We start from the raw sequence: 115,343 nt of genomic DNA on the forward strand, positions 1-115,343 counted from the left end.
TGCACGGCTTCTTCGGCCTCGACGAGGTGTTCCCCGCGGCCACCGCCGCCATGGAGTTCGCCGGTTCCCGGCTGGCTCGCGCCTTCGATCAGGAGCTCGTGCGATGACCCGCACCGCGCTCGTCACCGGTGCGGCCGGCGGGATCGGGCTGGCCACGGTACATCGTCTGGCCAAGGACGGTGTCCGGGTCGTGGCCACCGACGTCAAAGACCGCGTCGACAATCTGCCCAGCGGCGTCGAATACGTGGCTTTCGATCTCTTGGGCACCGAGGGCTTCGACGACCTGTTCACGTCCTTCTCCGACGACGGCCTGGACTACCTGGTCAATGCGGCCGGAGTCGCGTTCTTCGATCGCGACGGATCGACGTTCGACATCGACGAATCCATCTGGGACACCACCCTCGGCATCAACCTGCACGGGCTGCGGAAGGTCACCCGGGCCGCGATCCCCCATTTGCGACGTGGTCGGGGCCGCAGCATCGTCAACGTGGCAAGCGTTGCCGGGGTACGCGGGATGGATTCTCCCCTCGACGCCTACCAGGTGAGCAAGGCCGCCGTGGTCTCCTTGACCCATGCCCTGGCGTTGCAGCTGGGCCCCGAGGGAATTCGGGCCAACACCGTGTGCCCCGGAGCGATCCTCACCCCGATGATCGACTACCTCTACGAGCGGGCGCCCGAGCGCCGCACCGACATGGAGAACCGGACACCGTTGCGCCGGCTGGGCCTCCCCGAGGACATCGCGGCCGCTGTCGCCTTCCTGCTCTCCGACGAGGCGTCCTTCATCACGGCAGTCGACCTGGTGGTCGACGGCGGTTGGACCGCGCAGGTCAAGTAGCGGCGCTGCGTGGTCGGGACTCGGAGATCCGATCCCGGCCACGCTCACACGCGCACCACCCCGGGGAGAGCCGGTCCATCCCGGCCGCCCCAGAAAGACCCCACCTGCATCAGCGAATTTCCCTCCGGGGATTGACATTCACCCTAAAGGCCTAAATACTGAACCAATAGAGGTTTGGGGTTGGTCCACAAGGCCCCAGCCTCCGGCCCCAGTACCAAGCTTTCAGACAGGAGAACGCCATGGCACCCAGCGCACGCGGGCGGACCACAGCACGAGTTGCCATCATCGGTTCCGGATTCAGCGGCATCGCAGCCGCGATCGCGCTGAAGAAGAAGGGGATCGAGGACTTCATCATCTTCGAGCAGTCGCCGGGACTTGGTGGCACCTGGTGGCACAACCGGTACCCCGGCGCCGAGGTCGACCTCGAGTCGCACATCTACTCGTTCTCCTACGAGCGCTACGACTGGAGCCGCACCCACGCCGGCTGGCAGGAACTGCAGGGCTACCTCGAGCACGTCGCCCGCAAGTGGGACCTGCACCGACACATCCTCTTCAACGAGAAGGTCGAGAGCGTGACCTGGTCGGACGAGAACCACGACTACGTCGTATCCACCGAATCCGGTACCGACCACGGCCGGTTCATGTCCGTCGTCAGCGCCGTCGGCTTCCTCAACATTCCCCTTTATCCGCCGTTCGCTCGCGAAGCGACCGACTACGAGGGTGCTCTCTGCCATACCTCGCGGTGGATCGACGGCCTCGATCTGACCGACAAGGCGATCGGCGTGGTCGGCACCGGCTCGTCGGCGGTCCAGGTGGTCACCGAGGCCGAAAAGGCCGGCTCCGAGGTCAAGATCTTCCAGCTCGAGCCCAACTGGCTGATGCCCAAGGAGAGCCGGGACTTCACCGAACAGGAGCGCAAGCTCAACCGCTTCGCACCGGTCTACGCCTGGCGCCGGTTCAAGCTGTACGCCGACTACGACAAGCGGCAGTACCGGGCCAGCCACGCCCGCGCCGACGGACGGACCAACAAGATCAAGCGGGGACAGTCGCTGGCGTTCATGCAGCGCGAGCTCGGCGACCGCCCCGACCTGATGGAGCTGGTCACCCCGAAATTCGCCTACGAGGCCCGGCGCACCGTGGTCAGTGACACCTACTACGGGGCGCTCAAGAGCCCAAAGGTCACGCTGGTCCCCCACGGCGTCAAGGGTCTGACGCGCACCGGCGCCGTCGACGCCAACGGCGACGAGCACAATCTCGATGTCATCATCCTCGCAACAGGCTTCGACGCCTCGAACTACCTCGGCAACTACCGGGTCCGCGGCGAGAACGGTGCCGACCTGCACAGTCAGTGGGAAGGCGAGCCCGAGGCCTTCCTCGGGATGATGGTGCCCGGGTTCCCGAACTTCTTCATGATGTACGGACCGAACACCAACGCCAGTCCGCTCGTCTCCTTCTACGAGGCTCAGGCAAGCTTCGCCGCCGGGCTGATCTCCCGTGCCGCCAAGAAGGGCCGCACCAGAATCTCGGTGCGGCGCTCGGCGTTCCTGATCTACAACGATTGGGTGCAGAACGCGTTGGGTAAGACCGTGTGGGCGACAACCCGCAACTACTTCCAGTCCGGGAGCGGCAAGATCGTCTCCCAGTGGCCGTTCAGCGGATCGGCCTACATCACCCTGACAAAGCTGCTCCGGCGGCTGGCCGTCAAGACCGACTGACGACCCTGTCCACTTGCCGGCACCCGCGCCCGCCCCGATCAGGTGCCGGCAACCTACTCCAGCCGTTGGACACCGGCTGGACCGTGGGAGGGGAAGCTACTCGGAGCTTCCCTCTCGCATCGGCGCCACAACGCCGTGGGAGAACCGCCCGCCGCGACACCACCGTGTCGCGGCAGGGTACACCGCGTTCCCCGCGAGAGCACCACTCCACCGCACCAAATGCCGTGTCGAACGAAGATCACCGGTACACCGTTGCGACAGAAGACTCTAGACCCGTGAAACAGGCTGGATGCCAGCCACACCCATGACGGCCGACGTCAGTCGAGAAAGAGATAGCCACCATGACGAGCGCAGCAGATACCTCCGAACTAGCGGCGTTCGCGCCGAGCCCCGAGTTCACCGCAACGGCCAACGCCGGCCCCGATCTCCAGGCTGCCGCCGACGAGGACCGTCTCGCATTCTGGGCGAAGCAGGCCGAGCGCCCGCCCCTAGCGTTCTCGTTGAATGACGTGGACTGGTTCATGACCGAGTTCACCGCGGTCATGAAGGAGCTCGCATGAACGCCGCCGGCAGCTATCGCGAAGCCTTCGACGCCAGCGCTACAAACCCCGACGGGTTCTGGCTCGACGCCGCGTCCGCGATCGACTGGACGACCCAGCCCACCCGCGCACTGGACGGCTCCGCGTCCCCGCACTATCGGTGGTTTCCCGACGGCCGGCTCAATACGTCGTACAACGCTCTCGACCGTCACGTCGCAGCAGGTGCCGGTGAGCGCACGGCGCTGATCTACGACTCCGCAATGACCGGCACCCAGCAGAGCTTCAGCTACAGCGAACTGTTGGACCTCGTCTCGCGGTTCGCCGGAGTGCTGGCCGGGCGTGGTGTTACTGCAGGCGACCGCGTGATCATCTACATGCCCATGATCCCCGAGGCCGTGATCGCGATGCTCGCCTGCGCGCGAGTCGGCGCCGTGCACTCGGTTGTCTTCGGAGGGTTTGCGGCCAAGGAACTCGCCGCACGTATCAACGATGCCGAACCGGTTGCCGTGCTGACCGCATCCGGCGGCCTCGAACCTGGGCGAACGATCGAGTACCTGCCCATCGTCCACAGGGCCCTCGAGCTGTCCTCGTCGTCACCATCGACGGTGATTGTGAAAAACCGCGAGCAAGTGGCGGGCAGTGCCGCCGATCACGACGGCTGGCTCGACTGGGATCAGTTGGTCGCGAAAGCCCAGGCCCTCGCCCCAGTGCCGATGTCGGCGACCGACCCGCTGTACATCCTGTACACCTCCGGAACCACGGGCAAACCGAAGGGTGTCGTCCGCGACAACGGCGGCCACGCCGTCGCACTGGCATGGTCGATGAAAAACATCTACGACATCGGGCCAGGCCAAGTAATGTGGGCCGCCTCGGACGTCGGATGGGTTGTCGGAAGCTCCTACATCGTCTACGCACCGCTCATCGTCGGGGCCACCACGGTCCTCTACGAGGGCAAACCGGTCGGCACACCCGATGCAGGAGCATTCTGGCGGATCATCGACCAATACAAGGTCGACGCCCTGTTCACCGCACCAACAGCCCTGCGCGCCATCCGCAAGGTCGATCCCGACGCCGCAACGCTCGCCGAATACGACATCGCATCACTGAAGACCCTGTTCGTCGCCGGCGAGCGCCTCGACCCCGACACCTACGAATGGGCGACCACGACGCTCGCACGCCCGGTAGTAGATCACTGGTGGCAGACCGAAACCGGATGGGCCGTCTGCGCGAATCTGCGCGGCCTCGAACCAATGCCGATCAAAGCGGGCTCACCGTCCGTGCCGGTCCCCGGCTTCCAGGTCGACATCGTCGATGCGGGTGGCAACCGAGTTTCCACCGGCACCGAGGGCAACATCGTCATCAAGCTTCCCCTGCCGCCCGGAACCCTCGCAGGGTTGTGGCGCGACGAAGAACGATTCGCGAAGTCATATCTGTCCACATTCCCCGGCTACTACCTCACCGGCGACTCCGGATACGTCGACGAGGACGGCTACCTGTCCGTCCTCGGACGCACCGACGACGTCATCAACGTAGCCGGGCACCGCCTGTCGACGGGAGGCATCGAGGCCGTGATCGCCTCGCACCCCGCCGTCGCCGAGTGCGCAGTCATCGGCATTCACGACGAACTCAAAGGCCAACGTCCCAGCGGATACATCGTGCTCAAGGCGGGCGCCGACATCGAGGACGACATGCTACGCGACGACTTGGTCGCGATGGTCCGCGACCAGATCGGCGCAGTAGCGTCCTTCCGCGACGTCACCGTCGTCCCTGCACTGCCCAAGACACGATCTGGAAAAATCCTGCGAAAGACTATGCGGCAGATCGCGGATGGAATCGACTACACCGCCCCGTCGACCATCGAAGACGCCTCCGTGCTCGACGTGTTAGCACCAGTCCTACGCCGGTCATGACCAATGCATCACCCGACTGCGAGCCGGTCTGTCCTCACCTATCGGTCTCGATCTGGGTGCGGCAACTCCCGAGGAGACCGCGATTTCGATCCTCGCGGAGATCATCTCCCTCCGCCGGAGCGGCACCGGTCAGCGGCTCGGCGGGCTAAAGGGACCGATCCACGGGTCGGTGCATGCTGACCGAGAACGCCTCTGGTTCCGGCGTGCCGGTTGAACGATCTCATCCACCGGTGACTGCGGCCTTCAAGAATTCGGCCGAAATGGGCTGCCGATCCGACGGCCATCGACCGTTGATCTGATCGTCCCGCAGCGCAGCAAGAACGGACCGGACGTGTTGTCCGCCATCGACCAGATACCGGATCATTCCGAATTCGGCGCATCGCACGGCCACCGGCAGGAGTGTCGCCTTGGCCTCGCCGACGCCGCCGGCGGCGAACTGGCAGGCAGCGAGCAGTCGTGAGCGATGCCCGAGGGCGATCCCGCCCTTCGAGTTCGGTCACCCACTCCGCCGCCCAGGCGCAGGCCAGTTCACGATCCGGCGGCTGTTGCGCGAGAAGAGTCCGGATGGAGGTGGATTCTTCGAGCTGCACCGTGATCTCATCTATTCCGTCGGTAGGACGTCGCCGCGCCGAATACTCGACGCACTCGAACCCAGGCCGCATAGTAGCTGAAGGACACCGTCATTCGCGTCGTCAGCTGTTACCGACGCCGACCGAGGAGGCGAAATGGGCTGAGCGCCGTTCTGCGGCCACCAGGGTCCGTTTTGGCCAAAGGACATACCGGCACACGCGAGAACGGCGCTCCACGACGAACCTGTCAGTTTCAGAAATCGGCTGCACGGATTCCTGTGGTACTCCCGGTGAGTGCAAGGGTCTTCCGAAACCGGGGATCAGAAGTCCTGTGCACTATCGCCCGTCGTGGCATGCCGGTGAGGTTCCGATGCGTGATCGTTCTTGATCACTCGACAAGGCGATTCAGTCGGCTACCGGTCATGCCCGGACTCGGAGACCCGATTGTCAGTTATGCGCGGAGACCCGGGAACTGGTCGTGCGCGGGCCGAGGGTTTCCGGGGTCAGGTCGCGGGCGGCGCCGATCGTGGCCAGGTCGGCGGCGAGGTCTCCCGGGTCGTCGAGGAGTCGGCGTACCGCGACTCGAATGGCCGCGGCGGTGACGGCGTCGCCGTTGCGGCCGATGAGTCGGTCGAGCCGGACCAGCGTGGAGCGGGTGAGGTACACGCGGGTGCGGCAGGTCAGATCGGTGCGGGCGTCTTCGCGGAGCACCGGGTGGCGGAACCGTCCTGCCGCGGTGAGGAAGCGGTGCAGTGCGACGCGGACGATCGCGCTGCGGTCGGTGTGGAACTGGTGGGCGAGTTGGTTGAGGCGAGTGCTGGTGGCGGGGTCGAGGTCGAGAGGTCGTTCGGCCCAGGGGATGCGGCGGGCGTCGGCGGAGGCCCGGCGGGCCTGGTCCAGTGCTTCGGGCACCCGGTCGGGGTCGGACAGCAGTCGGCGTGCGGCGACCCGCACCAGTGCCCCGAAGCGGCGCGGGCCGATGCCGGCGGCCAACTCCTCGAGGCGTTGTTTGGTGGTCGGATCGAACCGCAGCGGGATCGGATCACCCACCGGTACGCGGCCCATGTTCGTCTCGCTCATCACCGGCCATCGTTCCGGTACGTCCGGGGACCTCGATTCGCACCCCACGGCACCCACCGCCACCACAATCGGTCACTGCGCCACGGCGAGCCCCGTTGCTTCCGTATTTCGAATTCCATCGCCACCCTGAAATGTCGGGTGTTGCGACGACCGATAGAACCCAAGGGGTGGGTGCTGGGTCGCGGGAGTGTGAATGCTTCAGGAGAGGTTGAGCGGTGTGTACGGGGTCGGGGGCGGCGGTGTGTACTGGCTGACTGGGACGTCGCCGATGGTGCCGAACTGGTCGAGGTCCATGCGGAACACGACACCGTGCTCGAGGTCCCATTCGTAGGTGCCGAAGCCGTTCTCGGTGTGCTGCGGCACCACGGTGTCTGTGGGCTCGGCGTGGTTGTCGATGCTGCTCTGCGCGTCCTCCATCATGTTCCAAACATTACAATGTCACATTGTTAGGTTGCAACTCGGGGCAACGGCTCCAGTTGCGGTGTCACGCCACAGGCTCGAGCAGGTGGGGGCCATTGTTGCGCGGGGAATTCACCGCGGTACTGACCTCGTAGGTCTGCAGGACCGGATCGGGCACCGACGCCAACAGGGCTTGGACGTCATCCTTGTCGGTGAGGGTCGGGTCGAGCCAATGCTCCTGGAACGTCTCCGGCAACACCACCGGACAGCGGTCATGGATGCGTCCGAGCGCATCGGTGGCCGGCCGAGTCAGGATCGTCGCCGTCCACAACCAGGCATTCGGGTCGTCCTCCGGCAGCTCACGATCGCGCCACAGCTCGTAGAGTCCGGCCATCGCGAGCACCCCGTCGCCGTGCAGGAAGTGCGGGATCTTCTTGCCGTCGCGTTTCTCCCATTCGAAGTAGCCGTCGGCTGGCAACAGGCACCGCCGTTTCGAGGCCGCGGCCCGAAACGAGGGGCGCTCGGTCACGGACTCCGAGCGTGCGTTGATCAGGCGGCCGAGCTTGGCTTCCTTCGACCACGACGGCACCAAGCTCCAGGTCAGCGTCCTGATTTGCTTCACCGGGGCCGCGTCCGGCTCCTCCCGGGGCGCCCGTTCGAGGACCGCCCGGATCTGCTGGGTCGGGGCGATGTTGTAGGACGGGCGCAGCTCGTCACCGACGACCTCGTCGACGTGGAAGATCGAGCGCAGTTCCTTGTCCGTGGTGGTACTGGCGTAGCGGCCGCACACGTTCACCCTCCCTGGTCGCATCTTCTGCCCCGATCTAACACGCCATGACCGACGCGAGCGCGGCGACGGACGCATTAGCCTCGATGGTGGGTCGGGGCCAACCTGCCGAAGGAACGTGCCATGGTCTGCGACCCGGGGTGCTTCTCCCCCTTCCATATGCCCTGGCTGTGGCCGTTCTGGGGTGTCCTGTTTCCGGTGCGACGGGGTACCTCTACATTCCTGCCGACGCAACGATGATCGAACTCAAGGACCTTCGCCTTGAGCCGACGGGAGGCTAGTCATGAAGATCTCGGAGTGGATGTTGATGTATGGAGGCGAATTCGGATGGTGGTATTGGGGCATCCCAGCATTGTTCGGATCATGACCTACTCCCGCCAACCCCGGGATGTGGCCGCCGTTCCGACCCGGCGCCCACACGGGCCGGAATATCACCCGGCACCCGGTCGTTGAAGAGGCTGACGGTGGCGGGACATACCCCGGGTACCACACCAGAAAAGTCGCTGCGAGCGACCACTTGGGACTGCCCCGGCTCTGGTTGACACCTGACCTGTGAGGGATCTGCCCTCACAGTGGAAGGATGATCGACATGCCGAAGCCGTATCCCGAGGAGTTCCGCCGCGACGTCGTCGCCGTGGCCCGCAAACGCGAAGCCCCGCTGGAACAGATCGCGAAGGACTTCGGGATCTCCGAGACTTGCCTGAAGAACTGGCTGCGCAAGGCCGACATCGAGGACGGCACCCGACCCGGCCCCACACGGGACGAATCCGACGAGCTCCGCGAGGCCCGCAAACGTATCCGGCTGCTCGAACAGGAAGCGGAGGTGATGCGCCGGGCGGTGGCCTACCTATCGCGCGATGTCAACCCAAAATGATGTTCCCGCTGGTCCGTGAACTTGCCGCCGACGGTATCGCCGTCGCGGTGACCTGCCGGGTGCTGGGATTCTCCCGGCAAGCGTTCTACAAGTGGAACACCGATCCCGTCTCACAGCGGGATTGGGACGATGCCCATCTGATCAACGCCGCACTCGATATCCACGCCGGCGACCCGGAGTTCGGATACCGGTTCATCGCCGACGAACTACCCACCCACGGCATCGTCGCCGGCGAGAACCGCGTCCACCGGCTGTGTTCGCAGCAGCGGATCTTCTCGGTGTTCGCCAAGAAGCGAGGACTTCATCGTCGATCCGGGCCCCCGGTCCATGACGACCTCGTCAGGCGGAAGTTCACCGCCCAGCAGCCCGACCGGTTGTGGTTGACCGACATTCCCCCAAGCACTCCGTGCAGGGAGGTGCCCCCACCGAGCACTGGACCGACGAGGGCAAGCTCTACCTCTGCGCGATCAAGGACTGCTTCTCCACCCGGATCGTCGGCTATTCGATCGCCGACCGGATGACCGCGGACCTGGCATGTTCGGCGCTGCGAAATGCCATTGCGCTCCGCCACCCGGACGGCACCGTCGTACATTCCGATCGCGGCAGCCAGTTCCGTTCCGGAATCTTCGTAGAATTGCTGACCTGCAATGGTTTACAAGGATCAATGGGGAAGGTTGGGGCATGCCTGTTAACCGGCTAATCCACCGGATCGTTACCCATGAATCGACACGCCGTCCACGGAAATACTTGACCCCCATCGACGGTGGCGTTACACCTGTCTCATGACGAATCAGCACACGCTGCGTCTGGAGGCCGGCACCGACGTCGCCTGGATGTTGTCCGGGCCCAATGCCGACAACTACCCGCTGGTCAACCAATACCTCGGCTACCTCGCCGACCGAAACTATTCACCACGTACCCTGCGCGCCTACGGCTACGATCTGCTCGCATTCTGCCGCTGGCTCGAATCCCGGAACTACGACCTCGAATCGGTCACCACCAACACGGTATTGGACTTCATGCGGCATTGCCGCGAGACCTCGATCGTGGGACGCCCCGCGAACGTGCTGTCGATGACCGGCAAGCGCCTCGACCATTATTCGGCGACCACCATCAATCACCGGCTCGCCGCCCTGACCGGGCTGTTCACCTTCCGCACGCTGCGCGAACCCGACCTGCGCAACCCGATGCCCAGCGGACGGGAAGCCCGCAGAGTCAGCGCCGAGGAGCGCAGCGGTCTACTCGGACACCTGGTGCGACCGAAACGCCGATCGGTTCTACGCCTGCGGGAGCCGCGGCGACTACCACGGTCCCTGGATCGCCGGGAAACAGCCGACCTGCTCTCCAGCCTGCGGACGTGGCGGGACCGATCCCTCGCCGGTCTGATGTTGCTGTCCGGGTTGAGATCCGGAGAACTGTTGACCCTCGAAGTTACCGACGTTGACATCGGCGCCCGCTGGATACGAGTAGTGGGCAAAGGCGCGAAGGAACGCCGGGTGCCACTCGATGTGGAGGTCGCAGGGCTGATCCAAACGTATCTGCTCACCGAGCGGCCCGAATCGTCGAGCACTCGCTTGTTCCTCGTCGCCAAAGGCCCGAACAGAGGTAAGCCGTTGACGGCGGCCGGGCTGCGCACCATCTTCCGGTATCACCGGCTCAAAGCCGGAGTGCCCGCCGGGCACCCGCACGCACTCCGTCATACCTTCGGCACCGCGATGGCCGAAGCCGGTGTGGATCTGGCAGTGATGCAAGCACTGCTCGGGCACGCGCACGTCGACAGCACAGCCCGCTACATCCATTTGGCACCAACACATGTCAAGGCGGAATACGATGCAGCCCGCACACGACTACGCGCCCGCACCTGAGAGTCCGGCGGATATCTACGCCGCCTACCTGGTCCACCTCGAGCGGCGCCGTCGCGGCAACACCGCCTACACCCAAGCCGCTCGCTCGTTCCTGCGGCGCTGGCCGCAGGTCCAGCGGTGGGCCGACCTGCCCCTCGACACACGGTTGGCTGCGAACTGCTCGACCCGTCCGTTCATCACCTTCCTGATGGTCAGCCGAAGGCTGCAACCGGGCTACGACTACCTCGTCTCCCGCAAACTCGCGAGCCTCTGGCACGAACTGACCGACAGTTGCCTCGCACCGGACCTGAATCAGTTCATCTCCGCAGCATTGGAATTGGGATTCACCCAGCGCGTCGCATCGGCCATCGGGTCGCAAATCATCGCGAGGCTGCTGATTCAAACCGAACGTCCCCTGGCCGATCTACGCGAGAGCGATGTGCAGGACCTGCTGGACGCGTGCGATATTCGCCAGATGCGCACCGGCCGAGGTGCGAGGCACTACCGGAGCACCACCCACAGCGCGCGGCAGATTCTCTTTCACCTCGGGATCCTCGACAGTGAAGCCCGACCGGCAGTCACGCCGCTCACCCTCGACGAGCGGATGGCCGACGTCCCCGCGGCGCTGCGTCCGGCGTTCGTGGCCTACCTGCACCGCAAACGCGCCACCTGCGTGGCCAAGACGGTCAGCAGTCTCGCCACCCGCTTGGCGCACTTTGGCAGGTACCTCGCCGCCATCGACCCCGACATCGCCTCGCTGTCCGCGCTGGACCGGCGCCGACACATCGAACCGTTCATCACCTCACTGACCACCACCGTCAACACCGTCACCGGTGAGCCGATCACCGTCGCGGACCGGATCCGGCGCGTGCATGCGGTCGGCAATTTTCTCGCCGAGATCACCGAATGGGGCTGGGACGACGTACCCGCGCGGCGGCTGATCTTCCGCACCGATCTGCCCCGTCCGCAACGTTTCCTCCCTCGATACCTACCCGTTGATGCTGACCGCAAACTTGCTGCAGCACTGTCGGACTCGCCCTACAGACTGGCAGCCGATGCACTGTTGGTGCAGCGGGCATGCGGGCTGCGGATCGGTGAACTCCTCGACCTCGAACTCGACTGCATCCACGAAATACCCGGCCAGGGATCCTGGCTGAAGGTCCCCCTCGGCAAACTCGACTCCGAACGGATGGTTCCGCTCGACGAGGAGGTCCTCACCCTCGTCGATCGCATCACCGCCACCCGCTCACCCGGCCGACCCATGCGCCATCCCCGCACCGGGGCGCCCGCGGATTTCCTGTTCACGCACCACGGAAAGCGGCTCTCGCAGAACGCGGTGCGAGCAGAACTGGACCGAGCAGCCGAGACGGCAGGCCTTGGGCACGTCACGCCGCACCAACTCCGGCACACCTACGCCACCGCGCTCATTAACGCCGGGGTATCACTGCAAGCGCTGATGGCACTTCTCGGACACGTCTCGAGCCAAATGAGTCTGCGTTACGCGCATCTCTTCGACAGCACCGTGCGCACCGAATACGAACGCGCCTTGAACCTGGCGAAAAGCCACATCGGGCCGATGCCCACCGGCCGAACCCAGCTCCCGATCACCGACATCACCGACGGCGGGTGGAAGGACGCACCGGCGATCAAATCGCGCCTGGCCGGCGGCTACTGCCTGCGGGCACCCGCGCAAGGCTCTTGCCCTTACGCAAACATCTGCGAGCACTGCCCGAGCTTCCACACCGACTCCACCCACCTCGGAGTACTCGCTGCACAACGCGTGGATGCTCACGATCTCGCCGAAGATGCGGAAAAGCGCGGATGGATCGACGAGGCGAAGCGGCATCACACCCTCGTGTCCCGACTCGACGCGCTCATCGCGCAATCGGACACCGCATGAGCGAGAACGCCCTGGTCAGGGTTGAACGGATCTGCGCCGAACTCGCCACCACGGGACAGCCGATCACCTTCACCGCCGTCGCCGAACAGGCCCAGATCGGCCGGGCGACGCTCTACCGGGACAAGCAACTGCGCGCCGTCGTCGATGAACACCGCACCCGACAAACCGACGCCCGCACCCTGACCGGTCTCGCCACCGAGGTCGCGCACCTTCGCACCGTGGTCGAGGCGCTCGCCGCCACCGTCACCAAACACGAAGAACAACTGCGCCGCCTTCGCCGCAATCCACCGCCCCGACGATGAACCATTCTGACCTCGATCGGCACAAACTGGGCCGCGATTAGCCGGTCAATGTGGTGACAATGCCGCGATGGAATCGTTCTTCGCGTTGCTGCAACGCAACGTCCTCGACCGGCGCCACTGGAGCAGCCGTGAGGAACTACGGTTGGCGATCGTCGAGTGGATTGAGAAGACCTACCACCGGCGTCGCCGGCAACGCGGTCTCGGTCGACTGACACCCGTCGAATATGAGACGCTCCATCAGACCGCACACGCGGCCTGAAACTGCACACCCCGTGTGTCAACCAGGGTGGGGGCAGTCCCCTTGCCGAGAGGCGATATGACCGGCACCGTCTTCCTGACCGGGTAAGACCTGCATTGCGCAGCGTTCCTGGGAAGGAAACGAAGCCGCTGTCACCGGGGAAGGCGACAGCGGCTTCCCTTCGCGCGCACCACGCGCTACCTGAAGCCCATCCATTCCCGAAAGCCCGGAATGGGGACGTACCACACCGAGTCCCCCAGCAACCACCACACGAACTCCTGCAGCGACATCATTACTCCTCCTCCTCAGCTGACGGCGTCTCTACGATTCGGGCACGAAGACTGGCGGTAATGGCGGTATTCCAAACCTGAAGTATTCCTGGGCGATTACCGACAGGTTTTCGAGGACTTCGGGGCGATCCGCGTTCGCCCAGATACCCCACTCGCGAGTGACCCGGTGAGCGCCCCGGCGATGGGAATGTCACCGGACGGGGTTAACGGCACGAGTGCTGGTCAGCGAGTTTCAGTCAGGGGCCGGCTATCGGGGTGCCGGTGAGCGTTCCGCCTCCGGGGCGTGAAGGACGAGTAGTCACATCTGGAGAGCCCGCACGGTGAGCAGGAGTCCGGACTCCACACCTTCGTCGTGGCTGATTCTTAGCTGGTCGCCATTAGGTGCGGTTGCTATGTACACCTGCTCGCTGCGTTCGAGGTTCGGTCTACGCATCTCTTCGTGAAACGGGCCGTCGTTCAGACTTACTCTCGGTCGGTCGACTTCCTCGGTGACACCGGACCGTTCCAGCAAGGCCTCTCGCGTGGCGGGTGATGCCGTACGCACCATGACAGTTCCGGAGGAGTCCGGGAAGCTCGATTGCCATTCGCAGGAGACGACGTCGTCGTCGTCGGAAAGATGTAGCCCCGACTCGGACGCGAACGGGAGAGCGGAGTCGCAAGGGTCGTCATGAAACACCCAGGAAACGGTAAACATACCCGTGATGAGGAGAGCAACCACTACTACCCCACATCCGAGCCATAACCACCTGCTGCGGACCTGCGGGCCCCGAGTCTTCAACCGATCGCGCATCCACCACATCGTACGGACGGTCAAGATCCGGAAAGGACAATGAATCGGGCCGAGACCTCAAGAGTGGCCGAAACTTCGTTGAGCGCGGCCACCCTGGCGACTGACTTGGACTGCGCGCCGACGAATCCGCCGGTGGCCGCCGGTGGCCGCATTATCTCCCGCGGCGACGGCACCACCGCGTATAGGCCGATCTGGATACTGGACCACCCCCGACGTCTGGGCGCACATCGCCCGCCACCGGCTCCCGGTGAATCCCGTCTACGCCAAACTCCGCGATCTGGGTGTCCCCGCCCAGCAACACGACTCTCCCACCTCATCAACGGTGGCCACCTCGACCGCGGCCGGCTGACCTGGCTACGCCGCGGATGGCCCACCCTCTTTGAGCAACTCGCCGACCCTCTCCCCCGCACCCGACAACTGAGCTAGGAAATGTCGCCGGGGGATGTCGAGAACCCGCGCGCGGCTTCGTCCCCGCAGTGAAACGGCGGTCCCTCAGGGTGAGGCCGACGCCTACTCCTCGACTACCGATGCTGCGCGTCGGATGATGTCTGCGACGACATTGGGTCGCGACACATACACGGCGTGGCTTCCGGGCGTCTCGACCACGGTCGCTCCCATCCGTTCGGCCATCGAATCCTGTGCAGCAGGCGGGATCATCCGATCTTCGGTGACATGCAGATACCAACTCGGCTTGACGCGCCAGGCGGCCTCGCTGATGGTGCCGCCGAGGGCGTCGAGACCCCACGGAACCTGAGAGTCGGCCAGGAACGCCGCTTCCTCGGCCGACACGTCCGCGGCGAAGGAACTGTGAAACTTCTCCCTGTCCAGGAAAAGGTACCCGTCTCGCGGCGGCAGAATCGCGGGCTGGGGTCCGTCCTGCGGGAAGCCGCCGAGGAGGGTGTTCACAGACTCACCCGTGTCCGGCGCGAAAGCCGTGATGTAGACGAGGGCGGCGACGTTGGGGTGCGTACCCGCCTCGGTGATGACGGCTCCCCCCTAGGAGACCCCTAGGAGTGCCCCACGAGGATGACAGGACCGGCGACATCCTCGATGACCTGACGTGTCGTGGTCGCATCGTCCATGAGCGATTTCGTCGGATTCTGCACGACGCGCACACCGAATCCGTCCCTCTTGAGGGCGTCGTATACGGCCCTCCAGCCGGATCCGTCCACAACACCCCCATGAACGAGAACGACGGTCTTTTCTGGTGAACTCATAGTGGCCTCCCTGACTGGACGCTGGTCAACATCGGCGAATCTAAGGGCGCTGCGAGTTCAGTCTTGATGAGTCCGTCGGTCGGCGTGGGCGAAGTGACCGCTTCCGCACGTGCACAGAACGATTCGGTCCCCGATGACGACTAGTCGATCAGTGGCTTCCCTTCGATGCCGTGGCCCGTACCGCCGGTGTCGTCGAAGACGTCGGCCGCCCCCACAGGGTCGACAATCCGGTCCAGATGACCGTCGCCACGACGGACGGTGAATCGAGTCGCGTGTTCGCGGATGCGCTCGTCACACGAGTGGTGACGTGGACCCGCGAAACGCACCTCCTGCCATCGCGGAACGAATGACTCCTCGCGTGGTGCCGCACCGAGCATCCCACCCGAGGTACTGAAGCAAACGAAAAGGGTCCCCTGACCATTCATGTCGTACTCAATTGGAAGCGGCGGCAACCGTCGCCGTCGATCTCGCCGCCGTCGGCGCGGACGTTCTCCACCGGGACGACGACCCTAAGGCGCCCTCCCCGGGGCGGACCGTCGCGCCGCCGGATCCGAGTTCGGTGCCGGCCCGCCGACACGCGGGAATCCCCGCACACGGGTGTGCCGGGGATTCCCGCTGATTGGTGGCGTCGCCGAGAACTAGGTTCTGTCTGCTAATTGCGCAGTCGGTGGGTTGTGATTGTGGGGCGAGGAGTACGCCACCGAGGTAGATGATGGCGTACATGTCGTAGCGAGTTGCGACACCGCGCCAGTGCTTGAGTCGGTTGAAGCCACGCTCGACGGTGTTGCGGTGTCGGTAGAGCACGGCATCGAAGACCGGTGGTCGCCCACCTCGGGAGCCTTTCTCCTTCCGCCGTGCGATCTGACCGGATCGTTCCGGGATCGTGTGTGCGATGCGTTTCGTCCGCAGTAGTTTCCGAGTCGAGGTATGGGAGTACGCCTTGTCCGCGAGCAACCGCATCGTGCCACCGTGTCGATTCGGATAGATCTCGAGCAGCGGCGCCAGCTGGGGTTGTCGCCGACCTGCCCGGCGGTCAGCAACATCGCGACCGGAGCGCAGGTGCCGTCGACGAGGGCGTGGATCTTCGTAGTCCATCTGCCCCGGGAACGTCCCAGTGCGTGATCGGTGGGCTCGCCTGCAATCGTGTAATTCGACTTAGCCCCCTGGCAGCAGGACATCTGTTCCGTACTGGGGTACTTCGGCGAGGATCGTGTATCCCCTGTCGAGGTAGGGCTGGGCGGCGGCGGCGCGTTCGGCCTTCTCCGCGCGGTCGTCGAGCAGCTGTTGCGCGATGCAACGGAACTGGTATCGGCCAGCCGTCATCAGCTTCTCGACAGCCTCGGTGTCTCCTTCCGCTTCGATTATGTGGACACCTTTCGAGCGTCAACTACAGCCGGACCTCGTCGCGAGATCCTCTAGGTATTGATTCTGAAATTCTCCGCGCCGGGTGGTTCAGCGTGGGTGCGAGCTCAGCGAGCTCGATCGGAGTAGTTGGGTCGGCCGAGGAGTGGGGTTGGGCGTGCGCCAATCGACTGGTGTGCCACGAAATGGCCTTCCCGTTAAATGGCACCTGCAGAAGGCGCTCGACAAAACCATGCAGGCCATCGAAACCCGCAACCACACCGAGACGTCGGCGGAAACATCTAGACGCGACGTTCCGTGACCGTCCGAGTATCGGCGGGGCGAAGTGGACGTCATTACAGACCCCCGGAATCCTTACAGGACAACGAGAATCAGGCCGAGCGTCAGCGCAGCAGTTTGCGTGCGTGGCGGCAAGCGAGTTACTTGTTAGGGGCCGATGGAACCCCACGACTCTGGTCGGCCCGGACCAGAGTCGAGTCGGTCGCCGACCACACGGATACCGCGCTGGCCGGCTCAGGGACGGGTGTTGTGACACCGATCAACCGGCGGAGCCGAGGTGCTCCGTGCCCAGGTGGTCGGTGACGGTGTCCGCGATGTCGCCGAGGACGTCGAGTTGCTCGGCGGTGAGCAGATCGACGAAGCAATGCCGAACCCCGGCCAGGTGGAGCGGCGCCGCCGCTTCGATGGCGGCCACGCCCTCGTCGGTGAGCAGGACGTCAAATCCGCGGGCGTCGGTGTCGCACCGAGCGCGGCGAACGCTGCCGCGGGCTTCCATGCGGGCGATCTGGTGCGAGAGCCGACTTCGTTCCCATCCCAACGCCCGGCCGAGATCGCGAGAACGGATCCGACGGCCGGGCGCTTCGGACACCTCGACGAGGACGACATAGTCTGCCTCGGTGAGGCCGAATTCCTCGGTCAGCTGCCGCGCCAGGTGCGCACTCAGGTCGGCGTGCATGCGGCGAAGACCGCGCCATGCCCGGCTCTCCCGTTCGTCCAACCACTTTGTCACCATGCCCCAACAATAGCTTTCTGTTGACACGTCATCAAAGTGGAGAGTAGTTTTGTGGATACATCAACAAATTGATGTGGGCCCTCCAACCACACCACATCGATCCCTGCAGGAGTGATTCGCCATGACCAGAATCGGCATCATCGTCGGCAGCACCCGTCCCAACCGCAACAGCGAGAAGGTCGCCCGTTGGGTTCACGACATCGCCTCCCAGCGTGGCGACGCGGAGTTCGAGTTGATCGACCTACGCGATCACACCTTGCCGCACCTGGACGAACCGATGCCGCCGTCCTACGGGCAATACCAGAACGAGCACACCAAGCAGTGGTCAGCCACGATCGCCGCGTTCGACGGATTCGTCATCGCTTCCCCCGAATACAACCACGGTATCCCGGGAGTACTCAAGAACGCCCTCGACTACCTGTACACCGAATGGACCAACAAGGCAGTCGGATTCGTGACCTGGGGCGCCGTCGGAGGAGCCCGCGCCGCTGAACACCTGCGCACCATCGCCGGGGAACTGCAGATGGCCGACGTGCGGCGGCAAGTCACCCTGTCGCTGGCCGCCGACTTCGAGCACTACACGGAATTCGCCCCCAGCGACCACCAGGCCGCCGCGGCGAACGCGATGCTCGATCAGGTCATCACGTGGAGCACCGCGCTTGCCCCGGTTCGAGCCGCGGCAGCCGCTGCCTGAATCGAGTCCCCAAACCACTACGGGTCCGCCAAGTATGCATGAGGCCCACTCCCGGCCGGGATCCCGCACGGATAGTATTCGCGCGCAACATAATTCAAGTCACAACCACCAGGAGTCGGGAGGAGAAACCGACCAATAGAGTCATCACCCCAACGCGTCGCCACCACACTCCACAAACACCCACGGGAGGTCGACGATGGATATCGTCGTTCTGATCGGCCGAATTCTCTTCTCCGCACTGTTCCTGTCCTCGGCCGTGGGCCACCTGACCCAGTCCACGACGATGGCGCAGTACGCCGCCGCCAAGGGCCTGCCCCTCCCCCAGGTCTCGGTCCTGCTCTCCGGGGTGGTCCTCGTCGCCGGCGCGCTGAGCGTACTGCTCGGCGTCTGGGCCGACCTTGGATCCCTACTGCTGGTCGCCTTCCTCGTCCCCACAGCGGCGCTCATGCACAACTTCTGGTCCGCATCCGACCCACAAACCCGGCAGATGGAGATGATCCAGTTCAACAAGGACATCGCGTTGGCCGGCGCCGCACTGATGCTGTTCGCGTTCTTCGCCCACGACGCCGACCTCGGGCTGACCCTTACCGGACCGCTTTTCCCGCTATAGAAGCAGGCTGCAGTTGCAGACCGCGAAACAACATCGCGAGGACAAGGACACAACATGACCGAGCGGACCATTGAACTTCTTCATCGAAACCTCCAGGAGGTCTTCGGGGAGGGCGACGCGACCCGCCGACGCGCCGCCATCGAAGAGTTTTACACCGACGATTGCGTGCTCTACGCCCCGGACGGCGTCTTCGTCGGACACGACGCACTCGAAAAATTCGCCGGGGACCTACGCGCGACCCATCCCCAATCTGCCTACACACCCCATGGACAGGCCCAAGCCCTACACAACGGGGGAATCCTTGCATGGGGCTCGGGCCCGACAGGCGAGCCGCCTGAGTACACCGGACTCGATGTTGTCATCGTTCGCGAAAGCAAGATCGCTGCGCTGTACGTATTCCTCAATCCGGAACTCTCCTAACGCAGCAGAGGGCCTCCCGCTCGGGTCGAGTCGCCGTGAGTGATTCGCCGGAGCCAGCTCTAGTGCTTGGAGCACCCTTCCGCTACTCGTGCGGTGCAAGCACAGCGTCACCGAACCAGTGGCAGGTCAGCAAGGCGATCTCGACATCCAGGCGGTCCCCGGTGAGGGGGTGGCCGCGGCGTTCGATCCCGCGCTGGACCCGGTACTTCACCGAGTTGAAGTGCAGGTGGAGTTCCTCGGCGGCGGACTTGTAGCTGGAACCGTGTCCAAGGAAGGTGCGCAGCGTCTCGCGGAGCCGCGCATCGCTCTCGGTGTCCGCTGCGAGAGGTCCGAGTGTCTCGTGCACCCACCTTCGTGCCTCTGGGAGGTTTTCGCCGAGGAGGGCTGCGGCAGCGAGCCCCGGCTCGTCTGCCGTGGTGACACGCCGTGTGAGGCCGCCGGAGGCCAGCGCGACCTTGTGTGCGTTCTGCGCTGTCGATGTGATCGACGGAAGCCATCGACACCGGGTAAGGGTGCACCGATCGCGATGTACGGTGGGTCGGGCAGTTCCGGGACGATCCGTCGGATTGCGGCGACCGCGCTCTCTGCATCGTCGCGGCGCAGGGGGATCCATCCCCAGCCAGTCACTCGATCCGCCGCCACGAACAGCGCATCGCCGGGGGTGTCGATCGATTGGGCGAAGTGCCGGACGGTCCGCTCCAGCCCTCCGAGTTCGGTGGCGGAGTTCTCGGCGTCGTCGAACCAGAGGACCAGCGCTAGGTGCGTTCGCCGCAGCGGATACCCGATCGCGGCGGTCACCGCATCGACGTCGACATCGGTGGCATCGAGAACTTCGCGGACGCGCACCGCGCGGACGCTACTGCGGTTCTCCAGCCAGTGGTCGCGCTCGGCCTCGTAGATCTGGACGACTTGTTAAGAGATCCAGTCGATGTAGCCGAACGTCACCGTTGCAATTCGGTCGTACACGTCAAGGCGGAGTGCGGGATCGAGGTCGGCTTGACGGATCGCGTCCAGGATGAACGGTCTCATCCGCGGCCCAAGAGCTGCCGCACGCCACCGTCCTCGTCGACCGCATACAGCACCATCCCCAACAGATCGAGAACCCGCTGAGGCGCTCGCACCGCAGCCTCCACCGACCACGGCTCGTCACGAACCACCAACGCAAACGACACCGCCTGATCCGGCTCGCTCGGCATCCGCCTCACCAACTGCCCGATCGCGGTATCGACATCCAACCCCGGCTCGGTCATCGCACCCTTGACCTCGACATAGAGCCGGCGGCCATCCTTCTCGGCCACGATGTCCACGAAATCCACCTCGGTACGGACCACCCACCCCTGAGACGACAACCACCCCGCGAAGTCCCGGGCCACGCGAGCCTCATCACCTCTCATACCGAACACGGTAAGCCCGAAACATCAGTTCCGAACAACACCACAGCGCAAACACCTCCGGTGCCGCAATGCCACGACTGAGGCATCCCCGACAAATCATGCGGTGCGATCGACGTACCCCTTCAACACCTCATCCGTGTCATTCATGTAATCGACTGACTGCTAGCGCAATTCGTGTGACCGACGTTCGCCGCTGCAGAACCGGCCACGAAACGGCTACCGCCGATCACTCTCCCCGGTGCCGGCCGGGCGTCTACACGGACGAACCCGGGGCCGAGTTCGGGTTCGGGTTCGGGTTCGGGGCGGAGCGGTAGGAGCCCGGATCGATGGTCAGGTCTTCGGTACCGGCAAAGACCAGCCGCCCATCGTCGAGCGCAACCGCCCACCGATGCACCGGCGCCCACGCGTGCCCACCACCGCCCGGATCGGTCACCGCCGCATAATCCTCGACCACCTCACCGGTGAGATCGGCCCCGGCGCTCCTGCGGACCAGCACCCGGACACCGACCCTCAACTCCGGGCCATCGACCGGCCGGTTGCCGCTGTGTCGGGCCATACTGATGCACCTCTTCGCTCGGCGAAACTCCCGAGATCGAGCATAAACACCGACCAGCCCAGCACGCGACCCGACCTGCACGAACTCCACCCGCGCACGGAATGCCGAAGTAGTCGGCTGCCATGATGCCGTCGGCGGTCCCCATCCAGACGCAGCAACCCGCACTCATTCGCGGAACAGACGCAGTGCAACCGCCACTCCACTCCCTGCGCCCGCCCTTGTCGTCAACGGCTCTCTCCTAGTTGGACTCTCGTCACTCACGAGCACCCAGACTCTGATTCCTCCGATTTCCTCTACGCTGACTCCATCCCCCCGTCGGGCGGACCGCCCACATCACCCGGCGGTAATTGTGCCGGTGCGATGGTCGAGCGCCGTTGCGTTCGCGGCACCAGCGGGATGACGTGCCGCCTCGGCCCGTATACCGCGCAAGATCAGTTCGGGACCCGCGGCAATCGTGCGAGGCTGTTCAGCTTGTCGAGAACCTGATCGACAGCGGTGGTCGGGAGACGGACATCCTCGCCCTCCGACGCCCGGAGGCGAACACGAACGAAGGCGAGCATGGCGAGTTCACGCTCGAGGTCGGCTGCAGTCCGCGCGTTCACGGTCTCATCCTGCCGCGAGCGGCGGCGATCAGAATTGTGCCGATACCACGGACCGATCCTCTCGGTGTACGGGCCCCGGACCCCGGAATTGACGAACGGAGCGAGGCCTGTCCGCACCGGTTGCAGGCGGACTGTAAACCCGAATTCACCGCGCTGCCCGCAGAGTTCACTACACGTCACCGGTCGGCCGTAGACCATGATCGGGTATCGGGTATCGGGTATCGGGTATCGGGCAGCGGGCGCGGCGGCTCGGGCGAGTCCGGTCGCGACGCGAACGCCCACATCACAAACACCGCGGCACAAACACCGCGGCGCCCACGACCAGACACACCAGCACCGCATTCAGGACTCGACCGGGAGTTCGATCTCCCGAATCGTGGACCGCCGATCGGGACCGGTTCCGCGCCGTCGGCATCGGTGACAATGCCGAGCTCGCGACCAAACCCGTGTTGGCGCAGACATGATCGAACGCGCGCTCGACGCGGAGGTGCGGTTCGCGTGGCTCATCGCGGACGAGGCCTGCGGGCAGATGAATTCCCTGCGTGTCTGGCTCAAGGAAACGATATGCGTCGTACATGCTGGCCACGGCCGGGGCGACGACGTGTTCACCCGGACGGGCGCAGCGGCCGGGCGGGCGGACGAGATGATCGCCACGGGCCCGCCGAAGCAGTGCCGCCGAATCTCCGGCGACGGCACGCGCGGATGACGCGAGCATTCCCGGGTGCGGGTGCCGATGTGCATCGCGTGGGCGCCCGGACGTAGGCGCTGGTTGCCTGCGAGGCGCGGTCGAGTTCGGCGAGCTCGTCGACATGCACCTCTCACTGAAGGGCTGCCCTTGTCTCTCCAACTCGACGACACACATAATTCGGATTGAGAGTTTCGAGTTACTGAATCGAGATAGGTCAGCATCCAGACCGTAAATGATCTTGAATGGTCGGCTCATCCACGGGAAAGAATGACATTCGTGGAATTTCCGGCGAGGAAGCGACGCGGCGGAGTCACGATCGGACGATCCGGTGCAGCGGAAAGAGGTCCGCAGGTGACCTACGAACCCCATTTCCGTCACCAAAGAGCCAATTCAAGCCTCTGGCAGCACTACTAGCCGCTGAGTGACCCAGCAGAACCCGTGAAGAAGTCGAGGGCGCCGAGAAGGGTGGAGACGTTCGAGAAGAAGTCGGCCAAGAAAGCGAGGTCCATTTGTAACTCCAGTTCGATTGTTCAGAGAATCGTGACACACGGCACACGATGTGAATATTTATACCGGCCCGATAACAATTCCGCAACGACACATTGCGGTCAACCAGCAACGAGTGACATCCAGCCCCCACCGGAGGAGCGCAGTCAGGGGCGAACCCGGCACCCCGGCTCGTAGTCACTTCGGACCAGAGCTCGACTACACCGATCCGCTGACCCGGTGAACGAGGTGCACCCGCACTCACGATCGAAATGGTGGAGTTCCATACCACGGCGTACCCCGGCAGATCAGCCTCCTCTCACGCTCAGAGTCGGTGACGCAGCAGTCTTCCCGGCACACACCTGGGAGCAATGGCACATCCCGCGATACGTACGCAAGCACGCGGTTCTGCGGCCCCACACACCACGGCCGATCTACGCCGGCCTCGGCGGCGCGCTCATCGAGACCGACTCCACCCCATCGCCGCGGCGCTGCAGCCTCCTGCCGGGAACGACACCCGGACGCTGCCCGGCACCGGCCATTCTGACCCCGACGACACCGAGGCTCACACACCCGCACCGGTGCGTTTGACGCAGATCCGGTCACCGGCCGTACGCATCAGCCGTCGTGACCTTGCGGTCGTCGGCGACGTCCGGATGGTGAACTTATCGGTCTGCGGGGAGCATGTACGGGTCGTGTTGGCAGGCTGAGCGGACTAATCCGGACGGTCGGGCGATCCGGTGACGGGAACGTCGGTGCGGGCCGCCCGGATCCGCGCCATGCCGGGATGCCGGGTGGTCGGCATGATCCCCGGCAGTAGGAATCTCCACATCTCGTCGACCCGCTGCTCGAGATCGGTGCGATGGGCCAGGACCTGGGACACGGTCTGGACTCCGGTGAACGCGCCGATGACGAACCGTGCGAACGTCGGCGGGTCGATGGTGTCGACAAGGTCGCCCTCGGCGACCGCTCGGGCGGCCAACCCTTGACAGGCGGCGATCCAATCCAGGTATGGGCCCGCGGGGCCACGGTCGTCGGCGCTGAGCTCGAGGGTGATGCGGATCCCGGCCCGCACGATCGGGTCCTGCACGATCTGCCGGGCCATCTCGTGGCAGAGCATCACGATCTGCTCGATCGCCGACGCCTCCTGCGCGGCGATCGCCTGCACGGCGGAGATGGAGATCCGGTGCTGCTCGGCGATGATGTGCCGGGCCAAATCCTCCTTGGACCGGAAGTGAAAGTACAAGGCCCCCTTCGTCATGCCCGCCGCCTCGAGGATCTCGACGAGACTGGCACCCTCGAACCCGGACTTGTCGAACATTTCCGCTGCGCCGCGGACGATCTGGGCCCGGGTCACCGCCGCCCGTTGCTGTTGCACCATCTACCGCACCTTCCGTGCCCGTCGCCGCTGCAGCCCTTGGTCAAGATTGGGAGCGAGGTCAGCCCCGGGGACTTTCGATCGCACCCCTGCAGCCTGCGCGACGCTACCACCGGCACCGGTGCGCCTCATCTCCGGAAAATCCCGCGTCCACCTGCATGTGCACCGATACCCGCTCACACGAAAACAGACCAATGTGCCGCTTCTTCGGTGGGCGCCGCCGGTCCGCGCCAGCGCCGTCGCGGTTCGGCTTGTGTCGCTATCGGTGGTCGCGGTATTGCTCGGCGATCTCCTCGGTGTCCCGGGCCAGCCAGGTCAGCTCCCCCACCGATTCATTCCCGGGCAGGAGCAGATCCGCCCGTCGGCACTGCGGCCCGCGGATACACACCAATGCCAACCCGGAATCGGACAACGTCTGCCACAGCTGCTCACCCGATGACGACGCCATGTTACCCATTCAACCGCACCACACCACCCTGACACGAGGAACAGACCGGGACGTCTCGAACACCCGCACCCGCCACCGGGCGCTGTGCACCACACGTCGACAGTCTCTCTGCGCCCGGACGAGTGGAGTTCGGGAGGATCGTTACCAGGCGAGACGATCGGTCAGCACCGAAATCCGTCCCGCCACAGCCAACACCGCATTCGGATGCGCGGTGCCGACGTGGGCGAGCTTGGACCGATGGCCGCCGGCCGGAGTTGGACCACCGAGAAAGGCATGTGGCCTGGGTCACATTTCAGGGATCGGGGCGGGCGGCGGATCTACCATTTCCTCGCACCGGAACACCAAGGAGCAGGTCGCCAAACCAATACGCAAGCCAAACCTGTACTGGCTAGCAGGGCTTGGCGCACACACCGTTCCGCCGAGTTCCGTGGATCCGGTCGATAATTCCACACGCAGCACATCCGAGGAGACCTCAGCGACGCCCACCACCCCGGTACACCAACGCGAACCGTGCTTCTCGACCGGAGCGGGTCCTCCCTTCCCGACGCGCAATGCATCAGCAGCGCGGTCAGAGCTCACGCGGCGGGTACCCGTTGTATGTCCCGGCGAGGCCCGGCCGGAGCGGACTACACTCCGACCGGGCCGCTTCGGCCCACCTGGCGTGACCGCATCTAGGGAGTCCCGTGGCGCGTATATCACAGCGGCCGAGATGGTTTCAGCTTCGTTGATCTTCAGCTGCGGGTTCGACGTCGGGGGCTCAGCCCGCCGGCACCGACAGCCACGAGCCACCACCCGTACTCCCGGCAATGCAGTCGCCTTCACCCGACACAGATCAGGACACCCACGACCGCTACTGCGACCAGCGAGGCGCCGCCGCAGATCGCCCACGCCCGTGTCGCCAGCTGCCGCCACCGATCACACCGCTCGTCTACATCGGCGATGCCGACCGAGCCCTTCAGATTCGGATGGGACGCTCGGGACTCCGCAAGGCGGTGGACCTTTGCGTCCGCTCGTGCCGCCACACCCAACGAGACGGGGACCACCAGAAGCGTCACCACCAGCAGAGCAACCATGAGACCTACGCCCGTCCCGAACATCATCGTCCCTTCCACAGCAAACAGGGCCCGTCACGGGTATCGCGCGTTGATCACCGGCCACGCAGAGCCACGGGCACAACCACGCCCCTGTCAGCTCTATCGCCGAACTGCCACCGAGTGTTTCACTCGACGCCATCGGCGCAGGACAATGGGTCGCCGCGGGCCTACACGCCGGGCATCGGGAACTTCCACACCGCCACCACAACTACGCCCATGATCAGTCCGGCGTACAGAACAGTGCTAACCACACCGACCCGCAACGTATTCAGCAGACTTGCGCCCAGGTTCTCGGTAATCCGTGCCATGACAACTCTTCTCTCACGTGCAGATAATTTTCGGCAGCCACGTCGAATGGCGGCGTACCAGCTACCTTGGACCGACTTCGACACCTGCACATTGGCCGAACTACCTACACACATACCCGTATTTGGGTCTGGAGGTTTGGGTCTCAGCTCAGGGTTGCAACCGAACATCCCCGAGCGCCAGGCTTCTCCCACAAATTCAGCTGTGTTCTACGTCACAGCCTTGGTGCCTGAGCTATGTCGCCCAAGCATTTCGCGCCGCCGGCACAACTCGTGCGGGGTTGCCTGCCAGCTCGCCGGTAGTGATCCGGCTTGGCCGTTGGTCGTCGGCGACAACTGCAGGTGAGCGGCTCGCTGCAGATACTCGATTGCGCAGAACAATTGCTCATGCGACTGGACACGGTGCAGCACAGAACAATCGGCAAATGAAGCGGAACTGCCACCTACTCTCTCGCTATCGAAGCCCGCCGGCACTGCTGCGGCGAAGCAGAACAAGACGGGTCCGGTAGCGCACCTTGTCGCTGAATCACGCAGATCGCCCTCAGAAACTCCATCCGGATCGTGCACGCACCGCAGCAAGCCTCGTCGAAATCACACTTACTGGTCGGTAATCCGGAGGTGCGAAAAATACTGCAATGGCATGGATCACACTCCCTGGACTTCCCTGCGTCGGCTCACGAAGATCAATTCGTGCACTGCTCGTTACTACGTGCAGATTGTCCGTGTAGCGCCCCTGCCAGCTGATCGACATCGTTGGCGGGGGCTGCGCTTGGCTGCGCCACAACACATCAACCCCGTCACCGCCGCTGTTCGCGCCTTTTGACGCGGCGCCCCTCGGCTCACGTGTCACCCTCGGAGCGAGTCGGCTATTGCCCCAGTCTCGTTCGCCTATTTCCATGCGCGCATTATCGGAATCCCCTGATCCGAACTGGGCAGACGGTGTCCAATTCGTACTCCGGCGGCAGTGATGTTGGGGTGGGTGTGTGCGGCCGGGTCATCGGCCAACATCCAGGCCGACGTGCTCGTCGCGGCGCGGCCGATATTGCACGCCATCGACATCGGGATTCGCGGCGAGGATCTCCGCGACCCACCGACGAGTGTGCAAAATACCCCGAGAGGTCGCACGTGGGCGACCATGCCCCGCGTTGGTCCGGGAGCCCGAACCCGGTCAAACCCACGACCCAGGCCATGCAGATCTCGACCCCATGGACGGCCCCAGGCACGAAAACAGGTATGCCTACCGGTCGTTCTACCGTCGTCGGATGGATATCTCGCGAGGAGTGTGGGAGTCGCACAACCCCCGAACTCTGCAAGTCGAGGCCCCCGATGCACGATCAGCTCCACCGCGATCAGCTCCCACCGCTCCCCCCTCGTCGCACGCGACGTCTTCACCATCCGCCACTTCGATCAGTGCCACACCATGCCCGCCGCCGACGCGCCCACATGCTCGTCGTGCCGCAGCACCGAACCAGGCAAGGCTCCCTCGTCGGGAACGACACGATCATGTCGTGGACGGTCATCGAGCTGTCGCCCAGTTGGATGGGCACCGACTTCACCCCCCTTTCACGGGCGCGATCCTCGCGCTCGACGATCGGACCGTCAGGCATACGCCCGGGTCGACGACTCCCTCGCACGGGGTGCCCGGGGGCAGGATCTGCGTCCGCAATGACCGGATGATATTGCGGGCGAGCCGTATCCGCTGTTTGGTGCAGTTCGAGTCGTCGCCCATCCCACCACCGATCCGGTGCGGACGGCCGCGACCGCGCCGTTCGTCCGCAGCATTGCCTGTGCCCCGACGGCCTTCCCGAAGGCCGAACCTGGGGCCAACAGCGACGGCGGACAGGGTCCTGCAGCTTCCGGACCCCGACAGTCAGCCGTGACGAAGCCGTCGAGCCGAGCCCAGCTCGCCGCCAAGAAGAGGCCTACAGGTAGGCCCTCGATATTGCGAGGAAGAGAGAATCAAGTTGAGAAGGCTTTACGGGTATGTTGCGTGTCTCGCCGTCGCCCTCGGCGCACTCCTTGTCAACGCGCCGGCGGCATCAGCCACCGGTGTCGTGTCCAACGGCATCGCATGGACCGACGACCTGAACCCGGTCCCGCACCCACCCGGCATCATCGAATTCTGCACGATGGGCGTCGTCGGTACCGACTCACTCGGCAACAAGATCGGCATCTCCGCCGCCCACTGTGTCGACGGCACACCCGACGGTGCACCCGTCTACCGCTATGCGACGGCCGGACCACGGGAACACATCGGCAACATCGCCTACCGCAGTCCCGGCGGCGGGACCGGCGTCGACTGGGTGGTCCTCTACCTCAACGCTGACGCGGTACTCACATCGAATGGTCCCAGTGCCCGGGTCGACGGAATCGGCGCCCCCAACCCGGCCGGTCCCCATTGCAAGGACGGGGCCGGAACCGGCGTCCATTGCGGGTCGATCACCGCGCAGAACACGACACGCTTCTACAGCGACGCCCAATCAGGCGGTGGCGATTCCGGTGGTCCCGTACTTCAGAATAACACCGAGATCGTGGGCATGGTCCGCGGATTCGACACTGCACTGTTCGCGTTCGAGTACATCAAGTTCGATGCCGTCCTCGACGGCATCAACGCCCAACCCAACCCTGTCGGGAAAGGCTTCGTCGTCACCAACAACTGATGTGGACGCAGATTCGCCAAGAAGGCAGCAGGAGGTGGACGTCCGGGACCGTCGCGGGCTACGACATCTGCTGCACAATCGGCCACAGCCACTCTCGGAGAGGTTGGGGAAACGGGCTGTAATACAGCCACCAATTGTCCATTGGACATCCCTTCCGCGTGGGCGTCCCGGCGGTCCGTCGATCATACGTCCGACATCCGACAACGACGATGTCGAATATGCGCACGCCCCGAGTTCGACTGGCAGGAGTTCGTGCCGGTGTTCAGCGCCCCGTCTGCACCGCAGGTCCGGCCTGCGCGTTCGCGCCTCAGGTCGAATGGCAATCGACATCCGCGTTTCGGTGTCGGTTTCCGTTTGTCGTGTCGGTAGTTCGCCTGACCTTGATGACCAGTCCATAGCCGAAACACCACATGGCCGGCCGTTACTCCCCTTCATGCAGGGTGATCAGTGTTTCTCTGCGAGTGACACCGGTGTTCTACGACGCCGGCCACGAGCGGCCATCCGCTGGCCTGGGCCAGAGCTTGGGAGGCGCACGGGGACCACCGAAGATGGTGGTTGCAGTAGCGCCGACGGGCAAGACCGGGCAGCTTGCCTTTCATCATGCTTGGGGGTTGGCGGACGCCGGACCGCGCTCATACCGCCGGCAATGCTCCAGGACCACCACGCAGGTCAGCCCGGGACTGAATGAACCGTGCGCCATGAATCCGAACGCGCTCAGCGGTACTGTAGCGAATTGAGCGCACTCAGCATATGCACTCGTCATGTTGCCGACCGCCGCCGCACGTGCGCATGCTGCGCGCGTCGCCGATCCGTGGGTACTGACGATGTGGGCGTCTCATGACCGGCCTCGGCGCGCGCGTGTGGTGCCGGGCAGCGGCACCACATTCGTCCCGCGCTATGCGAGATAGCTTGGCACGTATAGGAACCCAGCTAAACGGAGCAGGCCGGTTTTCATCACAACCGAGGGGCGCCCTTGACGACGTCCACTTCCCACCAATAACGGACTCTGCGAATCGGTTCCGTGAGGGGGGACATGCCATCTTCGCAGCTGGGTGGCCTGCATCCAGGCGTTGAACATCCCGCCACTGATCCCGGATCCACCCACTCGGGTGTTCGCACCCGCTACCGTTTCCACATACGGGGACCACCTTCCACGGACCGAGCCCATGGCCGCACATCACCCGCACGATCCGCACGCGCGGGCCCCGCCGTGCCGCGATCGCGCACTTCGGCCAGGACGCACCCACCCTGCTGCCGCTGCGGGCCGGGGACGTCCTCGTCGTCAACGCCTCCCGCGCCGCGGTGGGCGCCCACCTGACCTCCCCGGCTGCGCTCGCCTACTACGTCGAGACCGGAGTTCGGGTGCTGTCGTCACCGAACTTGCACGCCAATGTCATCGCCACCGACAGGCGGGCGGTCATCGGCTCCGCCAATGCCTCCCACAGCTCGACGATCGCGGATGAGGCGGTGGTGATCGCCGACGATCCCGAGGTCGTTGCCTCCGTCCGAGCCTTCATCGAGGAGATCACCGAGGTCGACCAGGCCTTCCTCGACAACGCCACCGCGCAGTGGCAGAGAGGGCGCGCGCTACCGATCCCCGGGGTCAGCGGCCGCGGGCAAGCCGACCGCGGATTCCTGCCCGCCAAGATCACCCGGATGTTTCTGCGGCACATCGTCGAATACGAACCCAGCCCCACCGAACACCACACCTGGTCAACCCAGGCCCGCCACCACCGCCGCCCCGCCGGACCGGCAGCGAAGTACCAGCTCGAATGGTTCCACCACGACAAGTCCGACACCCGCCTGAAGCATGGGGACGTCCTGGTCTTCGTCACCGCCTGTGCATCACACTCTAATATTTCGATGCCCGAACGAAAGCATCACGGGCACTGGCGGTGTGGCCAGCTTCCGATGCTTGCTGGACATCAGCGAACACTAGAGCAGCGGTAGCCAACCACTCGTCGTGCCAACTTTCGTAATCACCCTCGACAATCCGCTCGGCCGTAGCCACTACCTCACCGAATCCGCTCCACCGTAGGAAATAAGACTGACCGACCGCGGGGTATCGAACCAGAGGTGTCAGTTCTGATCGCGCGTCTGTTCCGCAACCCAGGCCGCGACCTGTGTCCGAGAGGTGAAACCCAGCTTCGACAGGATGTGCTCCACGTGTCCCTGTGCGGTGCGTGGTGAGATCACCAGGCGGTCGGCGATTGCCTGATTCGTCAGGCCTTCGGCGATCAGGTCTGCGACTTGGCGTTCCCTCTTGGTCAGTCTCGTCGACGCGTCGGCGTCGGGCGTGGAGGGGCTGGGCGGATGTTCATGGAGGGCGTAAGCGATGGCCGCGTCGAAGCCGAGCAGTTCACCCTTGCGGTAGGCCGCCGCGAATGCTTTTCCCCCAACTATCTGGCGAGCCTTCTGTTCGCAGTTCTGATGGTAGGCAATCAGATTGGAATGTATGACGGCAACACTTCCCACCGATCGCGCCAACCCGTCCGCAGCGCCCATCAGCACTGCGGCACGAGTTGGGTCGCGCCGCTCGCACATGATCCAGGCCAGCGCCTCAAGGCAAGCCGTGGCGACGCGAGGGCCGCGCACTTGCCGGGTCAGCTCCAGCGACTGCTCGAGCAGCCGGACCGCGCGATCGGTATCGCCCTGTCGCCACACGGCAATTCCCAAGGCCCACAGCGAGTACGCCCGGTACATCTTCTCGCCGTATCGTTGTGTGATCGCGAGAACACGCTCGAGGAATTCGATCGCTTGGTCCGTCAGGCCGGACAGCCCATAGACCAACCCCAACGAGTACAGCACACCGGTTTCGAGTGTGCGTTCCCCGCGTCCGGTGAACTCTGCGAGCGCGGTTTCGAAGTGAGAGCGGGCGCGTCCAAGATCACCGCTGTGGAGGGCGAGCATACCGTCCGCGCACTCGACGACAGCACGCATCATCAGGTCACTGGTCTGCGCGGTGAGCGTGCGCGCCTCCTCGACGAGCGCGGTCCCCGCCTGGAGGTCGCCCTGCGCATCGGCCATCGCACTGGCGTAGTACAACGCCTTGACCCACTCCAAGGTGGGTGGGCCTGACTGGCAAGCTCGCAGTCGGTCGAGCCAGCGGCGCCCCTCGTTGTAGAAGCCCTGGGAGCCCCAGAACAAGAACAGTGCGGCGGCGGTGCGCAGGCCGGCGGCGGGATCATCGTCGATGCTAAATTCGAGGGCTTCCCGCAGGTTCGGTTGTTCCCGCTTCAGACGGGCGATCCAGTCGAGTTGGCGTGCGCTGATCCACTCGGCCTCCGCGTCCAGCGCCAGCGCCTGGTACCAGTCCCGGTGCCGGCGACGCAATTCGATTTCCTCGCCGGTCTGCTGGAGTTTCTCGTAGCCGTACTCACGGAGGGTCTCGAGCATCCGGAACCGCACCACCGACCCGGGTTCCTCCCGGATCAGGATCGACTTCTCCACCAGTGAGGTCAGCGTGTCGAGCAGTTCGTACGGGGCCAGACCCGCGCCGCACACCTGCTCGGCTGCATCGAGTTCGAAGCTTCCCGCGAATACTGCCACCCGCCCCCATACCAATTGCTCTTCGCGGTGCATAACTCGAAGCTCCAGTCGACGCACATCCGCAAAGTCTGCTGCCGCGTCGGCGCACCCCGGCTGCCGCGGGTCAGCAGCGTGTAGCGGTCGGTCAGCCGGCCCAGGATCTGCTCGGGTGACATCGCCCGCAACCGGGCGGCCGCCAATTCGATCGGTAGCGGCAGTCCGTCGAGCCGGTGGCAGATCCCCGCGACCTCCGCCGCATTGTCGTCGGTGAGGGCGAACCCCTGAACCGCGGCAGCGCCGCGGTTGACGAACAACGACACCGCGTCGTATCGAGGCAGCGCCCGCAGGGAGGGCGACCGCTCCGGATCCGGAACGGCCAGCGGAGGGACCCGCAGCACTGCTTCCCCGCCGATGGCCAGGGGTTCACGGCTGGTAGCCAGAATCCGCAGACCCGGGCACACACGCAACAGGGCCTCGGCGAGTTCCGCCACGGCATCCACCACGTGTTCACAGTTGTCGAGGACCAACAGCACCTCTCGCGGCGCGAGGAACTCGATCAGAACCTCACGCAGCGGCCTCGCCGAATGGTCCCGCAATCCCACGGCGCCGGCCACCGTGTCGACCAGCGACGACCCGTCCCGCAGTTCACCCAACTCGACCAGCCGCACACCGTCGGCGTACTCGCGCTGCACGGCGGACGCGACCCGCATCGCCAGCCGCGTCTTGCCGACACCGCCGATTCCGGTCAACGTTATTAGCCTCGATCCGGCGAGCAGGTTCTTCGCCTCGGTGAGTTCGTGTCGGCGGCCGACGAAACTCGTCAGTTCCAGGGGGAGATTCCCCCCGACGCCCCGAGGGGAAGGACCCGAAGATCGAGGCGGGTGTGTGTGGACACCGGCTGCGCTCACGGCGGTGTGCAGGGCCATCTCGTCGATGGGGAGGTCGTGGTTGCGTTGCAGCCCTCGCAGTTCCTCTCCGAAGTTGGCGGCGGTGGCCGGTCGCTGATCGGGCACGCGGGACATCGCGCGGGCGATCACGTCGGACACGTCGTCCGGGATCCCCTGCTTACGCAGGTCGGGCACCTCCTGTGTGGTGATCCGCAGGAACTGGGCGACGACCTGTTCGCCGCTGCGACGTTCGAATGCGGCATGCCCGGTGAGGGCACTGAACAGGGTGGCACCGAGGCCGTAGACATCGGCTGCCGGTGTCGGCGGTTCACCGCCGAGCACCTCCGGCGCGGTGTACGCCGGCGACCCGGTGACGGCACCGGTCGCGGTCTCGAATCCGCCGGCGATGTGCGCGATACCGAAATCGGCCAACTCGGGCTCGCCGTAATCGGTGAGCAGGATGTTCGCGGGTTTGACGTCGCGATGCAGGATGCCGAGCCGATGCGCCGACTCCACCGCGCCCGCCATCTTCACCCCGAGCAGCAACGCCTGATCCAACGGCAGCGGACCGTGTCGGCGGATCCACACGTCGAGGGAATCCTGCGGGTGATACGGCATCACGATGTAGGGACGGCCGCTGTCGGTGGCACCGACCTGCAGAATGTTGACGATGTTCGGGTGCCCGGTGAGCCGGCCCATCGCCCGCTGTTCCCGGAAGAACCGGGCCCGGCTGTCCTCGTCGAGGTCCACGGTGAGCACCTTCACCGCGACCGTACGATCCAGTTCCGCCTGTGTGCAGCGGTAGACGGCGCCGAAACCACCGCGGCCGATCTCCTCGGCATCGTCGAAGCCGGTGCCCGCCAGCTCCGCCGCCGAGGAGGCCGGGTACCGCTGAGTGTCGAGCGGATCACCTTCACCCATCGGACGGTCTACTCACTCCGTCGGCTCGTGGTCCGAGCACTGGTCCCGACGGCACGACCAGCACTGATACAACCAGTGGACTCACCTCCCGATAGCGTCCTGTCGAGGATATCGCTGACAGTGACCGGTCGCGTCGGCCATCGGCGCCTAACCGAACGGCACGCGCAGAGCCCGCCAGTACCTCGTACATCCTGCGGGTTCGACCGCTCCGTCCAGAACACGCGCCCCGCACTCGGAAGGCATCACGAGGTTCGCTAGGACTGCATCGACAGTCCACGACTGATGAGACCGGCGTGGGAACTGATCTGCGGTGTCAGAGGTGTGGAGTGGTCGGTGTGGTTCACTGCGTTCTGTGCGCGGTGATCAATTCGCCCGACGACCTGCGCTGTCACCGGCGTCTGACCCATCTCGACGCTGCAGGTCAATGCCGGTGACGTCAACCGTCGCAGGCTCGATACTGAACGTGTCGGCCAGAGCTGTGTCCTTGCGAGCCCAGCCTTTGAGCGGGCCGCGCTCCCCACGCTCAGCGCGGCCCTTCGGTTCGGTGATCCTCGGGTGATGGACCTGGTCAGCGCCCTGTGTGTCAGCCTCAGCACCGTCGTTGGTCTATCCATCCGGAGCCTGCGCGCCCAGTGACCGCCCTGCTCGGCGTCGGCACACGACGAACCAGATGAGCTACGACCTGGCCCGCGTGCTCCGCAACGGACTCATCGAACGCCCGCGTACCAACACCTACGTCCCACCGGCGACGGCAGCGCGGCGCGATCTTCTACACCAAGGTCCAGGATCGACTGCTGCGCCCACTGCTGGCAGCGAATACCCCGCCCGCTCGAGTCGGTGTTCTCGGTCGGCCGCCGCCACCGCAGCGCGCAGACGTGGGGTAGGTGCATGGCGACGTCCCACACTCGGCTCGGCGTTTAACGTCACCGCCGGATCTGCGTCAAGCTCTGAGAACCATCGATTGCCACGGCTGCGGGTACTTCGATACAGCACGACTCGCCGCGGTCTGAAAACTTGAGGCAAGTCCGTGAGTCCTAGCGACCAAGGTTCGCTAGCGCCAAACGTCCCCGATGGGGGTCGCCGAGGTCGGTGGGGCGGCCGGGATTGCGCTCGGAGTGCGACTGAAACGTGGAGCCGGTGCGTGCTGCGTGGTGTGGTCGAGCTCGATCAACGAGCTGCGCGCCTTGATGTGAGGATGCTCGCTCGCTTCCGCGAAAGTCAGTACCGGAGTTACGCATGCGTCCGTTGCGCCGAACACCCGGACCCATTCGTCCCGTGTCTTCGACCGAAATCGATCGGCGAGTATTCGTTGCAACTTGGGGTGGGTCGAAGTCTCGTACTGCGCGGGTAGCTCTTCGGAGTCCAACTCGAGCCCGCGCAGCAGTTCGGCGTAGAACGGCTGCTCGATCGCTCCCACCGCCACGTACTTCGCGTCCGCGGTCTCGTAGGTGTCGTAGTAGGGGTGCCCGCCGTCGAGCACGTTGACACCGCGCTCGTCCGACCACTGCCCACGAGCACGCAGTCCCCAGATCATGTGCGAGATCGCGAGGGCACCGTCCACCATCGCGGCGTCGACCACCTGACCGAGTCCGGACCGCTGCCGCTCGACCAGCGCGGCAAGCACACCGACGATCAGCAGCATCGAGCCGCCTCCGAAATCGCCGACCAGGTTCAGCGGTGGAACGGGACGTTCACCGCGCCGCCCGATGGCGTGCAGGACACCGGTGAGCGAAATGTAGTTGATGTCGTGGCCGGCGCGTTCGGCCAAGGGACCGTCTTGGCCCCACCCCGTCATTCGCGCGTAGATCAGGCCCGCATTGCGGCGAAGACACGTGTCGGGGCCGAGGCCGAGCCGCTCGGTCACGCCGGGCCGGAACCCTTCGATCAGCACGTCGGCACGATCGACGAGGTCGAGTACCTGGGCGACATCCGAGTCGTTCTTCAGGTCGGCATGGACCAACGCATGCCGGCCACGCAACTGCTGGTCGTGCGACGCGACGCGTCCGCCACGTTGGACCCGGACCACCTCCGCGCCCAGGTCTGCAAGTAGCAGCGCGGCGTGCGGGCCCGGCCCGATGCCCGCCAACTCCACCACCCGAAGTCCGGCGAGCGGGCCGTCGCCGGGCACAACAGATTTCTCGTTCATCCAGAACTCCTCACGCCGAACTCGACCAGCCGCCGAGACCACAACCCGTTCCGTCGCGCAGCGTTTGCTGACCGAAGAGGGAACCTGAACGCCGGGCACGGGACCGATTCGGGGTCGGCCCGGACGCCCGAGCCGGTGGCCGTGCCCGACCACTACTCTCAATATAGCAAGTAATTACTATACAATCTTCTCGGTGATGGTGCCGTGCCCTCGGCACCGGCCGCGCGAGTCCACATCGGAATCCGAAAGGGGACACATCGTGAGTTCGATCGACATCGGCCTCCTCCTGCTCCGGATCTGCCTGGGCATGACCATGGCCGCACACGGTTACGGAAAGCTTTTCCGCGGCGGCGGTATTGCCGGTACCGCCGGCTGGTTCGACAGCATCGGCATGCGCCCAGGCAGGGCGCACGCCTGGCTGGCGGCGCTCACCGAGGTCGGTGCCGGGTTGCTCCTCGCGATCGGCCTGCTCACACCGTTCGCCGCGGCAGCGTTCGTCTCGCTGATGATCGTCGCCGCCTGGACCGTGCATCGCGGGCATGGATTCTTTGTCGTCGCCGACGGGTGGGAGTACAACCTTGTGCTCGCCGTCGGTGCGCTGTCCGTCGCCGTCGCCGGCAGCGGGCGCTTGAGTGTCGACTGGGTGATCTTCGGCGGGAATCTCCTGCCGGGCTGGGCCGGCTTCCTCATCGCGGGAATACTCAGCATTGCGGCTGCCGGTGGTCTGCTCGGAATGTCGTTCCGCCCCAACGCTCCACAAGACCGTCTCGACCTGCAACGAGAGGCAGCATGATGGATATTCCGAGAACTTACGGCGCGCGAATCCCTACGTGACACAGTCGCGCCTACGCGCACTCGGGCAATCGCATGACCTCGGTCCGGGCGCCCTGCGGGCGGAGGTGATCATGCCGCGGTCGCCGACCATCACCATCTCGCGCAGCCCAACCGCGGTGCGCACGGTCTCGACTAGAACGGTGGGGTCGGCGGCATCCCCGGGGAATCACCCGGGCGATGATCCACGCCAACGCCAGTTCCCCGGACCGGACCGGACCGGGCCGAGCAGAGTCGGCATGCCCAGCGCCCGGGCCTGCGTGGCGGCCGCGGGCACGCGACCGTGCGGCAATGCACCGGATGACCTCCACCGTCCCGGTCGTCACCGGCGCGGCTCAGGACGGTGCCGCTCGCACCGCCTAGATTGCCCGGCCGGCAGCGCGGACAGGTTCGCGATCCTCTCGTGCTTTCTTACCTGCCCGCCGTCACGGAAACTGCGGCGCACCAGGTAGGCGACCTCTCCCGCGGACCGAAGCGGGTCGTGTACTTACGTGACACGTTGGCTACATGCCTCGCCGGCTGGCTCGCCATATGGCAACCGCCCCAACATCACTGAGGAATCCCCACCAAACGCACGTGTAACTCTTGATTACACCAATCGGTGGTTCGCCGCGAATTCCCGCAGCTCACCCCACAGAACCGCAATCAGTTGCCGCCGGAACTTCGGTCTAGCCGGCATTCTTGAAGGGGAATTCGAGATTCGATTGAGCTACTCGATGCACGGACCGCGTGCCGCACAGCCAGGCCTCACAAGGACACCAGTTCTTCGACGATGCATGAACATTCCGGTGCCGTAGAAAAACGCACGCACGCACCTCCTCTGACACGAGGACTTCAAGGGTTCAGCATTGCGTGCGGGATCCACCAAGATCAACCGAAGCTCGGTCCAGGTCACACGCCGACTCACGCGTGGCCAACCCAGATTCCAATCAGCACCGGATCGAAGAAGTTCGTCGCCGATGCTCCGCACATCTCGTCCACGTAGACATCTAGGATTGCCAGGACCCTCCCGACGGTCGAGATCGAGATCGAGATCCGCGATAATACTGTATAGTACTCACTATAGTTGAAGTCGCGTGATAGGAGGTACGAGTTGTCCATTGACCGTCGAGGGCGTACTCAGGGCGACTATCGCCTCTCAAATCGCTGGCAATTCGATTCGGTCGCCGAGGCAGAGGCCTTGGCGCGCAGGGTTCTTCCACGGGCGATGTATCTTCGACTCAATAGCGGTGTTGGCGAGAGCCGAACGATGCGGGCAAACGGGCAAGCATACGGTGCCGTGACATTCCGCCCACGAGCGGCGACCGTCCCGCCGATCCGCGCGACATCGACGACCATTCTCGGCGTTCCGATTACCGCACCGGTGTTGTTGGCGCCGGTCGGCGCCCTCAGGCTGCAGCACCCCGAAGGGGCCGCAGCAGCAGTGGACGCGGCTGGGCGGTTCGGAACAATCTGCGCTCTCAGCCCGGCGTCGGGACACTCCTTCGACGAGCTTGCATCGAGATCCGGTGCCACATCACTATGGTCCCAGGTCACAACGGCGATCGGAGGTCGAGAGGGCGCCGAGAAGCAGATCGCCATGGTGCACGACTTGGGATACCACGCGCTCGTGGTAACTGTAGATTCAGCGCTGCGCCCCAAAGTTCCACCGATTCGATTGAACGCTCGGACGGTCGTCGGGTTTGCGCCCGATCTCATCCGTCACCCTCGTTGGACGGCAAAGTTTGTGCGCGATGGAATGCGTTTGGGCGTCGCGAATCGGGCCGTCGGAGCCACACCCGACCCCAAGGCTCGCCCGCTTGCATGGGATGACCTACGTTGGATGTCCGAGTTGTGGCGTGGACCGATCGTAGTCAAGGGCATTATGACGGCCGATGATGCACGTCGAGCAGTTGACTTCGGCGCCGCAGCGATCGTCGTCTCCAACCACGGCGGGCTTACCCTCGATGATGTTCCTGCCACCCTCAGCGTCCTGCGGGAAGTCGTCGAGGCGGTCGGTGGACAAGTACAGGTACTTATCGACGGTGGAATCCGCTCTGGCAACGATGTTGTCAAGGCGGTGGCGCTCGGTGCTGACGCCGTTCTCGTCGGCCGGGCGTATGTGATGGGTCTCGCCGCGGGTGGCGCCGCCGGCGTCGGGCGTGTCCTCGACATCCTCCAGGATGATATCCAGCGTGCGCTGGCGTTTCTCGGCTGTGCGTCGATTGATGAACTCGACCTTTCGCACGTCCGAATTCCTGCAGACTGGGCCAGTTTACGTAGCGAACTCAATTGACGAAGGGATCGAAAGTGGTATCGGGGATGAATGATGAGGTCCGAGTCGTAGTGACCGGCCACGACGACCAGGGACGGAGTGCAGTTCGTGACGATCGCCAGGTGCGCCGATTTCCGGTCCCGTCCGCGGGAACCAACTTCCACCTGCTCTGGGGTGCCGATTCGTTGCCGCACTTTCCGGACGACGGTGGCGGCGACGACAGTGTCGCGCCCTTCCCTCCGGTAGGCGGGATCAGATTCGTTCAGATGATGGTTCTGCCCGACGGGCAGGCCGACGACGCAACCAATAACGTTGAGAACGTGCATCTCGCCGAGGGCGAGAGGCCCGGAATGCATACCACCGCCTCAGTCGACTGCTGCGTGGTGATCGAGGGCGAGGTCTGGCTCGAACTTTCGGACGGCGTCGAGGTGCACCTCAAGCAGGGTGACAGCGTGGTGCAGAACGGGACCATGCACGGATGGCGCAACCACACGGATCAGGTCGCTCGAGTGGGAGTGTTCCTCGTCGGTACCGAGCACGACGGGCTCGCACCGCGAGCTTGACCACACCGCGGACGCCCTGCGCCTCCGATCCCAGATCGGATCATGGCGCAGGGCGTCCGCGGTTGCTTCGAGGCCTACCAAGCGAATGACAGACCCAGGTCCACTGGCAATACGATGCCCGTGACATAGCGGGCCTCGTCGGATGCGAGATAGGCTACTGCCGCGGAGATATCGGCCGGCTCGATCCAGGGCTCATCGAGGGGATGCATCTTGCGCATAACGTTTGCGGCGTCTTCGACGGTCGGGTTCTCCTTGTCGGGGCAGAAGATCTGATACAGCCGATCGTTCAGAACGAAGTCGGTGGGAACAGCAGTTGGGGCGACACAGTTGATTCGAATCTTGTGTGGCGCCAGATCATTGGCCATCGATTTCATCATTCCGATGACTCCGGTTTTCGCCGCAATGTAGGGAGCCAGCTGCGGGGCCGCCTTGATCGCGGCCGCCGAGCTCGTCATTACGATTGAGCCGCCACGGCCCGCGTCGATCATCGAAGGGACCGCTGCTGAGACCGTGTTCCAAACTCCGGTCAGGCATACTGCGAGAACATCATCCCATTCTTGCTGCGACACCTTCCAAAACGGAAGCGAGTTGATACCGATCCCCGCGTTGGCGATTACGATATCGATCTTGCCGAACATGCTGAGTCCCTGATCCACAATTGCGGTGATCTGCTCACGATCGCGGACGTCGGCCCTGCCCGCGATGATCTTACCTCCGGCGGCCTCGACCAACCTGACCGTCTCGTCGAGATCTTCTTGGGTGGCCTGCTTATAGGGGACGGTGTCGTATGTACACAGTCCGTCGAACCCGATGATCGAAACACCCTCCGACACAAGACGAAGCGCGTGAGAGCGACCTTGCCCACGCGCGACGCCGCTCACGAGTGCGACCTTGTCCGTCAACCTTCCCATGACCACTCCCTTTGGTGCTGTATCCATTTTTACTGTGTTTACTGTGTTGTTCTCGCCCCGGCCGTTCGCCTCAGGGCAGTGATCGCGGGCCTGCGCCTCAACCGGTAAGATCCGCACGCCACCTCTCGATTCGCTGATCGAATCGGTCGCGCGACCCGGGATGCGGGGCGAGCAGGAATCGTCCCTCTTCCACAGCTGCCACAGTCGCTTGAGCCACCTCCGATGCTTGGGCGAGCTGCCCGGTGGACGCCGCGAAGGTTCCCGGGTTCGAGCGCGGGTCCACCCCGCGGTCCGCTTTGGGTCTGAGGTGCGCGGGGCGGTCTCGCGGACCGTCCGTCATCAATCTAGTCAGTGTCGGTCCTGGGCACAGGACGGTGACGCCGACATCGATGCCTCGCTCGGCAAGGTCTAGCGCCAGTGTCTCCGAAATCGACACGACTGCGTGCTTGGCTGCGTTGTACGGGCCATTGAGGGGGACACTTGCGATTCCTGCCATTGACGCGGTGTTGATGACGTGACCGGAGCCTTGGGATACCAGATGTGGCACGAAGGAGGAGATCCCGTGGATGACGCCCCACATGTCAACCCCGAGGAGCCACTTCCACTCGACGTGCTCGAATTCCCACAAGGGCATGTTCTTGCCGACGGTGCCGGCGTTGTTGCAGACCACATCCACTCGGTCGAAGTGCTCGAGCGTCCTAGCGGCGAGGCGATCGACGGCCTCCGGATCGGTCACGTCGGTAGGGACTGTCAGGACCCTACCGGGCTGCCCGTTCAGCCGTTCCGCGGCGGATGCGAGTGCTGCCTCATCGATGTCGCTAATCACGACGTCGAGGCCGCGCTGGGTGAATTGCTCACACAGTGCGAAGCCAATGCCGCTTGCGCCGCCGGTGACGACCGCAACCTGCCCTGCTGTCAACTTCACGATTCAACTCCATTGTTGTCGTGGCTCGAACATCTTGTCGAGTACCGTGTCCATCCATGCGTCACGCACGCTATCCGGGCGACGCCGTTCCGACCTGCCTGACGAGATGAGAACCGCTCGGACGGCGAGTGGGGCGAGAGGCGCCCCGCACCGACAGATCGCCGAGGCCCTCCGAGTGCGGCACCGACCACGGGGTCGCCGAGACCTGTGGTGATCGTCGCCCGAACAGGCATACCGTTTCGGCGCTTTGGACCAAAAGAACTTCCTATCAAGTAAGTAACAACTATACTAGTATGACCCGATGACGCAAGGCTTGCACCTCCGTCACGGCAAGTATATAGAGTATCTACTTACCTTTACCTGATAAGGGTCGTTCCCGCCGACAGGACCGGAACACCGAAGACGAATTTCTCGGAGAAATGAGGGTGTGGTGGACTATTCGATCTGTCTGGCCACGACAGGAGCCGGGCTGTGGACGAGTCACGATGGTGGCAAGAGTTGGATTCTGTCGCATTGCGACAATCCGAAGTATCCATACGAGCTGTGTGTCCGGGCGATCACCGCGTCGCCTGATGGTTCCGGCACGGTGTGGGCGACCATCGATTCCGAACGTGGCGAGGACATTCTGGCCCAGAGCCTCGACCGCGGCGAAACCTACCAGTACGTAGGCGTTCCGGCCCCGGGTAGGCAGGTACTCAGCCTGGCCGTCGACCCGCACTCTCCACGGACAATCTTGGCCGGCACACGGCCGGGAGGAGTCTTCCGCAGCACCGACGGCGGTGTTACCTGGACCGAACTTCCCGTCGGAGTGTCGCCGGAATGCAGCATCGGTGCGACCCGGGTGACTGCGATCCGATACACCGATGTTCCCGGCGAGATCTGGGTGTCGGTCGAGATCGACGGGCTGTACCACAGCACAGATGGGGGCGGGAGCTGGCGACGGTTCGAGGTGTCCGGCGGCGAGGTACTCCTCGGTGAGGGTGAGGTCTGGAAGGACGAACGCCACGCCGACATACACGATGTGGTTGCCGGACGCAGCGCCGACGGAAGGCGCAGCGTTTTCGTTGCCACCCCGATCGGGTTCTTTGCATCCGACGACGGCAATCGGACGTGGCGGTGCACGCGGTACCCGGTCGACGACACGTACGAGTCATCGCTTTTCTATACCCGCAGCCTCCACGCCAATGCCGCCGAGCCTTCCGTGCTGGTCGTGGGCGTGGGCCGTCGCCCACCGGACCACGGGTCGTTGGGTGGCATCCATCGCAGCGAAGACGGCGGCCTCACCTGGCGGCCGGTCAGCCCGGTCCTGCGCTCGGTCGTGTGGAAGATCGCCGGACACCCGCAGGACGCCAACGTGCTCGCGGCGGTCACGCTGTTTGGACAGGTCGCGACCACTACTGACGGCGGCTCGTCGTGGCAGCTATGCGAACGTGAGTTCGGCGAGATCCGCGGCGTGGCAGTGGTCGGGTCATGATCGTATGCCTGGTATCGGACCCGACGTCTGTCCGATTCCAAGACAACTCCCCCCGCCTGAACGGTCGTCGAGGCACCGCCTTTGGGCGGTTCTCGACGATCCCTGAATCCGAGGTGATGAACGCATGACAGTCCAGGACTCCGCGGTCGCCGAGCGACCGGACTCGGTCGAATCGACGATTGCTCACAACAGCGGTGGCCTCTACATCGGGGGCGAGTGGACGTCTCGGTCGGCCGCGGCGACGACACCTCTTGTCGCGCCGGCCACCGAACAGGTCTACGCGCACGCCGTCATCCCGACGATCGCCGACGCTGACGCCGCGGTCGCTGCGGCTCGCCGAGCATTCGAGACCGGTACGTGGCGTACAACTCCCGTTGCCGAGCGGGTTTCCATCATTAACCGTGCCTGCGGCCTCATCGCCCAACGAGCAGGCGTCATCGCCGAGATCGCCGCGCATGAGATGGGCGCACCAGTCCAGGTGACGCGGATGATGACGGGCGTCGTCCTCGACGTCGTCCGTGGGATGGGTGAGCTGGCCCGATCCGTTCCCGACGTCGAGCCAGGCACTGGGTTGTGGGACTTCGAGATCCAGCGCGACCCCGCGGGCGTCGTGGTGGACATCGTTCCGTGGAACAGTCCATTCACAGCCACGATGATGAAGTCCGCGCAAGCCTTGCTGGCCGGTTGCAGCGTGATCAGTAAACCGCCACCGACCGCACCATTCGCGGTGGTGGAGTGGGCGCGGGCCCTCGAACTCGCAGGCCTGCCGAAAGGCGTCTACAGCGTCCTCGCGGCCGACCCGTCGGTCGCCGAGCATCTGGTGGCACACCCCGCGGTGGACCTGGTCGTGTTCACCGGCGGAACCGGGGTGGGACGGCGCGTCGCCGAGCTGTGTGGGCGCAACCTCAAGCGGGTCGTTCTCGAACTCGGCGGCAAGTCAGCGGCGGTGGTGCTCGACGATGCCGATCTGCAACTCGCGGTGGACAGCGTCGCGGCAAGCGTGTATTTCAATTCCGGCCAGATCTGCAGCGCGTTGTCCCGCCTCGTGATTCCCGCTCACGCGGTCGACGACGTCGTCGAGATGCTCCGTGTGAAGGCCAACAGCGTCATCGTGGGTGATCCGCTCGCGGACACGACGACGATGGGCCCGATGGCCACCCGCGAACATCATCAGAGGGTTCTGCAACGAGTCCACGAGGGACGCGAGGAGGGCGGCCGGTTGGTCTACGGCGGCGAACGGCCGCCCGAGCCGGCACAGGGGTGGTACGTGACGCCGACGCTGTTCGTGGGAGACAACTCGATGTCGATCGCCCGCGAGGAGATCTTCGGTCCGGTGGTGACGATCCTGCCGTACGATCACGTCGACGAGGCGATCGCTATTGCGAACGACTCCCCCTATGGGCTCGGCGGGAGCGTGTTCTCCCGCGACGACGAGCGCGCCCGGGCAGTCGCCGCACGGTTGGACACGGGCAGCGTCACGATCAACGGGTACACCACGAATCTGCTTGCACCGCGTGATCCACACAAGGATTCCGGAATCGGTTCGGTGACCGGGACAGCGGGATATCAAAACTTCCGGACCAGCCGACTGGTCAACCTCCGCGCCGGCGGCCGCGCGTGGCGGCCGACAGAGCTGTTCGCCGACGCCGAGTAATGCACACCCGCCCGGAGCACACCTGACCCACACGGCACGAGTGGTCGCTGTGGGCTGGCGCCGTACGGCAACACTGCTCGATCGAACCCACCAATCAGGCTCGACGAGAAGCCGTCGAGGACAACAAAGGAGAAACGTTCGTGTACATCACACTGTCGCGCTTTCGCGTCGAAGGGGACGGGCAGGCGTTCGACAATTGGCTACTGCCCTTGGCCGACAAGCAGCGCGCGCTACCCGGAAATGTCATGTACCAGGTACTGCATGACCCGCGTGACCCGCAGGCACGCGTGCTCACCGAGGTTTGGGAGACCGAGGACGACCACATCGCCCACCTGACCGACCCCGATCACGTCGAGATCATCGCCCTGGGGTCAGAACATGGAATGCGCGATGTTTACGTCCATCACTGGAGCCGTGCTGAGGGGCACATTGAGCGCGGTCGCAACCGCACCGAGCACCGGCTTGCCGATCGCGAGGAACGGGCCGACATGTACCACTTGATCGACGAGCTCCGCACCGCGCGAGGGCTTCCCACCAGCTGATTCACGATCACCGGCGTCGAGCACCGAGTGGTTCCTGCGTAGGTGGATGGACGGGCGGGATAAGACTTGGTGTCACATCACCACTGGGCACCAGCGCCAGGTACATCCTGGCCCCGCCCGCCTTCATCTCGTGGCGGCTCGGGCTCTCGTCATTGAGCGGAGGACGTCGGCTGAACGCATACGCGCACTGTCCGTTGCCGAGCGATTCGCCGAGAGTACCCGGCTGGCGTTTGGTGATCGTCAGCGGTGGATGCGCCCCGTCGCCTGCCACCCACGCCCGGGTCTGGTCCTCGAATCCCCAAAGTTGATCTTGCGGCACCTTGCCCGTTCGGACGGGCCGTGCTCACCGCCCCGATCAGCCAGTCGTCCAGCCCTCGATTCCGTCGGTGCGCTGCAGACCCGCGTCCTGCGCGGCCTCGGCATGCCGGCGCGGCCTTGCGGTCCACCTAGCGCTGCGCCGCAACGTGCCCAACCGCTGGTGGACGGGATCCGCGCATACCGAGCCAGGCCCTGGAGCACATCTTTGGCGTGTCGTTCACATTGGCCTCTCGAAACGCGATGCCCGTCCCCCTGTCACCGGAAATACCGACGCGACGATCAAACGAACCATCCGGCGGACTGCGACGCGGCGCGCCGAGTGGTCCCACGACATGCAATCCGTGGGATCCCATGACCGTGGCAGAAATCAGGTCAGCACGGTCCCATGCTCAGGTCAGGCGACACCATAGACTTTCCAAGGAAGGTTCATGACGACCAGTGAGACAAGGCTGGATCCGCGGTTTACCGCGCTACTTGTCCTCGACATCCAGGACGGTATCGTCGCGTCGCTGCCCGATCCGCAGCCGTTGCTCGACTCAGTTTTCCGGGCGATCACTTGCGCGCGGTCCGCAGGCGCCACGGTGGGCTATGTGCGGGTGGCGCTGACCGAACGGGAACGCACCGCAGTACCACCAACGAACATCACATTCACCGCCATTGCCAGGACGAAGATGCTGGTCGAGGGCGACCCGTCTACGGGGATCCACAGCCGCGTGACCCCTGCGCCGGGTGATCTGATAGTCCGCAAGACACGGATCGGGGCGCTGTCCACCACCGACCTCGATGACCAACTCACACTTCGGGGCATCACCACCGTCGTACTTGCCGGGATCAGCACGGGCGGTGTCGTACTCAACACGGTCGCAGACATGGCGGACCGCGATTATGGCGTGTACGTCCTCAGCGACGCCGTCGCCGACATGGACCCCGAAGTCCATCGGGTTCTCGTGGAGAAGGTCTTCCCTACCCGCGCGCGTGTAATCAACGTCGACCGGCTACGCATGTTACTCACCGGACTCTGAACCATTGGGGTCCGACCTGCTTGACCCGAATGCACCGATCAGAGGATGTGGCCATTGTGAGTCTTGTTGTGCGACATAGGAGGGTGCGCGGGCGTTGGTGATCGTCCGGCCTCTCGTGTCGGGTTGTTCCACTGGGCCTTTCGCGTCGAGGCGCGGCAGGCGTCGCGGGCGTTAGGCGATGATCGGCTGGGTGCGACCGAATGTGTTGTCGAACAGGGCGTGCCACGCTGTTTCCCACGGCCAGCGTACTGGTAGGTGCAGCGTCAACCTCCCGGCGGAGGAGGCGATGCGTGCGGGGACCGAGACGATGGTGCGCCGGATGGTGCCGGTTCGCCTTGACCAGCTTGGGATCGCCGGTGAGGGTGCCAGCGGCCCGGGTGAGATTGAACGCCATCACTACGCAGACGAGCCAGGCGGCGTTTGCGGTGAACCGGCTCCAGGGGAGATGCGCGAGGGCGGAGTTGTTGAGATCCGCGTGCACCTGCTCGATGATCGCATGATGACGGTGGAGTGTGTCGGCGGCGACGGTGCCGAGATCGTCAGGTCGGTGGTGGTGAAGAAGGCGTGGAACCGCCAGATGTCGAACAGCGTGCCTTGGTCCTGTGCTTTCCTCGGTCGCAGGTCCGGGATACGCCGGACGACCAGCCGCCCCGTGATCTGCTGAACAACCTCTTTTGAAACTATGAAAACCCAAGAGGTGAAATCCCGTGGTCTCCCAGTTGCGTCAAACAGCGAAGGGCCGGCTAGTGTTGACCGCACTCGACAGCGCGTCCGGCGCCGGACGCCCTGATCTACAGCAGGCAATCTGCGCCCGGCTGACCGACTAGACCCCACGGACGAACAGGCCGAAGTCGGCGTCGATGCAGTCGATCCGCTGCCACCCGGCGGCAGGTAGCTCGCCGATCAGGGTTTGGGCGCGGCACTGACGCAGCTCCACCGAGATGGCCATCTGCGACGTCGGGATGGCGAGACTGTTTGTCACACCGCGGGATTCGATCTACATCGGAGCTTGCCGACCTGCCGGTAGGCCTCGTCGCCTGCTCCCCCACCCGAAAGGGCACACCCGAGTCAAGAGTCTGTTCGATCATCGGTTGTGCCAGTTCAGGTTTCGTGCCGAAGGCGATCTCGTCACCGATTCCGGCCGCCCGGCTGCGGTCTCCGGCAGGTCAGTGCTTGCCGATAATGACTGGGTCGTCGAGCGATGCAGTACCTTCCCCGGCGCGGATGTTCGATGCCACCAGATACTTTCCTGTCTCGATGATCTCGATATTCTTGCCATCGGGGTCTTTGAGGATCATGAATTTCGACCCCGCAACAGGTCCGTGTTCGGTTACCTGAGGCTTTGCATGGATCGTGTATCCCTTTGCAGTCCACTCGTGGTATGCCGCATCGATGTCTTCGACCGACAGGCACGGGTACGCATAGCCGATGTCGTCCTGACGTCCGTCGAATTCGGCACGACGGACAGGGTGGAACTCGATCAGCTCGAAGATCACATCCCCGATGGCGAGGAGCGCAACCCGCTGCTCATGTTCGGGCAGGCCGAGGGCCTGAGCCGTGTCTGCTCCCGACTTCACGTGTAGAGCCATCCCGGGGACCACGCCGAACGCATCCTCGAAGAACGCGAGAGTGCGCTCAAGACTTGTAACGGTGATGCCGATGTGATGGAACTTGACTTGCACTGCCATCTTTCACTCCAGTCTTCGGTGATAATTTTTTGACTGACGATCGGGCGTATGGGCTCCCGAACGTTTCGAATTCCGTCGTCACAGATCCAGTACGAGGCGTGGGGTCTTCGACCGTCCCACGCAAATCATCATGGTGGCGCCTTCTGCTCGTTCTTCCGGGGACAGCAATTCGTCGTGATGTTCGGGTCGCCCCGCGAGTACCTTCGTTTCGCATGCCCCGCAGATGCCTTGTTCACAGGAGAAGTCAACGTCGCCGATTGCATCGATCACAACATCGAGAATCGATCGGTCTGCGGGCACAGTGACCGTTACTCCGGACCGACGGAGTTCCACCTCGAACGCGTGCCGCTCCCCCTGCGGCTCGTCGGTCGCGACGAACCGCTCGATGCGTAGATCGATGTCGTCGCGGGTCGCGGACACTTCATGCTCGATCGCCGCCAGCATTGGTGCTGGTCCGCAGCAGTACACTGCTGCCCCCGCTGGAGCATCTCGCACGACCGCTCGCAGATCTGGGAATCCTGCGTCGTCCTGCGGGACGAGCTCGACGCGGTCGCTGCCCAACGCGGTGAGGTCATCGGTGAATGCCATTCGGTCGAGGGAGCGCCCCCCGTAGACGAGACGCCACGGCAAACCACGTGCTTCGATCTCTCTTACCATTGCGGAAATGGGGGTGATTCCGATTCCGCCGGCAACGAACACGTATTTCTCTGCGTTGACCAGGGGGAATCGGTTTCGTGGCGGACGGATCCCCACAAGCGCGCCGGGTAGGAGGTGCTCGTGAACCTCCATCGATCCGCCACGGCCGTTGGCGTCCCGGTGTACCGCGATTTGATATGCGTCAAGGCGGCTTGGATTACCGCACAACGAGTATTGCCGGGTTAGCCCCGACGGAAGTATGAGGTCCACGTGTGCGCCCGGCGACCAGGGGGGTAGCTGTGAACCGTCAGTGGGGCACAATTCCAGCGCGACGACATCCAATGCCACGTGTTCTCGACCGACTACTTGCACCGGAACCATTGCGTTGGTATTGGTCAGGTCCTCGGCAGATCCTTTGTCGATCACGCTCACACCACCATAATCTTCGTCGAGAAGTCGCGAATCACCACAATCTCCTTACGGCTTCCCGCAGGCATCGCATAGCGAACCATGCGCCCGGCCCCGCGGCGAGCCGCGGAGTCGGCGCGGGAGTGCCGGATGGCTCCCATTCAGATTGGTTAGTACTTACTACAGTAAGTGGCCGTAACCGCCCCGTCAAGGTCGGCGCCGGCCATGCTGACGCCTTCAGGGAAGCAGTTGATCGCGGCGGATCTTGCCCAGATCGTTGCGCGGCAGCACGTCGACGAAACGAACCTCGGTTGGCCGCTTGTACGGTGCTAACCGCTCTGTGGCCCACTTGATCACCTCGTCGGAGGACAGGCCGTCGGCAACGACGAATGCAACGACCGACTCACCCCACTCCTCGGACGGCCGGCCGGCGACCGCCGCCTCGACCACGGCTGGATGACGACCGATCACCTCCTCGACTTCGCGGGGATAGACGTTGTAGCCTCCCGAGATGATGAGCTCCTTCGAACGCCCCACGATGGCTAGGTAGCCTTCGGCGTCGAATTCCCCCAGGTCACCAGTCCGGAACCAGCCGTCGTCCGTAAAGGACTCTGCCGTAGCAGTCGGGTTGTTCAGGTAGCCTCCGAACACACTCGGTCCGCGCAGCTGGATCTCACCGGCACCGCCCAGGCCATCGGTTGCGAGGCGCGCCTCGACACCGGGGAGTGGGATCCCAACTGTTCCCGGCTTCCGCTCGCCGTCATACGGATTCGAGATCGTGATGACTGTCTCCGTCATTCCGTACCGTTCGAGGACGCGCTGGCCGCAGCCGCTCTCGATTTGGGCATGAAGCTGCGCGGCGAGTGGCGCGGATCCAGATACGCACAGCCTCAATCCACGCAGCGCGGAGAGACGGGGTCCATTCGCGAGCCTGTGATACATCGTGGGTACGCCGAAGAACATCGTGCCGCCCGCCTGTGCTGCGTCCGCGACAGCTTCCGGGGAGAACCTGGGAATCAACTCCATTGACGCTCCTGACACCAACGAGCCGTTGATGCCCATCCCGAGCCCGTGCAGATGGAACAGTGGCAGCGCGAGAATGAGTCGGTCCTCTGGGCTCCACCGCCAGGCAAGCCGGACCGCCTCCGCCGACGCGAGCAAGTTTCCGCTGGTCAGGACGGCACCCTTGGGTGCGCCGGTCGTTCCGGAGGTGTGACAGATCAACGCCGGCGTGTCGCGATCAGCGACGTCGAGCGTGGGCACGCCACCACTGGCCGGCAGGCGAACGTCACATCCGGTAATGACAATCGGGCCGGTCGACGCTTCGGATACCAGTTGCCCCCGTCGCTTGTCGTCGACAATAGCGGCACGTGGAGTCGTGTTTTGGACGATATGTCGGATCTCAGTCGCCCCGTACGCCGTGTTGACTGGCACAACCACCAAGGACATTCGCTGCGCGGCAACGTATGCCACGAGCATGTCGATCGAAGCACCGGACGAGAGGATGAGCCGATCACCTGCGACCAGACCGGCAGCTGCTAGTCGGGCCGCCACGGCGGCGGATCGTTCCTCGAGTTCGTCGGCACGAATCTGCGAGCCGTCCTCGGTTCGGGCGACCACCGCACGGGGATTCTCCAACCATCGCGCGCGCCACGCACGCGGCAGCGATTCTTCGCTAAGCACGTCAGTCGCCAACACGTCGAGCGGTAGGTGTCGGGCCGTGGCCGTAGTGGCCGGCCAGAGATGTGTCACGGTTTCCATCGGTGTTCATCCTCCACGCAATTTGTTTAGCACTCACTATCGGTGATGTCCATTGAACGGTGGGTATTGGTTCGATAGAACTTGTCGGTCCCACATCGGAGGACCCGAAAGGGCTGGACTACCGCTCAGATAAGTATGTATAGTACAAACTCCAGCAAAGGAGGTTGGGGTGTTCAAATTCGTCGCCTTCGATCAGGCCGGCTACGTCCGGGAAGATGCCCATGGCTTCGACAGCCACGTCTTCTTCGGGGACCGCAAAGCAGAGGGGCCCGGTCCGCAGATCTACATCAACGCAGTCGACCCAGGTGTCAAACTCGCCGCACATTTCCATCGCATCGATCAGTTCCAGGTATTCTTCGGCACCGAAGGGGCGGTGTTCCAGCGCAAGCCCATTCCGTCGGTGTTCGTGCACTACACAGACGCATACTCGTCCTACGGTCCATTTTCCGCCGCACAGGACGCGCCATTGCTATATGCAACAATCAGGGCGAAGTCCAGCAACTACGGCGGCGTCATGCCGGGCGCGCGCACCGAGCGACCGCACGTCGGCCGGCGCCAGCTATCGAAGTCTGTGGATGGTTGGCAACCGAGCGACCTCCCCGGAACCGGCACCTCCGAGACGGTCGAGATTTTCCCACGCGACCAGGACGGTCTCGCGGCAACACTCGTGCGGCTCGGTGCCGGGGCGACGTACGATACCCCGTCGACGTCCGCAACGGCTGGCCGCGCGTGGTGCGTACTCGCCGGTGACATCCTTACGTCCGACCAATCCAAAGGCCCCCGATCGATCGGCTGGCAGGACCACTCCGACGATGACGATGTCGCGACGCTCACCGCAGGCGCGGACGGCGCGAGTCTTCTCGCGCTCGACTTTCCATGGCCCGCCACCGACACCGTGACGGTGGATCCGACCTAACAGATCCGTTTGTGACGCCGTCCGCCCGATCAGTCCGGTAGGACGGCGTCACAGTCGCGTGTGCACAGCCGGAGGGCGTACCCCGCCAATCCCCCTGCCACGACCGAGAGGACCCCGATGAGTTTGCCCGTTTCCCTGAGCAGAGGCCTACGTCTGCCCGTAATCGCCTCACCGATGTTCATCGTGTCAGGACCCGAACTAGTGGTCGCGCAATCGACTTCCGGTGTCGTCGGCTCCATCCCGTCACTCAACGCGCGCCCCCAGGCCGTCCTTGCAGACTGGCTCGCCCGAATCGGGGACGATCTGGCGGCACACGACGCCGCTCACCCTGAGCGCCCATCCGCGCCCTACGCAGTCAACCTGGTCGTGCATCGCAGCAACGACCGCCTCGACTCCGACCTCGATACCATCGTCCGTCACCGAGTCCCGATCGTCATAACCTCACTCGGCGCCCGTCCGGAGGTCAACGATGCAATCCATTCGTATGGCGGCGTCGTCTTGCACGATGTCATCAACAATGCATTCGCACATAAGGCCGTCGAGAAGAATGCCGATGGCCTGATTGCCGTCGCGACAGGAGCGGGCGGACACGCAGGCACGCAATCGCCGTTCGCACTGCTACAGGAGATCCGCGAATGGTTTGACGGGCCACTCGTGCTTTCGGGTGCGATCTCGCACGGGCGCGCGATACTCGCAGCCCAAGCCGCAGGCGCGGACCTTGCTTACATCGGCTCGACCTTCATAGCGACCGACGAGGCCAATGCCGATATCGCGTATAAGCAGATGATCGTAGACTCCACCGCTTCCGACATCGTGTACTCGAGTCTGTTTACCGGCATCCATGGGAACTATCTCCGACCGAGCATCCTCGCGGCCGGTCTCGATCCCGACAACCTGCCCTCCTCCGACCCGACCGCCATGAACTTTGCGGAGAAGTCGCAGGTGAGTATCGTCAGTGAATCGAAACCGTGGCGCGATATCTGGGGTGCGGGACAGGGCATCGGCGTGGTCAATTCAATTCAGCCAACCGCCGTTGTCGTGGACAGGCTGGTCGACGAGTACGCCGAGGCACGGCGTCGATTGGTCAGCAGCAGTGAGTATGGGCGCCTGACGCAACCGTCCTGACCGAGCTTTGCAGAGGAACTGACGGCACCGCCCCGGATGGGTACGGTGCCGTCAGTCGTTGGGGCATCCGGCGAAACCGCTCGGCAAGGAGCAACCGAAACGACGCCTCATCCCTGCCTGCTAGGGATGAGGCGTCGTTGGGTGTGACTGTCGAGGTCCTCAGTGCCGTCGGCTCGGTGCTACTACCTGCGTGAGGCGATGCATCCAGCTTCCGGAGGTGGGCATCCCCGACCGTGCCACGCGCACGGATTGGAACCCGACCGCGATCAAGAGCGCAACTCCGTTCGCTACCTCGGTCACCCAGAACGGCGCGCCACCGAGTTCGAGCCCTTTGACGACGATCGCGAGGGTGTAGACGGCGAGCAGTGTGCCCCACACGTTGTAGGTGCCAGGTTTGACCTGGGTGGAGCCGAAGAACATCGCGGCCGCCGCCGGGAAGAGATAGTGCGGGCCGATTGCGAAGTCTCCGGTACCTACGCGTGAGGACACCAGGACTCCTGCGATTCCTGCGAGCAGCGCGCTGGCGACGAATGTCAGGAAGATCAGTCGCCGTACCTGCAAACCGGCCAATCGCGCCGCCTCGGTGTTCCCGCCAATGGCGTAGAGGTAGCGGCCGAGTGGGGTGTGGCGGAGCACGTACCACAGCGCGACGGCGATGATGATCAGATAGTAGAAAACTACTGAGACACCGAAGATCTCGTTTTGCGAGAGGGCGAGGAAGCTCTGGGGCAATCCGAAGATCTGTTGGCCATTGAACGCGGCTGACCCGACTGCCTCAATCATCGACATCGTCGCAATGGTTGCGATAACCGATTCGATGCGGATGACGGTGATCAGGAATGCGTTCAGCACACCGATCAGTGAGCAGAAGGCGAGTGCGATCACGATCGCCGCCGGCCAGGGCACGCTCCCGCTGGTCATCAGCCACGCGCAGACGAGCGAGCTGACGCCGACGGTCGCGCCGACGGTCAGGTCGAAGTTGTGCGTCGTGTAGGGGATGAGGAAGGCCAGCGCGACGAGTGCCGTGATCGCCTGCTGGTACAGGAGCGATTTGAAGGTCGTCTCGGTGTAGAAGAGGTCGGGAATCCAGAACGCGAATACGATCATCGCGAAGCCTGCGACATACAGGGCGCTGACTTTACTCGGCGAGAGTGCGGACAGGACGTGCGGCAGTATCTTCCGCGGTGGCGATGGCGTTTTCACGCGGTGATCGGGCAATGGATCAGTGGTGGGGGTCGTTGTGGAGTCGTTGACGAGGTGTTCGCTCATGATGACCTATCGGAGAGTGCCGGGCCGGTTCGATGTGTTCAGGAGGCGCAGGAGGCAAGCAATTCGTGCTGGTTGAGGCGATCGCCGGACAGCTCGTCGGCGACCTTTCCTCGGCGCATGACGACAACGCGATGGCATACGTCCGGCAAGTCTTCCGGCTCTGCAGTACACAACAGGACCGCTGTGCCGTTAGCGGCCGATTCGCGCAACAGTTCGTAGATGGCGCTTTTCGCGCCCACGTCGATCCCCTGGGTCGGCTCGTCGAGGACGAGCACCTTCGGGTCGAGGCGTAGGGCCCGTGCGAGCAGGGCTTTCTGCTGATTGCCGCCGCTGAGGGTCGAAATAACTCGCTCTGGGTCGGAGGGTCGCAGGCCGACTGCGTCGATCCATTTTCGGGCTTCATTCGTCTCGGTCGCCCGACCGAGTGTCGCGTGGCGCCAGAGTGGACTCAGCTGGGCCAGTGTGATGTTCTCGCGAACCGTGAGATTCGGTATCACGCCGCGGCGCAGCCGGTCGCTGGGAACGACGGCGATGCCCTGATGTATCGATCGCCGAGGTGAATCCGCCGTGACCGGATTCCCGGCGATCTCTACCACTCCATTTGTTCGTGGATTGGCGCCGAAGACTGCGTCGGCGAGGAGCTCGCGACCTGACCCCAACATTCCTGCCACACCGACAATTTCACCGAATCGTACGTCGATGTCGATGCCCTCGAGCCCGGGAGCGTGTAGTCCGCGGCATTGCAGTGCAATGCCGGAGCGCGGCGCGGCCAGGGATCGCGGCGTGGACAATCGGTCCCCGATCATCATGGTGACGAGCTCCTCGCGGGTGAGCACGTCCGTCTCGCGAGTGCCGACCAGACGTCCGTCCCGTATGACTGACACCCGGTCGGCGAACTCGAAGACCTCGTCGAGACGGTGGGTGATGTAGAGGACGCCTGCCCCTCGGGCGACGACCGAGCGGATCGACTTGACCAGGACCTCGACCTCGTCGTGAGGCAGTGCCGCGGTCGTCTCGTCGAGGACCATGAGCCCGTACTCCGTCCTCCATCCCAGCAGACCGCGTGCGATCGCGACGATCGCCCGTTCACTGGCGGTCAGCTTGGTGATCGGCGCCTCGAGGTCGAGGTGGCCCAAGTCGAATCCGTCGAGAACTGACTGGACGCGGGCGCGGGCGTGGCGCCAGTCGATTTTGCCGAAACGGTTGGTGCGGTATCCGTGTGACAACCCTATGTTGTCGAGGATGCTCAGCGACTCCACGAGACCGAGGTCCTGGTGGACGAAATGTGTGCGTGTGCGCGCCTCGGCGTTGAGTGGGAAGCCAGACTCTTGTCCGAATACCGATGCCGTGGCCCCGGGTTCGGGTGTATGGAATCCGGACAATACTTTGGCGAGTGTGGATTTGCCGGATCCGTTCTGACCCACGATCGCATGGATCTCTCCGGAGCGGACTTTGAGGTTTACTGAATCGAGAACCGTGTTGCCGCCGAACGCCTTCGAGACGTCGTGGATGTCGAGAGCGAGCGGCACGGATTCAGGGGTCTCATTCATTGTGGGGTGCCCTTCCCCCAGATTCGGGCGAAGTGCTCGTCCAGCTCCGGCAGGACGATGGTGCCTTCTTGGTTTACGTTGGCGCTACCGACATTCGCCGGTGTCAGCAACTGCGTGGGCATCAACCACTCGTCTGCGGTCTGCATGGAGCCGCCGAGCATGCCTCGCGCGAGCGCGTCGACCGCGACGTATGCCATGTACGGATGGGTGTAGGCAAGGTCGGCGGCCTCGGTGCCCTGATTGAGGTATTGGATGTTGCTGGCGCCGGCGCTTTGTGTGAACAACTTGACGTCGCTCAGGCCCGCTGCACGCAGTGCGTCGGGCACGCCTGTGACCATGTCTCCGAACGCCAGGAAGACGTACTTGACGTCGGGATGCGACTGCAGGTAGCTGACCACCGTGCCTGGCAGGTCCTTGCCGATCGACGAGAAACCTTTGACGTCGACGACCTCGACTCCGCATCCAGGGCACGTGTCGTTCAGGCGGGTGCGGTAGGTATCCCCGATTCCCGCCAGCGTCCGCTGCACGGGGATTGTGAATACGACGCTTGATCCAGTTCCGTTGCTGTCGGCCACCATCCAGTCGGCCGCGTCCTCGGTGATCTGCTTGACTACCCGGCTCGACGACATGACGTTGACCGACCGTGACGTCCACGCTGGGTCGTCGGTGATCGCGCCGAGCACGATCGGAACGCCGCGGCCGGCGATCTGGTCGAACTGGGCCTGCCACAGGCTGGGGTCGCGGCTGTTGACGTAGAGTCCGTCAAGGTTGGGGTCACGGGCGATCTCGTCGAACGTATCTGTGATCTTCTCCGATGACGTGTCGACGGTGCGGATCTCCACTTCGATGCCGAGCTGTTCCGCCGCGTGGCGGAACAATGCGTCATTGGCCGAGCCTTTTGCGGTTGTCGGCAAGACCACGACGATGCGCTTGCCGGCGGGGTTTCCCGGGAGCGGCCCCGGGTCGTAGTCGACGGTTGGTGGCTGCTCGAGTTGGGCGACCCGGGCCCGTGCATTGTCGATGTTTTCCTGGGGTGTGGTCCCTCTGTCTGCGCCGCTGCCGGAGCTCGAACATGCTGCGCTCGCACTGATCACCAGTGCTGCTCCCGTGATGACTGTGCCGATCCGACGGCCGATTGTTTGCACTGCCACTCCTCTGAGTCGTTCTCGAGCCCAGCAGGCCGAGTGTGTCGTACGACACACTATGACGGCCACGATCAGCATGTCAAGTAAGTACTATCCTTCATTAGTTTGGATTGAAATATCGTACTTGGCAGTCATTTTGAGTCGACACGATCGAATCGAACGGAGCGAGAGCCTGACTTAAGAACTCTGCTCTCGCGTCACCTGCATAGCCGGCCGGAGGCAGCGACCGACGGCGTGCGGGGTCGCGCTAGTTACGACCATCCGCGGCGCTGGTCATCGGATCCGGGGCGCATGCCGAGAATCCGCAAGGGGCGCTCGGACACCGGGAGAGGTCGCGCGCTTGTCCGCCTCGTCGGGTGCTCGACGAGGCGGTTCCGCGCGAGAAGTTCAGGATCCCGAGCGTGAATTGATAACTGCGGATCAGATTCCGATACGGCTGGCGAGTTGTTCGCGATGGTAGGTCGGGTCACCGAACAGCAGTTCGCTCGTCTTGGCCCGTTTGAAATACAGATGTGCGGGGTGCTCCCAGGTGAATCCGATACCACCGTGGATCTGGATGTTCTCGGCGGCCGCATGGAGGTATGCCTCGGAGCAATAGGCCTTGGCCAGGCTCGCGACCGCCGGCAGTTCGTCGTCCCCACCGGCGGCGATCCATCCACCGTAGTATGCGGCGGATTTTGCCGACTCGACTTCAAGCAGCATGTCGGCGCACTTGTGCTTGATCGCCTGGAATGTGCCGATCGGCTTGCCGAACTGCACTCGCGTTTTCGCGTACTCGACGGACATCTCCAATACGAACTGGGCACCGCCGACCTGCTCTGCGGCAAGGGCCACCGCGGCCAGATCGAGCATGTGCGAGAGTGCGCTCCAGCCGTCTCCGTCCCGACCGATCAGCCGCGCGGGCGTCTGCGCAAACGTGACCCGGGCCTGCTTTCGCGTCTGGTCCATAGTTGTGAGCGGTTCCACCCCGAGCCCTGGTGCCCCCGCCGGAACGGCGAACACCGATACCCCGGCCGCCGTGCGCGCAGCGACGAGGATCAAGTCGGCGACCGCCCCGTCGAGCACATACAACTTCTCACCCGTCAGTTGCCAGGAACCGCCCGTTTTGATGGCGCTCAGCTGTACACCCTCGGCATCCCAGCGGCCGGAATGTTCGGCGAGAGCGACCGTCGCGATGGTTTCCCCCGAGGCGAGGCCTGGCAGGTAGTCCGCGCGAGCGCTGTCGTCGTCGACGGCCAACAAAAGGTTCGTGGCGAGCGCGACGGTCGAGAAGAATGGTCCGCAATACAACGCCCGTCCCATCTCTTCAAACACGAGGACCAGTTCTGGGTAGCCGAATCCACCGCCTCCGAACTTCTCGGGGATTGCAAGCCCTTGCAAGCCCAGCTGTTCAGCTGCCTGTCGCCATACGGCGGGATCGTAGCCCTCAACCGTCTCCATCAGCCGGCGGACTTCCGACTCCGGTGACTTCGCCTGCAGGAATCTGCGGACGGTTGCGCGCAGTTCCTCCTGGTCGGCATCGAAGGTGAAGTTCATTGCTGTCTCCGCTTCCTACGGTCGAATGTCGGGGACCGCCCGCGGCCGGTCCGCCTCTCCCCCGTCGTACGGGGTTCACAAAGCTGTTGGGATTCGCTGGACGGTGACCGAGCGGTCACGCGGCCAACGGCTGCCCGGGCCCCGTCGAAATCGCTGGCAGGGCCCGGGTGCGTATTACTGCTTGGGCAACCGTGCGTACCCTCGCGGTCCCTCGTACACGTTGGACCCGATCTCCTTGAACAGTCCGCCGTGCTCAGCAACCAGTTCGTCGATTGTCCACCGGCCGTCCTTGACGATCAGGTCGGCCACATGGGGCAACCTGACGTGTGCAACGATCCCGCCGTACACGATGAAGGTCTGGCCAGTGATTTCGGCGGCAGCGTCGGTACCGAGGAACGCGACGAACGGTGCGATGTTCGACGGATCCATCGCGTCGAAGACACCGTCGACGACCTTGAATTCGCCCGCGCGGTTGGATCCGTCGAAGGTCGTGGTGGTCAGCCTGGTCCGGGCGCGCGGTGCGATCGCGTTGACCGTGACCCCGTACTTGGCCGTTTCCTTTGCCACCGCGATCGTGAACGATACGATGCCCAACTTTGCCGCGTCGTAGTTCGACTGGCCGGCGTTGCCAAACAGGCCCGACTCGCTCGTGGTGTTCACGATCGCGCGGTGCTTGGTTGTACCCGCTTTCGCCTGCTCGCGCCAGTGCGCGGTAACCGCGCGCGTCGGTAGGTAGTGGCCGAGAATGTGCACGTCGATCACCGACGCCCACTGCTTTGGTTCGGAGCTGAATACCATGCTGTCGCGGAGGATTCCGGCGTTGTTGACGAGGATGTCGACGTCGCCATAGATTTCGAGCGTCTGCTTGACCAGTCGCTCGGCCCCGGCCGGATCGGCGACGTTGTCGAAGTTCGGCGTGGCCTCGCCGCCGAGTGCGCGAATCTCGTCGCACACGGTCGCAGCGGGCCTTTCGTCGCTGCCTTCGCCGTTCCAGTCACCGCCCATGTCGTTTACGACGACCTTCGCGCCTGCCGTGGCCAATGCGAGGGCTTCCTCACGTCCGATGCCGCGTCCAGCGCCGGTGACGATTGCTACCTTGCCGTCGAGCTGTCCCATGTTCTGTGTCTCCGTTCTCAGGTTCGGGTGAAAATCGAATTACGCTGCGCGTTCGAGGATGTGGATGCCGCATGCGGAACCCAGCCCGATGACATGGGCAAGGCCGACCCGTGCGCCGTCGATCTGGCGTTCGCCTGCCTCACCGCGCAGGTGGGTGGCGACCTCGTAGAGGCCGGCCACGCCGGTTGCACCGATCGGGTGGCCCTTCGAGATCAGGCCGCCGGAGACGTTGACCGGGGTCGATCCGTCACGGCGCGGCGCGCCCGAGTCGATGAACTCGCCGGCGCCGCCGGGCTCGCACAGACGCAGGTTGTCGTAGTGCACCAGCTCCGCGGTCGCGAAGCAGTCGTGCAACTCCACCAGGTCCAGGTCGGCTGGTCCGACACCGGCCACCTCGTAGGCCTTATCGGCTGCCTGACGGGTGAGTGTGTTGATGTCGGGCATCGCGTGACCGGTTGGGGTGTAGGGGTCGGTGGTGAGGATCGAGGCACTGATCTTGACACTTCGGTCACGTTGCGCGGCGTCGAGGGACCGTCGCTTCTCGTCCGAGACGAGCACCAGGGAGGCCGCTCCGTCCCCGGTGGGGCAACACATGAGGACGCTGTTGGGATAGGCAATCATCTCAGCGGCCATGATCGCTTCGACGTCATAGACATCGCGGTACTGGGCGAGCGGGTTGAGCGAGGAGTGGTAGTGATTCTTCTCGGCGACCTTGGCGAACTGCCGGAACGTAACGTCGTGCTGGCGTGCATAGTCCATGCCCGCCTGGGCAAACACGCCCGGCATGAGGCCGGTCCCCAGGATTCCTTCGGTTCCCATCACGGCGCCAAATCGGCCACCCGGGGTATAGACTTTGCGGTCGGAACGAGCCTTTGCGCCTGCCCCGAGCATCCCCATCTTGCCCATCTTCTCGACACCGACAACGAGCGCGACATCGGCCTCGCCCGACTGGATCGCCAGGTGAGCGGCACGCACGGCTGTCGCCCCCGTCGCGCAGGCATTGAAGACGTTGTACGTCTCGATTCCCGTTTGACCGATCTGCTTTTGGATTCTCTGTGCGACCATCCCGCTCGACTCGTAGGCGTTACCCACGGCGAAGACCTGAACGTCGCCCATCGTCATGCCCGCATCCGCGAGCGCGGCCTGTGCTGCGGAGGCACCGAGATCGATCAGGTCCATGTCCGGGAGACGTCCGAAGCGGGTCATCGCTGCACCGACGATCCAGGTGGATTGCTTACTCATCAGTCGAACTCCCTCACTGTTCCTGGATGTATCCGAATGCGACGGCCTCCGTGCCGTCGTCGTCGACGCCGGCCACGAATGTTGTGAGCCGGACGCGCCCGCCGATGTTCACGGCGTCAGGGTCCGGCCGGACGTCGACGAGGTTGGCCTTGATCACTCCGCCGCCGTCGAGTTCGACCACCGCCGAGATGTACGGTGCGGGCACCTTCGGCGCCGCGCGGTGCACGATTGTGTAGCTGCGGATGTAGCCGGTGTTCGCGACCGGACGACTCTCGAATTCGGTTGCACTGCAGCGTGCACAACCATTCCTGCGATCGAAGAACAACGCGCCGCACGCGACGCAACGCTGCGCGACCAGATGCGGTTCATCGTCGAGCACCAGATAGCCGACCATGGGGATCTTGGCAGTTGTTACGGTCATGACCTCATCCTAGGTAGTAAAGTAAGTACTCCACAACTATAAGTTTCGGGCAGCTGCGGACCCAGACCTCCGGCGGTGGCAATTCTCACTTTGGCGAATGGCGCGTATACGTGCAGAAACACCGAATCGACGCGCACGATTGGGCGACTCAGCAGATTCCGACACCTTCGATGTTTGAGAGAGAGAAGCGCACTGCTGTAGTGTCTACTTTCATTCGTCGACGGGACGATCGAACTCCGAAAAACTTGGGAGCGACGCGGTGACCCTCGAAATTGAGCTCGGCCCCGAGGCCGACATCTTCCGCACAGAAGTGCGGAATTGGCTAGCGATCAACAGACCTGCCGAACTGATCGGCGTGGACCCGGACCATGCCACGACCCCCCAGAATGCGGCATTGGCCGACTGGGCCGAGACTGTCCACCGGGCCGGTCTGATGTGCATTTCATGGTCGGCTGAACATGGCGGGCGAGGCCTCTCCTCTATCGAGATGTCGGTATTGGACGAGGAATTCGCACGCGCTGACGTCCCTCGACCAACCCGCGGCGTCGGCGAATGGCTGGTCGCGCCTGCGATCATGGCCTGGGGTACGGACGAGCAGAAGAAGTACTTTCTTCCGCGGATTCTCGATGGCACCGACGTCTATTGCCAGGGGTTCTCCGAGCCGGAAGCCGGCTCAGACCTTGCCTCGCTCCGCACCGCGGGACGCATAGACGGCGATGAGATCGTCGTGAGTGGACAGAAGGTGTGGACATCCGGGGCCACTCGCGCCAACATGCTGTTCTGCCTGTGTCGCACCGACCCTGCTGCTCCGCGGCATCATGGGATCTCCTACGTACTGATCCCGATGCGGCACCCGGATGGCTCTGCGAACGGCATCGAGCTACGCCCGATCCGACAGATGACCGGCGACTCCGATTTCACGGAAACGTTTCTCGATGAAGCGCGCGCGCCCATCGACAACATCATCGGAGGCGTGAACAACGGGTGGAACGTCACGATGACGACGCTAGGGAGCGAGCGTGCCGGTAGCACCACAACGCAACACCTTCCCTTTGCACGCCAGTTGAGGATGGCGATTGAGCTCGCACAATCCAATGGGACCAACACCGATCCGGTAGTACGCCAGCAGCTGGCGTGGGCTCATACGCATGTCGAAATCATGCGATATCAGGGCCTGGCGTCGCTCAGCGAAGCGATCGCAGGTCGTACGGCCGGTGCACGTGCATCGATCATCAAGATGTTCTGGTCGGAGTATTCACGCGCATTTCTCGATCGGGTAGCGAATGTGCGGGGGGCGGAGGCGATGATCCTCCCGATGCAGTCGGCCGGGCGGTACGAACCGGACTATTGGACCGCGAGCATGCTTCAGAGCCGTTCGAGCACGATCTGGGGTGGCACGGCTGAAGTCCAGCGCAACATCGTCGCGGAACGCGTACTGGGACTTCCCCGCGGAAACTGACGCCTGCCCGGCGTTGGGGATGGCGGCGCCCGAAACCTTCGAATTGCCGCCGTCCCCTATGCCGGTCGCCTCGCTACGATCGCCCCGGCCAGGCCCCGGTGAACCGCGGGGCGCGCTTCTCGACGAACGCCGCCCGCGCCTCGGTTGAGTCACTCGACCCGAGATTGTCGATCTGCGCCATCGATTCACGGTCGAGACTCTCGTCGAGCGATGAAGACCCGCCTGCAGTCAACAGGCGCTTTGTGACCAGCTGGGCGATCGGCGCACCGAGCAGAAGTCGCTCGACGAGCAGGTCCATCGCCTCGTCCAACGCCCCGTCCGGTACCACCCGATTCAGCAGACCCAGCTGTCGGGCTTCCGTAGCCGACACAATGTCGCCGGTCAGGCACAACTCCTTCGCGCGGTGCAATCCGATCAGCCGCGGAAGGATCCACGATCCACCGCAGTCGATCGACAATCCGCGGCGTACGAAGATCTCGGAGAATCGACTCCTTTCCGTCGCCACGGTGAGATCGCACGCCAGAGCGAGGTTCATACCCGCCCCCACGGCGTCGCCGTCGACCCTCGCAATGGTGACTTTCGGCAGACGGTGCAGCGCGAGCACAACGGAGTTGATCACCTCCATCTGGCCCAGCGGGTGCATCCGCGGTGCCGGGGCAGCGAGATCCGCACCCGAGCAGAACGAGCCTCCCGCACCACTGAGGATCACGATACGGATCGTCGGATCGAGAGCGATCTCGTCGAGGACGGCTCGGAGCTCCTGCCACATCGCCCAACTCATCGCATTCTTACGGTTCGGCTTGTTCAACGTAACGGTGACGACTTCGGCGTTTCGGTCGTCCCTGGCGAGGAGGATCCCCGTCTCGGTGGGGGTCGCGGTTTCGGTTGTTGTGCTCACGGCATCTCTTTCTTCACAGAAGGGTCACTCACCGACGCCTACGGCCGCGGCGTCGAAGCGGTTGGCATCAAACCAATGTTATCGAAGTAACTACTATCTGTACTAGACTGAGCGGGTCGTAGCCCCCGCAACAGAGGTGGAACCGTGAAGTTCGTCGTCATCGCGACTCCTGTGCCGTCCGTCGACCGCACTCCCTTACAGGCAGAGGAAACTCGTGCCGTGCAGAGCCTGCACCGCCGAGGTGTCATCGAACGCGTGTATTCGCGTGTCGACGGCGCGCAGTCGTTCACGTTTGTCGAGGCAGAGTCCGCAGCGGCGGCGCAAGCCGAGATCGAACACCTGCCCTTCTATATCGCCGGCGCGATGACCGTCGAGATCCACGAGGTCAGGCACGTCCTGTAACTCGGCACATCGAACGATCGGGCGCGGCCCTCACTCCCCCGTGACGATGCGAGCCAGGTCGAGTCCATGCCCAAACAGCGGTCGACAGGTGATCACCTCGAAGGGCACCGAGATCAAGGGTGCAAGCCGCCTGCGGAGTTCGGCGCCGTTGTCGCGGTGGAGATCCCGATCATGCGGGCTCGCCCACAGTTCGTAGAGCCACACGTGTTGATCGTTCTCGTCGTCCACCTGGACGGTCTGGACAAGCGTGCCGGGCTCAGTCGCGTCGAGCGCGACGATCTCTTGCAGTATCTCGAGCACCGTGTCGCGGTTCGCGTCGTCAACCGTGACGCGGGTGAGTGTCACGAATGCGTCGGGATGGTGAACCATCAATGCCTCCAATTGTCGCCGCGCCGTGCGGCGGTTTCTCCGAGTTCCATGGACCACACTTAGTATAGTGCCTACTTGACTTGTTTGCGAAGGAGTCATTAGGCTCGATTTTCCAGCGGCGTGGGTACAGAGCCGGAGGACAATAGTCCGCACTCCGGTGAGTCGATCATCACCCGGAGCCCCCTTCGCCATGCCCCGGTCCCCCGCGAAGGCACTACCGTTGCGACAGAACAGGAGACATCCCAATGGGGAGGCTCGAAGGTAAGGTCGCCTTCATTTCCGGCGCCACCCGCGGTCCAGGACGCCGCCACGCCGTCCGGCTGGCTTCCGCCGGGGCCGACATCGTCGCTGTCGACGCAAGCGGTCGGATCGATACCGCCGACCATCCACTGGCAACTGTGGACGAGTTCGAGCGGACGATCGCGCAGGTGGAGGAACGGGGTCGCACAATTGTGGCGTCGTTTGTCGATGTTCGCGACCGTCAGGGCCTGCGCGCTGCGGTCGACGACGGGGTCAGAAGACTCGGAGGCCTCGATGTCGTCGTCGCCGTCACCGGTAACCTGCCAATTGCCGGCGCCGATGGCCGGGCAAGATTCGTCGACGCCGTGGACGCAGACCTCATCGGGGTGATGAACACCGTGGCGGTGTGTCTGCCGCACCTGAAGCCGGGTTCGTCGATCGTCGTTGTCATCACGTCGGCGGCGCCGGGCACCGCGAGAGGCGCGCCGGCACCTGAACCTACGGGTCGAACCTGGGCGCGATGGACAGCCATGCGTTATGTCGACGCCCTTGCCCGACAACTGGCTCCGCACGGAATCCGAGTCCACACTGTGCAGGAGACCGTCCGGGAATGTGCGCGCGACAGGGACTCTGCGGGTCAGCGAGCTGGCGTCCACCCGAGCGGGGCGCAAGGTGGGAATCGTCCGTCGAGCAGCGGACAATTCCGGTCCGATCGGCGGCACTCCAGGTGAAGCTTATCTCGATGCCCTTCCATGACAAACATCGACCGGCGTGATCGCAGCGATGACGTTTGGTGAGTCACGCGTTGCGACCATTGGTGGTCGATCGAGATTGCTGGGCTCGCCTTTCACGCTGGGCCCTGGCAGACCACACCGTCGCCGAGGCGCTTGGGCAGTGACAAAGGTCGTCCATTCCCTGCCCCGAGGCATCGATCTGCTCGGCCAACCGGGCTGGCGGAAGCTCGCCGACGACGGTGGCGGCAGCGCCGGATAACCTCGGCGCTGCCGCAACCGTCGACGCATGCGAGTCGGCGAAACCTGCACGTTGCAGGACGGCGGATTGGACCGTGTTTGATGCCCAGCTCCAGAATGGCCGACGCGCTTACATCCCCTTTGCGGGCTCAGCCTTGCACACAATCGGTGAAGCTCTTGCCGGCGGGGCGAGTTGACCGCCGGCTGCGCCGAACACATTTACGCCGGAATCCTTCTCGCTATGGATTGGCCAGTGCGGTTGGCCCGTGCGCTACGGCGTCGCGACATCTCAGGAGGGCGTCGAGGCGCCGCTGCGTGCGACCGATGTCGGCGGCAGGTTGGTATGACGTGTTGCGTAGGTCATCGAGTCGTTGCCGACATACGGCTATCTCGCCGTCAAGGCGGGTCGCCGCCTCATCCAAAGTGAGCAAGTCCTGATCGTCCCAGTCTGACTCACCGAGCATCTCTTCGGCCGGGATCACCGTTTCCTCAGTCATGCGCGCGGGAATCGGAAGAGTTTGCGGGCATTTGTCTCGACGATCTGGTGTACTTCGTCGGATGGTACGGCGTGGCACATCTCCTCGACGATCTTGCGGCTGTTCGGCCAGAACGAGTCCGAGTGCGGATAGTCGCACTCCCACATCAGGCGATCGACGCCGATCGCGTGCCGGTTGTCGATGCCGTATTGGTCGACGATGAAGCAGCCCCAGATGTTCCGCCGGAATAGTTCGGAGGGACGCACACTCTGGTTGATGTTCTGATAGAACCGATGTCGCTCCCAGATCAGGTCCGCTCTCTCCAGTAGCCACGGGATCCAGCCTGTCCCCCCTTCCGAGAGAGACACCTTTAGGTTCGGAAACGTGTGAAATACCGGCGAGAAGAGCAGATCCGAAGTCGCGGCCATCGAATTGGTCCCCATCAGATTCATCATGACGGCCATGGGAGCGTCGTCGGACGTTCGCTGCACCTGACCCGATGTTCCGAAGTGGAGATTGATCACGATGCTGCGTTCCTCCAGGACCGCAAAGAGCGGATTCCAGTGCCTGGAGTGGAACGAGGGATAGCCCAGCTTGGCTGGATTCTCTGGAAGCGAGATCGAACGGATGTCGTGGTCGGCGATTCGATCGAGTTCAGCGATTGACTCGTCGAGGTCCCAGAACGGCAGAATCGCCATCGGGATGAATCGGTCCGGATACGGGGTGAACCACTCCTCGATCACGAAGTCGTTCCAGGCCCTGATGCAGAGGCGGGCGAGTTCGCGATCGGCGAGGGTGCTGAAGAGGGTGCCCGCAAAGCGCGGAAAGGATGGGAACAACAGAGCCGCCTGCACACCGTCGACATCCATATCGGCGACCCTCGCCGCTGGGTCATAGCAGCCCGGCAACATCTCGTCGAACCGGACCGGGTCGGTGCCGAGCTGATCGCGCGGCTTTCCTGCCACGGCGTTGAGTCCGAGCTCGGGATAGATCTGTCCGTCGAGCTGCCACACCTGACGGCCCTTCGAGACCTTCTGCCCGAATCCGTAGGAGTCGATCTCGTCGCCGGTCGTCTCCACGATCGTCGGTCCGATGTCACGGTATTTCTGCGGGAGGCGGTCCCGCCAGACACGGGGGTGCTCGATGAGATGGTCATCGACTGAGACCAGCTGCATGTGTGATTCGAGTGGCATGAAGTCTCCTTTTGCCAAGCAGATGCGCTTGGATGGTCTGTTCGACTCGAAATATGGTGCTGGTCACACATGTTAGACGTTCGTGGCCTATATCATCAAGGGCTGCTGATACTTTCATGGTCGCAAGGGCAATCGAAAAGTACGATGTCGGCTTCCAATACGGGCAGGTGAATGATGTTTCGTGTGATGCTGATGGAATTGACCACGCTGCGAGCCTCGCAGTTGAACCTTCCTGATATCGACTGCGGGGAGCTGGCGCCGGTGGGTGCGTTCGCGGTCGATCGGATCCGATTTGGTGCTCGTGTTCATGCACGGACATTCCGTTGATGTCTGACGGTGTGTCGCACGCGGGGATCGTTCGGCAGCTGAGCGTTGCACTCCAGATGGCAATTTGGTGGCGAGCACGGCATGACTTGGCGGAGTTCTTCGTGCAATATGCCGGCGACAAGTCAGGCGTCCGCGGATCGAGACCTGGTCATCACCGCCACTTCTGTCGCGCCACTGAAATGAAGCCTATTGTGAGCCAGAGGCGTTCGCGTCCGCTGGCGCTCCCCCTTGGGATCAGTCGCGACACCCTGCCAGGTGTTTCGCTCGTGCGGGTGCAGCCGGCCACCAAGGCCGCATCCTCTCTCATTCGGCCCGGCGTCGCCGCTGGGGTTGAACCACGTCGAAGCTGCGGCTTGGCGTCAGCGAGCGCATAACCATCCCACGCGGCACCGTCGGGTCCGCCCCGCGGAGGGACCCGCGGTAAGCGCGTTTGTCAAACGGATGGCACCTGTGGCACTACTCCGCGCGACCTCAAAGCTAGCCCGAGTCCTCAGGAAGTTATATTGCCCAACACCTTCAAGGTCAGGGCCACAACGCGAATCCGGCGGCTTGGGTGTGCTCTAGCGATCGAGCGCGGCCATCGCGGAGAGCCCGTAGATGTGCTCGGAGGACGTGACACCTTGCTGAAGTCGAGCCAGCTGGAGCCTCGCAGCTGCTCGGAGCCGGCGGTTGTACTCACTGATATCGATCGAGAATGCGGCTGAAACGTTTTCAGGAGAAGGACCCCCGAGCGGTTCCCAGAGAAGCGCAAAGTCGAGAATGTCGCTATCGCGATCGCTGTGCCACATTTGAATTCGGCCTCGTCGCCTACTCTATATTTGCGTGTGTTCGTGGGATCCGTCGGACCGCTCGGTGCCCTGGTCCATCCAAACCGAACATCGAGGGTCTTAGGGTCCGGACTGGGAGACGTTCGTTCGACCACTGTGCGGATATGCGCTTGCCAAGCTTCTTAGTTCTTCTCGAGTACAGTCGGATTCGGCAACTACGTTCCACAAACGGTCGATGAACCGGTGCGATGTCATTCCGAAGTGGACAAATATTTCCGCCTCGGTAGCGCCACCGTACGGTGCCCACTTGCTAGCGAACGCGATGAGGATCTCCGCCTCTGGATTTCTGTGTTTGCGGTCGGCGTCGATGGTAGCGGCACGGCGCCTCTGGCGCAGTCGGCGATACTCGTTACAGTTCATGGTTTCGTACCTTGTTCAGGAATAAATGCGCCGTGCGAATTGAGGATTTCCTCGCCGCGGCGAGATGTGTGCTTGACCCCGGTCGTTCTCTGACGATGTCGACCAGCGCGCGTACGGTGGATTTCGTCCGCACGTGGTCAACCTCGCTCGTCTCGCGCCAGACGAGTAATCAGTGCGACGAAGGGGTGCTCACCGAGGACATCTCGGCGATCCACTCGTCGCGCACGGTACGTTTGACGACCTTTCCGGTGGCGTTCTGCGGTAGTGGTTTCAGACTGATTCGCCACCGGGTGGGTACCTCGAAATACGCGAGTTGCTCGCGTGCGAACGCGGCCAGTTCCTCCTCGGTCACGGTCGAGTCGTCGCGCAGAACCACAATCGCACCGACCTCTTCTCCGAGGTTCGGGTGGGGTAGCCCGACCACGGCCACCTCGCGGACACCGGGGTGTTCGAGCAAACGGTTCTCCACGTGGGGCGTGGCGATGTTTTCACCACCGCGGATCACGATGTCTTTGCGACGGTCGGTGACATAGAGGAACCCGTCATTGTCGAGTCGGCCGATGTCGCCGGTCCGTAGCCACCGGTCCGGCGTGATCGGATCGTCGACGGGCTCGAGCGAGCGCTCCTCCGCCTTCCAGTACTGCAACATTACCGATGGGCTGCGGACGAGGATCTCGCCTTCACCGTTCTCGTCCGGGTTTTCGATCCGGATAGTGACCACGGGTAGTGGGCGTCCCACAGAACCGGGCCTGCCCACGAGATCGGCGCCGATCCCGGTGGCCAGGACACCACCGCCCTCGCTGAGCCCGTAGGTGACCGCAACGCCCCGGGCGGCGTTCGGAAACCACCGCGGAACCTTGTTCCGCAGTTGGGCGCCGACCGGAGAACCGCCCAGACCGACTGTTCGCACTGATGCGGCACCTTCGTGCCCCACTGCCTCCATGTGGTCCATGACGCGGCTGACCAGCGTCGGAACCGTCGACCACACTGACACCTGTTCCTCGTCGAGCAATCGTAGAACCTTCTGCGGATCGAACCGTCCCTCCGTGAAGACGAGGGATCCGCCCGCGAGCATCGGGGTGATGATCTGCTGCAGTCCACCGACGTGGAAGAGAGGGATACTCAGCAGCGCAGTGCTCGGCGCGGGCAGCTGACTACTTGTTCCAGGCAGGCGGCGGGTCAGCAGCGCGAGGCTCTGCAGGGTTGCCAGTACGCCTCGGTGCGACAGGACTGCCCCCTTGGGCAGCCCTGTTGTCCCGGAAGTGAACAGGACGATCGAGGCGTCGTCCTCGGTCGCGGCAGGACGGGTGATCGCGGGGGCGTCGTCGCCCTCGAGTGCCTTGTCGATGTCGTCGAAACCGATCCGCTCCTGGGTATCCGGCAGGAGGGTTGCCCGCACGTCGTCGGCGACGACGTAGCGGGGCGTCACTGTGCGTAGCGCGTGATCCACCTCGGTCCGGCTCCACCAGGCGTTCGCCAGCACGACCACAGCACCCGATCTGATCGCCGCCCAGAACGCGACCACCCATTCGATTGAGTTCGCCCCGAACAGCATGACGCGATCCCCGGGACGCACGCCGCGTTCATCGAGTAGCGCGGTGATCCGGTCGACGGCGACTTCGTGTTCCGCGAACGACATGCGTCGCGATCCCTGTACGAGGTAATTTCGGTCGGTGAAGCGTCGCCCGTCGGCGAGTAGGTCCGCGATGTGATGTCGGCGCTTGATGAAGCTGAGGCACGGGTGGCCGAGGACCTCGATCTCCGCTACGTCGCTACCCCATGAATCGTCGGATTCGATGATGTCCGTCATGGTGCTCGATATTAGTATAGTGGGTATTTACTTTTCAAGAGTGATGCGCTGGACCGGTCAGCGGGGAAGCCCGAGAACGCGCTCGGCGAGAATGTTCCGCTGGACCTCGTCCGTCCCACCACCGATGCGCAGACCGGGTTGTCCCAGGACGAGTTCAGACCACATGTAGGTTGCGGGCTCCCCGGTGTCCGCGACGATTCGGGGCCCCAACGCATGCGATACCAGCCGGCTGAGCGATGCCAGGTTGTTCGTCAATGCGAGCTTGCCGATGGACATCTCGGGCCCCGGACGCTGCCCCGCCCGCAACCGCGCCTGACTTCGCAAGCGAGTCCACTTCGCCACCGCGAGTTCGCTATGCAGGCGCATGAACTCCTGCCGCATCACTGGATCGTCGGCCCGCCCGAATCGGCGCAGAAGCGACGCGAGCCGTTCGGTACTGAGGATTCCGCTGCCCCCGGCGGCCGGACCACCCACCGCTGCGCGTTCGTTCATCAAGGTGGCGATCACCACCTCCCATCCCCGGTCGACCTCACCCAAGCGCAGCTCGTCCGGGATCCACACATCGGTAAGGAACACCTCGTTGAACGATGATCCGCCCGTCATCTGTCGGATCGGCCGTACCGCGACTCCCTCGCTGTCAATCGGCAAGGCGAAGGCAGTGAGGTTCGCGTGCCTCTTGTCGGGGTCGCCGGTGCGGCACACCAGCAAACCGAGGGCACTCAGATGCGCGCCCGAACTCCAGATCTTCTGCCCGTTGATACGCCACCCGTCGCCCTCACGGACCGCGCGGGTCGCGATTCCGGCCAGGTCCGAACCAGCCCCCGGCTCGCTGAACAGCTGACACGCGACGATATCGCCGCGGTGCAGCGCAGTCAGGTACCGGGACTTGGCGGTGTCGGAACCGTATGCGAGCAGCGTCGGGGCGACCATCCCGATTCCAATGTCGTAGATGCGTTGCGCTGGAAACGTGTAATTGCGCTCGAGGCGCTGGTATGCGCGTTCGTGGGCGGAGGACAACCCGGCGCCGCCGTACTGGGTCGGACCGGTGATCCATCCGAACCCGGCATCGAACCGCTGTTGCCGCCACGATCGTGCCGCGGACATCTCGGCGGCTTCCTCGTCGGGGGTCAGATCGGGGAACAGTGCGACTCGTTCAGCGGTGGATGTGCCGGCCTCAGCAGCTCCGTCACTTCTCCACCGATCGGCCGCCGATTCGAGGAATTGTTTTGCTGTGTCAATAAATTCGGAGGGTACATCGACGAGGCTCGTCATGGCGCTTTGCTCGCTTTCCATAAGTTAGTAAGTGATATACCATCTTGCTGAGTGAGGAGCCACGCGGTCAAGAACCGCGGGGACGTCGAGACGGGCAGCGCACCGCGCGCCCCTATCAGCAGAGGTGACATGTCGTGACGTCAGCACTGGACGGGATTCGGGTAGTCGACCTCACTGTGGCGCGGGCAGGCCCAGCGGCAGTCCGGCTCCTCGCCGAGTGGGGCGCCGAGGTCGTCCGTATCGAGATCCCCGGAGAGACCGGCGGAATTGCGGCCGACCACAACAGCTCGGATTACATCAACCTGCACGGCAACAAGCGACTTGTCACCGTCGACCTCAAGGATGTCCGCGGTAGGCAAATCCTCGATCGACTGCTCGAGTCCGCTGACGTCCTGGTCGAGAACTTTCGGCCCCCGGTCAAGAACCGCCTCGGTATCGACTATCCGACTCTCGCAGAGCGGTTCCCGCGCCTCGTGTACGCGAGTATCTCCGGATTCGGGCAGGACGGACCACTCGGCGACAAGGGTGCGGTCGACCAGATCATCCAGGGGATGGCCGGGTTGATGAGCCTTACCGGGACCGTCGAGGCCCCGCCCACCCGGACGGGCATCGCGGTCGCTGACATGGCTGCGGGATACCTGCTCGCCAATGGCACGCTCTTGGCCCTGCTCGAGCGCCATGCCAGTGGGCGGGGGCAGTGGGTGCGGGTGTCCCTGATCGAGGCGTTGCTGTCGATGCTCGACTTCCAGGCCGCGCGGTGGACTGTCGACAAGGAAGTCCCGGAGCGGGTCGGTAACGACCACCCCACGATCGCGCCGATGGGAACATTCGGCACCGCCGACGGTTATCTCAACGTCGCAGCACCCAACGACCGGCTGTGGTCCCGGTTGTGCGAGGCTCTCGGCCATCCGGCGGAGTTGTCCGATCCGGACTTCGCCACGGTCGGAAGCCGTTTCCATAACCGGGAGCGGCTGAAGCAATTACTGGAGAAGTTCTTCTCCTCGCAGACGCGTGCCGAGCTGATTGCGCGTCTTGACGAGTTCGGCGTCCCGTGCGGGCCGGTGAACACCGTCGAAGAGGCGTTCGATGATCCACAGGTACGCCACCTCGGCGTCGTGGAACAGATCGTCCATCCCGTCCGTGGTGGCATCGGCGTCCTTCGCAGCCCGATCACTATGAGCCGCACCTCTGCGGTATCGAAGCGTCCGGCCCCGGGTCCCAGCGCGGACACCGGGGATGTTCTTCGCGAGCTCGGTTACACGCCCGAGGCTATCGCTGAGCTTCGCGGCGACGGCGTCGTATAGGCGGGCGGCGATCCCCCACGAATCGGGTCTTGTCGAGCGTGGGGGATCATCGCGGATCGGCTACTTGGAGGTCTTTTTCCTCTGCTTCTCTCGGACACCACTGGTGAACAGCGTCGTCAGCCGTTCGGAGGCCTCCGGCAGGTCGAGCTTGCGGTAGCGCAAGATCAGGTCTAGTCCGATCGCCCATTGCGATCCGAGGATCGCCCTCCGGACCAGGTCCGGTTCCAGGCCGCGGTCCGCCCACCCCATTCGATCGGCGATGAGCACACCGATTCGGTCCAGAATCGGCTTCAGCGATTCCTGGTAGAGCCGTCGACCACTGGCCAGTTCGGAGTACAGGGCGACGGCCTGGATCGCTGCCGACTCCGTGTAGAAGCGCAGGCACCGTTCGTTCACGGCGTTCATGAATTCGATCCGGTCGTCGTACCGGTCGTAGAAGGCCTGGATGTCGTATGCGAGAGCGGCGAGACCGGTGCGGAGCGGCTCCACGATCGCAACCTCGTACATTTCCTCTTTGGAGGCGAGATGGCGATACAAGAACGCCTCGGTCACGCCTGCACGCTCGGCGATCTCCTTTGTCCGCGCGCCGCTGTAGCCCTGTTCGATGAATACCTCGCTGGCCGCGGCGATGATCTTCTTGCGCCGTTCGGCTGCCGATAGGCGCACCTGTTTGGGTCGCTCGACCGCTGTTCTTGGGTCAGCGGCCCCGTCCTCGTCCGCGTGGGAATCCTTCGCTACTCTGCCGGTCTGTCGTGCCATTTCTCACCGTCCCTGGAACTGTGGGCTGCGCTTGTCGAGGAAGGCTCGGCGGCCCTCCGCGAAATCCTCTGACTGTCGGCATTGTGCAGCGAGTGCTGCGAGGGTTTCCGAGTCGCGGTCGCCGGCGCATTTGCGACTTTCACCTAGGGCGCGCTTTGTCGCGGCGATCGCGAGCGGCGCGTTCCGGGCGATCGAACCGGCGACCTCCTGCACGGTGGTCAGCAGTTCTTCGGGTGCAGCGACTGCGTTGACCAGCCCGGCAGCATATGCCTGGTCGCCGGACCAGTTGCGCGCGGTGAGGAGCAGTTCGGCTGCGCGCGGGTATCCCACGGCGGCGACGAGTGGATCGACGTCGACATAGGCCATTCCCAGGCGGGCAGCGGGGATCCCCACTAGCGCGTCCGGTGTCGAGTACCGCAGGTCGGTCGCCAGTGCCAGTGCCAATCCGCCTCCGAGGCATGCTCCCTCGATCATGGCGATCGAGGGGACGGGGAGCTTCCGGACTCGTGCAAGCATGGCTTCGTAGTGGGTATCGAGCGATGGTGCATCCGCTGGCTCCGGAGTGTCCGCGACGGCGCTGAGGTCTGCCCCCGCGCAGAAGGCACGACCGCCGGCGCCTCGAAACACGACTACACGGGCGCCGGCGCTGTTGATCAGGTCGTCGAGGACCTGCGGGATCGCCCGCATCATGTCGGGTGTGAGTGCGTTGCGTCGTTCGGGAGTGTTCAGCACAACCCAGCCGACGCGTTCGGTCACCTCGACGAGGATCTGATCGGTCGGTGAATTGACCGTCACTACTGCACCACCTTCTGTTTCCCGCCTGGAAGATTGTATATCGATTACTTCGATGACACGAACGGTCTCGTGGGCCGATCACGACGTCCGAGTGTGGGTCGTTGTTTTTCGCGTGCGTCGCGGCGGCCTGCGCCTATCGCGGTCGTCTCCCCACACCGACCGCGAACATCGTGGTCACCTGTTCTGCCACGACAGGTACGTCCACCGGCTTGTTCTCGAGCAGGTGTTCAAGCGCGATGGTGAGATGGATGCCGATCATCGCATCGACGAAGAGGTCGAGCTCGATCGCCTTGGTTGGATAACCGGTGATGTCGGGGATGACAAGCGCGAGCACGTCGCGCAGTCGGGGGAACAGGTAGTCGGCGTAGAACTGGTTTTTTCCGGTTCCTCCCGATAGCAGCGCCGCGGCCACGAGGGGGGCGATCTCGACCATGCAGCCCAGTAGGAGTTCGTGTGTGCGCCGCACGACTTCGACCCGATCGACGTCGTTGCGGGCGGCCAGCTCGCGGGTGTCGTTGCTCAGAACGGTGATCATCCGATCGAGAGGTTCGTCGATCGCGAGTTGGAAAAGCTCGTCCTTCGAATGGAAGTGGCGGTACAGGTATGCCTCGGTGATGCCGGCGCGATCCGCGATGTCGCGCGACCGTGCACCGTTGACGCCTTCTTCGACGAAAACTTCGCGGGCCATGGCGATGATCTGGGTCCGGCGTTCAGCGGCGGTGAGTCGCTTGCGCGCTTCCGGCCGATCTCCCGGCGCAATTGATCGGGTCATCCCCCGAACTCTAGCAGTGCCGCTCGCCGAGGCTTCGGAAATATGCGTGATTGTAGTAAATGACACACCATAAAGCTGATTAATCCCAGGCAGAGTGCGTATTTAGAAACCCCCGTTGTCAACTTTGATAGTAAGTACTTGACAACATACCGGCATGGAGGCATGCTCGAATCCGAGACCGGCTCCCATCCGGGACGTTGAGGCCCTGCATGGACACTCCGACGCCGGTCGCCCTGCGCGCGATCTCGACACGGCCTGACCGTTCGACGCGACGCCGACACGCATGACTCCCCGACCGAGCACACCGAATGGAGCTCCAGATGTCGCAATCCGTGGTCGACCACGTCACCGGCAATAGCGAGGACAAGTACGCCAAAATCACCGACCGAGCGCTCGACGACCTACGCAGCCTGATCGGTGTTCCGATCACCGACACCGTCGAACCGTGGTGCTACGAGGCCACCCGGGACAACATCCGCCACTACGCCCACGGCATCGGCGACGACAACCCCCTGTGGTCGGATCCCGATTACGCTGCCACGACGCACCATGGCACTCTCGTCGCGCCGCCGAGCTTCGCGTTTGCCCTGAGTCGGATCCTGTCCGGGTACGTCGGCGGACTGCCGGGCGTGCACGCCATGTGGGCCGGCGCGGACCTCACTTGGCACCGGCCGATCCTGCGCGACACCCGTGTCCGTACGTCGGCATACCTGAAGGATCTCGTCGAGCACGACACACGCTTCGCGGGCCGGGCTTTTCAGCAGATCTACCACGTTGAAATTACGTCCGAGGGAGGCGAGCCGCTGGTCTCCGGCGACTCCTGGTGCTTCCGCACCGAACGTGACGCAGCGCGCGAGCGGGGTTCGAAGTACAGCGAGCAGAAGGCACTCGGGAAGACTCGTTACACCCAGGACGATCTCGACCGCATCTATGCGCTGTACGAGCAGGAGTCGATCCAGGGCGCGAAGCCACGGTACTACGAGGATGTGGAAGTCGGGCAGGAGCTTGCCCCGATGGGCAAGGGCCCGATGACGGTGACGGGGTTCATCGCGTTCGCACAAGGTTGGGGTGGTCTTTACATTCGCGCCAACAAGATCGCGTATCAGCAGATCAAGAAGCACCCCGGTCTCGGGATCCCTAACGCTCTCGGCATCCCCGACGTCCCCGAGCGCGTGCATTGGGAGGAGGAGCTCGCAGCCGATGTCGGCACACCCGGTGCCTACGATTACGGCCCGGAGCGTTGCTCCTGGCTGACCCACCAGCTCACGAACTGGATGGGCGACACCGGTTTTCTCGCACGGCACACGGCGCAGATCCGTCACCACAACATCGTTGGTGACGCAGTGACCATTACCGGTCGAGTAACCGACAAGAGCATTGACGAGCAGGGGCGCTCCTGCGTCACGATCGAACAGCAGGCGCATAACCAACACGGCAACGTGTCCGCCATCGGTACCGGAGTCGTCGTGCTCCCCAATCGCACCGTCTGAGGATCCCACGATCGCATACGGCGGATCCGCCCCCGTGTCCGCATGGGGCGGATCCGCCGTATACCTGCGTCAATTTCTAGTGCTCGCCCAATGTAGATCCGATCGAACAAGACACTGGTACACCTTCGGACTACTCATGAAGTCAAACGGTCCATCAGGAAGTGGCGATAGCCTTCCCGCACAACTGGTCTCGCACCAACCCGGTCGATCGCGCGTATGTGAGCTCCCGTATGGAACTGAGATCCGCTTCTTCAGGCGGCCGGTGCTGCAGCCGCCTCACCTGGCTGTCGCTTGCCGTTTCGCATCGGGGCCCTGGACAAGCACGCCCGCCCAGACCTGTCATCACAGGAACCATTCGGTCCCCGCATATGCAGGTCGGGGCGGGCATCAGCCGTATCATCTGCCGTCAGGTCGGGACGGTGCACGACCGCGGGCGGGCCACAGTCCAGCCACGAACTGTGTGATCGCCGCATTTACTTCGGAAGCATGGGTGCGGTGTGGGTCATGGCCTGCACCTGCGACATCGCACAGACGCGCGCGCTTCATGCGGGCCGCGATGTAGGCGCCACCGTCGAGGTAGACCTGTCGGTCCTCCGCGCCGCGTACGACAAGTGTCGGCAAATCGGACCCCGGTAAACCCTCGGCCACAACGAAATCCGTCATCCGCACGACGCGTGCCGTCTTTGCAGGCAGCGACAACGCGGATGTCATCCGATCGATCATCACATTCCAGCGCGTGATCCCGGTGTGGCTACGGAAACCGGGGCCGGTACTGATCAGCACGACTCCGAGGACTGGCGCTGCGGTCGTCAACGCACATCGGAGTGCGACGTACCCGCCGACCGAGTGTCCGACCAGCACGACCGGTCGGCTCGCCTGCGCCACCAGGGCCTCGAGTTCGGCCGTCGTCGTGCCGATGTCGGCGTCGGTTTCCACCGACCCGTGGCGGTCGCCGTGTCCGGGCAGATCCCAAGTCCGGATGTCAAACCAGGGTGTGAACGCGCGCACCTGGGCCTCCCACGCGGCCCGCGAATCGCCGTAGCCGTGGGTGAGGATCATGGTCGGGCGTGGGCTCACCCCCGGTTCGGAGTCCATGTTCAACGGAATCGGAGCACCCCGTGACTCAGGGCTGTCACGTCGCGTTCCTTTACCTCGACACGGACGAGTATCCGGTCCGATCCGGTCTTCCATGCCGAGACCACGAGTGTCTCGCCCGGGTACACCGAACCAGCGAATCGTCCCGACCACCCACGCACAGCCGCCGGATCCCCATCGAGGAGATGATCGACGACGGCCTTGCAAACCATGCCGTACGTGCACAGACCGTGCAGAATCGGACGGTCGAATCCGGCGCGGGCGGCGAACTTCGGATCGATATGCAGCGGATTGCGGTCGCCGGAGAGCCGGTAGATCGCGGCCTGCTGAGGCAGCGTCGGCACTTCCACGCGCAGGTCGGGTTCGCCGCTCACTTCCCACGGTTCTGGCTGCGGGCCCGGATCTCCACCGAAACCGCCCTCACCGCGGATGAAAAGGCTGAAGCGGTTTGTGCACAGGTCGGTCCCGTCGATCGTGCGGGTGTCTGCGCGCAGGACCAGCAGCGCGGCCTTTCCCTTGTCATAGACTGCCTCGACCGCCGGGGTCGTCACGATTTCCGCCTCGGGAGGAAGCGGGTTATGGACCACGAGTTCCTGCTCGCCGTGCAGCATGGTCGCCAGGTGGTAGTCCAGACCCGGGCCTTGCATGGCGGGTCGGACGGCCTCGAAGCCTGGGATGACACTGAACGTCGGCAGCACCTTGAGCACTCGTTCATTGACGTATCCAAGTTCGCCGGCATGAACCGGATTTGCTCCGGCTCCTAGACCGAGGTGATAGAGCAGCACTCGGTCGGCGTCCCAGCTGTCGTGATGGTCCTTCTGCGGCGTGGACACGGCGAGGTCGGGATCGAGGGGCATGGATCACTCCTGGTGTGAGTCGGGGGGCATTACGTCTGCGCCACGGGTCGGGTACGAAGTCAGGGGCCTGGACTACGCGTGTTGCCGGAATCGGTGGCCGGTGAATAGCTGTGCGGCGATGGCGTTACGCAACACCGGAGGCGATCCACCGGCGACCATCGCGGCGATCGCGTCGCGGTGCAGACGTTGTATCGGGAAGTCCAGCGTCGCACCGTCGCCGCCGTGGAGGAGAACCCCTTGCTGTGTCAGGTTTGGGAGCATTGTCGCGCCGGACAGCTTGGAAACCGTGGAGTCGAGCGGTCGCGGGAATCGCGAATCGATCGCCGTGACCGCGGCCTTGTACGTGAGGAGCCGGTGCGCCTCGATCGCGACATGCATGTCAACGAGTGAGTGGTACGTGGCCTGAAACTCGATGATGGGACGTCCGAATGACTTACGTTCCTCGCAGTACCGGACTGTCTCCTCGTATGCGGCCTCCGCAAAGGCGAGGCTGTAGATCGAATTGTGCAACCGCTCCATGTTGAAAGCGGTCATCAGTTCGGCGAATCCTCCTGCGCCACGGATGAGGTTGATCCTGGGCACGCGGCATTCGTGCATGTGGACCTCACCGTGCGGCAGGCCCCGCGACCCGACGAACTTCGCTCCTGGCTTCAGTTCGAGTCCAGGTGTCCCCTTTTCTACGAGGATGCACCCCACCCCCTTCGCGCCGGGGATGTCGTCGAAACGGGCGAATACGGCGTAGATCTCGTTCTCGGGAGACCCGGTAATGAACCGCTTCGAACCGGTAACGATGTAGTCGTCACCGTCGAACACCGCGGTCGTCTCGAGGTCCGTCAAATCAGACCCGTGGTCCGGTTCGGTCAGGGCGATCGCACAGCCCTTCACCCCGTTGACGATGTCGGGGAGGAATTTGCGCCGGGTCTCCTCCTGTTCGGCGAGCAAGACCATGGAGGGTCCCGGACCTGTAGTGCAGAAAGGGGGTTCGCCGAGGATCCAGCTCTGCGACGAGCGGAACAGTTCCTCGACCACGATGACGTAGTCGAGGGCTGTGCCGCCCTTGCCGCCGTATTCGGTGGGGATGGTGAGCCCGAGCAGTCCTGCCTCGCGCATCGACTCGGTGACCTCACGGTAGGGGCTGGCGTCGTCGCGATCCCAATCCGTGTGTCGTCCGCGCCAGGCCATTCCCGCCTTGTGGGCGCGCTCCTTGAGTTCGAGCTGCTCGGGCGTGAAGTCGAAGTCCATTGTGCCTCCGATTGACCGGATAATATTAGTAGGTACTATACATAGTTAGCAGAAGCTGTCCAGCACGACGCAACCACCATCGCTGAGGTGTAAACCTTTCGGATTGCACTCACCGAGTGAAAACGACGAGGACACGCGATGGTCGACGACGTGGTGAGCATCCACTTCACAAAGGCGGAATCCGGCATGGGTAGGAAGGAGGGTGCGATGAGCACGACGCCAAAGAGTTTCTACGAGAACGCCCAGCGATACCCGGACCGGCTGGCCGTCGTCGACGCCGACGGAACCGAACATCGCACGTACGGAGACCTGCTCGCACGAGTGAACGCCATCTCCAACGCGCTCCGACGCGACGGCCTTGACGCCGGGGACGTTGTCGCGCTGCTGACACACAATTCGCCCGCGTTCTGGGAGATGGAACTCGCCACCGGACAGGTCGGCATGTACATCGTCCCGATCAACACCCATCTGACACCAGATGAAATCGCATACATACTGCGAGACAGTGGATCCTCGACTTTGGTGGCACACAGTGATCTCGCCGAACACCTCACGTCGATCCACGTAGACCTACCCGCGAATCGGTACGCAATCGGCGGCCCGGTCGAGGGATGGCGTTCATACGAAGACCTCTGTGCTGGCGAAGACGACACCCCAACCGACCGAAGATACGGCCCAGTGATGGGATACACGTCCGGGACGACCGGACGACCCCGCGGCGTCCGCCGACACGTTGCCGGGATCGACCCCGAGCGACATGCACACGGTCTGGTCCGCTCGATCCAGTGGGCGCTGGGTGGGCCCGGCGGGGTGCACCTGGTGTGCTCGCCGCTGTACCATTCCGCACCCGGGATATTTTCCACGGCAGCGCTACATGACGGGCAAACAATCGTATGCCGACGGCGGTTCGACCCCGAGGTCACCCTCCGCGACATCGAGCACTTCCAGGTCACCAACAGCCACATGGTCCCGACGCACTTCCGCCGCCTACTCCAGCTACCAACCGAGACCCGACGCACGTTCGATCCAACAAGCCTTCAGGCCCTCGTACACGCCGGTGCACCGTGCCCCGCCGAAACCAAACGGGACATCCTCGCCTGGGTCGGCCCGATCGTCTGGGAGTACTACGGCGCAACCGACGGCGGCCTGGTAAGCATCGTGAGCCCTGAAGAATGGCTCGACCGACCCGGCACCGTCGGCCGCCCCGCCCCGGGAGTGTCCGTGGCGATCATCGATGGAGTCGGGGCCACCCAGCCACCCAACACACCCGGACCGGTGTATCTGCGGGGATCATTCGAGTTCGAATATCACCGCGACCCCGACAAAACGGCTGCGAGCCGCCACGGACCATGGACGACAGCCGGTGACATCGGCTACCTAGATGACGACGGCTACCTGTTCTTACTGGATCGACGTGACGACCTAATCATCTCCGGCGGCGTCAATATCTACCCGCGCGAAATCGAGGAGCGTCTCCTGACGCACCCGGACGTCACCGACGTCGCCGTTATCGGGGTACCCGACCCCGAATGGGGTCAGAGCATTGTCGCGTTCGTCCAACCGTCGGCCGACGTCACGGGCGACGACAAACTGGCCGGGGAACTCCTCGCCCACTGTCGCCAGGGACTCGCCCCTTACAAGCACCCCCGACACTTCAAGTTCCGCACGAGCCTACCCCGTACCGAATCCGGCAAGTTGCAACGCCGATTGCTTCGGTCAGACGACGCGCCGCGATCTGAATCAGCACTCGCACAGAATCTGAAAGCTCACAGCACCGCCACATCTCTGCCGCGACCTGGGTCAAGCAACGGTCCACATGAGACAAGCCTCAACAGGCCACGCCGCGCTACACAAACGAACCGCACGTGAAAGCAATGCGAGATCCTCCGGGATCGAGGTTTCCCAGAGTTATAGCGGCCATGCAGGGGCGAAAGTTGAGTCTAGATCGTCACGGTTGGCTCGCGGGCGCACCACAGCTGCCAATTGTTGCGACTCCTGTCAACATTCATCTGTTGCGACGAACACTGCACAGCGAGCATGAGAAAGCGACTGGGCAATCACTGCCGGGGACAGCGTGCGGTGCGCCCTAGGTTTCCCTTCCGGGGTGCACTCCCCGGTTGGGTGCAGAACCGCCGGCCGGCGGGCATCATGGCGGCCCGGCCGGCGGCTCGAGCACCAGCCAGATACCGCTTATCGTTGCGTTCCAACCTAGGTAGGCGGGGCATAAATCACCCCCGGCGCGCGGCGACGCGTTCTCGTGCGGTTGCGGCTGCCTCAGCGACGGAGCCGCGATGGAATCGGCCATGTCCCGGGCAGGAGAATAGTCGGCGTTCAACTCTCCGATGATGCGCAGCGGCTCCATGGCCGCGGTGCGGTCGTGGTCGAACCACTGCGGCCCTTCCACTCGATTATCCGGAATGCCGGTACGCCCGTCCCTAGGGGAGCCTTAGCGGCTAGCCCGTAGGTAGTGACCACCCGGGAATTCCTGCTCTGCCTTGTCACGATGATCGTTTTCTACGCGTAGGCGGTTTCGTGTTGAGGCCAGAACACTTCGGTGAGCAGCGCCCGCATCAGATCGACGTTCATTCCGGGTGCGCCGGTGAGGAGTTGAATCGCTGCGCCGTCGACGAGGGCGGTGAATCGTGCAGCGAGCTTGAGGGGATCTCGGTCGCCGACGATGCCGGCCTGTTGGGCGTTGGTGACGACGGCGTGTACCAGCGCTCGCCACCGTTCGTAGAGATTGTTGTGGGCCGGGCGGAGCGCCGGAACCAAGATCGCCTCGGTCCAGAACTGGACCCAGACGGACCATTCGTTGCGTACTGCCGGATCCACGGGGAGCTGGCTGTCGATCAGATGGCGGATTTGCGCGGTCGGGTCGTCGCGGAGCTGATCGAGTCGAGCCTGCACGCGCAGAAACATGCGTTCGGCATAGTGCTGGAGCGCCGCGGTGAGGACGTCGTCTCGAGTGGGGAAGTAGTAGTGCACGGCTCCGGTGCTGACGTCGCAAGCTTGTGCGATGTCCGCGATCCGGACGGAATGGAAACCATGGGTGGCAATCAGCTCGGCCGCGGAGTCGAGGATGCGCCGCTCCGGTAGCAGCGAACCGACGTGGGTGTCATTGTCCGGCCGTCCGGTCAGTAGGAAGTCGGTGGAGAGTCCGAGGGCATCGGAGAGAGCGGCAAGTTCGGTCGGCTTGAACGCGCGGGTTCCGGCGAGTGATTTGGACAGCTTGTGGGGGGCCAGCCCGATCTCGGCGGCGATACTGCTCTGGGTGCGTCCCGACCGCGTGATCGCATCACGAATCCGATTTCCGTTCACATATCGAATTTACATCGCAACTCAGGTTCGCGAGATCCGCCGCGCCGCCGCCGCCGAGACCGGGGATCGATAGCGCCGCCGCTCCAGTTTTCGTGTTCCGGCAAAAGCCATTTGAACTGCAGTAATAGACCAAGAATCGACGGAAGCTCCTCGAGGTGCGCCGACAGGGGGTTGACAGCGGCTGAGAGCCCGCTCACACTAGCGACTAACTGATGCGTCAGATTGTTGCGATTGTTCGTGAGGAACGGTCCGAAGAAACCTGACTGGAGAGTTTCTGTGTCAACACCACCCTTGGAGTCGCCGACCGGCGACGCCCCGTCCGCCCCCGCCCACCGTCGAAACGGAATCGAGCGCCGTTCGATCGATTACGTCCCCCGCTCGGAACGTCACGGTAAGGCGTGGCATCTGTGGCCCGTGTGGTTCTGCGGTGATGCGCATCTGACGACGCTGGCCGTGGGCGTCATCGGGGTGAGTCTCGGAACGAATTTGCTCTGGGCGTCCATCGCGATCCTGGCCGGTTGCGCGTTCGGAACCTTGTTCATGGCGGCGCATTCGGCGCAGGGCCCGCACATGGGTTTGCCGCAGCTCATCCAGTCCCGGCCACAGTTCGGGTATGTCGGTGCGCTGTTGGTGTTCGTCGTGGCCATCGCGACGTACATCGGGTACAACGCGTTCAATCAAATCCTGGCCGGGCAAACCTTTCACGACATTCTCGGTTTCGACGCGGACCGGTCCGCGCTGGGATTCACCTTCTTGGCCATGGTGATGGCCTTCCTCGGCTACTCCTGGTTCCACAAGCTGCAGCGGTACCTGTCGTTCATCCTGATCGCCGCGATGCTGATCTTCACCACGAACGTGCTGCTCTTCGATAGCTTCCCCGACGGCCAATTCAGCTTCGACGGATTCTCGGCGACCGCCTTCCTCGCCCAGTTCTTCACCGCCGCCGCCTATCAGCTGAGCTGGGCGATCTACGTCTCGGACTACTCCCGATACCTGCCGGCGAAGGTCGACACCCGCGCGACGTTCTGGTGGACCTACCTGGGAGCAACCATCGGCGGCTCGTGGATGATGCTGATCGGCGCCGCGGTGGCCGCGATGTACCCCGAACTCAACGTCGCACAAGCCCTGGTGGAAACCGGCAACCACGTTTTCGACGGGTTCGGCGAAATACTCACCGTTCTGGCCGTGATCGGCCTGATCACCAGCGCCGCCCAGAACTTCTACGGCTCGTCGTTGACGATCCTCAGTGCCGTGGACTCGGTGCGCCCGATCAAGGCCACCCTCCTCAAGCGACTGGTGGCGCTGCTCGTGGCCGGCGCCGTCGCCATCTTCATCGCCAAGAACGCCAACGACGACTTCATGACCGAGTTTGGCAGCTTCCTCGCCATCATGCTGTACCTGTTCACGCCGTGGACGGCCGTCAACCTCGTCGACTACTACTTTGTCCGCAAGGGTCACTATTCGATCCGCGAAATCTTCAACCCCCGAGGCATGTACGGGCGCTGGGACTGGCGCGGGATCTCCGCCTACGCCCTCGGATTCGCCGCGATGATCCCATTCTTCGTCACCGTCTGGTGGTCCGGCCCGATCGCCGAGACGCTCGGCGGCGCCGACATCGCGATGCTGCCCGGCCTCGTGGTGGCCTCGGTCTTCTACTACCTGGTCTGCCGCAACCTCGACCTCGACGGCGAACGCGCCCTCATCGCCCGGCTCGATGCCGGAATCGACGACGACGGAGTCGACGCAACCACAACCACCCCTGACTCGGCCGTGAACGCACCACTCGATACCGGCCCCGCCGATCCCACCGACGCACTCCCGACCCGATAGCCGCGCCCTCGCACCGCGAGCCGTCCCCGCGCCCGGCCCAACGACCTCTCCCACCTCCTCGAAGGAAACCATCATGTCCGCCCACCGCACCCGCATCTACGTGCACGGCCAATGGGTTCAGCCGATCAGCGGTTCGACCACCACCGTCACCAACCCGGCCACCCTCGAACCGGTCGGCACCGTCCCGTGTGTCCTCGAACCGGATGTCGACCTGGCCGTCGCCGCCGCACGAAGTGCGTTCGAGTCGTGGAGCCGAACCCCGGTCGCCGACCGCACCGCAGTCCTGCGTCGGGTTACCGGCCTCCTCCGCGAGGCCGCGCAGGAGATGGCCGAGGTGATCACCCTGGAGATGGGGGCACCAGCCGACTTCGCGCGCAGTGAGCACGTGGACCTGCCCCTGACCATCATGGACGACTATCTCGACGAGTTGTCATCGAACGCGCATCTGTTCCAGAGCACCCTCGACAACTCGTTGGTGGTCCGCGAGCCGGTCGGTGTGGTCGCCGCGATCACGCCCTGGAATTTTCCGCTCTACCAACTCGTCATCAAGGTGTTTCCGGCGCTCGCCGCCGGATGCACGGTGGTCGCCAAACCCAGCGAGCTGACCCCACTGTCCACTTACCGGTTCACCGATATCCTTCACGCGGCGGGGCTGCCCGCGGGTGTGTTCAACCTGGTGCCGGGCAAGGGCTCTGTTGTCGGGGCGCACCTGGCCTCGCACCCCGACGTCGACCTGGTGTCGTTCACCGGTTCGACCAATGCTGGGGTGGCTGTCTCGACCGCCGCGGCGCCGACCGTCAAACGGGTGGCACTGGAGTTGGGGGGCAAGTCCGCGGCTGTGATCCTGCCCGGCGCTGATCTCGCGGCCGCGGTCGAGGGGACCGTGACCAGTTGCTTCTGGAACACCGGGCAAACCTGCAGCGCCCTGACCCGCCTGGTGGTGCCCCGCGCACAGCACGACGACGCGATCGCGGTGGCCGTGCAGACCGCGCAGACCCTCGCCGTGGACATGGGCCCGGTGATCAGCGCCGACCAGTTCGCCTCGGTGCAGGAGCTGATCAGCTCCGGTATCGCCGAGGGCGCCGAACTCGCCTGCGGCGGACCAGGTCGGCCGCCGGGACGGGACGAGGGATATTTCGTGCGTCCCACCGTCTTCGGGAATGTCTCCAACAAGATGCGGATCGCCCAGGAGGAAATCTTCGGGCCGGTCCTCACGGTCATCCCCTACGACACGGTCTCCGAGGCCGTCGACATCGCCAACGACTCCCCGTACGGCCTGTCCGGGGCGGTGTGGGGACCGGACAACGAGACCGCCCTCGACATCGCGCGGCGGCTGCGCACCGGCCAGGTCGACATCAACGGCGGCCCCTTCAACCCCAAAGCCCCGTTCGGTGGCATGAAGCAATCCGGGGTGGGCCGGGAGTTGGGCGTCTTCGGGCTCGAGGAGTACCTCGAACTCAAATCGATCCAGTTCCCGCTGTGAACTCGCCACCTCGTCAGAAACGATTGGAGATAACTATGGACGTCACCGCAGCGGTATTCCGTGAACCGGGACAGCCCTTGACCATCGAAACGCTGCAACTGGCCGGACCCGGTCCCGGCGAAGTGTTGGTCAAGGTCGTCGCCAGCGGCATCTGCCACAGCGACCTGCATGTGGTCAACGGCGAGTGGTCGTCCCCGGCACCACTGGTGCTCGGCCACGAGGGCGCCGGAATCGTCGACGCCGTCGGCGACGGGGTGACCACGGTGTCCCCGGGCGATCACGTCGTCCTGTCCTGGATGCCGTACTGCCGCCGCTGCCACTACTGCCTCGCCGGGCGGCCCAACCTCTGCGCGTTGGTCGAGTCCACCGCTTACAACAGCGTGATGCTCGACGGCACCACTCGGCTGTCGCAGGACGGCGAACCGGTCTACAGCTACCTGGCCACCGCCTCCTTCGCGAACTGGGCCGTGGTCCCCGAAACCGCCGCGATCCGCATCCGCGACGACGCCCCCCTCGACAAGGTGTCCCTCGTCGGTTGCGCGGTCGCAACCGGAATCGGTGCCGTCGCCAACACCGCCCGTGTCCGGATGGGATCGTCGGTGCTGGTCGTCGGCTGCGGCGGGGTGGGCCTCTCCACGATCAGCGGTGCCGTGATCGCCGGCGCCGGACAGGTGATCGCCGTCGACATCAACGACTCGAACCTAGAGCGGGCCCGCGCACTCGGTGCCACCCACACCCTCAACAGCCGAACCGAGGACGTGCTGGCCGCCCTACCCGGAATCACCGGGAGCGCAGGTGTCGACTACGCCTTCGAGGCGATCGGACTACCGACGACCATCGAACTCGCCTACGACGCACTCGCCCCGGGCGGCACGGCCGTCGTGGTCGGCCAGGTCGCCGAGGGGAAGAAAATCACCATCGACCCCTTCGTGATGTCCGACCGCGAAAAGACCCTGACCGGAAGCAACTACGGATCCTGCCGGCCCCCGGTCGATTTCCCGAAGATCGTCGACCTGTACATGAACGATCGACTGCCGCTCGACTCCTTGATCGAGCGCACCATCGACATCGGCGAGATCAACAAGGCATTCGACGCCATGGTGCGCGGCGAAACCGCCCGCAGCATCATCATCCACCAACACTGAGCACCGGCCCGGCGCCACACGCAGGTAAGTGGCCACGCCCATACCAAAGCCTGAACACCCCGCCACCCTGGCGGACGCGTCTGCCCATCGCAGGTCAGCGTCGTGCCCGTTTAAGAACTATGAGGTGAATTCGGAAGTGAACCGAATACCCGGCCGAGACTTCTCGGCCCTGTTCGACCCCCGATCGGTCGCCGTAATCGGGGCGAGCAACGACCACAGCAAGTACGGCAATTGGCTCAGCGCCCAAGCCCTGCGCATGAAGGACCTCAGGTCGGTGCACCTGGTCAACCGGCGTGCGGAGCCGGTACTCGGTTATTCCACGGTCGCCGCACTCTCCGATGTGCCCACCACCGTCGATCTGGTGGTGATCACGGTGCCCGCCAACGGCTTCGAGGACGCGGTGGACGATGCGCTGGCCGCCGGCGCGAAGGCGATCGTGGGTGTGACCGCCGGCTTCGCCGAGCTGGGGGAGGACGGGCGCACAACCCAGAATCGGATCGTTGAGCGTGTGCGCGATGCCGGTGCGATGCTGCTGGGTCCGAACTGCCTCGGCGTCTCCGACTCGACGACCGCACTGACACTCGCCTCCAACCCATTACCCGCCGGTCGGGTCAGTTTGCTCTCCCAGAGCGGCAACATGGCACTCGAACTCGCCGGGTTCTTCGGCCGCCGCGACCTGGGCTTCGCCCGGTTCGTCTCGCTGGGTAACCAGGCCGATGTCACGGTCGCCGACTTCATCGACGCCTGCGCCGAGCACGACGGCACCGATCTGATCGCCGTCTACTGCGAGGACTTCGGCGACGGCCGCGCCGTTGTGGCCGCCGCCGCCCACGCCCGCCGCCGAGGAAAGCCGGTCGTTCTGCTGACCGTCGGCGGGAGCGAGGCCTCCGTCCGCGGGGCCCGCTCACATACCGGAGCCCTGACGACCAGCTCGGATGTCCTCGATGCCGCGTGCCGGCACGCCGGCATCTACCGTGTACATACCCCGCGCGAACTCGCCGACGTCGCGGCGATGCTCCTCACCTGCCAACCCCAGACCGTCAGTCAAGTCGCCGTCATCGCCGACGGCGGCGGCCACGCGGGGGTCGCGTCCGACGTCCTCGAATCCTCCGGCTTGACGGTCCCGGAATTCTCGGCGCAAATTCGGCAGCAGCTGCGGGCGGCACTCCCACCGTCCGCCGGGGTCAGCAACCCGATCGACCTCGCCGGCGCCGGCGAACAGGACATCACCTCCTTTGCCGCCACCCTGGACACCGTGCTGACCGGCCCGGAGATCGATGCCGTGGTCGTCACCGGATACTTCGGCGGCTACGGCGACTACGGTGACACCCTCGCGCAGGGGGAGATCGACACCGCTCATCGCATGGTTCAGCTCGCCCGCCGACACCACAAACCCGTTCTGGTGCACACCATGCGGCCGAGCAGCGCCGCGGCGAGCGTCCTCACCGCTGGGGGCATCCCCGTCTTCGAGGCGATCGAGGACGCCGCCCGCACCCTCGGCGCCCTCGTCGACGTCCCGCCGCCACCGGCATCGACACCTGCCCCGGTCGGGTCGACGCCGGTGCTGACCTCCGACGGATACTGGGACGCCCGCGAGCTGTTCCGGGACGCCGGTGTCGACTTCCTGCCGGCCCGACTGGTCCACACCCGTGCCGAGGCGGTCGCCGCATCGGATGCGATCGGGTATCCCGTGGTCCTCAAAGCCATGGGAATACTGCACAAATCCGACGCCGGCGGCGTGGTCCTGGGCCTGCGCGCCGCCCAGGACGTCGAGCGGGCCTTCGACGCAATGGAGCGCTCGCTCGCAGCTCCCGGGTACTGCGTCGAAGCGATGGCCGACCTAGACGCCGGGGTGGAGCTGATCGTCGGGGTCCAAACCGATCCACGGTTCGGGCCGATCGCCATGGTCGGGATCGGCGGTGTGTTCACCGAGGTCCTCGCCGACGTCGCCTTCGCGCTCGCCCCCATCGACTCCGTTGCGGCCCGCCAACTCCTGGGCCGTTTACGTGCGGCAGCCTTGCTGCGCGGTGTCCGCGGTCGGCCCCCCATCGATCTCGATGCCGCCGCCGAGGCCATCGCCGCCATCACCTCGGTGGCCGCCGAACACCCCGAGATCGCCGAACTCGAGGTCAACCCGCTGCTGGCGACCCCACGCGGGGCCGTCGGCTTAGACGCTCGAATCATCCTCACAAACAACTTGATCGACAACCCTGAAAGGACTTCCTGATGGATTTCGGATACACCCCCAAGCTTGCCGAGCTGAAGGAACGCGCTCGCGCGCTGACCGAGACGATCATCCCCTTCGAGCTCGAGTGCGAACAGAACAACGGGCTCACCGCACAGGCCCATGCGACGATCAAGCAGGCCGTCCTCGATTCCGGGCTGCAGGCCATCAACACCCCCACCGAGTACGGCGGTGCCGGCCTGAGCGTGCTCGAACAGGCCGTCGTCCAGGACGAGCTCGGCAAACTCACCAACGCCCTGTGGGACACAGTATGGCGGCCTGCCAATCCCCTCGCTCACGCCACCTCAGAGCAGATCGAGCGCTACCTGATCCCCGGTGCCCGGGGTGATCGCCGCGACGCCGTCGCCATCTCCGAGGCGAACGCCGGCTCCGACTTCTCCAGCGCCGTCACCACCGCCAAGCCCGACGGGGGCGGGTACCTGATCAATGGCGAGAAATGGTTTGTCACGGTCGGTGACGTCGCCGACTATCTGATCGTGCTCGCCAATGTCGAACCCGACAACGCCCCCACCATGTTCCTGATCGATGCCGATACCCCCGGGGTGTCGATCAAGCACGTTCCCCGGTTCACCCACACCTTCGTCTACGAGCACCCCGAGTTCACCTTCGACAACGTCCGAGTCGGCGCCGACGCCGTCCTGGGCGGAATCGGAGAAGGCCTCGAACTGACCCGGGACTGGTTCACCGAGGAACGCCTGATGATCGGTGCCCGCACCATCGGCGCCGCGGAACGCGCCCTGACCCTGGCCGTCGACTGGGCACGCGACCGCGTCCAAGGCGGACAACCACTGATCAACCGTCAGCTCATCCAGGGCATGATCGCCGACTCCGTCGTCGACATCACCACCAACCGGGCGCTGACCCATCAGGTCGCGTGGGAGTTCGACCATGCGGACCTCACCGACCCGGCCGTTCGCAAGACGCTGCACGCGAAGGCGGCAACCGTGAAACTGGCCGCCTCGGAGGCGTCGAACCGGGTCGCCGACCGTGCCGTCCAGATCTTCGGCGGCCGCGGATACATTCGCGACTATCCGGTCGAGCGGCTCTGGCGCGAACTACGAGTCGACCGGATCTGGGAAGGCACCTCCGAGATCCAGCGACTAGTCATCGCGAACGAAGCCAACAAGCGCGGACTCGACAAGCTCCTGTCCTTCCCGCACCCGGTCTGACCCAGCGTCCACCCGTTCTCCACTCCACGATTTCGACTCAGGTGTGACGTCGTTCCTTCAAAAAGGGGAGGCAGCACGAGGGCCAGAGTTCGGGCTGATCACCCGCCGGAGTTCCCATTCCCGGCAACAGCGATAAGGAATAGGAACTCCGGCACAGATTTTGACATCGACGAGGTCATGGCTCGCACAGTGAGGATGGTCTAATTTATTCAGATTGCTTGTTTCCCACGCATTCCCACCCGATTTGCCGACCACCCATCTTGAGATACGGAGGAACGGCGCCGACCACACCCACTGTTCGCCGCCCCGCGCCCCACCTGAATTATCCGCGGAACGTGGGACACCGCAACGGCGAAGAACGCCGAACAGGCCGCCCTCTGGGTGGCAGTGCGCGCACAGCCGACCGACACCGACCACCCCGACGCGGAACCGAAGTGGCCCATCGCGCCACCTTCCCCGCAGCGGTCTTCCCAGCGTGGCCGAGGATCCCAGCCTCGCCCGGCCGCGGCACCGCGCCGCATCGCACGACCGCCCCGGCCGCCCTCGTCCATCCTTCACAGGTCAGGTGTCGCTACCGCGGTCCATCCGACGAATCCGCTCGCGGCGGGCATGCTTGGCCAGCAGGTGCTTCCGGCTGTTCGGGGCGCGGAACATCTCGTCGAGCATCCGGTTCTCGATGTTGTGGTGGAAGCGGAGGATGCGTTTGGCCGCCAGATACACCAGCTCCTGACGGTCCGAGCCGAGGCGCTCGGCGAGGGCGTCGAGATGCACGAGGAGTTCGTCGTCGAGCGCGACGTCAACCCGGGCCGTACGCGGCGCGGGCCGCAGGTCATGCACCGGCGCAACGGTCTCCAGGTCCTCTGTGAGGTCGCCAGGGTTGCCGAGGAGCCGGCGCACTGCAACCCGCACCACCGCAGAGGCCAACCGACTCCCCTGCCGGTCGGCGAGCCGCTCGATGTCGCGGCGTGCGGACGGGCGGAGCGACACCTTGAACTTCTCATCGAGCCCGGATGCGGTGGCCTCGTCGATCAGCGCCGCCCGGTAGTGCCCAGGGGCGGTGAGGAAGCGGTGCACCGCGACCGCGACCAGGTCTCGCGGCGACGCCTCGTAGCGGGCGGCGAGGGCGAGGAAGAGGGCCGCCGTCGGCGAGTCCAGTTTCAGGGTGACCGGATCGTGGGGAAGCGCCCGTGCCAGGGCGGCGACCCGGCGGGCCTGCGCGAGATCGACGTCGGCGCGCGGGGATCCGATGAGTCGGCGGATCCCGACCCGGAGCAGCGCGGAGACCCGGCGGGGACCGTACTCGTCCGCCAGCTCCTCCAGCCGGCGTTTGGTGTCCTCGTCGAACCGGAAGACGTGCCGTTTCCCGAACGGGTTTCCCTGTGGGCTCGGCGCCTTGCTGACGGCGGGCGCGGCGGTGGCCTGGTCAGCGGTCTGCCGGCGGCGGGTGTTCCGGGCGAGGAGCTTGTCCCGGTTGGCGTCCCCGCGGTAGATCTCCTCGGTCACGGCCTTCTCGAGGTCCCGCGGGTTTGCCAGGAGCTGTCGGGCGGCCAGGCGCATCAGTTCGGCGCGGTCGGAGTCGAGCTGCCCGGCGAGGGTGTCGAGTTGCTGGCGCAGGTCGTCGTCGAAGTGCACGTTCGTGCGCGGGCCGAGGGTTTCCGGGGTCAGGTCGCGGGCGGCGCCGATCGTGGCCAGGTCGGCGGCGAGGTCTCCGGGGTCGTCGAGGAGTCGGCGTACCGCGACCCGGATCGCTGCGGCGGTGCAGGCGTCGCCGTTGCGGCCGATGAGTCGGTCGAGCCGGACCAGCGTGGAGCGGTTGAGGTACACGCGGGTGCGGCAGGTCAGATCGGTGCGGGCGTCTTCGCGGAGCACCGGGTGGCGGAACCGTCCTGCCGCGGTGAGGAAGCGGTGCAGTGCGACGCGGACGATCGCGCTGCGGTCGGTGTGGAACTCGTGGGCGAGTTGGTTGAGGCGAGTGCTGGTGGCGGGGTCGAGGTCGAGGGGTCGCTCCGCCCAGGGGATGCGGCGGGCGTCGGCGGAGGCCCGGCGGGCCCGCTCCAGTGCCTCCGGCACCCGGTCAGGGTCGGACAGCAGTCGTCGTGCGGCGACCCGCACCAGTGCCCCGAAGCGGCGCGGGCCGATGCCGGCGGCCAACTCCTCGAGGCGTTGTTTGGTGGTCGGATCGAACCGGAGCGGGATCGGATCCCCCACCGGTACGCGGCCCATGTTTGTCTCGCTCATCACCGGCCATTGTTCCGGTGCGTCCGGGGACCTTGATTCGCACCCCATGGCACTCGCCGCCGCCGCAGTCGGTCACTGCGCGGCGGCGAGCCGGTGTTTGCGAAATGCATTGCGCCCCAGAACCCATGGATGCTGGGGGGCGCGGGAGTGTGAATGCTTCAGGAGAGGTTGAGCGGTGTGTACGGGGTCGGCTGCGGCGGGGTGTACTGGCTGACTGGGACGCCGCCGATGGTGCCGAACTGGTCGAGGTCCATGCGGAACACGATTCCGCGCTCGGGATCCCACTCATAGGTGCCGAAGCCGTTCTCGGTGTGCTGCGGCACCACGGTGTCTGTGGGCTCGGCCTGACTGTCGGCGCTGCTCTGTGCGTGTTCCGTCATGTCACCAACTTTACAAGGTTGCATTGTTATGTCGCTATCCGGTGCCGATATCTCATCCGTATCACTGGCTCGTTCCCAGTTCGCCGATATCGGGGGTTCACTGTTCGCTGTCGGCGCGTGGTGACGGGGTCTCCGCCAGGTGGGTGAGGGTCTCCCCCACTGCGGAGGCGAGTTCGTCATCGGTGGGGACGAGTTCGCGCACTGGTGAGGGCAGGGTGTCGTAGGTGTAGTCGGCGACCGCCAAGGGTGCGGTGGTTCCAGCCAGGGAGTAGCGGACGACGTTGTCGTTCCGTCCGGCGCACAGCAGGATCCCGATGGTCGGCGCGTGCTGGTTGTGGTCGCGCAGGTTGTCGTCGATCCAGGACACGTAGAAGCCGAGCTTGCCGACGTACTCGGGTTCGAACCGGCCGACCTTCAGCTCGACCACGACGAAGCGGGCCTGGATCCAGTTGAAGAACAGCAGGTCGAGGAAATTCCGACCTCGGAATTTCGTCGATTATTCTGATTCCCGGGTTATTCCGAGGCCCGGTGTCGAGCGGCTGCTTTGTGCTTGAAGCCTGGGGTGATGTTGGTTTCGGTTGGTTGGGTGTCGGGATATTGCGGTCATCTGATTCCGAGTAGCCGGTTGAGGATGTCTTCGTTGTCGTGCCAGACAGCCTGGGTTGGCTGGAGTGTCGGGGCGCCGTTGGCGGTGGCCTTCTGGATGGCACGGCGTTTCATTTCGGTGTCGGCGTGGGCGTAGATGAGTGTGGTCTCAGGGTCGGCGTGCCCGAGCCACTCGGTGAGTAGCGCGAGCGGCATGCCTGCCTGGTAGAGGTGCATGGCTCGGGAATGGCGCAGCATGTGGGGGTGCGCTCCGGCGGGCACTTCAGCGCATGTTCGGTGGGCGGCTTGGGCGTGCTGGCGAATGATCCGGGCGGCGTTGTCGTCGGACATGCGCGTCTTGCGGTGGCTGTGGATGGTGTAGAACAGCGGGTCGCCGAGTTGGAGGTCGGGGTGGAACGCGGCGGTATAGCGCCGGTAGTGGGCGGCGGTCTCCTTCGTGATGGGGATGCGGCGGGGTTTGGATCCCTTGCCGAGCAGGTCGATGGTGAGACGTTGGGCGTCGAGGTCTCCGATGGCGGCAGAGAGCATCTCCGCGTCGCGGGCAGCGGTGTCATACATCAAGATCAAGAAGAACTGGTCTCGCAGTCCGGTTCGACTGGACGGATCAGGTTGTGCCAGAAGCGCCTTGATAGCGTTCTGGCTCATGTGAGAGACGGGTTTGGTGGCGGGCGCTTTCATCAGCGGGATGCCTGCGAGATCGGCAAGATAGATGGCCAGTGTCGGCTCGGCGATGGCGGCGTACTTGAAGAACGACCGGATGCAGGCGAGGCGCTGGTTGTAGGTTGCCGCCGTCCAGCTGCGTTCCGCGCGTGTCTGTTCGAGGAACCCCGTGATGCAGGCGCGGTCAAGCATCGGAAAGGTGATCTTGTCGACGGGGACTCCACCGGTGTCGCAGACGTGACGCAGGAGCATGTTCCAGGCGCGGCGGGCAGATTCGATGGTGTGGGGGCTGGCGACGCGTTGCCTGGGCAAGAACACGGTGAACCAGTCGCGCAGGTGCTTGAGGAAGGTGTCGGCCGGTGTGCTCATAGCGGCGGCTCCGGGATGATCCCATCCGCGCTGGTCAGGCCCGTCGCGGCGATCCGCTGGGGCAGCAGGTGGACGTAGTAGGCGGTGGCTGTGTAGGTGGCGTGGCCCATGTAGGCCGACAGGTAAGGCAACCAGACACCGAGGTCGCGCCCTTCGTCGACCCAGCGCGCGAGTGTCCGGGTGGCGTAGTTGTGCCGCAGCGTGTAGGGCGTCGAGCCGGTGGCGACCCCATCGGCTCCTGCCCGAACGCGGTGGTACTGCGCAGTCAGCCAGCGGGGCGGGTAGGGCCGGCCGGGGGCCTGTTCGAAGAACCACTCGCGATCGGGCTGGCGCACGTCGGCGAGCCGGTCGAACCTCGCCAACAGCTCGGTCATGTCGTAGCCGACTGGGACGAGCCGGTCTTTGCGGCGCTTCCCCTGGACGACGGTCAGCACCATGGTGTCGAGGTCGACGTCGGCGCGGCGTAGCCGCCGGGCCTCCTGCGGTCGAAGCCCGCAGCCGAGCATGAGACGGAACACGACCGGGATGATGTGCTCGCGGTACGGGCTCAGCTTCGACGGTCCGATCCGGTCACATGCGTTGAAGAACCGTTCCAGCTCGTCGTCGGTAAACATGTGCGGTAAGCGTCTGGCGGGTTTGCCGATCCAGGCGGACGGCATCACGAACGCATCGGCACCGACGGATTGAAGGTACTTGCCGAAGTTCCGGATGGCATGCATCTTGTAGCCTGACCTGCCCGCCGACTTGCCCTCGTCGCACCACTGTGTGGCCAGTTCCCTTGTCAGGGCGGTGGCGTCGGGATGCTTTGCTAGGCAGAACCGGTCGAAGTTTTGCATCACGAACGGCAGCGGGCCCGTGTAGAGGCCCAGCGAGTCCCTCAGCTCCAGCATTGCGGTGATATGGGAGGCGAACGCACTGTAGTAGTTGGTCATTGCAGCGCCTCCGCCCGGCATCCAAAGCCGGTCAAGGGCAGGTAGCACTCGCGCAGCGAGTCCGTGTCCAAGGCGATGTAGCGTTTCGACGAGTCGATTCGGGCATGACCGAGAATCTGGGCGGTCATCGGCAGTTCCGTACCGGTCTCGATCAGCCTGGTGCCCAGCGTGCGACGTAACGCGTGGAACGTCTTTCCGTCGCCAGCCCTGTGGTGGATGCCCGCCGCGGCCAGATAGCGTCTCATGATCAACGCGCCCGTCGGTCCCGTCAGTTTGACGTGCGGAGCGTAGGCGCGCAGGAACACCTCGGGTGCATCGGAGGCAGGCCTGGCGTTCAAGACATAGTCGGCGACCGCGTTGCCCGCCTCGGCGGTGAGCGGCAGCGCCAGCGTGGCCGAGGTCTTACGCTGCACGATTCTGATCTCATCTCGTCGCCAGTCGATGCTCTCCAACCTCAGATCGGTGATGTCGCCGCAGCGCAGCCCTGTCGACACGGCCAGTCGTACCATCGCGTAATCCCTGTTGCCGACTGCCGTCGCGGTGTCGATCACTGCTAGCAGCCGGGCGACCTCGTCCTGGGTTAAGCGCGGCAAGATCCGAATCCGTCTCGGTGAGACCTGTGACAACATCGCGTGCACTGGAAGGTCGGACAGTTCGAAGTCGTTGAGGAAGCTGAAGAATCGCTTGACCGCCCACACGGTGTTCCCCATGCCCGACCGGTGATTCGGGGCCACGGCCATCAGGAATCCCCGCACGTCGTCCAGCCCGACACTGCCGAAGCTGTCATGGCCACGGTCACGCAGATGAGTAAGCAGCTGCCTGATCTCGCCCACAGCCAACTCGACCGAACCGACTGCCAGGGTTCCCGAGAGCGACTCGTCGAACAAGCGCAGGGCCGTCTCGAAGCGTGATGGAAGCTGCGTCGACATCGGACGCCGCCTGCGCCATGCCACCTTCCCGGCCAGCTTGAACTCGAGCAGCATGTTCGCTGCCTTCTCCAGCGACGACCGGAACACCGGGCCGATATTCCCGCGCTGCAGACGGGTGTCCTGCTCAGCCAGGAACCTGTCGCGGACCTGCTCGTTGTACTCGTCGATCGCGTGGTCGGTGCAGTACCTTGCCACGGTCGCGCAACAGCTCCTCTGATACTTCAGCGATGCCTCAGTCAGTCCGGCACCCCGGGCTGCCGTCAAAACTCCGTCCACCAACACAGACATAGCTGGTTCCATGGTCTCGTCCTTCCATCGTGACGGTCACGGACGCTCCATCGGACGTCCGCAACCAACACAACGGCATGACCCCGCAGCGCGCTATCGGCCGGAGACGGTCAGCGGTTTTGAGGGAACTATTCCGACAACCGCTCCGAAAACACGTCGTCAGCGCAGGACCTACGCGCAGATCGGCATAACCCGAGAATCGGAATAATCGATGTAGAAGTCGTCGCCGTCGACGTCGAAGTGGTACTGCCGGCCGACGAACGCGAAGCCGTGACCGAGCTCGAGCAGGAACCGTTCCAACCGTGCCATCAGCGCCGCTTCGAGTTCGCGCTCCGCGACCCGATCGGTCAGATCCAAGAAGTCGAAGACGTACGGGTCGCGGACCAGTTGCTGGGCCAGGTCGGAGTCACCGGTGGGCAGGTGGTCGGTGAAGTTCGAGGGTGCTGCCCCGATCCGCTGGTCGAGTCGGTTGCGGATTTGATGGGATAGGACGTTGCGGGACCAGCCCCGCTCGAACGCCGCGGCCGCGTACCAGTCGCGGGATTCCTGGTCGTCGAGGCGGTCGACGAGCACGGTCACGTGTCCCCACGGGATTTGTCCAACAGCTTGTTGGACGAATGCGCTCCGGGGCCATGCCGAGGCGATCTTCCGCATGTAGTGCAGATTGCTGCGGGAGAATCCGCGCATCTCGGGGAACTCGGACCGCAGGTCGACGGCAAGTCGGTCGATGACCTTGCTCCCCCACCCCTCGGCTGCCTGGCGGTCCAGGATCGCGCGGCCGATGTCCCAGTACAGCAGGAGCAATTCGGTGTTGACCACTCGTGTGGCCCGGACCCGGGCCTGACGGACCTGGGTTTTGAGGTGCTCGAGGAAGTCGCGGTAGTCGTCGGGCAGCAGTGGAGAATCACTCACCCGCCCATCCTCCCGTACGACCGGAAGCGCGAACGTTGGGCACCGTCGATACGTACCGTGCGTCGCGGGCGAATCACGCGTGGCCTACTCACGGGTCGATTGCGGGGGCGAGGAGTGTGGCCAGTTGTTTGCGGGCGCGGTGGATTCGGGTTTTCACGGTCGCGACGGTGACGCCTTGGTGTTCGGCGATGTCGGCGTAGGGCAGGGAGGCGAATTCGGCGAGCACGATGGCGACGCGGAAGTCTTCGGGGAGTTGGGCGAGGGCGCGGCGGACCACGTCGATGGTGGTGATTTGCTCGTCGAATCGGGGTGTGGGGTCTTCGAGCAGGATGCCGTATTCGCCGTCGGTGTCGTCGAGGCTGTCGGTGTTCTTGCGGCGTCGGACGACGGCGAGGGCGGCGTTGGCGGCGATGCGGTGCAGCCAGGTGTTGAAGCGGGCGTCGCCGCGGAATTTCGGGAGGTTCTGCCAGGCTGCGGTGAGCGTGTCTTGCAGGGCGTCTTCGGCGTCGTGGGTGTTGCCGGTGATCTGCAGGCACACGTGCCAGGCGTTGGTGCGGTAGCGGCCGGCGAGTTCGGCGAAGGCGTGGTGGTCGCCGGCTCGGCACGCCGCGATCAGGTCCGCGTCGTCCATGTCTCGTCCCCCCGTGCCGTGATCACTGTCGTTGCCGCCCCCTGGGCGCCGAGGGAATCGTACCCGGCGTCACATACAGCCGCCGGAACCAGGAATCTGGTCCTAGGCCGCATCCGGGGCGGCGGGGTGGTCAGAGTGGGTCGATGTCGTGGTGTCCGCCGAGGTCGATGCCGAGGTCGGCGGGGTCGTCGGCGCCGAGGGTGGACGGGTCGACGTGGTCGTCGCCGAGATCGAAGTCCTGCCCTGGGGGGATGTCGAGATCGATGTCCTCGTCGGTGTCGGTATCGAGGTCCGGGCCTGGGACGTTGCCGTCGTCACCATCGGTGTCGAGGTCGGTGTCGTCGTCGATCAGGATGATGTCGTCGTCCTCGGGTACGACCGGTACGTCGTCCATGTCGGGGACGAGGTCGGTGTCGACGGGTGCGGTGGTGGGGTCGAGGGCGACCTCGAGGGCGCGCGCCCACACATCGTCGGGCACGGGCGGCAGCGCGCCCGATACCCCCAGTGCTGCAAGGACGGAGTCGTCGTCCACTGCTGCTCTCACCTCGTTTCCCTCAGTATGTCGGCGCCGCCACAGACGCCCACACTCGTTGGATGCACCGGATCGACGAAAGGTTCCCGCCGGCCGCCCGCATCTTCGAGCACCCTCACCGATGGTGGTGACGGCCTCTCCAGTGTGCACGCCCAACCTGTCGTCGGTTGGTAGCGACTACCGCTACAGGTCGATCATCGCCCACCGGCGATCGGGTGCGGCCACCGACATCGCCACCGGGTCCGAGTGGTCGGCCAGGTCGGGATCGGGGGTGTCGGCGACCAGCATTTTGCAGCCCGAGTCCGCCCATGCGTCCTCGAACTGGTCGATGGGCACCTCGAGCTGGTTGCCGTTCGGGGCGCCGGGGTCGGAGAGGATGACCACACCGCGGGTTTCGTCGATGCCGGCGACGACGAGGAAGTGGTCAGCCGTGTCGTCTTCCCCGGCTTCTTGGTCCGGGTTCCAGATCTCCCCGGAGTCGACCATCGCGATTACCCCGTAGCCGTCCTCGAGCTTGGTTTTCAGGTCGTCGATCGAGCTGTCCTGCACGGTGCAGGGCACCCCTTGGTCCTCGAGGAGGATCTCGAGGTTCGGCAAGGTCATGCCCTGCGCGGGGTCGCCGTCCTGCATGAGTCCGAGTTCGAGGGCCCGGTCGACGAGTTGTTGGGGGTCGTCGATGACCACGCCGGTGTACTGGGCGATCACCTGCGCGGCGCTCGACGGTCCGCAGTAGCCGTCAATCTGCTGGAAGAACCAGTTCACCGACCATTCCACCGGGTCCCCGTACACCCCGTCCCCGCCCGCACCGTCGACCGGGGGCACCGGGGCGGTGCCCGGGTCGACCGCCGGTTCGGTCGCATCCTGCGGCGTCGGGGGCTCGGTGAGATCCGGGTCGAGGGCGCTCAGGTCGATGACGGACAGATCCACCGGTCCCGTCCCGTCAGCGACCTCGACGAACGGGTCGTCGTCGACCGGTTCGGGGATCGCGTCGAGGCTCTCGTCGACGGGGACCGGGTCGCCGAGGTACGTGTCGTCGTCGAGTGGGGTGGCGGACCAGGCTGCTGCGTCCAGATCCGCGGCGATGTCATCCATTCGGTGCTCTCCCGGTGTGAGGTTCGGCCGCATACAGGTCGGGTGGGTGCGGGGTGTACTGCACCCACCGGCCGTTCGAAGCTGGTGGGCGCCGCCAGTGCGACGCCCAGGTGTGCGGGTCAGGCCAGGTCGGTGGCGGTCTGGTCGGCCGGCGTCTCGGCCGGGTACGTGCCGGCCTGCTCGTGGTAGTGGTCCTCGGCGGGGATGAGGGCTTCGAACTGCTCGATCGACCCGAGGTGCCCGTCGGTGGCGGTGTCGAATGACTCCTGGGTGCCGTCGTTGTCGGTGTCGGCGGTGCGCAGGTCGAAGGTGCCGTCACCGTTGGTGTCGACCAGGGTGTCGTTGGTGATGCCGTCGAGGTCGGTGTCGAGGAGGGCGGTGTCGAAGCGGCCGTCGCCGTTGCTGTCGATCAGGTGCACGTCCGGGTTGCCGTCGGCGGTGGTGTCGAGCCGGGTGTCGGTGATCCGCCCGTCCTCGATGACATCCTGGCGGACCGGTGCGCCGGTGGCGGGGTCGAGGTGGGTCGCGAGATCGACGGTTCCGTCGTCGTCGAGGTCCTCGGCGAGGCGGATCCCGGTGGCGGTGGGGGCGATACCGGTTTCGTAGGTGCCGTTGCCGTCGGTGTCCTGCTCGACGAGGGTGATGGAGCCGTCCTCGTCGATGTGGGTGATGGTTTCGACCCCCTCGATGCGGGTGTGGATCAGGTCGACGTTTCCGTCGCCGTCGACGTCGCGCGGCGAGTAGTACTCCCCGCCGGTGCCGGCGCCCAGATCGGTGTCGTCGGCGGTGCCGGTTCCCACGGTGGTGTCGGTGGCGGTGGGGCCCGGAGCGGTACCAGCTCCGACTGGATCGACTGCCACCGGCGGCTGCTCGCCGACGGCGGGGGCGGGGGTGTAGGTGGCGTCCTGCGGGTCCCCGGTCAGGTTGGGACTGGATGAGGTGGTGCCGGTGGTCTGGGTGTCCTGTGCGGTGCGGGGGTTGCTCATCTCGAATCCTTGTCGTCAGTGTTGGCCGGGAAGCGTAAGTTCCCTGTGCTGTCGAGAGTTGGATGCGGTGAGTGCCCCGAAAGGTTCCCGGCCTTCCTGAAAAACTTTGCGGCCGGCCGCGACTGAGGGTGAAAGGCCTGCACAGACAGCTGCGCCCGCCCGAAAAGGGCGGGCGCAGAGACTCTCTGCGGTTTTCGTGGGAGTTAGTTGATCAGGCCGGCGCGGGAGAGGAACGTCTTCGCCCCGTCGAGGCCCTGGGCGTCGCTGAAGCTGGCCATCACCCCGGTCGAGCTGTTGGCGTACCAGATCGAGTAGGTGTTCGCGTAGCCCGGGCCGTCGATGTGTGCGGCCGCGGTCCGCGGGATGTTCTCCACGATCTCGTTGTCGGTCGAGGTGGTGTCGTTCTGGAAGCCCTGCCGGATGCCGAGGACCCGCTTTTTCGCCTCGGCGGCGTCGACGCTGACGATGATCGACTGGTAGTCCTGGTCGGAAATCCCGGCGGTCAACGCCGTGCCCTCTTTCAGGGTGCATTGCATCTGCAGGCCACCGTTCTCGGTTTCCCCGTTGGTTTTGCAGTTCTCCAGATCTGTCCGCAATGCTGCCGGAAGGGCCGCCAGTACAGCATCTTTCGTGGTCGGAACCTGACTGTTCCCGGTCCCGGCGGCGCCGGCCTGCTCTGCGTCCGCGGTGTCACCGGCTGCGGCTGCGGTGTCGGCGGGCGGCATCTGATCGCCGGCCCCCTTGTCTCCGGTGAGGGCAACTGCTCCGATAACTCCGGCGGCTATCACCACGGCGGCGGCTGCGGCGCCGATCACCGCCCACTTCTTCCTACCCGTACCTGTAACTGTGCCCGTCGGCGCGGGCGTGGGTGCGGGTTGCCATGTCACCGTCGTTCGGTCCGGACCGGACGACGGGATGGGTGCCGGTGCCGCCGCTCCACCCAGGCGGTCGGGCGGCGACGGCGGGGTGGGATGGGTGTACCGCGACCCGACTCCGCCTGCGGCGGCGGCGGCGGTGTTGCCGAGGCCGCGGACGATCGGGGCGGCCGCCGCGATCGCCCCCTGCGCGACGACGGTCTTCGGGTCGTCGAGAGTGGCGATCGGCCCGAGCGCCTTGAGGTGCTCCTGCACTATCGGGATCCGCGAGGACCCTCCGGTCAGATACAGCGCGTGCAGCCCGCTGGGGTCGGTGACGTGGGCGTCGGCGAGCGTCGCCCGGGTGAGGGTGACCGCCTTCTCCAATGCCGGGGTGATGAGCTCCTCGAACTCCTCACGGGTGATCTGGAACTTCTCGGTGTGCCCGCCGCCGGCGACGGTGATGGTCGCCGACGGTGCCTCCGAGAGCAGTTCCTTGGCGCGGCGGATCGAATCGTCGAGGGCGTGCCGGATGTCGATCGGCGCCGATCGTAGGTAGTCCCCCAGTTCGGGGTTGCGGGCGTCGAGTTGCTCGTCGACCCACCGGCGGATGTAGGCGTCGAAGTTCTTGCCGCCGAGGCCGTTGTCGCCGCGCGCGGCGACCACGTCGAATGTGCCGTGGTCGTTGGCGGCCAGCACGGCGATGTCGAGGGTGCCGCCGCCGAAGTCGAACACCGCGATCTTCGCGCCCGGGGGCAGGGTGTTCGACCGCGAATAGTAGTGCGCCGCCGCCCGCGGTTCGGACACCGTGGTCACCTGGGAGGGGTCCAGCCCGAGTTGGGCCGCGGCGTCGAGGAGTACCTGGATCTCGCGTGGGGACCAGGCCTCGGGGTGGGTGAGCACCAGCTGGGCGGGTGCTTGCCCGGCGTGTGCGGCCCGGGCCCGGGCCATGACCGAATCGAGCACTGCGGCGACCGGCACCGATGAGGGGATGGCGTAGCCGTTGACAGTGACGACGCCCTGCCCGATCACCCGCTTCGGTGAGGGCATGTAGGCGGCGGGGTTGGTTTCGGCGCGGTTGGTGGCCACGTCTCCGACTGCGATCTGGTGTGGAGATTCGACGAACACCGCCGAGGACATCGTGGTGCGGTTGTGGCTGAGTTGCAGTGCTTCCACCGCGCCGTTGACCGCGCCGGTGTGTGCGGCGGCGGTGTTGGAGGTGCCGAAGTCGATCCCCAGCAGCCAGTCCGGCCTAGACATTGATACCCCTCGTGATCGAGCCCCACGGAATGCGCCCGGCGGCCTGTGCTGCGCGGCCGCGCCCGGGCATCATGTCATGGCGGCGCGGGGGCGGTGGCTGCGGCGTTCGGTAGAACATCACGGGTCGGTCCTTCCACAAGGGGTGTGCGTCGGCGGGTGATAGTTCGATGCGCGTCGCAGGCGAAAGGTTCCCGCCCCACCCCCATCGATCCCGCGGGCTGCTGGCTGGAGGGTTCGGGTCAGGTGGCGGCGAGGGTGCTGTAGGTGTGTTGCAGCACGATCAGGGCGGCGTCCTCGGCCGCGGTCATCGTCGACAGCGCCTGGGTGTGCGCCCATCCCAGTTTCTGCTGCGCCGTTGCCCGCACCTGGTCCGGGCCCGCGCTGTCGGGGAGCCCGAGCTGCCCGGCCGGGGTGTGATGTTCGAGGAGCCTTCGCAGTTCGGTGGTGACCGGGGAGCGGGGATCGGCCTCGAGCATGGACTTGAGGTGTTCGAAGAGCACCACGGTGTGCAGGGCGGGGTCGCGGCGCAGGTGGTCCACGATCCCTCGAATCTGGTCCCGGGCGGGGTGGGTGAAGGCGAGTTGGTCGAGTTCGCGGATGATCCGGCTGGCCCGGTGCACGGCGGCGAACCGGCCCAGATGCTGGGAGAGCACTCCCCTCAGCTGGGGGATCCCCGAGTGCGCGGTCAACCACTCGTTCAGGGTGGCGGCGCCGCGGGCGGCGACGTCGCGGCCATGGATGATGCCGTACTCGCCGACCAGATCGAGGAGCCGGTCGCGCACCGCGGCGGGCACCACGGTGGGGGTATCGGTGTCGAGGAGGTCGAGCACCTCGAGCGGCCCGTACCCGGTCAGCGACGCCAGCGCGCGGGCGTCGGCCTCGGTGAGCGCCCCGGTGTGGGAGGTTTCGGCGAGCAGCCCGGCGATCGGCATCACCGTCATGACGGTGTCGGCGAGCCGGTCCGCCAGGACCCGGGCGTGGGCGATGGCGTGCTCGAGCGGATTGCGCTGCCCCAGTGCGCCTTCCCCGAATCCGTCGGCGCGGGAGAGGACGCCGAGGGTGTTCAGCGGGGTGAATCCGAGTTGTTTGAGGAAGGAGATCTCGTCGGCGCGGGGCGCGGAGTCGAACAGGAATACCGCGGCGTCGGCGTCGACGGAGGCGGTGCGGGTCTGTTCGAACCCGTCGATGAGCACCCGGCGGGTGCGGGCCTCGTTCTCGGCGGTCAGCGTGGCCAGACCGGGGGTGTCGACCAGGGTGTAATCGCGGATCGCCGCCGAGGCCAGCCACCGGTGCAGGTAGGCAACCTGTTCCGGGTCGACCCCTAGGTCGGTGGTGTGGCCGCGGGACAGGTGCAGCGGGCGGCGGGAGCCGTCGAGCAGGACCACCTCTGCGCGGGAGGGGGCGCCGTCCTGGTAGACGGCGACGATGCTGGTGGCCTCGAGGGCGGCGGTTTCGGCGACCGGCGCCCCGATCAGGGCGTTGACCAGTGTCGACTTGCCGGCCTTGAGTCGGCCGACGATCACGATCCGCGGCGGGGACCAGAGGATCTGACCGATTCGGTTGGCGTGCGCGGCCAGATCGGGGGCCAGGCCGGCGAGCGCGTGTAGCGCCCGGTCCAGGCCGGTGCGCACCGGGTCCCAGGCCGGGGCGGTGGGGGTTGGGGTGGGCGTCACCGGAGATCACCGCCTGGGTCGGCCGATGGTGTGGTGTGGGTGGACAGTTCGGCGATCAGGGATTCGGCGCGGGTGATGTTGTTTTCGACCACCCGCAGGTTGTTCTGCAGGCGGGTCAGCTTTTTCTCCCGGGTGGCCTTGTCGGCCCGTGCGGTGTCCTCGGCGTCTTTGATCTGCGTCTGCAGGGTTTCGATCGAGGCTTTCACGTGTTCGCGGTAGCGGATGACGATTTCCGGGCGAGCAAGCGCCAAGGTGGATTCGAGCATCCTGGCGGTGGTGGTCTTCGTCGTCGCGATCGTTTCCCGCAACCAGCCCAGCAGGTTCGTCTTCCCGGCCCGCATCGCTTTGAAACCGAGATTGAACCCCACCCAGGCAACTCCGACGACCGCCCCGACCCCCATCATCGCCGAGACCCCGATCAGACCGCCGAGCATCGACGAGCCCATCACTCCCATGGTGATCATCGACGGATCGAGGAGCCCCTGCCGTTTGCCGGCGACCTGGTGGGTTTCCAGGGTGCGGTTCGACAACGTCGCGAGGACCTGCTCGGAAATCTCGTGCCAGATGACCTCCGAGGCGAACCGCGGCTGCACAATCTGGGTGTAAAGCTGCTCGAGGAACAGGTTGACCGATCCCGCCATCGCGGCCTGGAAATCGCGTTCCATTTCCGCGGTGAAATGTTGCGGGTTCCGGCGCAGCACCGCCATCCCGTTCTTGTTGATTCGGGTGGTCCACTTCTGCCGGATGTCGTCGAGGCGGCGGTCGAGGTCGTCGGTGGCGTGCTGGCGGATCAACGTCAGGTCCCGTTGCAGGTACTGCTCCCACTGTGTCGAGTGGTCTTTGAGGCCCTGCAACTGCGCCAGCTGTGCGGTCAGATCCGGGATGACCTCGCCGCTGCGGGTGATCGCGGCGATTTGGGTGCGCATGTCCGTCGCCAACGTGCGCAATCCCTCGACGGCGGTCCGCAGCCCCGTGATCGCTGGAAGGTGTTCGGCGATGGCGAGTTTCGAGTCGATCAGGTTGCGCAGTTCGACGATCCCGGACCGTGCCTCGGCAATGTCGCGCTGCGGGCCGGATGCCATCTCGGCGGCGATCACTGCGCGCAGACTCGACACCCCGACCACCGGAATCTGTCGGCCCAGGTGCCGGACCAGGAGTTCGCGGTCTTCGTCGACGATCGGACGCCAGCGGCGGATGTTCTTGTCGGTCTTGGTGACCACCACGATCAGTGATTCCACCGCGGACCCGGTCTTGTCGATGAACGCCATCTCCGGCGCCGTCAGCGGGGTGGTGGCATCGCACACGATCACCAACACGCATGCCTGCGATGCGGACGCTTCCGCCAGGACCGCGTAGGACGGGTCCAGTCCGCCCACCCCGGGGGTGTCGATCACGGTGACGTCGCCGAGCCGGCTGCCGGCCACCGGGACGATCGCTCGGGTGGGTAACTCCTCGACCCGGCTGTCGGTGACATGGGCGCCCTCGCACGAGACCCAGTCCGCCAGCTCGGCGTGGCGGATTTGCTCGGTTCGGTCCGGGAACAGGATCTGCGCCGTGCCGCCGGGTTGCTCGGCGGTCGCCTCACCGAAGCTGATCGTCGTCGATGTCGTCACGTCCACCCCCACCGGGGAGGCGCCGCGCCACCCGACCAGCGCATTGACCAACGAGCTCTTTCCCCGCTTGACCTCACCGACCACGACCACCGAGCGGGTCTGTTCCATGCTTTGGGCTCGCTGTTCGGCGAGATCGCTGATTGCGTCGTACCCGAACGGGCGCAGGATCTTGTCGGTGATCGACGAGAGCAGCACCTCGGCGCGCTCCCGCGGCGGCGCTTCGGCGGCTGGGGAGGCAACGGTGGCCGGTTGCCCGGCTTGGGCTGCGGATTCCACGCCCTCTCCCCTTTCCCGTCGATCTGTGTGTGCCCGGGTGTGGGCGCCGTCGAACCCTAGCGTGATCGGGCCTGGGCCTGCATCGCCAGCCGACCACCTCCCCCACAGCGGTGGGTGTGACGGAGGCCACCGGAAAGGTGTGGGAACCTTCCAGGCGGTCGCGGCCTCCAACTACCAAGACCACACGCTCCCGCCCGGCGACGCCGACACTCGCGGGGGTGAGACAGGGAAGGAACCGACAAGACGATGAGGACCACCACGTGGATGCCGGCGGCGGCAGTGCTCGCCACCGCTGTGCTGTTGGCCGGCTGCAGCAACGCCGACACCACCGCCGAACCCACCGGTAAATCCGGCGGAGACCAAACCACGGCCGCGAGTGTCGATCCAGCCGCCCTCGACACCGGCAGCTACCCGACCAGCCCGGCCCCGGAGTTCGGGCGGGCCACCCAGGAAACCATCCTCGACGTCGACGGGCAGCGGCTCGCCGAGTTCACCGTCGTTCCCTTCGAGATCGACCCGGAACTGACCTCGGTGAAGATGCCCACGATGGTGATGCGCAGCGGCAAGAACCTCGGTGTCGTCCTCAGCGACGCCGCCGGGGACATCGCCCACAACCACCAGATGCTCTACGGCTACGTCTCCACCGCCGCCACCCCCACCACGAAAACGACAGATCCGTCCCGGTCCGTCGTCCAAGCGGTCATGCGGTTCAACAACCCCGAGGACGCCGCCGCGACCGCCCGCGAAATCCACCAGAACCTGCTCACCGTCGACGACGGCACCGGCCTCGAGACCGCCGAGAACATCGACATCCTGCCCAACACCCTGGTCTCGACCGGACAGACGAATTTCGCTGCCGGACCCGAGGTCTCGGTCAACGCGTTCACCCCCCACGGTGACTACCTGCTCTACACCTGGGCGAAAGCCCCCGCCGCCGACAAGGACTGGACCGCGAAGGCCGTCGCGAAGTCCCTCCAACTGCAAGAACCGCTGATCAACCAGTTCCCGGCCACCCCGACCCGTGCCCAGAACGGTGGACAGTCCGCGCAGCTGCCCATGATCGACCAGGACAAGGTCCTGATCTACGCCCTCCCCGAAGAAGACGCCCAAGCCCAACTCGGCGACGACATGGCCGCCTACGGCCCCCGCGGCATGGCGCACCGCTCCACCAACCCGCCGCTGACCTACAAGATCCTCACCGACGCCGGATCCGACCACAACGCCGTCTACAAGACCACCGTCTACAGGGCCAAAGACGATGCCGGCGCCGAGACGATCCTCGCCGAGTTCTACAACGACCTGCTCTCCGAAGGCTTCACCGCAGCCCCCACCCCGCAGGGCCTACCCGACGCGAAATGCGCCACCAAGGACACCGTCAACGGCACCCAGGACTACTGCATGGTCGCCAACGGCCGTTACGTCGGCGAAGCCAGCGGCACCGACAACAAGAAGGACGTCGATCAGCAGATCTCCGCTCAGTACCTGATCCTCGAGCACGCCGACCAGAACGCCGAATAACCAACCCTAAGCACAGCAGACACTGCGCCCTGTGGCTGTGGCCTCGCCGACAATGGCAAGGCCACAGCCACACTCATCCGACGGGCGTCGGGGAACGACGTAGACCAACGGAGGCCTCCGGACGCCGATCGCCGTCGAGGACGTCCACTGAACAGGTCTGACCCCGCGCAGGCCAGGCTCGTACGCTCCAGGAGCGGCGCCCCACCCCGATGGCCCGGCACGTGTCCGTCACCGCTCGCCGACCAGGACCGATCTCTCGACATCCCCTTGCTACCGTCGGACAGTGCGCTCATTTCTCAGTAGTCGTGGCCCGTTGTACTGGAACCGGATCCAGCACGAAGCCAGTGACCGGTGGCTCACCGACGGCAGCCGCGGATTGCGCGGCATGACACGCACACCGCCACCGCTGAGCGACCATGAGTGCGCAACCCTGGTTGCGGCGCTGGTCGAAACAACGGGCGGCCGCTGGCCGGGCACGCCGGCTCGGATCGCCCGACTCCTCACCAGACTCGACATCGACGGCAACGCATCGGAAATGGCACGAACAATCCACACGTTGATCGCCGATCCCGACTGGCCCGCGCACGCTCTCGAAATCGAATCCAGTGCCACCGAGTGGTGGCTTCAGGCATCCCGCTGATGCGGAAGCCCGCCACCAGGATTCCCGTTGGCGGGCATGTCCATCGTCTGAGCGAACAATCGCGGGAATGCCTAGGTTGAGATCGTCGCACGACTGCGCGTCGGTGCGAGCCGAGTTCTTGCCGATCCACTGCCACGCCAGGGTTGAGCTTATTGGCAATCGGAATTCTCGCCCGTGGCCACGGGTCTGGCCGTTGAATCGAGGACAACACAGGATGCAACCTGGTGATCACCCAGCGATCGCACTGATCACCCTGCAGTTTTCGAAGCAATGAGACACGGCCGGCCATCGGCAATAGGGATCTGTTCCAGCAGCGCATCCCCTTACGTTCTGTTGGATAATCCTGCTTTCTTGCAGAATCGTCAAACCGATTGACATACTTGGAATAATGACAAATTCGAAGACGTGCGACGGTTTTCGGAAGGATGCGATATCAATGCGCGCCACCCAGTCCGCAGCCTCTCCCCTGCAGCTCTACCGCATTTTTCGGCGCCAACATCCTCACACTGCGATCCCGGCCGACTACGTCACCGAAGACGGCTTCCGACTGGGACGTTGGCAAGAGCGCCAGCGAGTTGCCCGCATGCTCGGCACCCTCCCGCCCCAACGCATCCACCAACTCGATGCGATCGGGTTCATGTGGAGCGACGACGACGATGCCCCGGTTCCGGCTGTGTCACGTGCCGACAGCAAACGGCGGCGAATGCTCACCGAAATCGCTGCGTACCGCGAAGAGCACGGCAACGCGCTGGTGCCCGCGAACTATGTCACTGCCGACGGCGAACAGGTAGGGCAGTGGCTGTATCGGGCGGTGAAAAGATGGCGTGCCGGCGCATTGCCCGACGAGGAGCGTCGTCCGCTCGCCGCTCTCGGGGTCTCCCCTGGTCCACGGCCGCGGGGTCCGCGAACGTCGGCACAGCACACCGGAGCGGGAGTCCATCGCCGCGCCCGGCGGCTTTCGGCTCAGGCGCGGAGTTGAGCGCGAATCCGCTGGCTGCACACCTGTTCCCGCAGTCGGATGAGTCCACTCGTGCGCCGGGGGCAGCGATGGTGGCCACCACTGCCCCGCGGCCGAACCCAGGAGGGGTGTCGTTAGCAGGAGTGCAGGACCTGGCTCATCGCGTCCTTCTCGGCTTGGGTCACCCACAGCCGGTAGAGGGCTTTGACGTCGATCTGCCGTGAGACGTAGGTGCACCGGTATGCCTTGTTCGGCGGCAACCAGGATGCGGCGTCGGAATCGGACTTCTGCGAATTCGTGGGGCCGTCGACGGCCTGCAGGTTTCGTGGGTCGTTGGCAAGGTCGCGGCGCTGCTCCGGGCTGAGCTGCTGGGCACCCTTCTGCCACGAATCCGATAGTGCGACGACGTGATCGATCTGCACCGCCGTGGAGGTGTCCTGGCCGCGGACGAACGCGATGGTGGTGTTGGTGTAGGTGTCGTGCAGGGTTCCGGTCGCCACCACACAGTCCCGCGTACTGGTTTTGTAGGTCAGGTCGACCAGGTCGCGGCGGAGGATGTCGTTGCGGGTATCGCACCCGTTGTGGCCGCCCTCGACACCGTTGTCGTCGGACCACGACGGGCCGAACTGCTCCCGCGTGTAGCCGGTCTTCGGAGCGCGTCCCTTGACCGCCAGGGTGTCGAGCTTCGCCAGCGCCGGCGCCGAATCGAACACCGGGGCTGCCGGTGCGCCGCCGAGCGAGCCGGTTCCCGGGTCGGCATCGGCGATGGCCGAGCACCCCGACAGACCGATGACGGATACCGCAGCGAGAGCGAGGAAGGCGGCCCGGGGGCGATGACGCATGTGTCTGTTCTCCTGTTACCTGTGGGGCTGTTGTGATTGCAGTATTGCGGGTGCCTCTGACAACTGTGTGAGCGCTGCCGACCGAGTCGGCCGCGGTGACGCAGTGGTATGACGCCCGTCGATGATTCCGGATGTTTGGTGTATACCCGGACGACATCAGGGAATGTTCGAAATCGTCCAGCAGCCTGCTGGACGATTTCTACAAGGACGGGACCGGCTTTCTGGTGCTCGCGTCCGAGTATGACGATGCGCCCCGATGACCCGAATCTCGACGACCTGTTCCCGGCCCGGTGCTCGCCTATGCCGACCGGACAATTCATTAGCACTCCAACGTGGAGAGTGCTAAATTCTTCGTACTCGGTGACACGACCAGCGAGAAGTCGCTGGGCCCAGCCACAGTCGCCGGTTACAGGTGCTATGCACTTGCTACCGGGTTGGGGCAGTGGCTGGAAGGTGATCGATTGGCACATACGGCTCCGCAACACCGATGACCGGGCCACCCGACGCACTGGAGGAGGATCAGTGACCGACGCCACCTCGCGCCCATCAGGTGTCGCCAGTGACGGGTGTTCCTCCGGGCGCGCACGCCGGCGAGTGCCGCGTGATGGATCGCGGTTGCCGTCGGTGTCGATCGCCTTGGGGGTGTTGTCCATCGCGTCGTTCTGGGTGGTCGGACTCGGGTTCGTCCTGGGCGTGAGCGCCGTGGTGTGTGGCGCTTTCGCCACGTCCCGGTCCGGCGTAGCGGACGATGAGTCCGCATCGCTGCGGGCGTTGCTCGGAGTCGTCGCCGGAGTCGCGGGGATCACGGTGTCCGCGATCGCGCTCTTTCCGGTGCTGGAGTACCTGTGACCCGCGCACCATCCCATACGCCTGCTGTCCTCGACTTTTGGAAGGATCCGCACCACCCGTGACCGTCGTCCCCGGCCCGCATCTGTCCGCCACACGTACCACCCTCGACACCGGTCGCGACGACCCCGCGTCGACCGACGCTGCGCTCCTCGAGTCCTGGGAAGCGGGTATCGCCGTGACCATCTGCCTGGCGCTGCTGACCACCCTCGTGTGCACGGTCCTCGGGTCCTTCCCGCTGGCCCTTCTCGCGCTCGTCGCGGTGGCCGGCATTGCCGGCCTGATCACCGCCGCCCTCTGACACTGCCTGCAATGCCCCGTCCGCTGGCGTGTGTGTTCCGGTGTTGGCGCGGCGTCCTCCCCGCATCCTGGGTTTGTCGTGCGCTGTGGACCTGGAGCAGACACGGCCCTCCTCGGCGACAGCACAGGCTCGGCACCCTGATCTCTGTTACCGGGCTGTCGGTCTCGTTCTCGAATCGTTCTCGCAGGGAGGTACTCTCAGGAAATTCACAGACACCGCGGGGCCGAGTGGTGCGACGATGAAGCATGCGCCGCCATCGTTGGCCGGCCCTCGCGACGCCCACCACCGGAGGGATCACCGTGCACGCGGGCATGCCGATCGTGGCTGAGAAAGACCTCACGCTCGAACTGTCCGCCGCGACAGCGTTCGCGTCCGGGCTTCTGCTGCGGTTCACGCTATCGGTCACCGGTATCCGCGCCGACTTCGTCCGCTACGAAACCCGCCCCCTGACCGACCCCCACGACTGGTCGGCGCAGTGGTCGTATCTGACCGTGCGCATCCTCGCCGACGACCTGGGCGGGCTCGCCGATCCGTTCCACCCGGTCCCCGACTCCGGCCCGGAGGGATCCGGGCCGTACCGAACCACGCCGCAGTACTGGATCGGCACCTATCCGGCCACCGGATCAATGACCGTCATCACCAGCTGGCCTCAGGTCGGACTTCACCCCACCTCGGTCACCCTCACGCTCGGTCCCAGCCCCTTCCCCACCACCTTCGGGTCCGATGCCCGGCGCTGACGGTGTCCGACTGCCTTTGACGAGCCGAATACCCGAGCCGCTGTTGCCGATTCTTGGTGGTCGGAACGTACCGGTTCACCGAACCGCACACTGCGGTCTGGTGCTCAGCCGATTCGGGCTGTCGCGCACATCGGGCACCGGGTGGTCTCACCGACGACCCACCCGTTGATCCGGGCGAAGGCCACCGCTGCTGTTTGTCCGGCGACCGCGGCATCGAATCGGTGTTCACACAGATCGCACCGCACCGCCCACCCATTGTGTCCACTGGATTGGATTACCTGCACAGTCATGTCACCCTCGCGACGTCACCGAATCCGAACTGTGGCACCAGCATCGCACAGCCGACCGACGAAGTAGAGCCCCGGAGTCCGGTCCTGACAACATTCATGCACCTCAACAGCGGTCGGCACCGACCACGCCCGACGTCAGTCGGCGCCGCTCGGTCTGTGAGCGATCTCCAGACGGGTAGTGCCGGAGCGCGAGGGGCAGATCTCGGCGCGGATGCGGCCACGTGATGAGCGGCACGCACGCCCGGCACTCTTCGAAGATGCGTGGAGGGTTTCGCCGAACTCGCTGGGGCACTTGTCATTGACACCGATACCCGACCCCTCGGCCGTGCAACTGATGCTCTCGCCCGGATCGACGGACACAATCCCGTCGATGGCACCGACCAGTTACCCACAGCATTACTGACCACGAAAACGACTTTCGAGGTGGTCGGCCCGGTAGTGATGCCGGCAAACAACATCACTGCTAGCTACGCTAGCTAGGATTGCATCGCGCAACTTCCGAAGATCAGGTCGTGCACAGCACCCCTGTTGCGAGCTGCCGCCGACGGAATCCGTTGAGGAACCTTACAACTGCGCTAACCGACTTTTCACCAGACGACCCAACGCACACGCCAACTCTCGCCACTTTCGTCACCGTGATGCAACTCGCGCCGCACCGCCCCTTCAGTTCATCACGACAGACGACCGACCCATGAAGCCGCAGAGGCACTCTCGACCTACACGTGCGACATCAAGATCTGTTGGGCCGGATGCACGTAGGGTATGCGCCCACCCCCGCCTGCACCCACCGCCACTCCCCCGGCAGGGCTCCGCTGGCGTAATGCGGCCCAACCTTCAGGCGTGGGCGAACCCCCGCAGACCGAAGTCCAGGTACTCGATGTCGCAAGAAGGAAAAATGCTCACTCGGCGCGGCGCCGGCGCGGTTTGCGGATGTCGGTGCGCGCGCCCTGGCCCGGCCTGTTGTTCGCCCACTCGACGATCTCCGAGCGCTTCCACAGCGGCGTGCGGCCGATCTTCTCCACCGGCGCCGGCGCTTGCCCTCGGGAGACGTATCCGCGGAACGTCGAGACCGACAGCTCGGTACC

At 64.7% G+C, this 115,343-nt stretch carries 96 protein-coding genes and 12 pseudogenes (2 of these 108 running past the window's edge); 45 read left to right on the forward strand and 63 right to left on the reverse strand.

The genetic code is table 11. From position 1 onward, the window contains the following. The 7 genes and pseudogenes from OYT95_RS38560 to OYT95_RS38590 form a co-directional block, all read left to right on the forward strand. Window positions 1-107 carry the 3' end of an alpha/beta hydrolase gene (locus OYT95_RS38560; protein WP_268792862.1) on the forward strand. The gene continues 832 nt to the left of window position 1, outside the view, so 107 of the gene's 939 nt are visible here — the last part of the coding sequence; its start codon lies off the left edge, out of view; its stop codon occupies window positions 105-107. Next, window positions 104-835 (forward strand): SDR family NAD(P)-dependent oxidoreductase, encoded by a 732-nt coding sequence (locus OYT95_RS38565; protein WP_268792863.1) that lies wholly within the window; start codon window positions 104-106, stop codon window positions 833-835. The genes OYT95_RS38560 and OYT95_RS38565 overlap by 4 nt, the downstream gene beginning before the upstream one ends. 239 nt (window positions 836-1,074) lie before the next feature. After that, the gene (locus tag OYT95_RS38570) at window positions 1,075-2,550 is read left to right on the forward strand and encodes a flavin-containing monooxygenase (protein ID WP_268792864.1); all 1,476 of its coding nucleotides are present in this window, start codon (window positions 1,075-1,077) and stop codon (window positions 2,548-2,550) included. Between the two features lie 341 nt (window positions 2,551-2,891). Then, entirely contained in the window at window positions 2,892-3,110 is a 219-nt protein-coding gene (locus OYT95_RS38575) for a hypothetical protein (protein WP_268792865.1), read from the forward strand. Further along, on the forward strand, window positions 3,107-4,999 hold the full coding sequence (locus OYT95_RS38580; RefSeq protein ID WP_268792866.1) for a propionyl-CoA synthetase: 1,893 nt from the start codon (window positions 3,107-3,109) through the stop codon (window positions 4,997-4,999). Before OYT95_RS38575 ends, OYT95_RS38580 begins: the two co-directional genes overlap by 4 nt. Further along, window positions 4,995-5,213: pseudogene (locus tag OYT95_RS38585) on the forward strand (XdhC family protein); the annotation flags it as partial. The gene OYT95_RS38580 and the pseudogene OYT95_RS38585, both read left to right, overlap by 5 nt. 117 nt (window positions 5,214-5,330) lie before the next feature. Next, window positions 5,331-5,459 carry a hypothetical protein gene (locus tag OYT95_RS38590; RefSeq protein WP_268792867.1) on the forward strand — a complete coding sequence of 43 codons (129 nt, stop codon included), beginning with the start codon at window positions 5,331-5,333 and terminating at the stop codon, window positions 5,457-5,459. A 556-nt stretch (window positions 5,460-6,015) separates the two neighbouring features. On the opposite strand, the gene OYT95_RS38595 is transcribed toward OYT95_RS38590, so the two are convergent. The 3 genes from OYT95_RS38595 to OYT95_RS38605 form a co-directional block, all read right to left on the reverse strand. After that, complete coding sequence (locus OYT95_RS38595) at window positions 6,016-6,648, reverse strand: CopG family transcriptional regulator (protein WP_268792868.1); 633 nt, start codon at window positions 6,646-6,648, stop codon at window positions 6,016-6,018. A 198-nt stretch (window positions 6,649-6,846) separates the two neighbouring features. Then, window positions 6,847-7,068, reverse strand: a complete 222-nt coding sequence (locus tag OYT95_RS38600) for a hypothetical protein (protein ID WP_268792869.1) — start codon at window positions 7,066-7,068, stop codon at window positions 6,847-6,849. A gap of 64 nt (window positions 7,069-7,132) precedes the next feature. Beyond that, window positions 7,133-7,837: an SOS response-associated peptidase gene (locus OYT95_RS38605; RefSeq protein ID WP_268792870.1), complete on the reverse strand. Its 705-nt coding sequence runs from the start codon at window positions 7,835-7,837 to the stop codon at window positions 7,133-7,135. Window positions 7,838-8,423: 586 nt separating this feature from the next. On the opposite strand from OYT95_RS38605, the pseudogene OYT95_RS38610 reads away from it, so the two are divergent. The 5 genes and pseudogenes from OYT95_RS38610 to OYT95_RS38630 form a co-directional block, all read left to right on the forward strand. Further along, window positions 8,424-9,393: pseudogene (locus tag OYT95_RS38610) on the forward strand (IS3 family transposase); the annotation flags it as partial. Window positions 9,394-9,490: 97 nt separating this feature from the next. Next, a complete protein-coding gene (locus OYT95_RS38615; protein ID WP_268789437.1) occupies window positions 9,491-10,573 on the forward strand; it encodes a tyrosine-type recombinase/integrase in 1,083 nt (360 codons plus the stop codon). Continuing rightward, window positions 10,539-12,452, forward strand: coding sequence for a tyrosine-type recombinase/integrase (locus tag OYT95_RS38620; RefSeq protein ID WP_268789436.1), 1,914 nt, complete (start codon window positions 10,539-10,541; stop codon window positions 12,450-12,452). The genes OYT95_RS38615 and OYT95_RS38620 overlap by 35 nt, the downstream gene beginning before the upstream one ends. Further along, window positions 12,449-12,754, forward strand: coding sequence for a hypothetical protein (locus OYT95_RS38625; protein ID WP_009480802.1), 306 nt, complete (start codon window positions 12,449-12,451; stop codon window positions 12,752-12,754). Before OYT95_RS38620 ends, OYT95_RS38625 begins: the two co-directional genes overlap by 4 nt. Before the next feature lie 43 nt (window positions 12,755-12,797). After that, window positions 12,798-13,013, forward strand: a pseudogene (locus OYT95_RS38630) (IS3 family transposase); the annotation flags it as partial. A 567-nt stretch (window positions 13,014-13,580) separates the two neighbouring features. Here OYT95_RS38630 and OYT95_RS38635 read toward each other — a convergent pair. Beyond that, on the reverse strand, window positions 13,581-14,000 hold the full coding sequence (locus OYT95_RS38635) for a hypothetical protein (RefSeq protein WP_268792871.1): 420 nt from the start codon (window positions 13,998-14,000) through the stop codon (window positions 13,581-13,583). 582 nt (window positions 14,001-14,582) lie between these two features. Then, window positions 14,583-15,289, reverse strand: a pseudogene (locus OYT95_RS38640) (alpha/beta fold hydrolase). A gap of 158 nt (window positions 15,290-15,447) precedes the next feature. Here OYT95_RS38640 and OYT95_RS38645 point away from each other — a divergent pair. After that, a pseudogene (locus tag OYT95_RS38645) lies at window positions 15,448-15,567 on the forward strand (class II glutamine amidotransferase); the annotation flags it as partial. Between the two features lie 406 nt (window positions 15,568-15,973). Here OYT95_RS38645 and OYT95_RS38650 read toward each other — a convergent pair. The 3 genes and pseudogenes from OYT95_RS38650 to OYT95_RS38660 all read right to left on the reverse strand — a co-directional run. Continuing rightward, window positions 15,974-16,455: pseudogene (locus tag OYT95_RS38650) on the reverse strand (IS5 family transposase); the annotation flags it as partial. Next, complete coding sequence (locus OYT95_RS38655) at window positions 16,445-16,612, reverse strand: hypothetical protein (RefSeq protein WP_268792872.1); 168 nt, start codon at window positions 16,610-16,612, stop codon at window positions 16,445-16,447. The gene OYT95_RS38655 and the pseudogene OYT95_RS38650, both read right to left, overlap by 11 nt. A gap of 577 nt (window positions 16,613-17,189) precedes the next feature. Then, window positions 17,190-17,663 (reverse strand): MarR family winged helix-turn-helix transcriptional regulator, encoded by a 474-nt coding sequence (locus tag OYT95_RS38660; RefSeq protein ID WP_268792873.1) that lies wholly within the window; start codon window positions 17,661-17,663, stop codon window positions 17,190-17,192. 121 nt (window positions 17,664-17,784) lie between these two features. Between OYT95_RS38660 and OYT95_RS38665 the strand changes: the two genes are divergently transcribed. From OYT95_RS38665 to OYT95_RS38675, 3 genes are all read left to right on the forward strand, one after another. Beyond that, complete coding sequence (locus OYT95_RS38665) at window positions 17,785-18,357, forward strand: NADPH-dependent FMN reductase (RefSeq protein ID WP_268792874.1); 573 nt, start codon at window positions 17,785-17,787, stop codon at window positions 18,355-18,357. 196 nt (window positions 18,358-18,553) lie between these two features. Further along, window positions 18,554-18,967: a DoxX family protein gene (locus OYT95_RS38670; protein ID WP_268792875.1), complete on the forward strand. Its 414-nt coding sequence runs from the start codon at window positions 18,554-18,556 to the stop codon at window positions 18,965-18,967. Between the two features lie 54 nt (window positions 18,968-19,021). Then, the gene (locus OYT95_RS38675) at window positions 19,022-19,387 is read left to right on the forward strand and encodes a nuclear transport factor 2 family protein (protein WP_268792876.1); all 366 of its coding nucleotides are present in this window, start codon (window positions 19,022-19,024) and stop codon (window positions 19,385-19,387) included. An 82-nt stretch (window positions 19,388-19,469) separates the two neighbouring features. Here OYT95_RS38675 and OYT95_RS38680 read toward each other — a convergent pair whose 3' ends face one another. The 5 genes and pseudogenes from OYT95_RS38680 to OYT95_RS38700 all read right to left on the reverse strand — a co-directional run bounded on the left by OYT95_RS38680 (window position 19,470) and on the right by OYT95_RS38700 (window position 21,939). Continuing rightward, window positions 19,470-19,733, reverse strand: coding sequence for a helix-turn-helix domain-containing protein (locus OYT95_RS38680; protein ID WP_268792877.1), 264 nt, complete (start codon window positions 19,731-19,733; stop codon window positions 19,470-19,472). A gap of 185 nt (window positions 19,734-19,918) precedes the next feature. After that, a pseudogene (locus OYT95_RS38685) lies at window positions 19,919-20,233 on the reverse strand (PucR family transcriptional regulator); the annotation flags it as partial. Between the two features lie 179 nt (window positions 20,234-20,412). Further along, window positions 20,413-20,760, reverse strand: a complete 348-nt coding sequence (locus OYT95_RS38690) for a hypothetical protein (protein ID WP_268793271.1) — start codon at window positions 20,758-20,760, stop codon at window positions 20,413-20,415. Between the two features lie 274 nt (window positions 20,761-21,034). Continuing rightward, on the reverse strand, window positions 21,035-21,337 hold the full coding sequence (locus OYT95_RS38695) for a hypothetical protein (RefSeq protein ID WP_268792878.1): 303 nt from the start codon (window positions 21,335-21,337) through the stop codon (window positions 21,035-21,037). Window positions 21,338-21,768: 431 nt separating this feature from the next. Further along, a complete protein-coding gene (locus OYT95_RS38700) occupies window positions 21,769-21,939 on the reverse strand; it encodes a hypothetical protein (protein ID WP_268792879.1) in 171 nt (56 codons plus the stop codon). 460 nt (window positions 21,940-22,399) lie between these two features. Between OYT95_RS38700 and OYT95_RS44870 the strand changes: the two genes are divergently transcribed. After that, complete coding sequence (locus OYT95_RS44870; protein WP_442972596.1) at window positions 22,400-22,645, forward strand: hypothetical protein; 246 nt, start codon at window positions 22,400-22,402, stop codon at window positions 22,643-22,645. A 1,183-nt stretch (window positions 22,646-23,828) separates the two neighbouring features. Here OYT95_RS44870 and OYT95_RS38710 read toward each other — a convergent pair. The 4 genes from OYT95_RS38710 to OYT95_RS38725 all read right to left on the reverse strand — a co-directional run bounded on the left by OYT95_RS38710 (window position 23,829) and on the right by OYT95_RS38725 (window position 26,341). Next, window positions 23,829-24,494 (reverse strand): ScbR family autoregulator-binding transcription factor, encoded by a 666-nt coding sequence (locus tag OYT95_RS38710; protein WP_268792880.1) that lies wholly within the window; start codon window positions 24,492-24,494, stop codon window positions 23,829-23,831. Window positions 24,495-24,750: 256 nt separating this feature from the next. Beyond that, on the reverse strand, window positions 24,751-24,939 hold the full coding sequence (locus tag OYT95_RS38715) for a hypothetical protein (RefSeq protein WP_268792881.1): 189 nt from the start codon (window positions 24,937-24,939) through the stop codon (window positions 24,751-24,753). 818 nt (window positions 24,940-25,757) lie between these two features. After that, complete coding sequence (locus tag OYT95_RS38720) at window positions 25,758-26,039, reverse strand: hypothetical protein (protein ID WP_268792882.1); 282 nt, start codon at window positions 26,037-26,039, stop codon at window positions 25,758-25,760. A 161-nt stretch (window positions 26,040-26,200) separates the two neighbouring features. Continuing rightward, on the reverse strand, window positions 26,201-26,341 hold the full coding sequence (locus tag OYT95_RS38725) for a hypothetical protein (RefSeq protein WP_200887862.1): 141 nt from the start codon (window positions 26,339-26,341) through the stop codon (window positions 26,201-26,203). Between the two features lie 1,961 nt (window positions 26,342-28,302). Between OYT95_RS38725 and OYT95_RS38730 the strand changes: the two genes are divergently transcribed. Together OYT95_RS38730 and OYT95_RS38735 are read left to right on the forward strand one after the other, a co-directional pair. Continuing rightward, complete coding sequence (locus OYT95_RS38730; protein ID WP_268792883.1) at window positions 28,303-28,998, forward strand: hypothetical protein; 696 nt, start codon at window positions 28,303-28,305, stop codon at window positions 28,996-28,998. Between the two features lie 1,095 nt (window positions 28,999-30,093). Then, complete coding sequence (locus tag OYT95_RS38735; protein ID WP_442972610.1) at window positions 30,094-30,948, forward strand: phosphatidylserine/phosphatidylglycerophosphate/cardiolipin synthase family protein; 855 nt, start codon at window positions 30,094-30,096, stop codon at window positions 30,946-30,948. Between the two features lie 129 nt (window positions 30,949-31,077). On the opposite strand, the pseudogene OYT95_RS44555 reads toward OYT95_RS38735, so the two are convergent. Both OYT95_RS44555 and OYT95_RS38750 read right to left on the reverse strand, forming a co-directional pair. Beyond that, window positions 31,078-34,334 (reverse strand): annotated as a pseudogene (locus OYT95_RS44555) (protein kinase domain-containing protein). Between the two features lie 1,051 nt (window positions 34,335-35,385). Further along, window positions 35,386-36,480 carry a CaiB/BaiF CoA transferase family protein gene (locus tag OYT95_RS38750; protein WP_268792886.1) on the reverse strand — a complete coding sequence of 365 codons (1,095 nt, stop codon included), beginning with the start codon at window positions 36,478-36,480 and terminating at the stop codon, window positions 35,386-35,388. 259 nt (window positions 36,481-36,739) lie between these two features. Between OYT95_RS38750 and OYT95_RS38755 the strand changes: the two genes are divergently transcribed. The 3 genes from OYT95_RS38755 (at window position 36,740) to OYT95_RS38765 (ending at window position 40,128) form a co-directional block, all read left to right on the forward strand. Beyond that, window positions 36,740-37,273 (forward strand): DoxX family protein, encoded by a 534-nt coding sequence (locus OYT95_RS38755; protein ID WP_268792887.1) that lies wholly within the window; start codon window positions 36,740-36,742, stop codon window positions 37,271-37,273. 1,131 nt (window positions 37,274-38,404) lie between these two features. Next, entirely contained in the window at window positions 38,405-39,586 is a 1,182-nt protein-coding gene (locus OYT95_RS38760; protein ID WP_268792888.1) for an alpha-hydroxy acid oxidase, read from the forward strand. A gap of 101 nt (window positions 39,587-39,687) precedes the next feature. Then, complete coding sequence (locus OYT95_RS38765; RefSeq protein ID WP_268792889.1) at window positions 39,688-40,128, forward strand: cupin domain-containing protein; 441 nt, start codon at window positions 39,688-39,690, stop codon at window positions 40,126-40,128. A 74-nt stretch (window positions 40,129-40,202) separates the two neighbouring features. Here the strand turns inward: OYT95_RS38765 and OYT95_RS38770 are convergent, their stop codons facing one another. Both OYT95_RS38770 and OYT95_RS38775 read right to left on the reverse strand, forming a co-directional pair. After that, window positions 40,203-41,039: a mycofactocin-coupled SDR family oxidoreductase gene (locus OYT95_RS38770; RefSeq protein WP_268792890.1), complete on the reverse strand. Its 837-nt coding sequence runs from the start codon at window positions 41,037-41,039 to the stop codon at window positions 40,203-40,205. Between the two features lie 97 nt (window positions 41,040-41,136). Continuing rightward, the gene (locus OYT95_RS38775; protein ID WP_268792891.1) at window positions 41,137-41,964 is read right to left on the reverse strand and encodes an SDR family NAD(P)-dependent oxidoreductase; all 828 of its coding nucleotides are present in this window, start codon (window positions 41,962-41,964) and stop codon (window positions 41,137-41,139) included. 430 nt (window positions 41,965-42,394) lie between these two features. On the opposite strand from OYT95_RS38775, the gene OYT95_RS38780 reads away from it, so the two are divergent. The 4 genes from OYT95_RS38780 (at window position 42,395) to OYT95_RS38795 (ending at window position 46,974) form a co-directional block, all read left to right on the forward strand. Next, window positions 42,395-43,438: a WD40/YVTN/BNR-like repeat-containing protein gene (locus OYT95_RS38780; RefSeq protein ID WP_268792892.1), complete on the forward strand. Its 1,044-nt coding sequence runs from the start codon at window positions 42,395-42,397 to the stop codon at window positions 43,436-43,438. 124 nt (window positions 43,439-43,562) lie between these two features. After that, a complete protein-coding gene (locus tag OYT95_RS38785) occupies window positions 43,563-45,092 on the forward strand; it encodes an aldehyde dehydrogenase family protein (protein WP_268792893.1) in 1,530 nt (509 codons plus the stop codon). 140 nt (window positions 45,093-45,232) lie between these two features. Next, a complete protein-coding gene (locus OYT95_RS38790) occupies window positions 45,233-45,634 on the forward strand; it encodes a putative quinol monooxygenase (RefSeq protein WP_268792894.1) in 402 nt (133 codons plus the stop codon). Window positions 45,635-46,380: 746 nt separating this feature from the next. Then, entirely contained in the window at window positions 46,381-46,974 is a 594-nt protein-coding gene (locus tag OYT95_RS38795) for a cysteine hydrolase family protein (protein ID WP_268792895.1), read from the forward strand. Window positions 46,975-47,145: 171 nt separating this feature from the next. On the opposite strand, the pseudogene OYT95_RS38800 reads toward OYT95_RS38795, so the two are convergent. From OYT95_RS38800 to OYT95_RS38820, 5 genes and pseudogenes are all read right to left on the reverse strand, one after another. Then, window positions 47,146-47,652, reverse strand: a pseudogene (locus tag OYT95_RS38800) (IS1380 family transposase); the annotation flags it as partial. A 166-nt stretch (window positions 47,653-47,818) separates the two neighbouring features. Further along, window positions 47,819-48,131: pseudogene (locus OYT95_RS38805) on the reverse strand (IS701 family transposase); the annotation flags it as partial. A gap of 9 nt (window positions 48,132-48,140) precedes the next feature. Further along, window positions 48,141-48,662 carry a VOC family protein gene (locus OYT95_RS38810; RefSeq protein ID WP_268792896.1) on the reverse strand — a complete coding sequence of 174 codons (522 nt, stop codon included), beginning with the start codon at window positions 48,660-48,662 and terminating at the stop codon, window positions 48,141-48,143. A 78-nt stretch (window positions 48,663-48,740) separates the two neighbouring features. Next, complete coding sequence (locus tag OYT95_RS38815; protein ID WP_268792897.1) at window positions 48,741-49,730, reverse strand: PDR/VanB family oxidoreductase; 990 nt, start codon at window positions 49,728-49,730, stop codon at window positions 48,741-48,743. Between the two features lie 213 nt (window positions 49,731-49,943). Further along, entirely contained in the window at window positions 49,944-51,467 is a 1,524-nt protein-coding gene (locus OYT95_RS38820) for an AMP-binding protein (protein ID WP_268792898.1), read from the reverse strand. 169 nt (window positions 51,468-51,636) lie between these two features. Here OYT95_RS38820 and OYT95_RS38825 point away from each other — a divergent pair, with 169 nt between their 5' ends. Together OYT95_RS38825 and OYT95_RS38830 are read left to right on the forward strand one after the other, a co-directional pair. Further along, complete coding sequence (locus OYT95_RS38825) at window positions 51,637-52,383, forward strand: hypothetical protein (RefSeq protein ID WP_268792899.1); 747 nt, start codon at window positions 51,637-51,639, stop codon at window positions 52,381-52,383. 117 nt (window positions 52,384-52,500) lie between these two features. Continuing rightward, window positions 52,501-53,508, forward strand: a complete 1,008-nt coding sequence (locus tag OYT95_RS38830; protein WP_268792900.1) for an NAD(P)H-dependent flavin oxidoreductase — start codon at window positions 52,501-52,503, stop codon at window positions 53,506-53,508. A 159-nt stretch (window positions 53,509-53,667) separates the two neighbouring features. Here OYT95_RS38830 and OYT95_RS38835 read toward each other — a convergent pair whose 3' ends face one another. The 7 genes from OYT95_RS38835 to OYT95_RS38865 form a co-directional block, all read right to left on the reverse strand. Beyond that, on the reverse strand, window positions 53,668-54,711 hold the full coding sequence (locus tag OYT95_RS38835) for an ABC transporter permease (RefSeq protein ID WP_268792901.1): 1,044 nt from the start codon (window positions 54,709-54,711) through the stop codon (window positions 53,668-53,670). Window positions 54,712-54,815: 104 nt separating this feature from the next. After that, complete coding sequence (locus tag OYT95_RS38840) at window positions 54,816-56,327, reverse strand: sugar ABC transporter ATP-binding protein (protein ID WP_268792902.1); 1,512 nt, start codon at window positions 56,325-56,327, stop codon at window positions 54,816-54,818. Further along, window positions 56,324-57,472 carry a sugar ABC transporter substrate-binding protein gene (locus OYT95_RS38845; protein WP_268792903.1) on the reverse strand — a complete coding sequence of 383 codons (1,149 nt, stop codon included), beginning with the start codon at window positions 57,470-57,472 and terminating at the stop codon, window positions 56,324-56,326. Before OYT95_RS38845 ends, OYT95_RS38840 begins: the two co-directional genes overlap by 4 nt. Before the next feature lie 420 nt (window positions 57,473-57,892). Continuing rightward, window positions 57,893-59,008 carry an acyl-CoA dehydrogenase family protein gene (locus OYT95_RS38850; RefSeq protein ID WP_268792904.1) on the reverse strand — a complete coding sequence of 372 codons (1,116 nt, stop codon included), beginning with the start codon at window positions 59,006-59,008 and terminating at the stop codon, window positions 57,893-57,895. Between the two features lie 174 nt (window positions 59,009-59,182). Continuing rightward, on the reverse strand, window positions 59,183-60,124 hold the full coding sequence (locus OYT95_RS38855) for an SDR family NAD(P)-dependent oxidoreductase (RefSeq protein WP_268792905.1): 942 nt from the start codon (window positions 60,122-60,124) through the stop codon (window positions 59,183-59,185). Window positions 60,125-60,163: 39 nt separating this feature from the next. Continuing rightward, window positions 60,164-61,366: a thiolase family protein gene (locus OYT95_RS38860; RefSeq protein WP_268792906.1), complete on the reverse strand. Its 1,203-nt coding sequence runs from the start codon at window positions 61,364-61,366 to the stop codon at window positions 60,164-60,166. Window positions 61,367-61,379: 13 nt separating this feature from the next. Continuing rightward, on the reverse strand, window positions 61,380-61,787 hold the full coding sequence (locus OYT95_RS38865) for a Zn-ribbon domain-containing OB-fold protein (protein WP_268792907.1): 408 nt from the start codon (window positions 61,785-61,787) through the stop codon (window positions 61,380-61,382). Between the two features lie 259 nt (window positions 61,788-62,046). Between OYT95_RS38865 and OYT95_RS38870 the strand changes: the two genes are divergently transcribed. After that, window positions 62,047-63,246 carry an acyl-CoA dehydrogenase family protein gene (locus OYT95_RS38870; RefSeq protein WP_268792908.1) on the forward strand — a complete coding sequence of 400 codons (1,200 nt, stop codon included), beginning with the start codon at window positions 62,047-62,049 and terminating at the stop codon, window positions 63,244-63,246. A 73-nt stretch (window positions 63,247-63,319) separates the two neighbouring features. Here the strand turns inward: OYT95_RS38870 and OYT95_RS38875 are convergent, their stop codons facing one another. After that, window positions 63,320-64,144: an enoyl-CoA hydratase/isomerase family protein gene (locus OYT95_RS38875; RefSeq protein WP_268792909.1), complete on the reverse strand. Its 825-nt coding sequence runs from the start codon at window positions 64,142-64,144 to the stop codon at window positions 63,320-63,322. 144 nt (window positions 64,145-64,288) lie between these two features. Here OYT95_RS38875 and OYT95_RS38880 point away from each other — a divergent pair, with 144 nt between their 5' ends. Beyond that, window positions 64,289-64,546, forward strand: coding sequence for a hypothetical protein (locus OYT95_RS38880; protein ID WP_268792910.1), 258 nt, complete (start codon window positions 64,289-64,291; stop codon window positions 64,544-64,546). Between the two features lie 30 nt (window positions 64,547-64,576). On the opposite strand, the gene OYT95_RS38885 is transcribed toward OYT95_RS38880, so the two are convergent. After that, window positions 64,577-64,915, reverse strand: coding sequence for a putative quinol monooxygenase (locus OYT95_RS38885; RefSeq protein ID WP_268792911.1), 339 nt, complete (start codon window positions 64,913-64,915; stop codon window positions 64,577-64,579). Between the two features lie 245 nt (window positions 64,916-65,160). Here OYT95_RS38885 and OYT95_RS44875 point away from each other — a divergent pair, with 245 nt between their 5' ends. Further along, window positions 65,161-65,886, forward strand: coding sequence for an SDR family NAD(P)-dependent oxidoreductase (locus OYT95_RS44875; protein ID WP_442972597.1), 726 nt, complete (start codon window positions 65,161-65,163; stop codon window positions 65,884-65,886). Window positions 65,887-66,365: 479 nt separating this feature from the next. On the opposite strand, the gene OYT95_RS38895 is transcribed toward OYT95_RS44875, so the two are convergent. The 4 genes from OYT95_RS38895 to OYT95_RS38910 all read right to left on the reverse strand — a co-directional run bounded on the left by OYT95_RS38895 (window position 66,366) and on the right by OYT95_RS38910 (window position 72,223). Beyond that, entirely contained in the window at window positions 66,366-66,623 is a 258-nt protein-coding gene (locus tag OYT95_RS38895; protein WP_268792913.1) for a hypothetical protein, read from the reverse strand. Then, window positions 66,620-67,795, reverse strand: coding sequence for an amidohydrolase family protein (locus tag OYT95_RS38900; RefSeq protein ID WP_268792914.1), 1,176 nt, complete (start codon window positions 67,793-67,795; stop codon window positions 66,620-66,622). Before OYT95_RS38900 ends, OYT95_RS38895 begins: the two co-directional genes overlap by 4 nt. 1,683 nt (window positions 67,796-69,478) lie before the next feature. Continuing rightward, window positions 69,479-71,119 carry a class I adenylate-forming enzyme family protein gene (locus tag OYT95_RS38905; protein ID WP_268792915.1) on the reverse strand — a complete coding sequence of 547 codons (1,641 nt, stop codon included), beginning with the start codon at window positions 71,117-71,119 and terminating at the stop codon, window positions 69,479-69,481. A gap of 57 nt (window positions 71,120-71,176) precedes the next feature. Next, window positions 71,177-72,223: an acyl-CoA dehydrogenase family protein gene (locus OYT95_RS38910; RefSeq protein WP_328286586.1), complete on the reverse strand. Its 1,047-nt coding sequence runs from the start codon at window positions 72,221-72,223 to the stop codon at window positions 71,177-71,179. Window positions 72,224-72,525: 302 nt separating this feature from the next. On the opposite strand from OYT95_RS38910, the gene OYT95_RS38915 reads away from it, so the two are divergent. Next, window positions 72,526-73,695: a CaiB/BaiF CoA transferase family protein gene (locus tag OYT95_RS38915; RefSeq protein ID WP_268792917.1), complete on the forward strand. Its 1,170-nt coding sequence runs from the start codon at window positions 72,526-72,528 to the stop codon at window positions 73,693-73,695. 60 nt (window positions 73,696-73,755) lie between these two features. On the opposite strand, the gene OYT95_RS38920 is transcribed toward OYT95_RS38915, so the two are convergent. The 3 genes from OYT95_RS38920 to OYT95_RS38930 all read right to left on the reverse strand — a co-directional run bounded on the left by OYT95_RS38920 (window position 73,756) and on the right by OYT95_RS38930 (window position 76,021). Next, on the reverse strand, window positions 73,756-74,454 hold the full coding sequence (locus OYT95_RS38920) for a TetR/AcrR family transcriptional regulator (protein ID WP_268792918.1): 699 nt from the start codon (window positions 74,452-74,454) through the stop codon (window positions 73,756-73,758). 3 nt (window positions 74,455-74,457) lie between these two features. After that, the gene (locus OYT95_RS38925; protein WP_268792919.1) at window positions 74,458-75,249 is read right to left on the reverse strand and encodes an enoyl-CoA hydratase-related protein; all 792 of its coding nucleotides are present in this window, start codon (window positions 75,247-75,249) and stop codon (window positions 74,458-74,460) included. A 133-nt stretch (window positions 75,250-75,382) separates the two neighbouring features. Next, on the reverse strand, window positions 75,383-76,021 hold the full coding sequence (locus OYT95_RS38930) for a TetR/AcrR family transcriptional regulator (RefSeq protein ID WP_268792920.1): 639 nt from the start codon (window positions 76,019-76,021) through the stop codon (window positions 75,383-75,385). Between the two features lie 320 nt (window positions 76,022-76,341). Here OYT95_RS38930 and OYT95_RS38935 point away from each other — a divergent pair, with 320 nt between their 5' ends. Further along, window positions 76,342-77,511 (forward strand): MaoC family dehydratase, encoded by a 1,170-nt coding sequence (locus OYT95_RS38935; protein WP_268792921.1) that lies wholly within the window; start codon window positions 76,342-76,344, stop codon window positions 77,509-77,511. 396 nt (window positions 77,512-77,907) lie between these two features. Here OYT95_RS38935 and OYT95_RS38940 read toward each other — a convergent pair whose 3' ends face one another. The 3 genes from OYT95_RS38940 to OYT95_RS38950 all read right to left on the reverse strand — a co-directional run bounded on the left by OYT95_RS38940 (window position 77,908) and on the right by OYT95_RS38950 (window position 80,705). Further along, entirely contained in the window at window positions 77,908-78,606 is a 699-nt protein-coding gene (locus OYT95_RS38940) for an alpha/beta fold hydrolase (protein ID WP_268792922.1), read from the reverse strand. Window positions 78,607-78,608: 2 nt separating this feature from the next. Continuing rightward, complete coding sequence (locus OYT95_RS38945; RefSeq protein ID WP_268792923.1) at window positions 78,609-79,463, reverse strand: MaoC/PaaZ C-terminal domain-containing protein; 855 nt, start codon at window positions 79,461-79,463, stop codon at window positions 78,609-78,611. Window positions 79,464-79,535: 72 nt separating this feature from the next. Beyond that, entirely contained in the window at window positions 79,536-80,705 is a 1,170-nt protein-coding gene (locus tag OYT95_RS38950; RefSeq protein WP_268792924.1) for an acyl-CoA dehydrogenase family protein, read from the reverse strand. Window positions 80,706-80,912: 207 nt separating this feature from the next. Between OYT95_RS38950 and OYT95_RS38955 the strand changes: the two genes are divergently transcribed. Beyond that, window positions 80,913-82,574 carry an AMP-binding protein gene (locus OYT95_RS38955; protein WP_268792925.1) on the forward strand — a complete coding sequence of 554 codons (1,662 nt, stop codon included), beginning with the start codon at window positions 80,913-80,915 and terminating at the stop codon, window positions 82,572-82,574. A 277-nt stretch (window positions 82,575-82,851) separates the two neighbouring features. Here the strand turns inward: OYT95_RS38955 and OYT95_RS38960 are convergent, their stop codons facing one another. Next, window positions 82,852-83,109 carry a hypothetical protein gene (locus OYT95_RS38960; RefSeq protein ID WP_268792926.1) on the reverse strand — a complete coding sequence of 86 codons (258 nt, stop codon included), beginning with the start codon at window positions 83,107-83,109 and terminating at the stop codon, window positions 82,852-82,854. Window positions 83,110-83,219: 110 nt separating this feature from the next. Further along, the gene (locus tag OYT95_RS38965; RefSeq protein WP_268792927.1) at window positions 83,220-84,023 is read right to left on the reverse strand and encodes a TetR/AcrR family transcriptional regulator; all 804 of its coding nucleotides are present in this window, start codon (window positions 84,021-84,023) and stop codon (window positions 83,220-83,222) included. 276 nt (window positions 84,024-84,299) lie between these two features. Here OYT95_RS38965 and OYT95_RS38970 point away from each other — a divergent pair, with 276 nt between their 5' ends. The 5 genes from OYT95_RS38970 to OYT95_RS38990 all read left to right on the forward strand — a co-directional run bounded on the left by OYT95_RS38970 (window position 84,300) and on the right by OYT95_RS38990 (window position 91,895). Continuing rightward, window positions 84,300-85,853, forward strand: a complete 1,554-nt coding sequence (locus OYT95_RS38970; protein ID WP_268792928.1) for a purine-cytosine permease family protein — start codon at window positions 84,300-84,302, stop codon at window positions 85,851-85,853. A gap of 73 nt (window positions 85,854-85,926) precedes the next feature. Beyond that, on the forward strand, window positions 85,927-87,336 hold the full coding sequence (locus OYT95_RS38975) for an aldehyde dehydrogenase family protein (RefSeq protein ID WP_268792929.1): 1,410 nt from the start codon (window positions 85,927-85,929) through the stop codon (window positions 87,334-87,336). A 35-nt stretch (window positions 87,337-87,371) separates the two neighbouring features. Beyond that, entirely contained in the window at window positions 87,372-88,481 is a 1,110-nt protein-coding gene (locus OYT95_RS38980; protein WP_268792930.1) for a Zn-dependent alcohol dehydrogenase, read from the forward strand. Window positions 88,482-88,617: 136 nt separating this feature from the next. Then, window positions 88,618-90,708: an acetate--CoA ligase family protein gene (locus OYT95_RS38985; RefSeq protein ID WP_268792931.1), complete on the forward strand. Its 2,091-nt coding sequence runs from the start codon at window positions 88,618-88,620 to the stop codon at window positions 90,706-90,708. Then, window positions 90,708-91,895, forward strand: coding sequence for an acyl-CoA dehydrogenase family protein (locus OYT95_RS38990; RefSeq protein WP_268792932.1), 1,188 nt, complete (start codon window positions 90,708-90,710; stop codon window positions 91,893-91,895). The genes OYT95_RS38985 and OYT95_RS38990 overlap by 1 nt, the downstream gene beginning before the upstream one ends. 561 nt (window positions 91,896-92,456) lie before the next feature. On the opposite strand, the gene OYT95_RS39000 is transcribed toward OYT95_RS38990, so the two are convergent. The 14 genes and pseudogenes from OYT95_RS39000 to OYT95_RS39065 form a co-directional block, all read right to left on the reverse strand. Then, window positions 92,457-94,133, reverse strand: coding sequence for a CopG family transcriptional regulator (locus OYT95_RS39000; RefSeq protein ID WP_268792933.1), 1,677 nt, complete (start codon window positions 94,131-94,133; stop codon window positions 92,457-92,459). A gap of 158 nt (window positions 94,134-94,291) precedes the next feature. After that, window positions 94,292-94,513 carry a hypothetical protein gene (locus OYT95_RS39005; RefSeq protein ID WP_268792934.1) on the reverse strand — a complete coding sequence of 74 codons (222 nt, stop codon included), beginning with the start codon at window positions 94,511-94,513 and terminating at the stop codon, window positions 94,292-94,294. Between the two features lie 97 nt (window positions 94,514-94,610). Continuing rightward, a pseudogene (locus OYT95_RS39010) lies at window positions 94,611-94,985 on the reverse strand (PDDEXK nuclease domain-containing protein); the annotation flags it as partial. A gap of 131 nt (window positions 94,986-95,116) precedes the next feature. Then, on the reverse strand, window positions 95,117-96,148 hold the full coding sequence (locus OYT95_RS39015) for a tyrosine-type recombinase/integrase (protein WP_268792820.1): 1,032 nt from the start codon (window positions 96,146-96,148) through the stop codon (window positions 95,117-95,119). Continuing rightward, window positions 96,145-97,080, reverse strand: coding sequence for a tyrosine-type recombinase/integrase (locus tag OYT95_RS39020; protein WP_268792821.1), 936 nt, complete (start codon window positions 97,078-97,080; stop codon window positions 96,145-96,147). The genes OYT95_RS39015 and OYT95_RS39020 overlap by 4 nt, the downstream gene beginning before the upstream one ends. After that, entirely contained in the window at window positions 97,077-98,063 is a 987-nt protein-coding gene (locus OYT95_RS39025) for a tyrosine-type recombinase/integrase (RefSeq protein ID WP_268792822.1), read from the reverse strand. The genes OYT95_RS39020 and OYT95_RS39025 overlap by 4 nt, the downstream gene beginning before the upstream one ends. A 441-nt stretch (window positions 98,064-98,504) precedes the next feature. After that, window positions 98,505-99,209: pseudogene (locus tag OYT95_RS39030) on the reverse strand (PDDEXK nuclease domain-containing protein); the annotation flags it as partial. Window positions 99,210-99,297: 88 nt separating this feature from the next. Continuing rightward, on the reverse strand, window positions 99,298-99,840 hold the full coding sequence (locus OYT95_RS39035; RefSeq protein ID WP_268792935.1) for an RNA polymerase sigma factor: 543 nt from the start codon (window positions 99,838-99,840) through the stop codon (window positions 99,298-99,300). Between the two features lie 130 nt (window positions 99,841-99,970). After that, window positions 99,971-100,384, reverse strand: a complete 414-nt coding sequence (locus OYT95_RS39040; RefSeq protein ID WP_268792936.1) for a hypothetical protein — start codon at window positions 100,382-100,384, stop codon at window positions 99,971-99,973. A gap of 171 nt (window positions 100,385-100,555) precedes the next feature. Then, window positions 100,556-101,464: a C39 family peptidase gene (locus tag OYT95_RS39045; RefSeq protein ID WP_268792937.1), complete on the reverse strand. Its 909-nt coding sequence runs from the start codon at window positions 101,462-101,464 to the stop codon at window positions 100,556-100,558. 119 nt (window positions 101,465-101,583) lie between these two features. Then, window positions 101,584-102,450 (reverse strand): hypothetical protein, encoded by an 867-nt coding sequence (locus OYT95_RS39050; protein WP_268792938.1) that lies wholly within the window; start codon window positions 102,448-102,450, stop codon window positions 101,584-101,586. A 203-nt stretch (window positions 102,451-102,653) separates the two neighbouring features. Then, window positions 102,654-104,564 carry an Hsp70 family protein gene (locus tag OYT95_RS39055; protein WP_268792939.1) on the reverse strand — a complete coding sequence of 637 codons (1,911 nt, stop codon included), beginning with the start codon at window positions 104,562-104,564 and terminating at the stop codon, window positions 102,654-102,656. 239 nt (window positions 104,565-104,803) lie between these two features. After that, window positions 104,804-106,237 carry a GTPase gene (locus tag OYT95_RS39060; protein ID WP_268792940.1) on the reverse strand — a complete coding sequence of 478 codons (1,434 nt, stop codon included), beginning with the start codon at window positions 106,235-106,237 and terminating at the stop codon, window positions 104,804-104,806. Beyond that, entirely contained in the window at window positions 106,234-108,126 is a 1,893-nt protein-coding gene (locus OYT95_RS39065) for a dynamin family protein (protein ID WP_268792941.1), read from the reverse strand. The genes OYT95_RS39060 and OYT95_RS39065 overlap by 4 nt, the downstream gene beginning before the upstream one ends. A 246-nt stretch (window positions 108,127-108,372) precedes the next feature. Between OYT95_RS39065 and OYT95_RS39070 the strand changes: the two genes are divergently transcribed. The 3 genes from OYT95_RS39070 to OYT95_RS39080 all read left to right on the forward strand — a co-directional run bounded on the left by OYT95_RS39070 (window position 108,373) and on the right by OYT95_RS39080 (window position 111,263). Continuing rightward, window positions 108,373-109,644, forward strand: a complete 1,272-nt coding sequence (locus OYT95_RS39070; RefSeq protein ID WP_268792942.1) for a DUF7373 family lipoprotein — start codon at window positions 108,373-108,375, stop codon at window positions 109,642-109,644. Between the two features lie 283 nt (window positions 109,645-109,927). Beyond that, window positions 109,928-110,284: a hypothetical protein gene (locus OYT95_RS39075; RefSeq protein ID WP_268792943.1), complete on the forward strand. Its 357-nt coding sequence runs from the start codon at window positions 109,928-109,930 to the stop codon at window positions 110,282-110,284. Between the two features lie 436 nt (window positions 110,285-110,720). After that, window positions 110,721-111,263 carry a helicase associated domain-containing protein gene (locus OYT95_RS39080; protein ID WP_268792944.1) on the forward strand — a complete coding sequence of 181 codons (543 nt, stop codon included), beginning with the start codon at window positions 110,721-110,723 and terminating at the stop codon, window positions 111,261-111,263. A 113-nt stretch (window positions 111,264-111,376) separates the two neighbouring features. On the opposite strand, the gene OYT95_RS39085 is transcribed toward OYT95_RS39080, so the two are convergent. Next, the gene (locus OYT95_RS39085; RefSeq protein ID WP_268792945.1) at window positions 111,377-112,084 is read right to left on the reverse strand and encodes an HNH endonuclease family protein; all 708 of its coding nucleotides are present in this window, start codon (window positions 112,082-112,084) and stop codon (window positions 111,377-111,379) included. 624 nt (window positions 112,085-112,708) lie between these two features. Here OYT95_RS39085 and OYT95_RS39090 point away from each other — a divergent pair. From OYT95_RS39090 to OYT95_RS39100, 3 genes are all read left to right on the forward strand, one after another. Beyond that, window positions 112,709-112,933 (forward strand): hypothetical protein, encoded by a 225-nt coding sequence (locus OYT95_RS39090; RefSeq protein ID WP_037235114.1) that lies wholly within the window; start codon window positions 112,709-112,711, stop codon window positions 112,931-112,933. Window positions 112,934-112,991: 58 nt separating this feature from the next. Further along, window positions 112,992-113,231, forward strand: coding sequence for a hypothetical protein (locus tag OYT95_RS39095; protein WP_268792946.1), 240 nt, complete (start codon window positions 112,992-112,994; stop codon window positions 113,229-113,231). A 245-nt stretch (window positions 113,232-113,476) separates the two neighbouring features. Beyond that, entirely contained in the window at window positions 113,477-113,968 is a 492-nt protein-coding gene (locus OYT95_RS39100) for a hypothetical protein (RefSeq protein ID WP_268792947.1), read from the forward strand. Window positions 113,969-115,157: 1,189 nt separating this feature from the next. Here the strand turns inward: OYT95_RS39100 and OYT95_RS39105 are convergent. Beyond that, window positions 115,158-115,343: the 3' portion of a helix-turn-helix transcriptional regulator gene (locus OYT95_RS39105; RefSeq protein WP_037235132.1), read on the reverse strand. 60 nt of this gene lie beyond the right edge of the window; only the last 186 of its 246 coding nucleotides appear in the window; its start codon lies beyond the right edge, outside the window — the gene reads right to left on this strand; it ends in the stop codon at window positions 115,158-115,160.

It is taken from the genome of Rhodococcus sp. JS3073, assembly GCF_026810085.1.
In the GTDB taxonomy this organism is placed as follows: Bacteria; Actinomycetota; Actinomycetes; order Mycobacteriales; family Mycobacteriaceae; genus Rhodococcus_F; species Rhodococcus_F wratislaviensis.

Excerpts from the sequence above, each read along its gene's own strand:
- OYT95_RS39020 (WP_268792821.1), bottom strand. The coding sequence starts at position 97,080 with ATGACCAACTACTACAGTGCGTTCGCCTCCCATATCACCGCAATGCTG.
- OYT95_RS38900 (WP_268792914.1), bottom strand. The coding sequence starts at position 67,795 with ATGCCACTCGAATCACACATGCAGCTGGTCTCAGTCGATGACCATCTC.
- OYT95_RS38655 (WP_268792872.1), bottom strand. The coding sequence starts at position 16,612 with ATGACGGCTGGCCGATACCAGTTCCGTTGCATCGCGCAACAGCTGCTC.
- OYT95_RS39055 (WP_268792939.1), bottom strand. The coding sequence starts at position 104,564 with ATGTCTAGGCCGGACTGGCTGCTGGGGATCGACTTCGGCACCTCCAAC.
- OYT95_RS38670 (WP_268792875.1), top strand. The coding sequence starts at position 18,554 with ATGGATATCGTCGTTCTGATCGGCCGAATTCTCTTCTCCGCACTGTTC.
- OYT95_RS38920 (WP_268792918.1), bottom strand. The coding sequence starts at position 74,454 with ATGGCACGACAGACCGGCAGAGTAGCGAAGGATTCCCACGCGGACGAG.
- OYT95_RS38910 (WP_328286586.1), bottom strand. The coding sequence starts at position 72,223 with ATGTCCGCGGCACGATCGTGGCGGCAACAGCGGTTCGATGCCGGGTTC.
- OYT95_RS39000 (WP_268792933.1), bottom strand. The coding sequence starts at position 94,133 with ATGAGCGAGACAAACATGGGCCGCGTACCGGTGGGGGATCCGATCCCG.
- OYT95_RS38975 (WP_268792929.1), top strand. The coding sequence starts at position 85,927 with ATGTCCGCCCACCGCACCCGCATCTACGTGCACGGCCAATGGGTTCAG.
- OYT95_RS38625 (WP_009480802.1), top strand. The coding sequence starts at position 12,449 with ATGAGCGAGAACGCCCTGGTCAGGGTTGAACGGATCTGCGCCGAACTC.
- OYT95_RS38615 (WP_268789437.1), top strand. The coding sequence starts at position 9,491 with ATGACGAATCAGCACACGCTGCGTCTGGAGGCCGGCACCGACGTCGCC.
- OYT95_RS38580 (WP_268792866.1), top strand. The coding sequence starts at position 3,107 with ATGAACGCCGCCGGCAGCTATCGCGAAGCCTTCGACGCCAGCGCTACA.
- OYT95_RS38945 (WP_268792923.1), bottom strand. The coding sequence starts at position 79,463 with ATGCCCCTCGATCCCGACCTCGCCGTGTCCACGCCGCAGAAGGACCAT.
- OYT95_RS38675 (WP_268792876.1), top strand. The coding sequence starts at position 19,022 with ATGACCGAGCGGACCATTGAACTTCTTCATCGAAACCTCCAGGAGGTC.
- OYT95_RS39005 (WP_268792934.1), bottom strand. The coding sequence starts at position 94,513 with ATGACGGAACACGCACAGAGCAGCGCCGACAGTCAGGCCGAGCCCACA.
- OYT95_RS38905 (WP_268792915.1), bottom strand. The coding sequence starts at position 71,119 with ATGACGGACATCATCGAATCCGACGATTCATGGGGTAGCGACGTAGCG.
- OYT95_RS38620 (WP_268789436.1), top strand. The coding sequence starts at position 10,539 with ATGCAGCCCGCACACGACTACGCGCCCGCACCTGAGAGTCCGGCGGAT.
- OYT95_RS39050 (WP_268792938.1), bottom strand. The coding sequence starts at position 102,450 with ATGAGCAACCCCCGCACCGCACAGGACACCCAGACCACCGGCACCACC.
- OYT95_RS38770 (WP_268792890.1), bottom strand. The coding sequence starts at position 41,039 with ATGGGAAGGTTGACGGACAAGGTCGCACTCGTGAGCGGCGTCGCGCGT.
- OYT95_RS39025 (WP_268792822.1), bottom strand. The coding sequence starts at position 98,063 with ATGCTGCTCGAGTTCAAGCTGGCCGGGAAGGTGGCATGGCGCAGGCGG.
- OYT95_RS38565 (WP_268792863.1), top strand. The coding sequence starts at position 104 with ATGACCCGCACCGCGCTCGTCACCGGTGCGGCCGGCGGGATCGGGCTG.
- OYT95_RS38990 (WP_268792932.1), top strand. The coding sequence starts at position 90,708 with ATGGATTTCGGATACACCCCCAAGCTTGCCGAGCTGAAGGAACGCGCT.
- OYT95_RS38850 (WP_268792904.1), bottom strand. The coding sequence starts at position 59,008 with ATGAACTTCACCTTCGATGCCGACCAGGAGGAACTGCGCGCAACCGTC.
- OYT95_RS38810 (WP_268792896.1), bottom strand. The coding sequence starts at position 48,662 with ATGGCAGTGCAAGTCAAGTTCCATCACATCGGCATCACCGTTACAAGT.
- OYT95_RS39015 (WP_268792820.1), bottom strand. The coding sequence starts at position 96,148 with ATGAGCACACCGGCCGACACCTTCCTCAAGCACCTGCGCGACTGGTTC.
- OYT95_RS39070 (WP_268792942.1), top strand. The coding sequence starts at position 108,373 with ATGAGGACCACCACGTGGATGCCGGCGGCGGCAGTGCTCGCCACCGCT.
- OYT95_RS38570 (WP_268792864.1), top strand. The coding sequence starts at position 1,075 with ATGGCACCCAGCGCACGCGGGCGGACCACAGCACGAGTTGCCATCATC.
- OYT95_RS44875 (WP_442972597.1), top strand. The coding sequence starts at position 65,161 with ATGGGGAGGCTCGAAGGTAAGGTCGCCTTCATTTCCGGCGCCACCCGC.
- OYT95_RS39100 (WP_268792947.1), top strand. The coding sequence starts at position 113,477 with ATGCGCCGCCATCGTTGGCCGGCCCTCGCGACGCCCACCACCGGAGGG.
- OYT95_RS38930 (WP_268792920.1), bottom strand. The coding sequence starts at position 76,021 with ATGACCCGATCAATTGCGCCGGGAGATCGGCCGGAAGCGCGCAAGCGA.
- OYT95_RS38595 (WP_268792868.1), bottom strand. The coding sequence starts at position 6,648 with ATGAGCGAGACGAACATGGGCCGCGTACCGGTGGGTGATCCGATCCCG.
- OYT95_RS38885 (WP_268792911.1), bottom strand. The coding sequence starts at position 64,915 with ATGGTTCACCATCCCGACGCATTCGTGACACTCACCCGCGTCACGGTT.
- OYT95_RS38935 (WP_268792921.1), top strand. The coding sequence starts at position 76,342 with ATGTCGCAATCCGTGGTCGACCACGTCACCGGCAATAGCGAGGACAAG.
- OYT95_RS38895 (WP_268792913.1), bottom strand. The coding sequence starts at position 66,623 with ATGACTGAGGAAACGGTGATCCCGGCCGAAGAGATGCTCGGTGAGTCA.
- OYT95_RS38665 (WP_268792874.1), top strand. The coding sequence starts at position 17,785 with ATGACCAGAATCGGCATCATCGTCGGCAGCACCCGTCCCAACCGCAAC.
- OYT95_RS38660 (WP_268792873.1), bottom strand. The coding sequence starts at position 17,663 with ATGGTGACAAAGTGGTTGGACGAACGGGAGAGCCGGGCATGGCGCGGT.
- OYT95_RS38695 (WP_268792878.1), bottom strand. The coding sequence starts at position 21,337 with ATGGCCCGACACAGCGGCAACCGGCCGGTCGATGGCCCGGAGTTGAGG.
- OYT95_RS38710 (WP_268792880.1), bottom strand. The coding sequence starts at position 24,494 with ATGGTGCAACAGCAACGGGCGGCGGTGACCCGGGCCCAGATCGTCCGC.
- OYT95_RS38860 (WP_268792906.1), bottom strand. The coding sequence starts at position 61,366 with ATGAGTAAGCAATCCACCTGGATCGTCGGTGCAGCGATGACCCGCTTC.
- OYT95_RS38725 (WP_200887862.1), bottom strand. The coding sequence starts at position 26,341 with ATGGCACGGATTACCGAGAACCTGGGCGCAAGTCTGCTGAATACGTTG.
- OYT95_RS38855 (WP_268792905.1), bottom strand. The coding sequence starts at position 60,124 with ATGGGACAGCTCGACGGCAAGGTAGCAATCGTCACCGGCGCTGGACGC.
- OYT95_RS38865 (WP_268792907.1), bottom strand. The coding sequence starts at position 61,787 with ATGACCGTAACAACTGCCAAGATCCCCATGGTCGGCTATCTGGTGCTC.
- OYT95_RS38795 (WP_268792895.1), top strand. The coding sequence starts at position 46,381 with ATGACGACCAGTGAGACAAGGCTGGATCCGCGGTTTACCGCGCTACTT.
- OYT95_RS38940 (WP_268792922.1), bottom strand. The coding sequence starts at position 78,606 with ATGGACTCCGAACCGGGGGTGAGCCCACGCCCGACCATGATCCTCACC.
- OYT95_RS39085 (WP_268792945.1), bottom strand. The coding sequence starts at position 112,084 with ATGCGTCATCGCCCCCGGGCCGCCTTCCTCGCTCTCGCTGCGGTATCC.
- OYT95_RS38950 (WP_268792924.1), bottom strand. The coding sequence starts at position 80,705 with ATGGACTTCGACTTCACGCCCGAGCAGCTCGAACTCAAGGAGCGCGCC.
- OYT95_RS44870 (WP_442972596.1), top strand. The coding sequence starts at position 22,400 with ATGATCGAACGCGCGCTCGACGCGGAGGTGCGGTTCGCGTGGCTCATC.
- OYT95_RS39080 (WP_268792944.1), top strand. The coding sequence starts at position 110,721 with ATGCGCGCCACCCAGTCCGCAGCCTCTCCCCTGCAGCTCTACCGCATT.
- OYT95_RS38715 (WP_268792881.1), bottom strand. The coding sequence starts at position 24,939 with ATGGCGTCGTCATCGGGTGAGCAGCTGTGGCAGACGTTGTCCGATTCC.
- OYT95_RS38840 (WP_268792902.1), bottom strand. The coding sequence starts at position 56,327 with ATGAATGAGACCCCTGAATCCGTGCCGCTCGCTCTCGACATCCACGAC.
- OYT95_RS38955 (WP_268792925.1), top strand. The coding sequence starts at position 80,913 with ATGAGCACGACGCCAAAGAGTTTCTACGAGAACGCCCAGCGATACCCG.
- OYT95_RS38575 (WP_268792865.1), top strand. The coding sequence starts at position 2,892 with ATGACGAGCGCAGCAGATACCTCCGAACTAGCGGCGTTCGCGCCGAGC.
- OYT95_RS39035 (WP_268792935.1), bottom strand. The coding sequence starts at position 99,840 with ATGGACGACGCGGACCTGATCGCGGCGTGCCGAGCCGGCGACCACCAC.
- OYT95_RS38830 (WP_268792900.1), top strand. The coding sequence starts at position 52,501 with ATGAGTTTGCCCGTTTCCCTGAGCAGAGGCCTACGTCTGCCCGTAATC.
- OYT95_RS38820 (WP_268792898.1), bottom strand. The coding sequence starts at position 51,467 with ATGGAAACCGTGACACATCTCTGGCCGGCCACTACGGCCACGGCCCGA.
- OYT95_RS38750 (WP_268792886.1), bottom strand. The coding sequence starts at position 36,480 with ATGAACGAGAAATCTGTTGTGCCCGGCGACGGCCCGCTCGCCGGACTT.
- OYT95_RS38980 (WP_268792930.1), top strand. The coding sequence starts at position 87,372 with ATGGACGTCACCGCAGCGGTATTCCGTGAACCGGGACAGCCCTTGACC.
- OYT95_RS39045 (WP_268792937.1), bottom strand. The coding sequence starts at position 101,464 with ATGGATGACATCGCCGCGGATCTGGACGCAGCAGCCTGGTCCGCCACC.
- OYT95_RS38785 (WP_268792893.1), top strand. The coding sequence starts at position 43,563 with ATGACAGTCCAGGACTCCGCGGTCGCCGAGCGACCGGACTCGGTCGAA.
- OYT95_RS38720 (WP_268792882.1), bottom strand. The coding sequence starts at position 26,039 with ATGATGTTCGGGACGGGCGTAGGTCTCATGGTTGCTCTGCTGGTGGTG.
- OYT95_RS38600 (WP_268792869.1), bottom strand. The coding sequence starts at position 7,068 with ATGATGGAGGACGCGCAGAGCAGCATCGACAACCACGCCGAGCCCACA.